Genomic DNA, 101,121 nt, shown 5'->3' with positions numbered 1-101,121 from the left:
GATAGATTGTAAAATAACTACGGTTAAAACCAAAACCATCGGCCGAGATAAAAAGACTAAACCAAGAAATTTTGAAAAATTTTGCGGAACTTTCGGAAATTGCTGAAATAATAAACGGTATGAGCTTAACTTTAGAAAGGTGAAATTATAGGTTGGGCAGGTTGGATGTTGGATGTTGGATGTTGAAAATTATAATACATATCAGATATCCTTGTCAATCTAATTTAATTATTTATTTAAAATTTCAAGCCTAATGGCATGAAATTTATCCATTTGTATAAATATGTTATAAAAGTATAGTGATTGCAAAAAACCATGCAACTTTTTTTGATGGTTTAATTGTTAACTTTTGTAAAGTTTAATGTAATATTACCTCTTCATTACTCGCTTAAAACCTATTTCGAAGAAACTTTAGGGGGATTTTTGGGCTTTAAAAACCCCTTTCCTCAACTTTTTTGGTTGTTTGAGTTTCGGACGTTTTGTTGTTTTGCGGTTATTTTTATACGGTGATTACGTCCGAGTTAAGAGGGTTGGCGCCAACCCTCTTTACCATCTCCCGCGGCGACCACGCAAGTGGTCACGATGTGACTGCCTTCCGCCTTTGTTCGCTCTTAACGCACTCTTCGTCAGCGCCATTGCCTTGGCAGGGCAATGATTCTTTAACGTTCTAACATGATTTTTCTTATATCTAGCTCTTTAGTTCAAGAACTAAGAAATAAGCACTAAGGATAAACGCAAACCCCATCAAGCCCGTCATCGGCGTTCGAACTGAGCATCTCAGAAGCGCGCATTATTTCACCATTCTCCCCTTTAACGGAGAACTGGCTATTACCAGTTGCATCACTCGTCCAAAAGTATATGGAGCGGAAAAAGGCATCACTGTAATGGTTTCTCATGCTCCCCCACTCCGTGAAAAACCCTGCTCCAATTTGACGCTGGTAACCATTACCTGATGACGATGGTGTAGCGCCAACGGCACCTCGACAATAATGAACTGCATCATTACAAGTCGCATTAGTTAAATCCTTAACCGCAGGCACCCGATAATCACCAATTTTTGTACACCATGATGATACACTTGAATATTTGTACTTACTCGTACCACGGCTAACGAACCACTGCTTTAACACAAAACCATACTTGACCACCGCATTACCACTGCTATCACGACCAACTAACTCAAATGTCTGCGGCAAAGTGGGTCTGTCGATTTCATCTGGATTATCTGAACTCTGTTGCTTAGAGTCTGTAACGGCAGGACCTGTTAAGGTGACTCGAACACGGGTCTTTGTTGGAGATGTCATCGTCGCCTTAATACCGCCATGCGAAACAGGCGCCCAAGATAAGTCCTGATTATTACCACCTATATCTAAATCAAAATATAAATTATGAGCACCAGTAGTTGGGAAGTTTAAACCATAAGACGATGGCGTAAATGACTGAGGAATAAAACCTTTATACTCCGTCCATATGTTAGCAGGACCGGCATAAAATCCATAACCCCAAAACAAGTTAGGTTTAACATAACAGATCACTGGCGCTGCTTTAGGATTAATATAATAAGTGGCAGTCCTTGGCTCAAAACGACTTTCATTAGGTATACCATAACGTGTTGTTAATGTACCTTCACTATTAGATAAGGTTAATTTATATGGTGCGTTACAAATATCCAGCTCTTCATTACGAGCAACAGAATCATAATTTTTATCAATAATGGATAACCTTAAACGACCGGTAGCGGTAATACCATTAACTCCTTCTCCATCACCATCATCATCCCCCCAATAATTATAAGGTGCGCTAATAAGTGAACTTAATGCAATAGAATCAGTGTCTGTTGGCATTAACATATCAATATCCGCAAAACTCTGACCAGCAACAGGTAAAATGATAGGATTGTCACTTGAATTAGTAGTTTTAGGAGTGAATGTTCTACCATCGGAAAGGGATATTCTAAGCAGAGCTTCGGTATTTGTCACCCGAGTAAGACCACCATCAAAGGTTAAATATGGGGCTGAGCCATGAATAATATTGGTCGTTTTAGTGGTTAATGCATAATTAGAAAAAGAGATAGACTGTAAAACAACCAAGGTTAATACAAAAACCATCGGCCGAAATAAAAAGGCTAAATTAAGAAATTTTGAAAAATTTTGCCGAATTTGTTGAAAAAATAAACTGCGATTAAATAATAAACGGTGTGAGCTTAACTTTAGAAAGGTTAAATTATGGGTTGGGCAGGTTTGGTGTTTGGTGTTTGGTGTTGTAAATTATAACACATATCCGACATTCCTGTCAATTAAATTAATGATTTATTTACAATTTTATACTAAAAAGTATAAAATCTATCCATTTGTATAAATATAGTTCAAAAATTATAGTGATTGAAAAAACTCGATGCAACTTATTTTAACTGTTTAATTGTTAACATTTGTAAAGAAGAACACTAATAGCTCGAAAAGAGCATCGATTATTTGCTGTTTATTAGAAATAATATACCCTTTATCCCCTCTTAAAAAATCACCATTTTTAACCTACTCAATAAGCAGTGTACTTCTTGATGTTACCCATGCCACCACTTATATATTTCTTACTACCTACACGGTAGTGAACAAAACAATTTACAAGATAATTTTTCGGGGGTATTTCTAAACTACCTACACGGCAGTGAACCAACCACATTTGTCTGTTGTAAAACAACATGATTTCTAAGCTACCTACACGGTAGTGAACGAGTCTGATCTCGAATTTTTAATCAAAATTGCTTTCTAAGCTACCTACACGGTAGTGAACTAGAATCCAATATACTATAAATGCAGTTGGCAAAAAGGCAAAGCGCAATTTTACTATTAAAAACCCTTTTTTTGAGCCATTTTTCAACATATTGATTTTTAATTATTTTATTTTAAGTTAAAAAAAAGGGTTAGCAATAAGTAGGAATTTAAGTTTCAAAAACCCCCTTTCCTCAAAATTTTTTAGTTCTTTATTTTTTAGTTGTTTGAGTTTCGGACGTTTGTTGTTTTGTGGTTGTTTCTATACGGCGGTTACGTCCGAGTTAAGAGGGTTGGCGCGAACCCTCTTTACAATCTCCCGCGGCGACCACGCAAGTGGTCACGATGTGACTGCCTTCCGCCTTCGTTCGGTCTTAACGCACCGGCTGTGATTTGCTCCTGACAAAACACAGCCTTGCCAAACATCCCTGTTTGCCATGCTAACCTCACTCAGTTGTAAGCACATTGCGAAAGTCGCTAAATTAAATACACCAAACTTATTTGCCAAAATAAACTCTTATGTTTATAGCGAGCTAATTTTAGTTTTAAAACCAATTTCGGGGAAACTTGGGCGGGATTTTTGGCTTTAAAAACCCCGTTCCTCAATTTTTTTGGTTGTTTTAGTTTCGGACGTTTTGTTGTTTTGTGGTTGTTTCTATACGGTGATTACGTCCGAGTTAAGAGGGTTGCCGCCAACCCTCTTTACAATCTCCCGCGGCGACCACGCAAGTGGTCTCGATGTGACTGCCTTCCGCCTGCGTTCGCTCTTAACGCTCCTTGCCAAACATCCCTGTTTGCCATGCTAACCTCCTCAGTTGTCAGCACATTGCCAATGTCGCGCTACAAAATCGCTTTTATCGCCCTAACGTTATTTTTCTTACCTCAGCTTCAATACCTAAGAAATAAGAAATAATAGTTAAGGATAGACACAGACTCCGCCATATGCTGAGTTGAAGCGAGGCCATTTATGTATTTGACCATAAAACCCTCGAGGAGTATAAATGGTAATCGAAAAAATCTTACCTTCCTCCGCCATATCTTGCGTACCATAAAAATACTCACTACCGAAGTTGGCAGAGTAACTGCATATATACCCCCATTCCGCGAAAAATCCACCACCAATGTGACGACGGGCAGTATTATCAGGTGACGAAGGCGTTGCACCAACTGCACCTCGACAGTCATAATGAACTGAGTTCATTCCCCGACAAGACGCATTAGTTAAATCCTTGACCTTTGGAAGACGGTATCCAATCTTATTACACCAAGATTCCATACTAGAATAGGTATAACTATCATAACCACGATTAACAAACCACTGCTTTAACACAAATCCATATTTGACCACCGCATTACCCCTACTATCACGACCGACTAACTCAAATACCTGCGGTAAAGATGGTTTGTCGATTCTACCTGGATTTTCTGAGGCCCATTGATTACGGTCTGTGACGGCAGGACCCGTTAGGGTGACTCGAACACTGGTACTTGTTGAATTGGTCATCGTCGCCTTAATACCACCATGAGAAACCGGCGCCCAAGATAAGGCCTGACTAACACCACCAATATCTAAATCAAAATACAAATTATGAGCACCAGTAGTCGGGAAGTTTAAACCATAAGACGATGGTGTAACTGACTGTGGTAGAAAACCCTTATCAGATTCCCAAACGGCAGCAGAAAGACCTTTCCATGTATAGTCAGAGAGTCTTCTGTCTCCTAGGTCAGGTCTTGCAAAACAAATCACTGGCGATGCCTTAGGATTAATATAATAAGTGGCATTACCTGCATTAAAACGACTTTCATTAGGTACCCCATAACGTGTTGTTAATCTACCGCTAGTATTAGATAAGGTTAATTTATATGGCGCTTTACCGTTACAAATAGTCGGCACTTCATTACGGGCAACAGCTTGATTATTTTTATCGACAATAGATAACCTTAAACTACCAGTAGCGGTGACACCATTAACTCCCTGACCATCGCCATCATCATCACCCCAATAATTATACGGTGTGCCAATAAGTGAACTTAATGCAATAGAATTAGTATTCCTTGGTACTAACATACCAATATCATTAAAACTCTGACCATCAACAGGTAACTCGATAGGATTTCTTTCTGAATTATTGGTTGTCGGAGTAAATGTTCTACCATCTGAAAGGGATATCCCGAGTAGCGCTTCGGTATTTGTTACCCGGGTTCGACCACCATCAAAGGTTAAATATGGGGCTGAGCCATAAATAATATTGGTCGTTTTAGTGGTTAATGCATAGTTAGAAAAAGAGATAGATTGTAAAATAACTACGGTTAATACCAAAACCATCGGCCGAGATAAAAAGACTAAACTAAGAAATTTTGAAAAATTTTGCTGAAATTTCGGGAATTGCTGAAATAATAAACTGTAGTGAAATAATAAACGGCGTGAGCTTAACTTTAGAAAGGTGAATTTATAGGTTGGGCAGGTTGTGTGTTGTGTGTTGTGTGTTGAAAATTATAATCCATATCAGATGTCCTTGTCAATCCAATTTTATGATTTATTTAAAATTTTAAGCCTAACGGCATAAAATTTATCCATTCGTATAAATATGTTATAAAAGTATAGTGATTGCAAAAAACCATGCAACTTTTTTTGATGGTTTAATTGTTAACTTTTGTAAAGGTGAATGTAATATTATGTCTTCATTACTCGCTTAAAACCTATTTCGAAGAAACTTTAGGGGGATTTTTAGGTTTCAAAAACCCCTTTCCTCAAAATTTTTTGGTTACTAGTTGATGTTATAACTAACGTTAGCGATTTATTGGCGGGATTTTGGCTTTAAAAACCCCGTTCCGCAAATTTTTTAGTTCTTTGAGTTTCGGACGTTTTGTTGTTTGGTGGCTAATTCTATACGGTGATTACGTCCGAGTTAAGAGGGTTGCCGCGAACCCTCTTTACAATCTCCCGCGGCGACCGCGCAAGTGGTCACGATGTGACTGCCTTCCGCCTTCGTTCGGTCTTAACGCACCGGCTGTGATTTGTTCCTGACAAAGCACCGCCTTGGCAAACATCCCTGTTTGCCATGCTAACCTCACTCAGTTGTCAGCACATTGCGAATGTCGCTAAATTAAATACGCCAAACTTATTTGCCAAAATAAACTTTTATGTTTATAGCAAGCTAATTTTAGTTTTAAAACCAATTTCAGTGAAATTATGGTTAGATTTAGGTTTTAAAAAACCCCGTTCCTCAAAATTTTTTAGTTCTTTATTTTTTAGTTCTTTGAGTTTCGGACGTTTTGTTGTTTTGTGGTTGTTTCTATACGGTGATTACGTCCGAGTTAAGAGGGTTGGCGCCAACCCTCTTTACAATCTCCCGCGGCGACCACGCAAGTGGTCACGATGTGACAGCCTTCCGCCTGCGTTCGCTGTTAACGCTCCTTGCCAAACATCCCTGTTTGCCATGCTAACCTCACTCTGTTATCAGCACGTTGCGAATGTCGCGCCCAAAATCGCTTTTTATCGCCCTAACACTATTTTTCTTATCCTTAGCTTCAATACCTAAGAACTAAGAAATAATAGCTAAGGATAGGTACAGACTCCGACGAGCATCGTCAAAATATCGTAATTCGCACTACCCATGTCCCAGCTAATCCCAAAAAAGGGATATTTACTATCATTCGTCTTATCACTCGTCAAATAGTAATTCATATAGTAATCAAAGTTGAAGTTGGAACCAGTGTAATCGTTCATATTCCCCCATTCCGAGAAAAATCCTGCACCAATGTGACGCATGTAACTATTAACAGGTGATGAAGGCTTTGCCCCTACTAATTCAGCTTTACCTTGACAACCCCATGCACCTGTTTCCCATGAACCTGTTCGACAAGTCGCATTAGTTAAATCCTTGACCTCTGGGAGACGATATCCAATATTATTACACCAAGATGATATACTAGAATAATCGTACCTACCTTTACCACGATTAACAAACCACTTCTGTAACTTAAATCCATATTTGACCACCGCATTACCATGACTATCACGACCGACTAACTCAAATACCTGCGGTAAAGATGGTTTGTCGATTCTACCTGGATTTTCTGATTGCCATTGCGATTTTGTAGCAACAGGACCTGTTAGGGTGACTCGAACGCGGGTACTTGTTGAATTGGTCATCGTCGCCGTAATACCACCATGAGAAACCGGAGCCCAAGATAAGGCCTGATTATTACCAACAATATCTAAATCAAAATACAAATTATTAGCACCAGTAGTCGGGAAGTTTGAACCATAAGACGATGGCGTAAATGATTTTGTTAGAAAACCCTTATCACGGTTCCATATGTTAGCAGGACCAGCAAAATTACGTTCATCTCTTACTTCGTCAATGCCCCTGTTACCGCCATATTTTAAATTAGGTCTTGCAAAACAAATCGCTGCCGTTCCCTTAGGTTTAATATAATAAGTGACATTACCTGCCGTAAAATAACTTTCATTAGGCACACCATAACGTGTTTTTAATCTACCGTTAGTATTAGATAAGGTTAGTTTATAAGGAGCTTTATCGGAACAAATAGTCAGTACTTCATTACGGGCAACAGGTTGATTAAATTTATCAACAATCGATAAATTTAAACGACCGGTAGCTGTAATACCATTAACGCCCTGACCATCGCCATCGCCATCATCATCACCCCAATAATTATACGGTGTGCCAATAAGTGAGCTTAATGCAATAGAATCAGTATCCGTTGGTACTAACATACCAATATCATTAAAACTCTGACCAACAACAGGTAACTCGATAGGATTTCTTTCTGAATTATTGGTTGTTGGAGTAAATGTTCTTCCATCAGAAAGGGATATCCCGAGTAGCGCTGCGGTATTTGTTACCCGGGTACGACCTCCATCAAAGGTTAAATAAGGTGCTGAGCCATAAATAATATTGGTCGTTGTAGTGGTTAATGCATAGTTAGAAAAAGAGATAGACTGTAAAACAACTACGGTTAATACCAAAACCATCGGCCGAAATAAAAAGGCTAAATTAAGAAATTTTGAAAAATTTTGCCGAATTTGTTGAAAAAATAAACTGCGATTAAATAATAAACGGTGTGAGCTTAACTTTAGAAAGGTTAAATTATGGGTTGGGCAGGTTGTGTGTTGTGTGTTGTGTGTTGAAAATTATAATCCATATCAGATGTCCTTGTCAATCCAATTTTATGATTTATTTAAAATTTTAAGCCTAATGGCATAAAATTTATCCATTCGTATAAATATGCTATAAAAGTATAGTGATTGCAAAAAACCATGCAACTTTTTTTGACGGTTTAATTGTTAACTTTTGTAAAGGTGAATGTAATATTATGTCTTAATTACGCCCTTAAAACCAATTTCGGAGAAAATTTAGGGGGATTTTAGGCTTTAAAAACCCCTTTCCTCAAATTTTTTTAGTTCTTTATTTTTTAGTTGTTTGAGTTTCGGACGTTTGTTGTTTTGTGGTTGTTTCTATACGGTGATTACGTCCGAGTTAAGAGGGTTGGCGCGAACCCTCTTTACAATCTCCCGCGGCGACCACGCAAGTGGTCACGATGTGACTGCCTTCCGTCTTCGTTCGGTCTTAACGCACCGGCTGTGATTTGTTCCTGACAAAGCACCGCCTTGGCAAACATCCCTGTTTGCCATGCTAACCTCTCTCAGTTGTCAGCACGTTGCGAATGTCGCTAAATAGGAAGCACTAAACTAATTTCTAAAAATAAACGTTTATTATTAGTAATAGCTGATGTTATAACTAACGTTAGCGATTTATTGGATGGATTTTTAGGCTTTAAAAACCCCGTTCCTCAATTTTTTTGGTTGTTTTTGAGTTTCGGACGTTTGTTGTTTTGTGGTTGTTTCTATACGGTGATTACGTCCGAGTTAAGAGGGTTGGCGCGAACCCTCTTTACAATCTCCCGCGGCGACCACGCAACTGGTCACTACGTGACTGCCTTCCGCCTTCGTTCGCTTTTAACGCACCGGCTGTGATTTGTTCCTGACAAAGCACCGCCTTGGCAAACATCCCTGTTTGCCATGCTAACCTCACTCAGTTGTCAGCACGTTGCGAATGTCGCTAAATTAAATACACCAAACTTATTTGCCAAAATAAACGTTTATGTTTATAGCAAGCTAATTTTAGTTTTAAAACCAATTTCGGATAAACTTGGACGGGATTTTTGGGTTTCAAAAAACCCGTTCCTCAATTTTTTGGGTTCGATAAGTTTCGGACGTTTGTTGTTTTGCGGTTATTTCTATACGGTGATTACGTCCGAGTTAAGAGGGTTGGCGCGAACCCTCTTTACCATCTCCCGCGGCGACCACGCAAGTGGTCACGATGTGACTGCCTTCCGCCTTCGTTCGCTGTTAACGCTCCTTGCCAAACATCCCTGTTTGCCATGCTAACCTCTCTCAGTTGTCAGCACATTGCGGATGTCGCACCACAAAATCGTTTTTTATCGCCCTAACATTATTTTTCTTATCCTCGGCTTCAATACCTAAGAACTAAGAAATAATAGTTAAGGATAGACACAGAGTCCGTAGGTTTTGCCGGTGGTATATACCATGTTATACACACTAGCGTCAAACCCACTAACCGCAAAGAATTGATTGTTAGAACTCGACTTATCACTCGTCAAATACTCCCTTCTGACGAAGTTGGTTCCAGTGTAATCGGGCATCCTCCCCCATTCCGTGAAAAATCCTGCACCAATATAACGCAAAAAAATATTAGCAAATGACGAAGGCGTTGCCGTTAATGCATTCATTTCATTTGCATAATTTTCACAAGCACCTGTATTCGATTGCCGACAAGACGCATTAGTTAAATCCTTGAGCTTTGGCAGACGGTATCCTCCAATCTTATTACACCAAGATTCCATACTAGAATAGTTAACCCAAGCATTACCACGATTAACAAACCACTGCTTTAACACAAATCCATATTTGACCACCGCATTACCTCTTCTATTACGACCAACTAACTCAAATGTCTGCGGTAAAGATGGTCTGTCGATTCCAACTGGATTTTCTGATTGCCATTGCGATGGTGTAGCAACAGGACCCGTTAGGGTGACTCGAACGCTGGAGTAGTTGTTGTATGAGGATGGTATATTGGTCATCGTCGCCGTAATACCACCATGAGAAACCGGCGCCCAAGATAAGGCCTGATTAGTACCAAAAATCTCTAAATAAAAAAACAAATTATTAGCACCCGTAGTCGGAAAGTTTAAACCATAAGACGATGGTGTAGCTGACTGGGTTAGAAAACCACGGCTATGGTCCCAAATGGCAGGATTATTATATATGTCCTGATGTAAGTCAGCTGGTCTTGCAAAACAAACCGCTGGCGTTTCCTTAGGTTTAATATAATAAGTGGCATTACCTGCACTAAAACGACTTTCATTAGGTACTCCATAACGTGTTTTTAATATACCTTCACTATTTGATAAGGTTAATTTATATGGAGAATAACAAATAGTCAGCACCTCATTACGGGCAACAGCTCGACCCCTTCTATCAGTAATAGATAAATTTAAACTACCGGTAGCGGTGATACCATCAATCCCCTGACCATCGCCATCATCATCTCCCCAATAATTATACGGTGTGCCAATAAGTGAGCTTAATGCAATAGAATTAGTATCCGTTGGTACTAACATACCAATATCAGCAAAACTCTGACCAGCAACAGGTAAAACGATAGGTGAACTCGAATTATTGGTTGTCGGAGTAAATGTTCTACCATCAGAAAGGGATATCCCGAGTAGCGCTTCAGTATTTGTTACCCGGGTACGACCACCATCAAAGGTTAAATAAGGTGCTGAGCCATAAATAATATTGGTCGTTGTAGTGGTTAATGCATAATTAGCAAAAGAGATAGACTGTAAAATAACCACGGTTAATACCAAAACCATCGGCCGAGATAAACAGGCTAAACCAAGAAATTTTGAAAAATTTTGCGGAAATTTCGGGAATTTTGGAAATTTTGGAAATTGCTGAAATAATAAACTGCGGTGAAATAATAAACGGTATGAGCTTAACTTTAGAGAGGTGAATTTATAGGTTGGGCAGGTTGTGTGTTGTGTGTTGTGTGTTGAAGATTATAATCCATATCAGATATCCTTGTCAATCCAATTTTATGATTTATTTAAAATTTTAAGCCTAACGGCATAAAATTTATCCATTCGTATAAATATGCTATAAAAGTATAGTGATTGCAAAAAACCATGCAACTTTTTTTGATGGTTTAATTGTTAACTTTTGTAAAGGTGAATGTAATATTATGTCTTAATTACGCGCTTAAAACCGATTTCGGAGAAACTTTTGGCGGATTTTTGGGCTTTAAAAACCCCTTTCCTCAAATTTTTTTTTGAAAATAATCGCAGTATTTATCCTGAATTTACTTTAAAAACTAGCTTTATCATATTTCGATAAACTAATTGGTTAAAGTCAATTTTTGACACTTGGGTCATCGACATGTAATTGGAATAGTTTTGAGATTAAAACCTGCTTCTTTATAAGCTTTATATCTTTCCCTTGCTAACGATTTTTGTTGGTCGTCGACAGGAACAAAATCGATAATATCACGATAAACACCGGCAAATTCGGGAAATTGTTGTTGTAGGTTTATTAATAAATGTCGTGCACCACTACTACGCTTTTGTGGCCAGCAGATTTCAACTGGCGATCCACCTTTTAACCCTTCACCAGCAAGGTTATGTGGAACAAAATCATCGGTATCAAGCTGCCATAAATATTCATCAATTCGCTCAGCTTGCGCTTGATCTTGGCAAGCAACCAGCACACGCTGTTTGCTGTGCCATGCTTCGACAATTTTTTCGCAAGCTAACTTTTCTTGAAATAATACCCCAGCATCATTAGCTGGGGCAGAGTTTTCTAGTAAATAGAAAATCACTTTTTTCATGATGTTTATCTACTTATTTTTGATCAAGTAAGTATTGAATTAACATGGCAACCGGTCGGCCTGTCGCACCTTTGTTGGCTCCTGATTTCCAAGCTGTACCGGCAATATCAAGATGGGCCCATTGATATTTTTCAGTAAAGCGTGATAAGAAACAAGCAGCAGTAATTGTACCGCCATCTCGACCACCAGCATTAACAATATCAGCGCAAGTCGATTTGATTTGTTCTTGGAAATCACTATCTATTGGTAAAGACCATGCTTTATCACCGGCTTTATTTGATGAGTTAACAAGTTGTTCCACCAATTGTGAATTGTTACCCATTACCCCTGTGTAATGATGGCCAAGAGCCACAATACAAGCGCCGGTTAATGTCGCAATATCAATGACAGTTTTTGGTTTAAAGCGTTCAACATAGGTTAAGGTATCACATAATACTAAACGGCCTTCAGCATCAGTGTTAATTACTTCAACAGTAATACCTGACATGGTCGTTAAAATATCACCTGGGCGATAAGCATTACCATCGGGCATATTTTCACAACCAGCCATTACACCGACGACATTGATTGGTAATTTGAGCTCGGCAACTGCTTGCATTACGCCAAATACGGTTGCTGCACCACACATATCATACTTCATTTCGTCCATACCAGCAGAAGGTTTAATAGATATACCGCCTGAATCGAAGGTTAATCCTTTACCAACTAAGACATAAGGCTGGGCTTTTTTGTCTTTAGCGCCATGGTATTCAATCACCGTCATAATTGATTCATTAGCAGATCCTCGCCCTACAGCTAAATAAGCATTCATGTTGAGTTTGGCTAATTCTTTTTCGCCAAAACAGGTAACTTTTAAGTTGATATATTGTTTGCCTAAGCTTTCACCCTCCTCCGCTAAATATTTGGCATTACAGACATTAGATGGCATGTTGGCAATGTTTTTAGTACTGGTAATAGCATCAGCAATAATTTGCCCTTGGAATAATTGACTTTCAACTTGGTTGATCGTCTGTTTATCGCTATAAAGTAAAGTTATTTTTTGTAAACTTGGTTGTTTTGATTTTGTTGATTTGAATTGGTCAAAACTGTAGGTTAATTCGCTGGTAATTTGTGGTAATTGCTTAGCGATTTCACCACTTATTGCTGGATTGAGAGTTAGAATATCCCAACAAATATTTTTAACTTTTTTGGTAGTTAGCTCTTTTATAGTAGCTTGAATCACTTTTTTAGCGGCATTTAAATCAAAACTTTTCGCTTCACCACATCCTACAACTAATATTTTTTGTTTGGTAGCATTGGCCGACGAATATAAAAATGTGGTTTTACCTAACTCACCACTAATATCACCTGATTTTATCAATTGGCTAATCAAACCATTATTTACGTTATCTATCTCTTTGATTAAGTTAGATTGTGTTTTGCCTGATTGGACAGTAATAACTAAACATTCTTCTTTTTGTTTAATGATAGATGTACTGTTTTTGATTGCGTATTGCATAGGGTTCTCTTGTAAGATATTGAATGTGAATAGTAACATTTTATCGGTTCATTAAACGATAGCAACAAAAAGATAACGAAATAGCGCAAATCGGATTATAATAGTGGGATTTGATAAGACGGATAGATAGGTAAAAACGTGATAATTCGCCGATATTTAATTAAAGAGACAATGAAAACTCAAGGAGCAATATTGTTTATATTATTGCTGATTTTCTTTTCTCAAAAATTAATAAAAATTTTATCCAGCGCAATCGATGGTAGCATTCCTCGAGATTTGATTATGCCATTATTAGTGTTAGGTGTATCAAATATGGCTGATCTTATCTTGCCATTAAGTCTTTTTTTAGGTGTGCTTGTTACCTTTGGCCGGCTTTATTCTGATAGTGAGATGGTCGCGATGCATGCTTGTGGTGTAAAAAAGAGACTTAACTATCAAGTCGTATTTTTACTTTGTGTAATGACATGTACGTTAACTGCACTTAATAGTCTTTGGTTTGGCCCTTGGTCAAGCGTAAAACAAGATCAATTAGTTGAGAATGCAAAAATTAATCCAAGTTTAGCCGGCCTACTTGCAGGACAATTTCAACAAACACCGGATGGCAATTCAGTCATTTATATTGGCAATGTCGATAACAACAAGTTAGACAATGTATTTATTGCCCAGATCAATCCTAGAAATAATCAGCGCCCTTCTATCATTATTGCCAATAAAGGAAAAACAGCCGAAGACGCCGATGGTAATCAAATTATTACCCTTGAAGATGCTAATCGTTATGAAGGTACTGCCCAGCTAAAAGATTTTCGTATATCAAATTTTCATAACTATTTGGGGATCATAAAACCTAAAGAGTTAGATACAAATGTTGATGATGATAAAGCTGATGTGCAACAATTAGGGTTATTTGAACTATTGCAGAATCCTAGTGCGAAAACCCGAGCAGAATTTTATTGGCGCTTGACGCTAATTATTTCGGTTCCTTTAATGGCTTTTTTAGTCATCCCATTAAGTGTTTCAAATCCTAGGCAAGGTAGACTGGCACAGATTTTACCAGCACTATTACTTTATCTAGTCTATTTTTTACTTTCTAGTTCGATTAGAGCTAATGCCGGCAAAGGCCGACTAGATCCTGCTTTGTGGTTTTATCTCATTAATATGGGTTATTTTATTCTAGCTTTAATCTTAAATTGTTGGGATAACTTATTTATGCGTAAACTTCGTTTAAAATATAGTGCATTATAAGGGGAAAACGATGTTTTCGATTTTAGACCGTTATATTGGTAAAACTATTTTAAATACTATTGGAATTTGCTTATTTTTGTTAATTAGTCTTTCCGGTATTATTCGTTTTATAGATCAGCTCAGAAAAATAAAAGAAGATTATGATGCATTTTCCGTTGGTTTCTATTCTCTACTTATGGTGCCAAAAGATTTAGAAGTATTTTTTCCTATGGCGGCTCTATTAGGAGGTTTAATCGGTTTAGGCATATTAGCCTCACGCAGTGAGCTAATTGTCATGGAGACATCGGGCTTTAGTCGCTTTAAAATTGCTTTAGCTGTCATGAAAACTGCCTTACCTTTAGTTATTTTAACTATGGCCATTGGCGAATGGGTTGCACCAATTAGTGAGCAAACGGCTCGCAATATGCGTTCAGAAAGACTTTATGGTAATTCATTATTAGCTCGGCAAGGTAGTTTATGGGCTAAAGATGGTAATGACTATGTCTATATTGGTCATGTTGATAATGACAGTTCAATATCTAATATTGATATTTATAGCGTGGATAAAAATAAACTGCTTTCGATCACCCATGCTAACAGAGGTGTCTTTGAAAATGATGTTTGGACTCTGTCAGAAATTGAAAAAAATGACTTAACCAATCCCGAACAAATAACGAGTATCAATTCGTTAACAATGCAATGGAAAACCAATATTACTCCCGATAAATTAAGTATTGTCGCCTTTGATCCAGACTCTTTATCTGCATCTGGTTTATACCAATATTCGCAGTATTTGAAAGATTCTGGGCAAGATACCAAATATTATGACCTATTATTTTGGAAAAAACTGATTAAACCTGTGTCAGTAGCGGTGATGTTACTTTTGGCTTTATCTTTCATTTTTGGCCCATTACGTAGTGTTTCAATGGGGGTTAGAGTGATTATTGGTATTAGTTTTGGATTTATTTTCTATATTGCCGATAATCTTTTTGCTCAAGTCAGTATTGTAATGGGGATCTATCCTATTGTAGGTTCAATGCTAACCAGCTTAGTATTTTTATTAATTAGCTATATTTTATTTAAGCGCAAAAATTAGCTTATTTATGAAAATTATCATTGCTTATTAAAAATGGTATTGGCATATACGATGATCTGAGATATGCCAATATTATCTTTCATATCAATCAAGTAAAACGTTCTCAACAAATATAGAAAAATCTACTCATATATTTGTTAATTTTAAGTAGCGATTCATTAAATTGATTTAGTTAAACAACCTTAAATATTCACCATAACCTTGCGTTTCAAGTTCTTCTTTTGGAATAAATTTCAACGCAGCAGAATTAATGCAATAACGTAATCCACCTAACGCTGCAGGGCCATCAGTGAATACATGACCAAGATGGGAGTCAGCCTCTGATGAACGCACTTCTATCCGGTTCATGCCGTGACTGTTATCTTCTTTTTCTATAATTTGTTGCTGATTAATCGGTTTAGAAAAACTGGGCCAACCACAGCCAGAATCAAACTTATCTAATGACGTGAATAGAGGTTCCCCTGAGACAATATCAACATAGATACCTTCCCGATGGTTGGCATTGTATTGGTTGTCAAATGGGGGCTCAGTGCCATTTTGTTGAGTAACATGATATTGCATAGGTGTTAATGCTGCTATAGCCTTATCTTTCATTGATTTATTCATGATTTATCTGCCTCACGTTACGTTATAGATGCTATTAATATTAGTAATTTTAAGTTGATATTAGTCGTTACGGCTCAACATCGATTGCAATACTTTATCTTTAAGCCAAAAATAATGATACAACGCACCTAATATATGAATAATAACCAATATTGCTAAAGCGTAAGCAGTGATTAGATGCATTGAATGAAACATTTGATGTAGGTTATTTGACATATCAATAGCAGGAATCGATATTAACCCAAAAACATTAAGATCTCTCCCACTCATTAAATACCCCGATAAAGGCACAATAAATAGTAACAGATAGATAAATCCTTGAGTAGATTTAGACAATATCCGTTGTAGTTTTTGTTCTTTAGGTAAAACATCAGGTACACCTTGGTCTCGAATTACTATTATTCGCCATACCGTTAATAGCCAAACAACAACGCCCAAAGATTTATGCAATAAATAAACAATTGGCATACCGCCTAAAATATTCGACATTGTCACTTTAGCTAAAAGCAGTAAAGTGACAATCACGATCAACAAAGCTGATGACCAATGGATCCATTTTTGTTTACTGCTATACTGCGGATAACTTTGCATTGCTTACTCACTTTTTGTTGCTGGCTTATCTTGCCAATTGTCAGCAATAAAATTGGCTCGTCCAGATAAGCGATAATAACGATTGTAATGTTCGGGTTGTTTTTTATAGTAATCTTGGTGGTAATCTTCAGCTGGATAAAACGTTGTTGCCGGCTCTATAGCAACATTAATTGGATGATTAAATCGTTTACTTTCTTCTAATGCTTGTTTAGATGCGATTGCTTGCTGCTGTTGAAATTTATTATGATAAAAAATTACAGGTCGATAAGAATCTCCCCGATCAGCAAACTGCCCTTGTGAATCAGTTGGATCTATTTGTTGCCAAAAAATGTCGAGTAATTTTTTATAGCTGATCATAGTTGGGTCAAAGGTTATCTGTACCGCTTCAGTATGGCCAGTATTGCCGTGGCAAACTTGTTGATAAGTGGGATTTACCGTGTGGCCTCCCGTATACCCAGAAATCACACTAATCACTCCTTCATATTTGTCGAAAGGTTTTACCATACACCAAAAACAACCACCGGCAAATGTTGCTTGTTCATATTGTTGCATAAAAACCTCCAATTAAATGATTTTAATAGAAATGATCTTTATTTTAAAACACAACACTTACTTTTGCTTGCTAGCTATGCGGTTATATTACTTGAAACTGGTCAAATAATCACCATATTATTAATCTAATGTAATTGTTTAGGAGGTGAAATAATGGCTAGTGGCTGGGCATCTGATGATGCTGTTAACCAACAAATCGAAAGCACAATTATTGATGCTATTGAACTTGCCAGACGCCAACTAAAACACGATAAACCAAGTGCTGATTTTTGTGTTGAATGTGGTGATGCAATTGCTAAAGCAAGACAACTTGCTTTGCCTGGCGTACAATACTGTGTTAATTGCCAACAAGAAATGGATAAGCAATTGGCTAAGTCGGCAATCTTATATAACCGTCGTGGCAGTAAAGATAGTCAACTTCGATAATCTATCTGTTGATGGGAGGGAGAGAATGGTCCCTCCCTTTATTATTGTTTACTGTTATTAATTATTTTTTATTATCATGTTCAGCTTTACGCACTTCATCATAGGGATAAACTAATAATTTATCGTCAAACCATTCAGCACAAAAAATATCTTTGATATCTTTATATCCTTGTTTTTTAATTTCATGCTTAAGCCAAGTTTCACTTTTATGTAATTGTTCAAGATTGTCTTGGCTAATAGCTCCATTTTCAATCACCAATACCGCGATATCTTTGTCACCTTTTTTGATAATGGTTAGTGATCCATTTAATTCGTACCAAACTTGTTTTAATTCACTAAATGCACAAATACCTTGAATATTAACCAATGTTTCGAAATCTCTAACCGGTAGATTCGCTTTAATAAAATTTTCAGAGAGTAGATGACCATTTTTAACCAGTTGTATCGGTTCTCCGTCGATAGCATCACGTAATTTTGAGTTTTTAGATTTGATGAATCGAACTAAAATAAGCAGTCCCGCCCAAATCGCTACGGCTCCAGCTGATTCCCACGCTGAAACATTAGCATTGAGTAACGTTCCCCCTACCAACGCACCAATAACCATGCTACCAACTTGATCTAATTGCGACATCGGCGCTATTTGGCTTTTACCTGATAATTTAACGTAAATCAGTAAAATAATAAGTGCAACTAAGAATTTTGGTGCCATTTCGAGTAAATACATTACTAACCTCCTAGTGTCGATCTAATTTAAACGACCAATGTTTTTGGCGTAATTGGATTAATAACAGTTAACAAGATGTATCAGGAACTAAATTTTTATTTATTTGAAACAAACGACAAATTGTTTTTTAATAGTGAGATATATATGAGAGCAGTGCTATTCTACTCTAAAAAGGAATTTAAAAAAATGATACTTGCAATAGATGTTTACTATTTTGATGATAAAGCGAAAACCGTCGGTATTTTGTTTGAGCAATTTACTGATAGTATTAAGGAGATAAAATCCGTTATCACTGATTACCAATCAAATGTTGCCCCATATCAATCAGGCCAATTTTATCAACGTGAATTACCTTGTATATTAGCGTTATTGTCTCAGGTCGATCTCAATACAATTGATGCGATTATTGTTGACGGTTATGTTCATTTAAATGACGGTAAGCTTGGTTTAGGTGGTCATCTATATCAAACTCTTGATAAAAAGATACCGATTATTGGTGTTGCTAAAAAGTCCTTTGCTGATAATAGTCAATATGTGATAGAAGTGACACGCGGCCAAAGTAATAAGCCGTTATATGTCACGTCATTAGGAACAGCATTAACCAAAGCAGCACAAGACATTAAATCGATGGCAGGCAAACATCGCATGCCAGATTTACTTACCTACTTAGATCAACAAACTAAGTTGTTTAAATTTGAGTAGCCTTCTGTTCACTAACAATAGATTAAGACTCTTTTTTACTACTGAACAATGCCAACCAATAAATTGGCCAATGAGTTTTATTGAAAAGATTATTAATTATATAAGCAATAGCAACTAATATTACTGCGCCAGACAACACCGGAAATAAAAGAAAAGTAAAATCATAATCTATTTTATCCGCTGTTAGTAAAATAACCAATGGATTAGCACCGGCTGGTGGATGCACCGCTCGAAAATATTGCATTGCAACAATTGCAACCCCCACGGCTGACGCAGCAACAATCATATCGTTACCGAATAGTTTGAGAAAAACTAGCCCAACAAAAGCCGATATCAAATGGCCAAAGATAACATTTCTTGGTTGCGCTAATGGCGACTGAGATACGGCAAACAATATCACACAACTAGCCCCAAATGGCGCCATGATATAAGTGTAACCAGTTAAATGGCTTAAGCCAATAAGACACAATATAGAAACAAAACCACCTATCAAGCTTTGCAATAATTCAATATTTTTAGGCTTTGTCGGTAACTTTTCCTTGCTGAAAAAAAATGATTTCATTATTCTTTTATCCTATTAAATGAGTAAAATATATGTACAACACCAAAAATGAACAACTCTGTACACATTCATGTTAGTACAGATCTGTTCATATATCAAACTCTTTGGATCAAAAATGAAAAAAACACCTAAATTAATAGCGTATACCGCCGAACAACTCTTTTATCAAAAAGGGTTTGCTAATGTCGGAGTTGATGAGATACGAGACCAATCAGGTTGCTCTAAAACAACGCTATATAAACATTTTGGTAATAAAGATAACTTAATTTTTGAGGTTTTGAAGATAAGGAATTTGCGCTTTCAACAAGATCTTAGCACGGCGATTAAAGATCTCGACCAAAATGATGCAATCATTCAGATATTCAAATGGCACCTAACTTGGTTTAAGCAAGATAATTTTAATGGCTGTTTATTTATAAGAGCAAACGAAGAGCTTCATCATGATCAGGCTATCAAGCAACTAGCAATTGAACATAAAGAATTTATTCGTCAACTCATTAGTCAACAACTCCCTCAAACACCACAACATATAACTTTAACGAACCAATTAATGGTAATATTAGAAGGATTACTTAATATTAGTGTTGTCTACAAAGATGATAAAACACTTTATGATGCGATGATTAATGATAGTTTTGCTTTAATTACCAGTCTTCTTTGTAACTAATAGGTAAACATACTCAATTTTATAGCTATTAAAGTAATTATGAATGTGAATAATAAATTAGAATTTACTGAAAATATTATCCAAATTAAGTTAAATAATATCGAATAATTATTGATTATAGAAAACGAACCTTATTCAAAGGATGCAAGCAGTTATTTTGCATATTTTTATTAGCCAACAAATATGCAAAATTTTATAATTTAATTTATATCTATTATTTTCAAAGCAGTATTGAGAGAATCCTAAAACATTTTATTCATTATAGAGTTTATAGCTTTTTATCCATTTATCGATCGCTTCTTGATAATTGCTAATATCATACTGTTTAGCATTAATAATCGATGAACATCTATTATGCGGAAATAATAGATAACTATAATCTAAACTTAAATCTTCTCTACCTTTTTTTTCATTATCTTTTATTTGAGCGTAAATATTATCCATTGCTTTTGGGGGATCTTCTTTATCATCAAGATAATCTCTAGACATACCCCAAAACGCTGATAAAGAATATGCTCTTGCTGGCATTTGCTCTAAAAAATCTCTATAACATTGTGCATAAATTTCACAATATGAATAATGATTAGCTTCACAATATCTGGCCGCCTCAATAGTTATAGAGTCTCGCTGTCTTTTATCTATATCCCCATAAATACAACCAGATAATAATATTACTGTTGCTAAAAGAGAAAAACTGTAACCTAATATTCTCATAAATAAATCCTAATTATCCAATATCATCTTGATATGGCCTTATTTAACTGCTTTTATAGCATACCCTAAATTAATCGTATAATTGCTAACAAATTTTTGATATTTTTGTGGAGTTTTTTTAAGATCTGTAATTATAATCAACACAATTATTAATCTAACGTCCAGCATTGGTTGCTTTAGATTGGTTAATGATTTCTAATTAAAGCGTTCAACTCAAATAATATTAATACTTTTTTATATTAAAATTCCTATTACCTATCTAAATTTTTCATTATTATTTTGCTTTTGTTTTCGTATAACATTTTATCAATATGATATTGATGACGAGTAATATCATATGATTTAGCATTAATTATTGAGGAGCATTGATTATGAGGATATAACATAACGCTATAATTGAAAATAGAATTTTTATCACTCTTTTCTTCACTATCTTTTAATTTAGAGTAGATGATATCCATTGGATTTTTCTGCATATTAAACGTATTTTGTTCCGATTCCGGCATGATATTAGATAGTAATTTGAGTGTATATTGCGCGCTTTCATTCAATTGATTGAAAATATTGATATAGCATTTGCCATAGATTTCACAGTAAGAATAATTGTTAGCCTGACAAGATTTAGTCAATTTATCCTTAATCTCAATTCCAGCTTTTTCCTCTAACTTTTCATAATTTGAACTACATGCACTAAGTAATAACAATGGTGCTAGAATAACAATTTTACACCTTAATATATTCATTTTAATCTCCGTTTAAATTTTCATTCTTTGCCCAAAGGATGAAAACAGTTATTTCCCTAATTTTTATTAGCCAACAAATATGTATAATTTTATAATTTAATTTATATCTATTACTTTCCGGGCTCTATTGAGAAAATCCTAAAACATTTTATTCATTATAGAGTTTATAGCTTTTTATCCCTTTATCGATCGCTTCTTGATAATTACTAATATCATACTGTTTAGCATTAATAATCGATGAACATCTATTATGCGGAAATAATAGATAACTATAATCTAAACTTAAATCTTCTCTACCTTTTTTTTCATTATCTTTTATTTGAGCGTAAATATTATCCATTTCTTTTGGGGCTTCTTTATCATCAAGATAATCTCTAGACATACCCCAAAACGCTGATAAAGAATCTGTCATTGCTGGCATTTGCTCTAAAAAATCTCTATAACATTGTGCATAAATTTCACAATATGAATAATGATTAGCTTCACAATATCTGGCCGCCTCAATAGTTATAAAGTCTCGCTGTCTTTTATCTATATCCCCATAAATACAACCAGTTAATAATATTACTGTTGCTAAAAGAGAAAAACTGTAACCTAATATTCTCATAAATAAATCCTAATTATCCAATATCATCTTGATATGTCCTTATTTAACTGTTTTTATAGCATATTCTAAATTAATTGTTAATCATGAATTTTTCATACTCTTCTTTAAAATCAATAAGATCAACAATTCGGTATTTTCTATTTTCATGATTATATAACAACGCCCACCAAAACGAATTCGAATTGTTATTTTGTATTTGTCGTAATTCACCATTTTTTTGTTTATAAAAAAAAGTTGTATCATCATGCTTAATTAAATAGGGTTGATGTATGTCTGATAAATAATCGTAAATTAACGATCTATAATAATTGACATCATCGACCATAACAGAAAAATCGTCTCCGTCTCCGATTTGAGTAACAAATGCTCGATTTTGGTTATATGTTTGTTGCTAATGATCCAGATAGTCATCGTTTAAGGGGTTGCGCCACTGATACGTCAAATTTTGCGTAATATAACAAAGGAAGTTTTAACTCAAAGTAGGACTTTTTGTACACCAATAATCGTGACTTACTAGAGTCCTTATAGAAAGTATGCTTATCATGCATACTTTTATTGAATTATTTAAGGAAATCGAGATTTTATAAATGTCAGGATCTCCTTTGCTTGTGTTGCAGTGTTTAATATTTCATAAAAATCAGGCATTTCAAGCAAAGCAACCAGCTCTGACATTGCGTTGATATGGCTGGTCTTATTAACTGCTGCTAAAGTAAAAATATATTGTGTAGGAATTTTATCATTCTTAAAAATAATTGGTTTTTTTAATACCGTTATACTTAACGACAAAGAGTTAACACCATCTTCTGGTTTAGCATGAGCAAGAGAGACATTTTTGGTTATCAAAAAACTGGTTCTATTTGAATTAACATTTTCAATAATTTTCTCTATGTAACTTCGGTTGATATAGTTCTTTTGTAATAATGGCAATGCAGCTGTAAATAAGGCACTTTGCCAATCATTAGCAGAGACATTTATTTGAATCAAATCTTCTTGGATCAAATGGCGAATGCCTAAACTTTGATTTTCTATGGTGGTATTTTTATCTGTTTTATAAAAATACTGATAAAGCTCTTTTTTAATACCATTTTCATTGGAAATTGTACCGTATTTTTTAAAAATATCGAGCAAGTCAGTTATTTTTGGATAGGTCAAATAAGAGTTAATTTGCGAATAAACGCGTTCCAGCAATAAATACTCTTCTTCATCGGACATGATTGGCGATACGATAAAAAACGGTTTATTTTGGTTATAAAAAACCAAATTATTTACAGTACTAAAGATTATATCGAAAAAATTGGTCAGCTCTAAGGCTTCGGCAGTTTCCATTGGCCCTAAAAATAGAAAATCAGGGAAAAGAAACTTTAATCTATTATAGACAATTGAAGAACTGCCAATACCATTTTGACAAATAATTACGGCAACGATTTGCTGATTAGTTGATATTTTATTTTCGTCGAGAATTGCCGCAAAATAGATGGTTAAAAAAGATATTTCATCATCTGGAATATCATTATTGATGATCGGATAGATAACTTTTAAGGTTTCTTTTACAATCAAAAATAGTTTATTAAACTCTTCTTTTACTTTATCTAAAATTGGATTAATGATTGGCAAACGAAAAAGTATTCGGTAATAAGCGGGTCTAAAATGGCTATAGAGTTTTTTCGAAATATCATCATTGTTATCAAATTTTATGCCTAAAAGCTGTTCAAATCTCGATAGAATAATTTGTACAATATTTAAAATCAGCTCCTGATCTACTGTCTTGATATCACGATTCCCTACCGAATTGCCCAGTAGTAGAGAAGTTAAGTATTGCACTTCATAACTGTTATCATCTATTTTATATAATTTCAGCAATTCTGATGATATATGATACTCTTTCAACTTTATTATGATTTTATTTGGCATTGAAATAACCGGAATATATTCCAGCTTTTTAGTCATTCTTGGCAATAGGAATATCACTGTATAGATAAATTCTTTTTTCCGCTTTTCACCTAATAAAATTTCATTTTTTAGCATAATTTCATTGATATCGTTTTTGATATCAAGGTAGTCAACCTTCTCTTGGTTTAAGAAAAGATCATATAAGAATGTATCATCTAAATTATTGGATAAATCTTTGAGTAAATTTCTGAGAAAAAAATTACGGATCGATAATTCATCTCCAACTAACGAATAACCTTTTTCTCTAGTATAAGTGATTAAAATGTCTTCGGAACTTAATAAAAGTTCTAGTTGTTTGATATCATTGTTTAAAGTTGTTTTACTAATATTTAATGCTGATAAAAAATGTAATGAAGAAAGATAAGTATTTACATGATAGAGCAACATTAAAAAAATATATTTTTGTCTTTCCTCTGTTGAAAAAATATAATTTTTGCCAATTTTTCCGTTAATTAAATTCTTTATTAGAAACGCTTTACTTTTATCAGGCAAAGAGTAATACAGAGCATTTTGAACAACCACACTTTGTTCATTTGAAGAGAGGTATGCATTAATTTTTAAAATTGAATAATGTAATTGTCGTTTAGTTATATTCAATAAATTCAATAAATACTCCTGATCACAAGATTTTTCAATCAAAGTGAGGATAATTTTCTTTGAATTTAAGTCAATCATACCTTCTTCCTTACTAAAAATATCAATGAATTACATAATTTATTAGTAATATCACGGATGTTTTTCCTTATATTTCTTTAATGCATTTGCAAGGCTAATTGCATTTTTACTTATTTCCTCAACCGGTCCTTTAGTTAATAAGGAGCCAATACCAATACACTCAATATCCGTATTGAGCCAATCATCAACATTTTCTAACGTAACGCCACCCGAAGACATAATAGGCACATAAGGCATCGGTGTTTTAATGATATTAACTAAAGATTTGCCATAATAATTTGAAATAGGAAAAGCTTTGATCATAGCCGCACCATTCTCTAAAGCCGTGACAATTTCCGTCATGGTGGTACAACCGGGCATATAGGGGATTTGATAACGATTGCATATTTTACATACTGCTTCACTATAATTAGGTGCTATGATAAATTTGGCGCCAGCAAGAATTGCTAATCGGGCGGTTTCACTATCCAGTACTGTCCCTGCACCAACTAGAATTTTGTCACCGTATTCTTGGTTAAGTTGCTGAATTATTTGCCCAGCATTATTGTTTGTGTAACTAATTTCTACACAATCAATACCACCGGCTAAAATACCCTCAATGATTTCTTGTGCTCTTTTGAATGTTTCAACTCTAGCTATCACTAAAAATTTACTTTGTTCTAACCGAGTAAGTATATTGGTTTTAAACATGATAATTCCCCCGCTCTATTTATAAGTGATAATAGTTCTTTATCGTATTGACTATGTCTTGGTTATCATTTGGATTCGTGACAGGTAAGACAGGTAATCGAGGTACGCCAACTTCAATACCAGATAAAGATAAACTTTGTTTAAGAACAGAAGGAATGGAAGCATATTTTAAAATCCGGCGAAATTCTTCAAGAGATTGTTGCCATTGTTCAGCTTTATCTAAATTACCGGCAATAAATTGCTTATATATTTCAACATTGTTGGTGGTTAGTAAATTAGATGTAGCTGAAATAGCACCAGTAGCACCTATTTTCAATGCTTTAAGAATAAGGGAGTCAGAACCAGAAAGAACCGAAAACTCATTTCGAGATGTATTATCTATATAGCCAGCAATATTATTAATATCGCCACTACTATCTTTTATACCAATGATATTACTGATTTTAGACAGTTTGGAAACTAGCTCAAAGGATAAATTAATTCCGGTATTTTTAGGTATATTATAAAGCACTATTGGAATAGCAAGGTTTTCGGCAATCATTTTATAATGATTATATAATTCATTTTCTTTTAATGAAACAAAGTACGGCGTAATTACCGATAACGCATCCACCCCGACAGCTATCATTTGTTTACCCAGTTTAATGACTTCGTCAGTAGAATTACCACCAGCGCCGGCATAAACCGGAACTCTTTTAGCCACTATTTCTACAACTTTTTTAGCAAATTTAATTTTCATATCATTTTCTATAACATGAAATTCGCCATTGGTTCCTAATACGAAAATACCTTGAACACCATTTGCAATTAATTTTTCAATTAAAATTTCTGTTGCTTTAATATCAATATTTCCAGAGGATTCGAATGGTGTAACCATTGCAGTTATAATTCCATTTAACATACTTTTCCTCCTCTTATAGAAGCACCTAAACTGCCACCTGGATGCCATTGATAATACATATTTTCGGTTAGACCTACGGATTCTTGAAGTTTTATTGATAAACACTGCAAAATAATGACTTCAGCAAGTATTGATATTCGTGGGGGTTTGTTTAAGTTGTCCCCTTCTTGTTTTACTCCAGCAAATAAAAATATGTCACAATGCTGCGCTAACCAAGAATTGTTATTCCCAGCAACCCCGATAATTTTTGTACCTAGTTTTTGCAAAGTACAAATTGCTTTTTTTAACTCTTCAGTTTCACCACTATTGGAAATCGCAATCACGATATCATCAGGTAAAACTTGTCCTGCCGAACCATGAATAGTTTCAGTTCCATCTAAAAAATAAGCAGGTATTCCTATTGATGAGAATAATGAAGCAATATAATGAGCAACATAAGAAGGTTTACCGATTCCTGTGACATGTACCCGACTGCCTTCATTTTTTTTGCTGATAATTAAATCCTTTGCTTTATTTAAATTTTCTTCACCAATATATTTAATATATTCTGACAATTCCGATTTGATACAATCAATATATTTTTCTAACATACAATTCCTCTACTTACGCAATGGTTTGAAAAAGATGATTATTTTTCAAATCATCTTTAATCAAACCCTCATACTTACATGGTGAAATGAAGTATTTTTTCCAATAAAATACCCACAACGTTGTAGTCAATATTTGGGAAGGTTGAGCCTTCTATTCCCATATTGCCAAATATCGGATATAAAACGGTAGGTAAAAAGGCTAACAAGAGTCCAACCACAAAAGAACCTAACATAGCGCCACGCCAGCCACCTGTTGAATTACCAAATACACCTGCGGTACCTCCAGAGAAGAAACAGATATGAGCAGCAGGAATAATGACAACTGGAAAATCTAATGCAACCATTATGGTTACACCAACTAAACCAGCCGCATAAGAACAAAGGAAACCGATAATTACAGCTGTTGGCGCAAAAGGAAATACAGTTGGGACATCCAACGCAGGACGTGAGTTTGGAATGAATTTTTCAGAAATAGAGACGAATGCAGAGGTGATTTCTGCTAAGAACATTCTTACACCAGTCATTAAAATTGACATTCCTGCAGTAAAAGTAAATGCTTGAATGAAAGGAAATACTAACCAATGTACTTTACCAGCTAATCCTTGAGTAAAGGTCTCACCTGCTTTAAATGCTGAAATATAGAACAAGACGAGCATAACAACTGCAACGCCCATTAAAAAATCGCGGAAGAAAGATAACCATTTAGGGAAATGAATATCTTCTGTTGTTTTGTCGCTATATTTGCTAAATACCTTACCTAATAAACCAGAAAGTGCATATCCAAACATATTAAAATGACCGATTGCTTGAACATCACTGCCAGTAATTCTTCGCATAAATGGTTGACATAATTGTGGCAATGCACTTGACGCGAAACCTAAAATCGTTCCACCGATTAAAATTGCTGCAGTATTAGATAAACCATAAGATTTTAGGATTAGTGATAATACACAAGCAAAGAATAGACTATGACCAGTGGTGAAGAAGATATTTTTAAATGGAGTGATTCTGGCAAAAACCAAATTCATTGCAAAACCCAATATTAGCGTAACAGAAGTCACTAAAGCATATTCTGTTTGCGCCATACCAGCAGCTGCTTCTGGTGATGCAACAATACCAACAATATGGAAACCTTCTTGAAATAATTTATTAAAATTTTGTAGAGCACCTGTCATAAGAGCCCCACCAGCACTAAAAATTAAAAAACCAATGGTTGTTTTAAATGTGCCAGTAAAAACTTCTACCAACTGTTTCTTTTGGGCTAATAAGCCAACAAACGCAACTACGCCGAGTAAAACAGCTGGAGTGCTAAGAAAACTAATTATAAAATCCATTTTAGACCTCTTCTCAATTAAATTAATCCATCTTCTTTAAGAGCAAGCTCTAATTTTTCTTTTATTTCATTTTTATCCATAATATTTTTGATTCCGATAATACGTTGTGGAAGATTCTTCTTTTCTAAATCTTCGGCAACGTCAGGTAACGTAATGATATATTTACCATTAAATCCAGGAACACCATCTAATGAAGAGTGTTCAAGGGCAATTGGAAAGGCATTTTCTTTGATGACTTCATTCAATTTAATTTTTAACATTAAACTTGACCCAACTCCTGCACGGCAGGCAACTAATGCTTTAATCATTTTCTATACTCCTTTCAAAGTTTTCTAAAAAATCTATAAAATCGTGCGGTTTTTTCACATCTTGTATAAAAGCCAAAAATTTCTCATCACTAAACAAAGATGCTAATTCTGATAATGCGGATAAATGATCATCTCCCGTGGGTGAACTTAAGCTGAACAAAAACTTGACTGGGTCATTGGCTGAATTTCCTGAAACGATAGCGTTCTTCAGTCTGGTAAATCCTATAGCAAGTTTTTTAGCGCCAGAATCTGATGGAGCATGAGGAATGGCAATATTTTTGGTAATGACGATATATGGACCAATTTCCCTTAATATAGCGATAACTTTATCGACGTAATCTGTCGTAACAGCTTCATCAATAACTAATGGTGACATCGCTAATTCTATTGCTTCCTCAAAGCTACTAGCTTCAATATCAAGTTGAATATAAGAAGCTTTGATAAGTTTAGTTAACAAAGGTTTTCTCCTTTTACAAAATCCATTTCAATTTGATTATACGAAGGCCTTGATATTAGACAATGATTATTGGGATTACTTTTTGTTGAGAAAAAACAAATAAAAAACAAAATGTGACTCGTAAAAATAAAAAATAGATAATCGGAGATGCTGACTAAGAATTTTATTGCTACAAACAAAAGGTCAAGTTAGTTAAATTTGTCTGGATTGAGCTTGATATTGATTGTTCATCTTGAACTTAGAGGAGATTAATTGCCGAATAATGACAGAATAACTAACGTTCATAGAGGATATTAAAATAATAGAATTGCCTTGTTAGAGAACTTTTTATGTTTAAATATAAGCAAAAATTGAGAATTACTAGTCCAATATGATTGTAGAATCGAAACTATTCACACCAATATTATAGAATTAACAATATGTTGATAATCTTTTAGAGGAAAATATTAGATAAAATAATCGGATTATTTCTTTATTATTGAATCTTTTGATATTTGAAATTGGAGCGGGAAACGAGGTTCGAACTCGCGACCTCAACCTTGGCAAGGTTGCGCTCTACCAACTGAGCTATTCCCGCATAAGAAGTGTTTTAAATGGTGCCCGGGGCGAGACTTGAACTCGCACGGCCAAAAAGGCCGAGGGATTTTAAATCCCTTGTGTCTACCGATTTCACCACCCGGGCTCAAAACTTAGTTCCGAAAGGTAACTGCGTTTTGGATGCTGTGCATTTTACCGATCTTAATTTTTACGTCAATAGAAAATTTAAAATAATTGTCTAATTGCTCAATGTTTGTCACATTTAAGGGAATTTTTAATCAATTCCCTTAAAATTCAGTTTTCTAAGATTAAAAATCAAAAATTTGATTAATAATCTAACTTAAATTAAACACTAAAAGAAGAACCACAACCACAAGTAGTAGTTGCATTCGGATTATCAACGACAAACCGTGAACCTTGTAAACCTTCAATATAATCTATGGTACCACCAACTAAATATTGCAGGCTCATTGGGTCAATAATCAAAGATACACCATTTTTTTCAATAGCGAGATCGTCCTCATTTACTTTTTCATCAAATGTGAAACCATACTGAAAGCCACTACAACCACCACCAGTTATATAGACTCTCAATTTTAGATTCGGATTTTCTTCTTCTGTTACTAGAGATTTAACTTTATTTGCTGCCGCATCAGTAAAGTTAATTGGTAACGCATCGCTCATTTTATTCTCCTACTTTTATTACTGTTATATTATATACCCTTGAAAAAAGAAAATACAAAGCGAAAACGTCGATTAGATAAATTTGCGTTAGCTAGCTTGAATTTAACTTAATTTTGTGAATAAATACCACTACCTTACCTATAGAGATAATCTCGATTATGCATACATTTAAATCTGAAAAACTTTACCGTGAAGCATTAGCTTTTATGCCTGGTGGCGTTAACTCACCAGTACGAGCCTTTAATGGCGTTGGTGGTACGCCATTATTTATCGAAAGGGCTGATGGTGCTTATATTTATGATGTTGATCAAAAAGCTTATGTTGATTATGTTTTATCGTGGGGGCCGATGATTTTAGGTCATAATGACCCTGATGTTGCCGATGCTGTTATTAATGCGGTACGTAATGGATTAAGTTATGGTGCACCAACTGAGATTGAAACTAAAATGGCTAATCTAGTGACTGAGCTGATGCCATCTATTGAGATGTTGCGTATGGTAAATTCAGGTACTGAAGCAACCATGAGTGCTATTCGTCTTGCTCGAGGTTATACCGGCCGTGACAAAATTATTAAATTTGAGGGCTGTTATCATGGTCATGCGGATTATTTATTAGTTAAGGCTGGTTCAGGAGCACTAACTTTTGGTCACCCTACTTCACCTGGTGTTCCTGAAGATTTTGTTAAAAACACTTTAGTTTGCGATTATAACGATTTAGAGTCCGTCAAAAAACAATTTGAGCTGTATCCCAACGAGATAGCGGCAATAATTATTGAACCAGTTGCTGGTAATATGAATTGTGTACCAGCTAAAAAAGCGTTTTTACAAGGATTAAGAAGCTTATGCGACAATTATGGTGCATTACTTATTATTGATGAAGTAATGACAGGTTTCAGAGTTGCTTTAGGTGGTGCTCAAGAATACTATGGCGTTGTTCCTGATTTAACTTGTTTAGGTAAAATCATTGGTGGCGGAATGCCGGTCGGTGCTTTTGGTGGACGTTCGGAAATAATGCAAAAATTAGCACCAACTGGCCCAATTTATCAAGCGGGAACGCTTTCCGGTAATCCAGTTGCAATGGCTGCCGGTTATACTACTTTGAAAAAATTGATGGATGTTGGTATTTATCAGGAATTAGAAGAGAAAACTTCTTACTTAGTTAATGGCCTGTTATCTGCTGCAAAACGTTTTAATGTTCCTTTTATTGTCAATCATGCCGGAGCTATGTTTGGTTTTTTCTTTACAAATGCTGTAGAAGTGAGCAGTTATAAAGATGTTATGAATTGTGATATTGAATTATTCAAAAAATTCTATCATCATATGCTCGCTGAAGGTGTTTATTTTGCACCATCCGCTTTCGAAGCAGGTTTCATGTCACTTAGGCACACAGATAAAGAAATCAATCATACGATTGATGTAGCTAGTCATTTTTTTAAAAATTTAAGTTAAGTTGATAAAATAAAGTAATTTATACCCATAGCGATTAAAATTTTAAACTAAAACATAGGTAATAAATTTATGGTTAATCCGATAAAAGAAGGTGAAGAAGCACCTCAATTTTCTCTACCTGACCAAGATGGTGAACTAGTAAGTTCCAATGATTTTGAAGGTCAGCGAATTTTGCTCTATTTTTACCCAAAAGCTATGACACCAGGTTGTACAGTACAAGCGTGTAATTTACGTGATAGTGCTGACGATTTTAAAAAATATAATGTAGTTGTTATTGGTATTAGTACAGATAAACCAGAAAAATTATCACGTTTTGTTGATAAAGAATTATTAAATTTTACCCTACTTTCCGATGAAGATCATAAAACTTGTGACGCTTTTGGCGTTTGGGGTGAAAAAGAATTTATGGGGAAAACTTATGACGGAATTCATCGCATAAGTTTCTTGATTGGTAAAGATGGCAAGATCGAAAAAGTTTTCGATGATTTCAAAACCGCCAATCATCATACCGTGGTTTTAGATTATCTTAAAAACCATTGTTAATTTTTAACTAAAGCCGATTATTTAATTAATCGGCTTTTTTTTCGCTTTTTATATTATTTATCTCTTCAAGATTTGGCCATGCATTAATAATGGCTTTAACTAATGTCGCAAGCGGTATGGCAAAAAATACCCCCCAAAATCCCCATAAACCTCCAAATATAATGACAGCAACAATAATCACCAATGGATGAAGATTGAGTTTTTCAGAAAATAGATATGGAACTAATAAATTACCATCAAGGGCTTGAATTAGAATATAGAAGAAAATTAAATAACCAAATTGTGCCGTGAAGCCCCATTGAAAGAGTGCGATTAACACCACCGGAATACTAGAGATAATAATACCAATATAAGGGATCAGTACGGAAAGTCCAACTAAAACAGCTAATAGTAAACCATAATCTAAACCAAAATACCAAAATGGGATATAAACACAGATACTTAATATAACAATATGTAAAACATTACCGACTATATAATTGGAAATTTGCATATCCATTTCAGAGGCGACTTTATTTAATATGGTACGATTCTTCGGTAATGCCTTAGAACAGTAACCCCATATTTTCGCTTTATCTTTCAATAAGAAGAACATAATAATTGGTACTAATACTGCATTAATGGCGACTGATACTAAACTAAATAAAGAACTAATTGAAAACTGTAATAGTGAATTGCCTGTTTGCACAACTCTACTGGTTATACTCTGAATTATTGAATCGAATAGACCAACATCAATTAATTCAGGATAGTGTTCTGGTAAAGATGTAATAAATTTGTTGGCAAAATTCAACATATTAGGAATATTAGTGATTAAGCTAACACTTTGTTGCCAAATTAAAGGTAATAAAATCATAATGGCGGTTAATCCGACAAACATAAATAGTAACAGTACAATCACGACGGCTAATGTATGAGGAACCTTTTTGCGTTGTAAATAATTAACCGGTCTATCAAGTAAATAAGATAGAACAATAGCAATTAAGATAGGCAGTAAAATTTTGTTGAAGAAATAGATGATAAAAAATAACACAATGATAACAAACAGTAACGATACCACATGAGGATCGCTAAAGCGTTTTTTGTACCATTCAATAAACAATTTTAACATCTATAACTCCTTATTGTTTTATTAGTTTATTTGTTGTTAATTAAGCTTACTTTTTAAAACCACCCAATATTCCTCGAGTAATTTGTCTGCCTATTTGATTAACCACTTGTCTAGTTGCACTTTTGGCAACGGATTGAACTATCCCGTCATGTTGTCCACCTTTTGATCCTGTCCTGCCAAAAAAAATTGAACTTAAAAAATCCATTACACCACCGTGCTCGTTTTGATTTGTAGAGCTTGGTGTTGAATTGCTTTCTGCTGGATTTTGGTCATTTACTGTATTGATAGTAAAACCTCGTTTAAGTTTTTCATAAGCTGATTCACGATCTATAGTGTTTGAATATTTAGAATAAAAGCGAGATTGATGAATTATTGCTAATTGATCTTCTAAAGCCATGGTTCCCATTTTTGATTCTGGGGCAATCACCATCCCTCTTTGTACTACATTAGGACGCCCTTTTTCATCTAAAAATGAAATTAATGCCTCACCAACTCCAAGCTCCATTATCGCTTTTTCTGTATCAAAGTTTGGATTGGCACGCATGGTTTGCGCTGCTACTTTAACCGCTTTTTGATCCTTAGGTGTAAAAGCTCGTAATGCGTGTTGAACGCGATTACCTAGTTGGCCGAGAATAGTTTCAGGAATATCGGTTGGACTTTGTGTAGCAAAATAGATACCAACACCTTTAGAGCGAATAAGACGAACAACTCGTTCGATTTTTTCTAATAAAGCTGGAGAAATATCATTAAATAATAAATGAGCTTCATCAAAAAAGAATACCAGTTTCGGTTTATCAAGATCGCCAACTTCTGGTAGATGCTCAAACAATTCAGATAACAACCATAATAAAAATACTGAATATAGTTTAGGCGAATTATAGAGTTTATCTGCTGATAAAATATTGATAATGCCACGACCTTGTTCATTAACTTGTAGTAAATCGTTAATATCTAACATAGGTTCGCCTAAGAAGAATTCGGCACCTTGCTGTTCAAGAGATAATAATCCTCGTTGTATTGCACCGATTGATGAGGCACTAATATTGCCATATTGCGTGGTAAATTTTTTAGCATTATCACCAATAAACTGTATTAAGGTGCGTAAATCTTTAAAATCAAGCAATAACAGACCGTTATCATCCGCTATTTTAAATACAAGTTGTAAAACGCCTGATTGAACATCATTCAAATTTAATAATCTAGCCAATAAAATAGGACCAATATCGGAAACCGTACTACGAACTGGGATCCCTTTTTCAGCAAAAACATCCCATAACGCTAAAGGTGATGAATCAGGGCGCCAATCAGTTACGCCTATATTTGCCAATCGTGATTGTAATTTGTCAGATAGTACCCCTTTTTCTCCTAAGCCAGTCAAGTCACCTTTAACATCAGCAAGAAAAACCGGTACACCAATTTGCGAAAAATTTTCTGCTATCTTTTGTAGGGTTACAGTTTTACCGGTACCTGTCGCACCAGTTATTAAACCATGGCGATTTGCCAACGATGCAAGGATGTATAAATCATTACCTTCACTTTTTGCAATAACGATCTTTTCACTCATAAACATCTCCCGTTCAAAAATTGCTATTAAAACAATCAAGAATATTGTAAGCTGAAATAGTAATAACTGCTATTGTTATTATTTTAACTCATCTTGTAAGGGGGCAGTATGTTTCCAGAATATCGTGATTTAATCTCTAAGTTAAAAAACACTGATTTACATTTTCAAAAACTATTTGAAGAACACAATCAACTTGACCAAAAAATTAAAAATATTGAAGCGGGTATTGCCGTTGATACATCTGAAACAATTGAAAGTTTGAAAAAGCAAAAATTAAAATTAAAAGACCAAATTTATGAAGTTTTGAAAAAAGCAACAGCCTGATATTTCAAAATAATAATCTTGATTAATTCTACTTTAAGCTATAAAAAAACCCCAAATTATGGGGTTTATCTCAATTTATCTTTTTCCACCAATCTACCGGTTATTGTTTATTTACTTGTTCTTGGGCTTTTTTCAATTTACGGTTTTTGATTAGTGTAATTAAATTTTTGTGTGGGGTTTTCATTTTTTACTCCTCTTGTTGTTATTGTTAAATGAATGCTCCTTAAAATATTTTAAAGATGCTGATTAAATGTATAAATATTAGTTTATTAATAATAATATTTAATCGCTTTTTCAATGATGTCATTACTATAACATAATAGTTCGATATTTATACATTTTTTAGTTAATGATGTAAGCATAACTTACATCAAGATTATTATTTTAGAACCATTGTCCAAAGCGTTTGATGTAAATCTTTTTCATTATTTGGGCAACAACACAGTAACTCAATAATGTTGCAACCAACCATGGGAAATAGGACCATGGTAATGGTTGTAGACCAATTAAGCTGCCAATTGGTGAGAATGGAATATAAATTCCTACCGCCATTATTAGCATTGTCATAACAATCACTGGGAATGCTGCTGTGCTTTGAATAAATGGAATTTTTTGTGTTCTTAGCATATGTACCACTAAGGTTTGGGATAACAATCCTTCGATAAACCAACCTGAATGGAACAGCGATTCAGCTGCTACACTATTAGCACCAAAGACAAACCACATTAATGCATAAGTTGTTATGTCAAAAATGGAAGAGGTTGGGCCGATCCAGATCATAAAGCGTCCAATATTTGGTGCATCCCATTTACGTGGTTTTTGTAAAAACTCTTCATCCATTTTATCCCAAGGTAATGATAGTTGTGAAATATCATATAATAAATTTTGGATAAGCAAATGAATCGCAAGCATTGGTAAAAACGGTAAAAACGCGCTTGCCACTAATACAGAGAAGATATTACCAAAATTAGAACTTGCCGTCATATTAAGGTATTTCATGATATTACCAAAGGTTTCACGACCACATATTACCCCCTCTTCTAATACCATTAAGCTTTTTTCCAGCAAAATAATATCGGCTGATTCTTTAGCAATATCTGTTGCGGTATCCACCGAAATACCAACATCGGCATCACGTAAAGCTGGTGCATCATTAATACCATCGCCTAAGAAACCAACTGTATGACCGTTATCTTGTAATAATCGAATTATGCGAGATTTTTGTAACGGAGTTAACTTAGCAAAAATAGTACGTTGTTCAATTTCTACTTTTAGCTCTGCATCATCCATTGTTTCAATTTCAGTACCTAATAAAGGAATACCAGGCTCTAAGCCAACTTCACGACACACTTTAATAGTGATAATTTCGTTGTCACCAGTTAAAACTTTAACCGCAACACCATGTTCACTTAATGCTGAAATAGCCTCATAAGCACTCTCTTTTGGTGGATCTAAGAAGGTTAAGAAACCACGAATAGCCAATGCTTTCTCATCTTGGACATTGTATTGCGTTTTAGTTTGTTCTGCTGAAATCTCTTTGACACCAACAGCTAATACTCTAAAACCGTCTTTATTATAATTATGAGCCAGTTCAATTAATGCTTGTTTGCGATTTTCATCCAACGGTAAATATTCACCATTTTCATAAACGAAATCCGAAATAGATAGCATTTCTTCAACTGCACCTTTACAGATCATTAAGTGATTATCATCATTGCCTTGCACAACTACAGATAAACGACGACGAACAAAATCAAACGGTAATTCATCTATCTTACGATAAAGACCAACGCCGACTTTTTTAACACTGGTTTTTTCTTCAGCAAAACGGATGATTGCTTTATCCATCAAGTTTTTCATTCCGCTTTGATAGTAACTATTGAGCCACGCTAGTTGTAACACAGCTGGATCAACTTGGCCGTTAATGTCTAAGTGATGTTCTAAGATAATTTTATCTTGGGTCAATGTACCGGTTTTATCAGTACATAAAATGTCCATTGCACCAAAATTTTGTATCGCATTTAACCGTTTAACCACTACTTTGCGTTTTGCCATTCCTACCGCACCTTTGGCAAGATTGGCACTAACAATCATCGGTAACATTTCTGGCGTTAAACCAACCGCTACAGCTAATGCAAATAAAACAGCTTCTCCCCAATCACCTTTAGTAAAACCATTTATTAGTAATACAATCGGAACCATTACTAACATGAAGCGAATCAATAACCAACTCACGCTATTTACGCCGCGATCAAAGGAAGTTTCGGCTCTGGAACCCACAATGGATTTTGCTAACGAACCAAAATGTGTATCTGCACCAGTTGCTACTACAATCGCTTTTGCAGTGCCACTAACTACATTGGTACCCATAAAACAGATATTATTGACATCAAGAACATTATCTTTATCAATATCGGCCGGATTGATCTCTTCAGTTGTTTTTTGCGATACCGCACCTAAAGTATCGTATTTCTCAACTGGAATTGATTCACCGGTTAATACTGCTTGGCTAACAAATAGATCTCTTGATTCGATTAAACGAATATCCGCTGGAATCATATCGCCGGCAGATAACAATACAATATCACCGGGGACAATATCACTTAGAGGCACTTCGATATGTTCAGCTGGCATATTTTTATTTGGCCGACGTAGAACTGTAGCTGTGGTTCGAATCATCGATTTGAGTGCCTCAGCAGCTCTATTTGAGCGAAACTCCTGCCAAAAACGGAGTAAGCCACTTAATGTTACCATGGTTAGAATGATAATAATGCCTGTTAGATCAGTCTCTTCACCACTTTGTAGTGGTAACCAATAGTCAGTCACAAAACTAACTATAGCTAATGTCAACAAGACAAAAATAAATGGATTTTTGAATGCTAGTAACAACTGAACAAAAGCCGAAGGAACTTTTTCCCGAGCTACTTCATTTTTACCATATTGTTCCAATCTTGATTTGGCATTTTCTTGGGTTAAACCAGAAAGGCTTGATTGAAATTTAGATAAAATGTTATCTAGACTGTTTTGAGCTTCCTCAAGTGCTTTTATAGTTAAAGTATTTTCTGTCTTTACTTTAAATTTGTTTTTAATCATAGTTGGTACCTATCTATATTTTTTAGACAAAAGAAACCTATTCCTTAGTTAAACATAACAAGGCATTAATAAGTTTTAATTGACCAAAATTTAAATGCAAAGCAATAACTAGCCAATAAAGCTAATGCTTGGCACGAAATAAAATTATTGAAAAATAAATTTAATTAAGAATTAGATACAACTAGGTGGCTCTAAATGTTTATCAGTAAGATACAATACTCGTAAAAGTACTTTATGAGCACAATGATGTTTTGAGTTTGTGTGATAGCGTGTAGAAAATTGCATATCGTTCACCGTTACCGTTTTTATCAATTTCGGCTCGTGAACTGAAAAAATAACTATTTAGACAGGTTCATTAACCGATAATGATGTGTTTTAATTTATCTCCCCACATTTTGGGGTGACCCGATTGAGTGTCCATATTTCTCCTGTAAATTGAACTCATCACTTTGTATTTCAACTTTTCTTAACCATCATTTTTAACCACCTTATAATTAAAAAAGTAAGAAAAGCTCAAAGGCGAGCACTTTATACGCTTTTAAATTTGAGAAGTCAACATAATATGTAAAATTAGACTTATAACTGCCTAAAAACAGCACTAATAATGCCGTTATTAGAAAATATTGTATAGAATTAATACCTGTTTTATATAATATCAGTTACAATTGCCCAATTGTCATCAACATTGGTTAATCTGAATGGATCTTACACAACTATTACAAGATAATTGGTTTAATTTATTTCTTATTTTTACACTCTCTTTTGTTGGCTTTATTTATAAAAAAAACACGCCAAAAAACTACTTTGACAATATTATTAAATATGCAGATATTTTAGAAAAAACACCACAACCAAATTATCAAAAAGATTATTTAAATAACATTAAGAAGAAATTAATTTGGGAAAAAGTCTGCTTCTATAAATCAGGTAATATTAACAAAGAGAGAATTGCTATCTCATTGGTTAATGCTGATAAACATAACATTATTGAACTATCACAATTAAATCAATTCACTCAATATTTTGCTATCGAACAAAATCGAATTACGCTACTAAAACCTTTTTTAATTAAAGAGGTAATTTTAAGTGCCGCTGTTTGTCTGTTTACATTTATTATGTTAATAACCAATTTGCATACTATCTTTAAATCAGCTTGGATTATTAATGTGATTATTTCTCTATTAACAATTTTCATTATGATTTTTATAGTTAGTCAATTTGCTAAAGGACCATTAAAAAGATTAAATACTTATCGATTAATTTTGAAGGATAGTGACTTTTTAAACAGAGCAAATCAAGAATTTACGAATATACTTGCTGAAAATCAGGAACTAAATGAGTCTATCGTTTCACAAGAAGTTGCAAATGAAGAATCAACAGACTAACTAAAATTGTTTAGATTTATCAACTAAAAGGATAATCAATAATTGCGATATTATCGATTATCCTTTTTTCATATTTGGGGATGCAGATTGAATTTTCAATCGTGAATGTTTTAGTTGTTCAACTAGACTCAGCAAAGATGAATTTAATTGATACATAAACTGCTGATAGCTAAACTCCTTTTTACTAATTTCTTCTAGTTGTAATTCCCAATGTGCAGTCATATCTGGCATTGAGACACTTTCGGGTAATGATAGAATTAAATTCTGACCAATTGGTGTTGAACGTATTGATTTACCTTGTCTGGTCAAAAATTGCCGTTTGAATAAAAGTTCAATTATTCCTGCTCGTGTCGCTTCAGTGCCCAACCCATCAGTTTCGCGTAAGATTTTTTTTATCTCAGGGTCTTTAACAAATCTCGCTATACCCGTCATTGCTGAAAGTAAAGTTGCATCGGTAAAAGGTCGTGGCGGTTGTGTTTCTTTACTGAGTAACTCTGTATCAATACATTGTACTAATTCGCCTTTTTTAACTAATTTGGTTAATAAACCATTGTTCTCATCACTATCTTTATCACTCTCGGCTTGATAATTTTTACTTCTAAATAGAACTTTCCAACCTTCATCTAACATTTGATTGGCTTTAGAAGTGAACTTACCACCACCAATATCAACATCTATTTGTAATTCGGCATATTTATAAACAGGATAAAATTGTGCCAAATATTGTGTTGCTATCACTTGATATACTGCTTGCTCGTTAGTCGATAAATTATCCATTTTGGTTTTACGTAAAGTTGGAATAATGGCATGGTGAGCTTCAACTTTTTTATCATTCCACGCTTTAGAACGTAAAGTGAAATCAGCATCATTAATTGCAGTTTGCAGTTCTGAACAATTGTTTTCGATGGCAGCTTTTACACCATTAATCTGTTTTAAATGCTCTTCTGGTAAAAAACGACAATCGGAACGAGGATAAGTAATTAATTTATGTTTTTCATATAAAGATTGGCAGATATCAAGCACTTCTTGCGCACTTAAACCATTCCTTTTTGCCATTTCAATTTGTAGAGCCGATAAATTAAACGGCATTGGTGGCGCTAATTCTTTCTTTTTGTTACTAACTTTATCAATAATGCCCGACTGATCTTTTATTCGTTGGCAAACATTTTCAGCCAACCGTTTAACCAAGACACGACCTTCTTCATCCTGATAAGGTGCACAAGCTTCACTTGGTTGCCATTTGGCTTTAAATATTTCGTTATGTTTGGTTTGTAATATAGCAAATACTTCATAGAATGGTTTAGGAACAAATTGCGTTATCTCTAAATCACGTCTAACGACTAAGCCTAAAATAGGAGTTTGAACTCGGCCAATAGATAAAACGCCTCGATAACCATTACGTTGACCAACCAGAGTACAGACTCGGCTCATATTCATGCCATACAGCCAATCAGCCCTCGCTCGAGCTAATGCCGAAGTGGACAAAGGAATAAAGTCTTGGTTACTACGTAACTGTTCAAGTGACTTTTCAACAGCACTGGCATTTAAATCACTAATCAAGCAACGCTGAATAGTTTTACGTTTTTCTGGTGTTAGCTGACAATAGTTTAGCACTTCGTCCACCAATAACTGCCCTTCGCGATCTGGGTCACCAGCATGAACAATCTGATCTGCAGATTTAATCAAATCCACTAAAATATTGAATTGCTTTTCAGTACTACTTTTAGGCATCAATATCCATTTATCAGGCACTATAGGCAAATCATCAATTGCCCATTTTTTATATCGTTCATCATATACTTCAGGCGTGGCTTGTTCTAATAAATGGCCAATACACCAACTAACAACATCACCATTACTGGCTTTTATAAACCCATTCCCTTTTTGATGAGGTTTTGGCAAAACATCAGCAATAGCCCTAGCTAAGCTGGGTTTTTCGGCAATAAATAAGCGAAAAGATTGATTAGACTGCATAATAATTATTATTAATCATAAATTTTAATTAGAACAATGTTAGTATCATCCTTAGAATATCTTTGTGAAATATAACTAATCTGTTCAGGTTTCGGTTTAACAACTAAAAAAAACAAGCAACCAATATTGATTGCTATCGAATTAGCTTGTAATGCGTTATCTGTGCCTATTGGCGATTAAAAGTGATTGTGGTACGCTTGCAAATAACGATTTGATATTCTGTTTACTCCTAATCTCATGAATATTTATCATATTTTATTTATATTTATTTTAAAAGTTAATTCTTTTACCACCATTTTTTTAGCTTAAGCCATAAAACAGATACTATGCTAATCACAATTAATAGTACGATTAAGCCAACAAAAGACCACTCTTTTTCATTAAAAGGAATACCGGCTAAATTAACCCCAAGTAAACTTGTTATAAATGTAATTGGCGTAAAAATAATGGTAAATAGTGACATTAAATAGATACGCTTATTGGTCGATTCAGCTAAAATACTATTTATTTGTTCCATAACTGAACCAATTCTTATTAGGCAACTATCAATTTCAGAAACATAATGATTTTGTTGATTAGAGATATCATGAAGCCGTTGACGATCGTTGTCATCAATCCAAGATATTCTTTCGGTCGAAATTTTTACAAAAATATCACGCTGTGGCGAAAGTAGACGACGCAGTATGAAAAGTTGTTTGCGCACTCTGCCGATCTCTTTATGGGAAAAAATCCGCTGATTTAGTAATAAATCTTCTAATTTTATTATCTTATTGTGAACACCATCAAAAGATAAATTCACTTGATCACAGATTAATTCTGAAAGCTGTATCAGCCAATCGGCAACATCAACAGGGCCAATACCTTTTTCTAAATTTTCTTTTAATTTAACGATTGCATCTATTTTTTGATGTCTGGTTGAAATGATCAAATTATCGGTAATATAAAAACGAAAAGTAACAATAGGATCAGGTAGTTCATTTGGAGTAAAGTTTACCCCTTTCAAGACCACTAAAATACCTGAATCACAACGGATCTCCTTTGGAAATTGATTAGCTTTAATCAACTCATTTTTAACAAGATCAGGTATTAAATTTGTTTGATTAATCCAATTAATAGTTTCACTTTTAGCAAAATCCAGATGTATCCAATATGGTTGCTTAATAGAAGCTTTAGATCCATCATTCAAAGGATTTGCTTTTCCTTTACCATCCAATTGGCAACTAAAAACAGGTTGTGCTGCAAGTAGATCTGAAACCAGAATAGAGTTATCGCTATTTTCGTTAGTCATCATCAGCCCCATTTATTAAGTTTGCTTAATTATATACTGATTTTGCGTTAAAATGCAGCGAATGATTAATAATTGATATTTTTTACTATTGATATTTTTTACTATTAAGGATTTAAATAAATTTGCGGTATTGATGATTCGCTAGGATGAGCAAAAATACCCAAATCAACCCCATACCAGCGTTGAATATTTTCTACCGTCAATACCTGTGAAGGGGTGCCTTGTTCAACAATTTTACCTTTATTAAGCAAAATTATTTTATCCGCATATAAGGCTGCTAGATTGAGATCATGTAAAACACAACAAACTGCCAATTTTTGTTTGACTGCTAATTGCTTTAATAATCGTAAGGTATGTTGTTGATGATAGAGATCGAGAGCTGATGTTGGCTCATCTAAAAATAATAATTTTTCACTAGGTTGCGGTTGCCATAATTGCGCTAAAACTCTTGCTAATTGTACCCTTTGTTGTTCTCCGCCAGATAATCCTCGATAATCACGTTCAGCAAATTGCAAACAATCTGTTTGTGACATAACTTCATCAATTGCTTCATTAAAATGGACTTTACCATAAGGTGCTCGCCCCATAGCAATAACTTCTTTTACCTTGAATGGAAAAGTAAGTTGGCTTTGTTGTAACATCACGGTTCTAGTTTTAGCCAATTGTTTTTGTGGCCATTGGGACAAAGGACGGTCGAGTAAATAACATTCTCCAGAAGATGGTTTTTGATAACCTGTTAATAGGCGTAACAAGGTTGATTTACCAGCACCATTAGGACCAATAATAATAACAATTTCACCAGATTTTATCGATAAAGAAACATCGTTAATTATCATTCGACTGCTATAAGCAAATGTCAGATTTTTAGCAATTAACACTATAAAGTTCCACCAATTATTTATGTCTTAAAATAAGCCAAAGAAAATATGGACCACCAATTAGGCTAGTTAAGAGACCAACAGGAATTTCTGTCGGGGCAACTAATGTTCTAGCTAAGGTATCTGCTAACAGAAGTAAACATGCACCTCCTAACGCAGAACCAGGAATTAACCATTTATGATTTGCTCCAATTTGCAAACGAATCATATGTGGAACAACTAGACCAACAAAAGCAATAATGCCACTCACTGCAACTGATGCACCAATTAACACAGCACAAAGCAATAACAGATAGCGTTTAGTGCGTTCAACATTAATGCCTAAATAATGAGCATCTTCATCACCTAATTGTAATATGTTAAGCTCATGAGCCAATTTGATTAAGCACAATAATGCTGGAAAAATTAACGATAGCGACACAATCACCAGATCCCATGAACCTTTACCCAAATGACCCATTGACCATAAAGAAATTTGTCTTAGTTGTGATTCATCACTGATATAACTCAAGCCGCCCATTACTGCGCCAATGATGGCATTAATAGCAACGCCAAGTAAAATCATTTTAGCTAGATTACATTGTTCATTAAGACTATAAAGGTAAATAAGTGCACAAATAAATAAGCTACCAGCAAATGCTGCAACCATTTTGCCGTAAAGCATCATAATTGGCGGGAAAACAGCAGGAAATAAAATTGTTATACCGACCATTAGACTCGCCCCACTACTAATACCTAGCAAGCCAGGATCAGCTAAAGGATTTCTGAATAATCCTTGCATCACAGCACCTGCACTTGCTAATGCCATACCAACAATTATCGCTAAAATAATTCTTGGTAAACGAATATTGCACCAGATATTCCATAAAGGATCATCAAATGACATATTCATTAGTTGTGTAAATGATAATTTTAATGCCCCTGAATTTGCAGAATAGATCATTAAAATTAATAGCAAAATAAATAATCCCAATAATAATATTGGTTGGCTAGATTTGCGCACCAATTAACCTCATATATTTAATACTAATAATTTACTGTTAGATTTGGGTCGACAACACTATATGCACGATTATCAAATTGTTGATTTGCTATTTTATCCATGATTATTTTGGCTAATTCTTTACGATATACGAAACCGTGAACTTCTTGAGCAAAATAGCATTGACCATTATTGGTTAGTTCACCATCGCGTAAACCGCCGGGTCTTAAGATCACATAATTCAAGGTACTCGTTTGTAACCAAACTTCAGCCAAGGATTTTTCGCGCACCGCATTACCAAATGCTTGTTTAGCTCGTAAGGATAAGGTTGGCCATGAATCACCACAACCAAGTGAAGTGACTAAAAGCATCTGTTTAACACCAGCTTGTTCAGCACAATCGATGATAATACGTTGAGCAATATAATTCCCCGTTTCACCACCTAGCGTTGAAATAATAATAGCTTCAGGCCCTGCTTGCAGACAGATCTTTTTAACTAGTTCTTTATCGGTTGCATCACCTACATAGGTTTCAATATTTTGTTGAGCTAATTGTTTTGCAAAGTCAGCATTGCGGACTAAAGCAATACAACGCCACTCTGGATGGCATTGTTTGATTAATTGCGATACTTGATAGCCAGTACCAAGATGTGCGCTTACACCAAAAATAATTACTGTTCTCATGTTATTATTTCTTTAAATTAATTAATTTTTTTTGCTAACGCTCTAAATTTTTCTAGCTGATCGGCTTTTAATTGATGCTTTTCATCACGGCCAACGAAAATTTTAAACATTGATTGGCCTAAATGATTAAGGAAAATTATCGATGCAGTCGACATTTTCATAAATTTTCGTTCGATAAATGCAATATGTAGACAATGTTCAGCTTTAATATGACCACTCAAACCTTTTTGATGACGTAAATTAAAGTATTTTTGACTATGCGTTCCTGAAGGCAGTTCTCCTGAAATCTCGGCAATAATATCCCCGGTATGAATTAAAAATAATACGTCACCCCAAGTTGTTACCTCCTCCCAAATCATATCAAAATTGCTACCATCAACAATTTTAACATCTGGTATTGCTTGGATTACTTGTGTTAGTGTCACTTTATAATCTTGCGCTATTTTTTCTAATAATTCTTCTGGGTTTGATTGCATATAAGTTGCAAGATTATTTAAAACAGTTGGTTTATCTACCATAGTAATTTTCCTTAATTATTTATTTTTTAAATGGATGTTTTGCATATGTGGATGAGCTTTAGGTATACCATTACCTTGTTGCATGGCTTGTCTGGCTTGAGCCATCTTTTGCTGTAATTCGATATGTTCTGGATTATTAAGTTGCAATAACAATTGCTGCAATGCTTGAACTATATTACTCGACCAAAAACGGCCTGATAAAGTTAATCGTAAACAACGATCTTCATTTTGCAGCAAACCGACTTCATGCCATTGTTTGATAAGTGGATCAAAGAGCTCAGCTTGATTGGTTAGTTGCGTTAAATCTATGCGCCCTTTTTCTATACCAGCTTGTAATTTGTGCAACCAGTCCCCAACTAAAGGTTTACCGGTTAACATCATCAACGGTTTTTTACCTTGGTCTAATAAAGCATAATATTGACTCAAATCTCGATGGATCATATAGGATTGACCATTTAATTTACCACCAGCACAAGAACCAAATCCAAAAAAATGCGAGCCTTGTTTTATCAGAAAATTATATAAATTTCGTTCGCGACTGGTTTTTGCCCAATGCGCATTAGTTAAATGAGTCCAACCTTGTTTAGCTAAATATTCAGCACCTTGATGGTAAAAACCACACTTATCAATAACCGATGGTAATTCAATTCTTTTATTTTCAACTCCTTTCGCTAAAGGAGTCGTTGGTAAAAGATTTAAAGAGTAAAGATCAACGCCATCAAGCGGAAGTTGATCAGCAATTGCTAAATCTCTTTGCCAAGTAGCGGTTGTTTGGTTAGGTAAGCCAAACATCAAATCACAAACGAGAGCAACACTATCTCGAGAAGCAATATTTTCGAAACGTTGAATAATCTCTTTTTCTGATGATTGGCGTCCTAATCGTTGTCTAATTGCGGTATTGAAGGTTTGAATACCTATTGAAAAACGATTTGCGCCAGCTTCAATATAACTATCAATTTTTTCATCATCAAAATCAGAAATTCGCCCTTCTATGGTAATCTCACAATCAGGCGCTAAAGGGGCATGTTGTTTAAAATAACTAATTACTCGTGCTAACTGTCCAGAGGCCAATGCAGAAGGTGTTCCACCACCAAAATAGATAGCATGAATTGGGGCCGACTGCATTGCTTTACTATTGATTTCTAAAGATATTTCTTGTAGCAAATAGTCTATATAAGTTTTGGTATCAAACTTACGTAATGGATTTTGATAAAAACCACAAAACTGACAATGAATGTCGCAAAAAGGAATATGTAAATAAATTAGCCTTTTTTTGCCAGCTAAATTTGAATTTTGTAGGTTATTCCATTGTTGCTCTAATTCTTGAGGCGGAACAGGTAAACTTGCTTGTAATGGCATCACAGCCCAACGATCTTTAAAAGGTAAAACCGAATTTAAAGCGTAATAGGTACTTACATCAAATGATTTCATAACATCCATTCATAAAAATAATCTTGCTGAATTAAATAATAATTATTCTCATTTATCAATGTTTTTTTCATTATTAATTATTAAGTAATAATAAATTATATAGTACATCAGATCATAAATATCCAGATATGTTTACTGCTCCTAGTTGGACTTTCCAACTAGGTTTAGATATTGATTTTTAATCTAAAAACAAATAATCATTCCACAAATAATTGCTGGAGTTGTTAAAAATAGTTTTTTTCAGAGAAAAAATAACAATTAAAATTCATTATAAATTATTATCAAATGGGTACTTAATCTGCTTTTATAGCAGTATATTGTTAGTTATTTAACTAATAATTAGAAATATTTGAAAAAAAATTTTCAATTTTATGTTTATAATTTATTGATTATAAATTTATTATTTATTTAAAAAAAAGTTTATTTTTATTCTTAAATTTGGCTTTTTTTTGCTCTTCTGCTGTAAATCCTTACAGATTTTATGTTGATAATGGTTCTCATTTTCACTATATTATCCAGTCTAATTTTTAAGCCATGGTAGGTAAATAAGTAATGAAAAAAAAGTTTACGGAAAAATTTGTGTTATTTTTGCTGATTTTCAGCATTAACAGCCTAATTAATTTCAGTTCAGCTAATCAAAGAATCGTTATTGCTGGCGGTGCTCTTACTGAAATTGTGTTTGCCCTTGGCGCTGGAGATCAAGTTATCGGTGTTGATAAAACGAGTAGTTTTCCTAAACAAGTTAAACAATTACCACAAATCGGTTATTGGAAATTATTAAATATTGAAGGAATTTTATCGTTAAAACCATCGCTGTTTATCACATTAAGTGATGTTGAACCTGAAAATATTATTGATCAAGTTAATCAATCAAAAGTAGACGTTTTAGCTTTGAAACGTGTACCAGGGACAATTGAATTACTTTACGAAAATATTAATAAAATTGCAGTTAAATTAGATAAACAAAAAGAAGGTCAAGCTCTCATCGAGAGAATTAAGACGAATATTGCTGACATTGAAGCGAAAGTTGCTACACATGCACAAAAAACTAAGGTTTTAGCTTTAATGAGCATGGGAGGAACTAACTCAGTAGCAGGGAAAAACACGACTATTGATGCATTAATTACCATTGCTGGTGGTGAAAATCTTGCAAATCATAATAGCTTTAAAAGTTATACTGCTGAATCATTAATTACCCTAAATCCAGAAGTTATCATATTGAATAAACATTCAATTGATCAACTAGGCGGCTTAGATAAAGTTAATACGATTCCGGGTATTACTGAAACGGCAGCGTTTAAAAATAATCGAATTACCATTATTGATGATAGCTACTTATTTGGCATTGGCCCACGAGTTGATGAAGCAGCCAAAATACTCTTCCAAAGTTTTTATCCGCAATAATTTATTTTAAAAAAATTTAATAAAATTTTTATTAATTGAAGCAATAGATGTGCACTTTATTATTTAGTATATCTGATTTGAAAGGACTAACATGTTGAAGTTTAAATATTTAAAAAATACCAGCTCATTAGCATTAGGTTTAACATTGGCGTTACCTGCTATTGCTGCTGATAAACATAATGATCAAAACGATATTGATACTATTACCGTTACCGCTCATGAAGCAACAAAAAAACCCGGAACAAATACCGAAATTTCGGAGCAAGATATTCGCCGTGATGGAGGGACTAACTTTGGTACCATTATGCGTTATCAACCGCTGATATCTGCTTCTGGTAGCATTTCTGGCTCAAGTAGTGGTAAAAGTAGTTGGGACCGTGGTGGATTTACCGGTTATAATATTCGTGGTTTAGATGCTAATCGTGTTTCAATCGATATTGATGGTATGCCATTACCAATTGCTCAAGGTCGAGTTAATTCAGTAGGTCGAGCTGGATTTGGATCTTATGGTATTGGCCGAGATTATATTGATACTTATATGTACAATAAAGTTGATATCCAATCTGGCGCAACTTCGGTTAGTAACGCTAACAATGCTTTAGGTGGTTCAGTATCATTTCAAACTAAAACCGCAAGTTATTACCTCTATCCTGGAAAAACCAGCTATTTCGGTTTCCAAAACAACTATGACAGTTCCGACCGAAGTTATCACCAAGGTTTAACCATGGCTGGTGGTGATGAGTATCTAAATGGTATTTTGGTATTAAGTCGACGCGATGGTCAACAAACTCGTAACTATGGTGATTCAATCAATAGTTATCCAGAAAATTGGCACTCTAATTCAATCTTAGCTGGTTTTGGTTGGCAAATGACGGATGAACATTTAATCAACACCACTATTGATTACAATAATAAAACCAAAAATTCTCATTATGATACTTGGGATAGATATGGTAAAAAGGTTGAATCATTTGATAAACAAAGAAGCAAAAATAATCGTTTCAATCTTGCAATTAAAGATCAATGGAAACCGACAAATATCAGTTGGATTGATAGTTTAACCACACAATTGAATTATCAACGTACTAATGTTTATGACAATACCGACATCCGTAATAAAACTAAAGGTAATTTTAATACCCAAACGAACTACAATACCAAAGCTTATAACTTTATTACAACTTTAATCAAAAGTTACGATAACCAACGCATTAGTGCTGGTTTAAATGGTAAATGGAGTGAAGATGAATCACCATTCTTCTCATCAGCTAAATCACCAAATACTAGAGTATTCCCTGATGGCGATTACAGTAAACCACAAGCCGATAGCCGTAGTTATCAACTTGGTGGCTTCTTCGAAGATCGGATAAGCTTTAATGTTAATGACAGTAATAATTTTTATTTAGTTCCTGGTGTCAGAGCTGTTTACCAAAATACTAAACCGCGTAACCTTGAAAATATGTCATTATCAAAAATAAGTAGTAGTCAATTAGGTAAACAATACAATGGTAATAGTGATTTTAAAGTATTACCTTCGATGGCATTTATGTATGACATTACCCCTGATTTCACTGCCTATTTGCAATATAAGCGTGCAGCACAAATGCCAAATCAGAACCAACTTTATGGCTCTTATTTAGCGCATAGCAACATGTATGTATTAGTAGGCGATTCAAATCTTAAAACTGAAACTAGTGACAACTTTGAATTAGGTTTAAAAGGACAACCTGTATCGGGTGTGACACTTTCATCATCAGCTTTTTATAATAAATATAAAAACTTTATAGCTTATACTCGCTATAAAAAAGACTTCGTTGGCATTGGTAACCGTATTGTTTATCAATCTGAAAACCGTGATAAGGCTTATATTTATGGTGCTGAACTAAGCAGTGAATTCAATATCGGAAAATGGATTGAACCGGTTAATGGTTTGAGCGCCAGATTCGCAATTGGTTATAACCAAGGCAAATCAAAATCGAGTTATTTAGGTGATAAATATATTGAGATGGATTCCATTGCACCAATGAAAAGCACTATCGGCTTAGCATGGGACGATCCAAACAAGTTTTACGGTGTAGCGATTACTGCAACCTTCCAAAAAGGCAAAAAGGCCGAAGCAACATCTCGTGAAACTTATGGTAATGATGGTAAACCAATTGATAAATCTAAAGATGATTACTTTAGAATCGCTGGTCATGGTATTGTTGATTTAACTGGTTATATCAATATCACCAAAAATGTGAAGCTAAATGGTGGCATCTACAATCTTACTGATCAAAAATATTGGGATTATCTAAGTAATAATAAATTATATAGTACATCAGATCATAAATATCTAGATATGTTTACTGCTCCAGGCCGTACTTTCCAACTAGGTTTAGATATTGATTTCTAAAATCAAATAATCACAGAATAAAAAATAACCCGCTTTTGCGGGTTATTTTATTAGAATAACTGATATGACTATTGATTAATTTTTTCAACAATAAACCAATTAATTATTATAATTTTGGTTATGTTACGCTCTTTTTAACCAACTGAAAACCTAGGTGCAAAAATAAGGAAGAGAAACATGAAGAGATAACAACATATAGGAACAATTATAAAAAATATCCCAGTAATTCTTAAAAATTTATGAGATGAGAATAAAAGAAATATACCAACAACTAAAACAGCGAAATAAACCCACCAATAAATAATCAAAGTAAGTAAAAACACTCCCCAGCCATTTAACGCCATATTTAATTCCTTTTTAAATTGTTTTATCTCTGTATGTCATAGATTCTATCATTGTTAGGAAAATTTAAAAGCATATTCAAAATGGATATTGCAAATAAATCACTATATAAAACAGATCGAAAATTATAATTGTCTTACTCTAAATTAATATCAAAATAGCTAATTCACCAAAAGAAATTAAATAATAATAAAGCATTAAAGATAATACAAAAAACCTTTATTAAAACCCTAAATAATTAAGTAAAATTTTAAAATGAGGTCACAGAATTAAAGCAAGGATAATCAGCAGTTAAGCTTAGCGACGGTAAACGATTAGTTATCATAGATTTTAATGGCGTCCCCTACAGGATTCGAACCTGTGACCTACGGCTTAGAAGGCCGTTGCTCTATCCAGCTGAGCTAAGGAGACATTGAGTAGCAGAATTGATATAACGCAGAGTATTATATAAAGCTATTTTGATCCGTCAATGCTTTTTAATGGATTATTAGATTATATAGTCAAAATATCATCAATTTAATGACATAATTGATATGTTCAAAATTTTTCTAATGAAAAATCGGGTATTTTGTTAAAAATAAATAAAATTTATTTATTATTAAGCCTAAAAAACCCCTTTCCTCAATTTTTTTATATTATTGCTGATTGGTCAGATTTAATAATAAACTATGATAGCAATTCAATGACAGTCTTATCTCAATTGAAATATTGGTCTTTTATTTAGCATTGGCTATTTGTGCTTTTAACATAGCTAAACGACTTTGCCCTTGTTGCATCTTTTTCTCAGGTGATAATTCATGGCGCTGATCTTGCCATGCTAAATCGTCTTGAGGAAGTTCAAGTAAAAAACGACTTGGTTCTACATAAACTGTTTCACCAAATTGTTTTCTCTGTCGACTAAATGAAAAAGTTAATTCCCGTTGTGCTCGAGTGATTCCTACATACGCAAGCCGTCGTTCTTCTTCAATATTGTCTTCATCTATACTGGTTTGATGTGGCAATACCCCTTCGGACATGCCGATTAAATATACATAAGGAAACTCAAGCCCCTTAGAGGCATGTAACGTCATTAATTGTACTTGATCCAGTTCTTCTTCTGTTTCATTACGCTCTAACATATCACGCAAGGTAAATCTAGCTACAGCCTGCTCTAAAGTTAATCCCTCATCGATATCATCACCCTGTAACATATCATTTAACCAGCTCACTAACTGTTCTACATTACGCATGCGCATTTGCCCAGCAGTTGGCGAAGATGAAGTTTCGTAAATCCAACTTTCATAATGAATACCATGTAAGAGTTCATGAATGGCAGCCATCGGCTCTAGATGTGATTTTTCAATCAATGAATCAAACCAGTGAATAAAGGAATGTAATGTTTCCATTCGTTTACCTGATAGTAATTCCGTTAATCCCATATCATGACTAGCTTGATATAAGCTAACTCCGCGATGATTTGCCCACTCTCCCAATTTTTGGATAGTTGCTGGCCCAATTTCACGTCTTGGGGTATTAATAATCCGGATAAATGCATTGTCATCGTCAGGATTAGTTAATAAACGGAGATAGGCCATTAGATCTTTAATTTCAATGCGGGCAAAGAAGGATGTTCCTCCGGAAATTCGATAAGGAATTCGATATTGCATTAGCATTTTTTCAATTAAACGAGATTGATGATTACCTCTATACAAAATGGCATATTGACCATATTGGCTATTATTAGCAAATCGATGTCCGATTAAGTCGTTAACCACTTTTTCCGCTTCATGTTCTTCATTATCGGCTGAAATAACTTTTAGATGTTCTCCATAACCGAGTTCGGAAAATAATTTCTTTTCAAAGATATGAGGATTATTTTCTATTAAAATATTAGCAACTTTTAATATTCTTCCTGATGATCGGTAATTTTGTTCTAATTTAATCACTTCTAGTTGAGGAAAGTCCTGTTTTAGTAAGATTAAATTTTTGGGACGCGCACCACGCCAGGAGTAAATTGATTGATCATCATCACCAACCACCGTAAATTTAGCTCGGCTACCTACCAATAATTTAATAAATTCATATTGACTGGTATTGGTATCTTGATATTCATCGATTAATAGATAACGAATACGGTTTTGCCATTTTTCTCTAACTTCATCATTAGTTTTTAATAGCAATGTCGGTAATAAAATAAGATCGTCAAAATCTAATATGCTACATGCTTTAAGCTGTTTTTCGTAAAGTTGATAACAGTGAGCAAATAGCTTTTCTTTATTCGTCTGCGCTCTCGCCATTGCAATGGTTGAATCAACAATATCATTCTTCCAATTCGAAATAGTTGAACGTAACTGATTAATAAGATCTTTATCACCATCTAACCATTGCTGGGTAAGCTCTTTGAGCAAAGCGAATTGATCATGATCATCAAATAGTGAAAAATTAGCTTTAATACCAAGATGTTTATATTCTCGGCGTACAATATCTAATCCTAAGGTATGGAAGGTTGAAATTTTTAGCCCTCTTGCCTCTGGTTTACTCAAGGATTGGGCTATGCGTTCTTTCATTTCCCTAGCAGCTTTATTAGTAAAAGTCACAGCAACAATATGTCGAGGCAAATATTCTTTTACCCGAATTAAATAAGCGATTTTATTAATAATTACTCGAGTTTTACCTGAACCTGCACCAGCTAGTACCAGACAAGGCCCTGAAACATATTCGACAGCTTGTTGTTGACTTGAATTTAAACGCACAAAAGAGAACCCTAAGTAAAATTGTTCGCTAGTATATACTGAACTATCAAGCATGCGCAATCCAGCCATGCTTCGAAACATTTCATAACATTTGTAGCTATTGAATAAAAGTTAATGCCTGTTCAACAACTTCTATTCCTACCCCTTTTTTATGGGCGTTTTCACTCAAATAGCGTCGCCACTGTTTAGCCCCTTTTCTACCGTTAAAGATACCTAAGGTATGACGCATAATATGATTGAGTTGAGCGCCTTGAGTTAACTGGGTTTCAATATAAGGATAAAGTGCTTGTATTGCCGCTATTGGATCAGGACTTGGAACATCAGAACCAAAGATTTGTTGATCAATTTGCGTCAGTAAAATAGGATTTTGATAAGCTTCACGACCAACCATAACACCATCGACAAAAGTTAAATTTTGTTTGATTTCATCAATGGTTTTAATTCCGCCATTTATGGCGATAGTTAGATGAGGATAATCACGTTTTAATTGATAAACTCGCTCATAATCAAGTGGTGGCACTTCGCGATTTTCTTTGGGACTGAGTCCGGAAAGCCAAGCTTTACGAGCATGTACAATAAATGTTTCCGTATGAGGCATGACTTTTTCAATAAATTCACATAAAAAGCCATAACTATCTTGATTATCAATACCAATACGTGTTTTTACCGTTACAGGAATACTGACAGCATTTTGCATGGCATCAATACAATTTGCGACTAAATCAGCTTTTGCCATTAAACAGGCACCAAACATGCCATTTTGTACACGATCAGAAGGACAACCGACATTAAGATTAATTTCATCATAGCCTCGTTGTTCGGCTAATTTTGCACATTCAGCCAATGCAATAGGATCACTTCCACCCAGTTGCAAGCTTAAAGGATGTTCTTGGCTATTAAAAGCTAAATAATCGCCTTTACCATACAAAATTGCGCCGGTAGTGACCATTTCGGTATAGAGTAAGGTTTTTTTGGTCAATATACGATGAAAATAACGACAATGTTTATCAGTCCAATCGAGCATGGGAGCTATAGAAAAACGATTTAATATAGATTTTTTTTGCAAATTAGCCTCGACATAAAAAAATAAAATGTTATTCTATCTGCCATTTTTTAATAGTACAACAATATATAATATAGGGAATAAATATGGATTTTAACCAACCGAAAAGTATTACCATTACTTCAACTGAATTATTAAAAAAACAGATGAGATTTATAGCAATAATGCAACAAATCTATGGAGTTATAATGATAATTATCGGCGCCTTATCTTGTTTAGGGATCATATCTGCTATCGTCGGTATTCCGGTAATTTTAGCTGGCGTAAAACTATTCAAATCAGGCAGCACATTTAGTATGGCTGCAAATTTTGATAATGAACGAAATCTTATTGAAGCTATTGAAAATTTACATGGCTATTGGAAGTTTTCTTTAATTGCTTTTATTTGTTCAATTGTATTTTTCATTATTTATATGATTCTTATAGTAGCTCTTATTTCTTCTATTGGTGGTCACTACTAATAGACCGATTTAATCGAATTGAACATAGATATAAAAACCTCGTTATTATAACGAGGTTTTTTTTTGAATTTTATTCTGATTCACCTTCTGATGAAACTTCAGACGATTGTTGAGTAGGTAAATGATCATTATCGTCTTCTGATTTTATTTCAATAGGATCTGAAATTTCTTGTTGGTTCATTTCTTCTAATGATAAAGAACCTTCTAATGTAGAGGTTTTAATATCTTTCACTATGCCCATCTCATCAAAATAAACGGCATAAGTAATCTGACTTACATTACCATGTTGTGGCTGTTGGCGGAAAACATAATACCAAACATTACCCCCAAAAGAAGAAGTTAACATTGGTGATCCCATAATAAACACCACCTGTTCTTTGCTTTGACCAACTTGTAATAATTCTATTGCATCTTTTGTTACATAATTACCTTGATTGATATCAGGTCGATAAACCCAACGATCAACAAGAGAACAACCAGTTAGTAACATACCGGCCACAATAGCAAGCGAAATAGATTTACGAAACGGCATTTAAAATCATCCATTCAAAAATACAATAGAATATATTATCGCTGATATTTTAACTAAGCGCTAGAAAAAATAATAAATTCTTCTATAAATTTATACTTAAAAGCATTGTTATCTTGATGATAATTAACAAGAGCTGATATTTTTCTTCTTATCTTTAATCGTAATGCACTATAATAAGCAACTTTATATAAACAAATGACGGGTAAAAAATGAAATTAGATACCATTGAGCAAAAAGCAAGTTACGCAATTGGATTACAAATTGGCCAACAACTAAAAGAGTCAGGATTAAGCAATTTAGAACTTAATGCATTAAAATTAGCTATGGAAGATGTATTAAGTGGTAACCAACCAGCTTTACCTTTACAAGAATTGCATGATGCTCTTCGCCACGTTCATGAACAAGCTTCTAAAGAAAAAGCAAAACAAGCAGAAAAAATTGCCCAAGCAGGAAAAGACTTTTTAACTGAAAATCTTAAAAAAGATAACATAAAATCAACTGAATCAGGTTTACAATACGAAGTACTTAAACAAGGTACTGGTGCATATCCAAAAGCAACTGACCGAGTGCAAGTTCATTATACTGGACAGCTAATTGATGGTACTGTATTTGATAGCTCTATTGAACGAGGTCAACCAGCTGAATTCCCTGTTAATGGTGTTATTCGAGGCTGGGTGGAAGCGTTACAATTAATGCCAGAAGGCTCAAAATGGCGATTATATATTCCTCAAGAATTAGCTTATGGATCTCAAGGTGCTGGCGCGTCGATCCCCCCATATAGTACTTTAATTTTCGATGTTGAATTATTAAAAGTTCTATAAAAAAATATGGACGCCCTTGCGTCCATTATTGTCAGAATTAACTATTGTAAATTTTAGGTAATAAGCAGGTACATAGTGCAGCTAACAACAATAGAGCGCTAGCTGTGCCAAAGGCAATAAAGTGGTTATGCCATGTGTCATATGCCCACCCTCCTAACCACGAACCAATCATCGCACCAATTTGGTGACCAAGGTAAGTTAAACCAGAAAGTAAACCAACAATTTTTACACCATAGATATCAGCAGAAATGGCACTTGATAAAGATAAAGCACCAGCCCAAACTAATCCACCTATTAAGGCTATGGTATAGAGTTGCCATTGAGATGCTGCAATAACTAATGCTATAAATCCTATTCCTCGAACAAAATAGATCATAGCTAAAACAAACTTTCGTGGCACAAGATCTGAAATATAGCCGAGTACTAATGTACTAAATATTGCCACCAAACCAATTAAGCCTAGTGCAGAAGAACTGGTTATTGAATCAAAACCATGATCCATTAACATAGGTACACCGTGAGTGCCAAGTAAATTCATGCTAAATCCACAAGTAAATAATCCAAAACTAAGCAACCAAAACGGTCGAGTTTTTAATACCTGAGTTAACGTCATTTCTGATCTTATATTTTGACTATTTTCAGTTGTATCTATATCACTTTGCTTATCTTTCATAATAAAAAGCGCTATCGGTAAAGCTAACAACATAAAAAATAGTGAAAATGCTATTAATGTAGTTTGCCATCCATAAAGCGGAATAAAATAAGCAAATACAGGTAGCATAACCGCAATGCCAGCCATACTACCACTTGATAAGATAAATAAAGCCAAGCCACGATGTTTGCTAAACCAACGAACAACAATCGGCGTAAAACTTACCGAACCAACAAACGAGGTACCAAAAGATAACGCTATACCAAAGGATAATAAAAAATTCCAATAATCATTTATATTAGCGGCCCAAACAGACGAAATAATAATAATTAGTGAACCTAATAATAATACAAAGCGTGTTCCATATTTGCTAACTAAATAACCGGCTATTGGCATCGCGATTCCAGAAAATAGCATACCAATAGCAATAATACTCGATAAAGTACTACGACTAAACTGTAGGTCGTTGGCGATAGGTAAAAAGAATACCCCCATACTCATCCGTAATCCGCTAGATAGCAGCGTTAACAACGCTGCTGCAATCACAATGTTCCATCCAAAATACCATTTACAACGCATAAGGTATCCTATATTTATTATAAAAATATCACTAGCAAAGTATAACATTTTGCTTTTTAGTCGGTATATAACTTAATAGTTTTCCGCTATAATATTTGTTTATGTGTATTAGGTAATAATGTAAGGAAAGTTATATGTCAACAAATATGATTCGCATCGCTATTGCTGGCGCTGGAGGTAAAATGGGTCGTCAACTCATTCAAGCGGTATCTCAAATTGAAGGAGTGACTTTAGGCGCTGCATTCGAAAGAGAAGGATCATCATTGATAGGTAGTGATGCTGGTGAGCTTGCTGGTATTGGACTGTGTGGTGTAAAAGTTACAGATAATTTAGCCAAAGCAAAAGATCAGTTTGATGTATTAATTGATTTTACTCGTCCAGAAGGAACCCTAGCACATTTAACTTTTTGTGTCGAAAATAAGAAAATGATGATAATCGGCACAACAGGCTTTGATGAAGCTGGTAAACAGGCAATTGCTAATGCCGCACAACAAATTGCAATTGTATTTGCCGCAAACTTTAGCGTTGGTGTTAACTTAGTACTTAAATTACTCGAAAAAGCCACCCAAATTATGGGTGATTATACTGATATCGAAATTATCGAAGCCCATCATCGTCATAAAGTCGATGCCCCATCAGGTACCGCTCTTGCGATGGGCGAAGCTATTGCTGATGCACTTGGTTGTGACTTAAACGAGCGTGCAGTTTATTGCCGAGAAGGCCATACCGGAGAAAGACCAAAAGGGGCAATTGGTTTTGCCACTATTCGAGCTGGTGATATTGTCGGTGAACATACCGCAATTTTTGCTGATGTTGGAGAACGAGTTGAAATTAGTCATAAAGCTTCAAGCCGAATGACATTTGCTAATGGAGCAGTACGTGCAGCATTATGGCTTGCTAAGCAACCAGTTGGACTTTATGATATGCGTGATGTACTTAATCTAAATAATTTATAATGTTAAAGCATGACAGATGAAATTTGGATGCGTCATGCATTAGAATTAGCTAAATGCGCTGAATCTATAGGAGAAATTCCAGTCGGCGCAGTAATTGTTGATGAAAACGGACAACTTATTGGTGAAGGTTTTAATCAATCAATTATTAAACATAACCCAACTGCTCATGCAGAAATCATGGCAATTGAACAAGCAGGTCAATTTTTACACAACTACCGTTTAGTCAATACAACATTGTATGTTACTCTTGAACCTTGTATTATGTGTGCTGGTGCTATTATACATAGTCGAATCAAGCGTGTAGTGTATGGTGCTAGTGATTATAAAACCGGTGCAGCTGGTTCTTATATCAATATTCTTTCCAGAACGGGCATTAATCATTTTGCCCAAATAACTAGTGGTGTTTTAGCTAGTGAATGTAGCTCAATGTTAAGCAACTTTTTCAAAAAACGGCGTTTAGAAATAAAACAAAATAAACACTCTTGTCATAGTACAGTTAACCATTGACTTAATATTTAAAAATGTATTCTATAAATCATTTTTTAATTTTTGATAAAAAATTTGCTTAGTTATTCTTTTTACCTGTGAAAATTGCTAAAATCTGTTCTGATTTTTTAAGATATATACTGAGCATTATTAATGAAAAAACATACATTAGAAACCATGATATCTGCCAAAGATATCCAAAAACGGGTAAATGAAATAGGTCAACAGATAAGTAAAGATTATGCAAGCAGTCAAAATGAGCTTATTTTAGTTGGTTTGTTAAGAGGTTCTTTTATCTTTATGGCTGATCTAAGCCGAGCAATTAGTGTTGGTCACGAAGTCGACTTTATGACGGCCTCAAGTTATGGCAATGCCGTGGTAAGTAATAGAGATGTCAAAATTTTAAAAGATTTAGACGAAGATATTCGTGACAAAGATGTGCTGATTGTTGAAGATATTATTGATACCGGTAATACTCTTAGCAAGGTAATGGCTATTTTAAAACTACGTCATCCTCGTAGTATCGAGATTTGTACATTATTAGATAAACCTTCACGCCGTGAAGTTGCCGTACCAGTAAAATATATCGGTTTTTCAATTCCTGACGAGTTTGTAGTGGGTTATGGTATAGATTATGCTCAGCATTATCGCCATTTACCATATATTGGACATGTAAAATTACTTGAATCCTAAACTTTATCGAGGTGTATGTGTCACGATTTTCTCGCTCATTATGCGTACTTTTAATGGTAACGACTGCATCAAGTTATGCTGATATGAAGTTATCAATTAAAGGATTATCGGGAGAACTTGCGGAAAATGTCGATGCACGCATTTCGTTAATCACATCAGATAAAATTAATAATTCGCCTAATTTTAAGCGATATTTTGAAAGTGAAGCACAAAAAGCACTTCGAGCATTAGGTTATTATTCTCCTAGTTTTAATTATGACGAAAGTGATCCTAAAGTCCTCGTTGTTAAAATATCGCCTGGTGAACCGGTTAGAATTAAACAATTAAATATCAATATCAATGGCGAAGGTAAACAAGATAAAGATTTTCAAGAGTTACTAGCTAAACAACTACCTAAAATTGGTGAAATTTTAAATCACGGCACTTATGAAGCATTTAAAAAAGGCTTAGAAAGCTTGTCATTAAAAAAAGGCTATTTTGATGCAGTAATGCCAACCCATCAATTAGCCGTATCTAAATACGACCATCAAGCATTTTGGAATATCGATTTTGATACTGGTAAACGCTATAAGTTTAGTATGGTTAAATTTCCTGAGGCTAAAATTCGTCAAGATTATCTTGCCAATATCGTACCTTTTAAAGAAGGTGATGAATATTCGGCTGAACAGTTGTCATTATTAAATCGACGACTAAGTTCGACAAACTGGTTTAATTCTGTAGTTGTTACACCAGATTTTCCACATCTAACTGCAGATAAAGCTCTACCAATTGATGTTGTTACCACTCCTCGTAAAAAAAATGCTATGGATCTGGGTTTAGGTTTTTCAACAGATAATGGCGTGCATGGCAAAATTGGCTGGAATAAACCTTGGATCAATAGTAAAGGACATAGTTTTCAAAGTAGTTTATCGCTCTCATCACCAGAGCAAATTATTACAATGAGCTACAAAATACCTTTAAAAAAATCGCCTATTGAACAGTATTATACCATTCAAGGTGGTTATAAAAAAATTGATAATAACGACACTTATTCACGTTCGTATACTTTAGGTGCTTTGCGTAATTGGGATAATTTTGACGGTTGGCAAACTGCTCTTGGTTTTAATATGTTGCGTGATGACTTTACTCAAGGGGATGCAAAGTTCAAGACCTTTTTATACTATCCATCACTAAGTATTTCACGTATTCGTAATGACGGTAAGCTATTATCGATGTGGGGTGATTCTCAACGTTATTCAGTTGAAGGGGCAGCGGAATCGTTAGGCTCTGATATTAATTTAGTCCGTTTTCAAGCTCAACAAACTTGGATTCGTTCAATAAAACAATCACATCGTTTTATAGCCAGAGGTAATTTTGGCATTATTCAAGCAAGTAACTTTGATCGAGTGCCGCCTTCTTTTAGATTTTTTGCTGGTGGCGATCGCAGTATTCGAGGATACAGTTATCAATCTATTTCACCTAAAGATAAAAAAGGTAAGCTTAAAGGTGCTTCAAAAATGATCACAGGCTCAGCCGAATATCAATATAACTTAACTGGCTCTTGGTGGGGTGCTGCTTTTGTTGATACTGGTGAAGCAATAGATAAAGTCGATACAGCTAAATTTTATACTGGTACCGGCTTGGGTATTCGATGGGCTTCACCTGTCGGTCCAATTAAATTTGATTTAGCAACACCACTAAATAGAAAAGATAAAGGCTCAATACATCTATATATTGGTTTAGGAAGCGAATTATAAAATGGCAAAAAATCCAATAAGAGCAAAAAAGGTTGAAAAAATAAAACGAATACGTAAATGGAAAAAACGCAGCATTGTAGTGCTTTCCATTTTTGTTTTCCTTATCACTTTTACAATCTTAATGATTTACACATCTTTAGGTGTAAAGCTAACTACCTATGTTCTTAATAAATTTTTACCTGAATTAAAAATAGCCCAAGTTGAAGGTACATTCCATGATTTACATATTAAAGGGTTGTCACTTGAACTACCTGGTGTCAATGTACAGGTAAAAGATGCAACATTCAAATTGTCTGGTTTATGTTTAATACAAACAAAAATTTGTGTTAAACAATTTGATGCTGATGGAGTTAATGTTGTAATCAATACTAATGAATTGCAACTTTCACCTGATGAACCAACATCAGAAAAACGACGAATAATTAAAACGCCATTACCTATTGAGTTAAAACAAACCCATATTTCTGATGTCACTGTGAAAGTTGATGATATGCAATTTGGTATGTCAGACTTCACTGGAAAAGCTAACTGGGTCAACGAAAAAATCTATGTACTCCCGGCTGTTGCTATGGATTTACAGGCAATATTTGCAGATCACCCTGCAAAAAACTCTAACAACAAATTTGAAGATGATTTAGCACTTGATCAAAAAATTAAGCAACTATTTAATCAACCTTTGATAAATTCACTACCACAGGTTAGTATTCCACTCGATATTAATGTCACAAGTTTAAGCGGAAATAATTGGTTATTACATATAGCTGGGCAAGATTATCATTTTAACCAAGTGAATATAAAAACCGAGATGATTAATAATCATATTATGGTCAAACATGTGGACACTAATGCAACAACGCCTTATGTCAATGGACATGCCTATTTATCTGGTGAAATTACACTTGGCGATAATTGGCCTATTTTAGCTTCAATTAAGGTCGATACAGAAAAAAATCATCTTAATGGGCAGTTTTCAGGAAACTTATTAGGTAAATTATTTACTTATACTAATATTGCTGGTCTGAATCAAATTACCATTGAGGGACAAATCAATTTTATTGAGAAATATTTGCCTTTAATAACAAAATTAGACGGTAAACATATTCAATGGCCAATTGAAGGAGATCCACAATATCAGTTAGATAATTTTGCTATAAGCTTAAATGGCAATGCACAAAAATATAATATGCTAGCTAAAGGTTTGATTAAGGGAGATGGCTTACCTGATACGTCTGTTGATATTGTTGGTGCTGGTACCAACCAATCTGCCTCTTTCGACCATGCCAATATTAAGTTTCCACAAGGCGATATTAATCTTACTGGCCAACTAGATTGGCAAACTGCACTTAAATGGGATGCGAGTATTAACCTTAATAATGTCGATATTATTAAAGAGTTACCAACCTTCCCTATTCGCTTAGCCGGCCAACTAAAAACTTCGGGTATGCTCGAAGGTGATTTATGGCAACTAAATATTCCTGAGATACAGTTGAAAGGTAACATTAAGCAAGCTAATTTTTCAGCTAATGGTGACCTATTTGTTGATTCTAATCGTACGCTATCAGCAAAAAATTTATCTCTACTTTGGGGTAAAAATCAATTAAATATTAATGGTTCAACGGATAAAGGAAATTTAAATAGCCAACTTAATTTAACGACTTTATCATTATTGGTTGATAATCTAAGTGGCACAATTATTGGTAATGTCAAGATGACAGGTAGTAAAACTTCACCAGTTATCGAAAGTAATATCAATATCGGCAACTTAACTTATGAAAATATTTCAATCGCGAAAGCCAATCTATCAGGCAAAATCCAATACACAGATCAACTTAGTGGACAATTGAAGCTAATTGGTCAAAATATCGATATCGCTAACCAAAGTATTAAAAAAGCTAATATTGAACTATCAGGCAATGAAGCTCGTCACTCTTTAAATATAAATTTTGAAGGTAATCCATTATCGATGGCAACAACATTAAATGGACAATTAGATAAACAACATAATAATTGGACCGCAAGTATACCGCATAGTTTACTTACATTAGCTAATAATAATCGTTGGCAATTAGCTAAACCTATTTCTCTATCATATGATTTAACTAGCCACGTTCCAACTATAGGGGCACATTGTTGGCGTAGCAATAATTCTAGTATCTGTTTAGATAAATCATTATCAATAGCTAACAATAACCAGACATCTATTACATTAAAAGATATTGATCTTGCCAAATTACCTATTCCCAATGATGGTGAAACTAAAATTGATGGTTTTATTAATGGCAAAGCAGATATTAAATTCGACGATGCTAGCAAAATTCCGAGTATTAAAGCCAATATAACTAGCAATAAAGTTTTTGTTAAACAGATGATCACCAATCAAGCTTTACCAATTCCATTTGACCTGTTTAATATCAATGCTGAATTTAATGAACAACAGGCTAAATTAAATTGGCGTTTTGGTTTAAATAAATTAGGCAAAATAAATGGCGATCTATCCATAAATGATCCAACTGGAAAAAAAGATTTAAGTGGTCAACTCAATATTGATAATTTAGCCCTAGCAATTATTAATCCGCTATTGAGTAAAGATGAATATGCTAATGGCGCCATCAATGGAATGGTTAAATTTTCTGGTTCATTAATGGATCCTAGCTTAACCGGCGGTATCAATTTAAAACATAGCGACATAAAATCTAACCAATTACCAATCGATATCAAATCGGCTATGGTTGATATTAAATTCAATGGTAAAACTTCGACAATGAAAGGAATTTTGGCCACTAAATCAGGAAACATTAATATTAATGGTCAAGCTAGCTGGAATAATTTTGAAAAATGGCAAGCAACATTAAATGTTAATGGTGCTGCCATGGATGTCTCTGTACCGCCAATGATTGTCATGTCAGTCATTCCAGATATTAAAATAGAAGCAACCCAAGATGAACTGACAATTCTTGGTAAAGTTTCAATTCCTAAAGGCAAAATCACCGTTGATTCACTTCCACCATCAAGTATTGACGTGTCACCTGATGAAGTCATGTTGGATCAAAACCACAAACAGATTCAAGCTCAAAAATTTGGCATGAAAATAAATAGTCATATTGAAATCAATATTGGTGATAAAGTAACGGTAGATGCCTTTGGTTTGCAAGCCTCATTAAAAGGTAAACTCATTGCGACACAGACAAATAAAGGACTAGATTTACATGGTGAAATATTAATTCCTAATGGACGATTTCATGCTTATGGGCAAGACCTAATCATTAACAAAGGGATTATCACTTTTTCTGGTCCAACAGATCAAGCTATGTTAGATATAGAAGCCATTCGTAATCCTGATTCCATGGATAACAGTAATATTACAGCAGGTATTCGAGTTAAGGGGTCATCAACAGATCCTAAAATTGAGATTTTCTCTGATCCAGCTATGTCACAACAAGAAGCGCTTTCTTACCTAATTCGAGGTCAAGGTCTTGATAGTTCTGATCAAAGCGATAATGATATGATGACAGCGTTTTTAGTTGGTGTTGGAACCGCCAAAACAGGACAATTCATCGGTGATATTGGTAATGCATTTGGCATCAAGAATCTTTCTTTAGACACTCAAGGGGCAGGTAATAATTCAAAAGTGGTTGTAAGTGGTTATATATTACCTCATTTACAATTAAAATATGGTGTAGGTATATTCGACTCACTAGCAACATTTACCTTGCGCTATCGTTTATTGCCAAATTTATATGTCGAAGCAGCCTCTGGTATTGCGCAAACATTAGATCTAATCTACCAATTCGAGTTTAATTAATATTAGTTAATTCTTATTAGTTCGCCAAAAGTTAAATTGGCGAACTAATTTAGATTTTTTGGCCGATTAACATTTCACGTTTTAGACCAAATCCTTTACGTTTTTCGACATTAAATCCAGCATTGATTAAATTACGTCGGACAAAACCTGCTGCAGTAAATGTTGCAAAGGTTCCTTTTTCTCTTGTTAATTGATAACAATGTTTAAATAGGGATTCATTCCACATATCTGGATTTTTGGCTGGCGAAAAACCATCAAAAAACCATGCATCAATAAAACTATTTTGTTGAACCAAGAAATCGGCAAAGCAACTTATATCGTCATAGCATATCAACAAATTCGCTTCTTCTAAGCTATCAACATCAGATCTTTTTAAAGAGTCTTGTAATTGCTTAGCTAGAGGCCATAATGCATCATTGTGATTAATGACTTTATTATGAATTTTTGACATTTCGCTGGCAGATAGAGGATATTTTTCAACACTAAAAAAATTTAATTTTTTCAAATTACTATTTGGATTTTTTTGTCTAAATTGCTTAAACGTTTGCCAAGTAATTAAAAAACTTAAACCTGAACCAAAACCAGTTTCACCAATAGTAAACGTCTCTTGCCGATGTTGTAAAAATCTGTCATATAAACAATTCCCTTCAATAAAAACATAACGAGTTTCATCTACTGCACCGTCCGTATTAAAATAAACATCATCAAAGTAACGGGAAATTGGAATTTGATTATCATTCCAAATGATAGTTGATTCGTGCATAAACATCCTTTAAAGCTATATTTAACAAACTGTATATTCATATAGATTACGTATATAATACGCTAAGTTAACTTGTGAGGTAAATTATGGTTTTTCTTTTTCGTTTAATCTTTGTGTTATTTATTGGCATTATAACTTGTGTACTAGGGGTTATATTTTGCTTATTCAATCCTCGCAATCCCAAAAATGTGGCTAGATTTGCTCATCTTTTTAGTTTTTTCTTTAAACCATTATTAGGGGTAAAAGTTGATACTCGTAAATATCCTGAAATTGAAAAGTTAGGTAGCTGTGTATTTATCGCCAATCACCAAAACAATTATGATATGGTGGTAGCTGCTGATATTGTACAACCGAAAACCGTCACTGTCGGCAAAAAAAGTCTGGCACTGATCCCTTTCTTTGGACAACTTTACTACCTTACCGGCAATATTTTGATTGATCGTAATAATAAATCAAAAGCTCGAGATACCATTAACCTAGTTGTTAACGAAATAAAAAAACGTGGGATATCAATATGGATGTTTCCCGAAGGTACCCGAAGTCGTGGGCGAGGATTATTACCATTTAAAACTGGTGCTTTTAAAGCTGCTATTGCCGCTGGCGTTCCTATTGTGCCGATTTGCGTATCAGATACCAATAATATAAAACTTAACCGCCTTAATAATGGCCATATGATCGTTGAAATGCTTCCGCCAATTGAAACTAAGAATCTACGTAAAGAAGATGCTAGAATATTAATGGAAGAGTGCTATCAACTGATGTCAGAAAAAATTGCCCAAATTAATTTAGAAGCGACTAAATTAAATAAAAAATTATTAAAATAATAATTATCTACTATGACTAAAATCGATCGTAATTTTGATGATATCAGCCATAAATTCGCTAAAAATATTTATGGCACAAACAAAGGCAAGATTCGCGAAGCCATCGTTTGGCAAGAGCTAGAAAATATATTAGCTAGCTATCCAACAAATAAACCATTAACTATTTTAGATGCAGGCGGTGGACAAGGTCAGATTGCTTGTCGATTAGCAAAATTAGGTCATAATATTACTGTTTGTGATATTTCCGAACAAATGCTCGAATTAGCAAAAAAGCAAGCTGAACAAGAAAATCTAAGTTTAAATTTTATTCATTGCCCTATTCAAGATCTGAATCAATTCATTGAAACACAATTTGATATTGTGATTTGTCATGCCGTTTTAGAATGGGTAGCCGATCCAATCCAAATAATACAGTCGCTCAAACAATACCTTAAACAAGATGGTTATTTGTCATTAATGTTTTATAACTATCACGGGCTATTATTTAAAACAGTGACTTTAGGTAATTTTGGATATACTCAAGCCGGTCTTAATAAACGTAAAAAGAAAACCTTATCACCTGATTATCCCCGCGATCCAAATCACGTGTATCAATGGTTAAACCAACAAAATTTTGAGATCATCAATAAAACTGGGATTCGGGTCTTTCACGACTATTTAACCAATAAGTCAAAAGCCGAAACACATTTCTCAGAGTTATTAGAAATTGAAAAACAGTTTTGCCAAACTGAACCCTATCTCAGTTTGGCAAGGTATATTTTAGTTACCGCAAAAATTAATAATAACTAATTTAGAGAAAAGATTAGGGGAAGCATATTCCTTTACACTACCCCTATTTTCTTAGAAGAAAATGGCATTAACAATTAATAATGTCACTGTTCCTGCGGCCCATAATACCGTTGAAGTAATACTCCAAACTTTAATTTGTTCTTTAACTTCTGTTACCCCTAATGAACGATTAACTACCCAAAAATAAGCATCATTGAAGTGAGAAAACATAAAAGAACCAATTGAGCACCCTAACCCGGCCATAATTGGATTTACACCTAAGGTGCCAATCATTGGTGCAGTAATACTCGCTGCGGTAATCATGGCAACTACTCCAGAACCTTGAATTAAGCGAATCAAAGTTGAAATCGTCAATGGTAACAAAATACCAGGCACACCAATTTTAACAATATATTCAGCAATAATTTGACCTGTTCCTGAGTCACGTAACACCATTCCTAATGCGCCACCACCGCCAATAACCAGCAGTATAATACCAGCAGAGCGAATTGAATTTTCCATTTGATGCACAACATCTTTTCGAGGAAATGAGTTAGTTAATGCCATGATAGCAATTAATAATCCAATGCCCACAGCTACAATTGGGTGTCCAATTGTTTTTAACATAATGGCAATCGAACTATCCCATTTCATTTCATTTACTAAAGTAGCGGTTAATATCAAAATAATCGGAGTTACAATTGGTGCAAAAGATGCTAATGCACTAGGTAATTGTTGATCATCTTCTAAATTTTGCGAAGTAACTGTTAGACGTTCACGGGTAAAATTCTCACCATCCTCAGTTGGAATTTGATAAATACTACGACCAACATGGCGAGTATAAATAAATCCAGCAATAGTAATAGGTATAGCAACAACCATTGCCCATAGCATATATTCACCAAGGCCAATACCAAATTGTGAAACTACACCAAATGGTCCTACCGCTGGTGGAATCATACTGTGGCTAATAACAAGCCCCATAGCCAATGTTGAACCAAGTCCGACGACAGATTTACCTGTACTACGTGAAATTGCTTTCACTAATGGTAATAGAACGATAAATGCTGAATCACAAAATACAGCTAAACTCACTAATAAACCGATAATGACTAATGCTAACTCTTCCCTGCCTTTTCCTAAAAGGTTAATAAAAACTTGAGCCATTTTTTGTGCTGCACCACTCATCTGCAAAACTGACCCCATCATAACGCCAAAACCAATAACGATCCCTATGTTACCGAGCGTATTACCAAAGCCTTTACTAATCGTTGCGATCATAAATTCACCAGGCATACCACCCAGTGAGCCAGTAATTAAAGCGGATATAATCAATGCAGGAAATGCTTGAATTCTTGTCTTTAAAATCATAAATAGTAACAAAGTAATTGCAACGAGTAAGCCGGCAACCATTCGCCAGCTGCTCTTCTCAATACTATGTAAACTTCCTAGATAAAAAACAATTAATCCGACAACCACTAAAATAATGCCATTTAATAAGACATAAGGATAAAGTGATTTATTATTATTTTCTTTTTTAGACATATGCAAACCCTCCTTCGATAATGACATAATCATTACCGAAAAATAAATTGTTATAAGTAATAATAGCTACTTATTAACGTTTGAAATTCGGTGCGTATAGCGCAGCTAAACGTATAGCCTCAATCAAACTCACTGGATTAGCGATTCCTTTTCCGGCAATATCATTTGCTGTCCCATGGTCAACAGATGTACGAAGAATCGGCATTCCATTAGTGATAGAAATGGTACGATGAAAATCCACCATTTTCGTTGCAATATGACCTTGGTCATGATACGGAGATAAAACAGCATCATAGCCGCCACCCATAGCAAAATGGAAAACACTATCAGCCGGTTTAGGACCATTAATATCAATCCCTTGTTTACGGGCCATTTCAATACCGGGTAATAGAACATCATCATCCTCATGACCAAAAAGGCCATGCTCTCCGCAATGTGGATTAATACCGGCAACCGTCATTCTAGGTTTATTGATCCCCAATTTAACCAATGCATCATTACAACGAATAGCATAATCACAGACTCTTTCTGGCGTTAATGATTCAATGGCTTTGACTAGTGCTAAATGACGAGTTAAGAAAAACACCCGCAAATCTCGAACTTGAAACATAGTAAGCGGGTCTTGACTACCGGTAAGATCTGCTAATATCTCGGTATGACCAATATAGTTAACATTACCAGCTTTAAGTGATTCTTTATTGATAGGCGTTGTTGCAATGGCATCAAGTTTTTTTTCCATAGCAAGCTCTGTGATAACTTTAATATAGTTGAATGCAGCTTGACCGCATTGCCCTTCAATTTGGCCAATTTTAAACGTATCATAATTTAATTCGCCACACTGAATAAGATTTAATACATTAGGTTTATCTTGTATTTGAGTTAGATCGGTAATTTCATTAATCTGTAAGTTTACTTTTGAAAACTTACACGCATCAGCTAACACCTTTTTATCGCCAGTTACCAGTACACATCCATATTCATAGGTTTCTGGTGCTGCAATACTTTTCACGACAATTTCAGGACCTATACCAGCAGGATCTCCCATAGGGACTCCGATTAAACAACGACGTTTCATTTATTACTCCTTTAAAATTACTCAAAATTTGCTCAACTTATGTTGTTTTATCTAAGTTGAACTAGTTATAAGGTATTAATGCTTCAAGCTTTCATGTGATGAAATCTTGGTACTCAAATAATCGATACAATGGACTAACGTATTATCGTTACCGACAAAGCCACCTTTCGTTACTATCGAATAACCATCACATTTCCCACCGACAAGGTGTCCATAAACCGTTAATGGTTCAACTTCATCTTTAAGTAAGAAACCACTACTTCCTAATCGATTTACAACATTTACCGTGACATCTCCACCACTGGTATAAATACCTCTAATAATAGATTCAGGGTGGAATAAGACTTGAGCAGTTATTTCGGCAATAGCTTGATTCAAGGTATTACTAATTTCACTCATACTCATATTATTGTTAGCAGCTAACTTAGCTAAATCACAAACATGCTCTGGCATTTCAACGGTATCAATGCCGATCACATCAAATTGATCAACCTTTTCCAGTAATTTATCTACAATTGGTTTAGCTTTCTTGATGTCTTTAGAAATTTCTATCAATTCATCAACCAATATCGTTTCTAACCAAACTTTTCGGTCATATTTCAATTTTCTTATTTGTCTTTGAGTAAGATCAGACACACTGCCTATTGCGACAAACACTTTGTTGGCCATCTTTCGTTCTGATGAATAACGTAGATCAGCAAACTGGGCAGTAAATGGCCCCGGATCAACACAAAAAACAGGCAAATTAACATTATTCGCTGCTTGCGCTATCACACTAATGTCAGTATCCGTAGTAGCATCAAATATGACAATACGACCACCTTGTTGATATATTTGTTTTAAACGCTGCTCAATTCTATCTTTACCTTCTAAAACATCCTTGAGAGTAATATGTGAGACAGGATATCGAGATTGGCAACGAAATAATTCTAAAATTGAAGACTCCGTCATCGGATTTTTAGGATCATTACGCATTGCTGTATTCTGTAATGGCACACCATTAACTAATAAAGATCCGCCAACACAAATTCGATCACTAGATGGATACACAGGTACAACCAAAGCCATTAGATTAGGATCATTGTCAATAACCGCATCAACTTCTGCTCCTAAATTACCTCGCAACGTTGAGTCTATACGTTTACTGATTAAAGGTTGATATTTGCTAAATTGACTTATGCAATCAACAACCCGTGAATACGCCTCTTTATAAGGTATTGAACGTGAATCAGTTGCAAACGAAATCACATCAAATTTAGAAAGATCTTCATTAAATTTTTCTAAACATGTAATTGCATTAAACCCTTTTTTGCTTAATAAAGCACAGGTAGCATTAGCACCTGTCAAATCATCAGCTACAACGGCAACTTTCATATTTTTGCTTCCTCTCAAAAATTAAGCTCACTAAATGAACTTTTTATACATCTACCAAAATTAACTAACTATTAGTTGCATCAGTTAATAAATATATTTAATGTCCTGTTTTATTAATTGTTTTTCAAAATTACTAGGAAATTGCTTTTCAGTTATAAGATAATTAAATCGATTTAAATCGCAGATTTTAAAACGACATCTAAGCCCCAATTTACTGCTATCAACCAAAAGAACCGATTGAATAGATCTGGATAATGCCAACCATTTACAGTCAGCTTTAATCTGTGTAGTGGTCAATGCTCCATCTTCTAGATTAAAACCATCCGCACCAATAAAGGCTAAATCAATAACCTGCTCTGATAGATACTTCATGGCTTGAGTGTTATAAGCTGACGCATTTGTGGTTTGTATTTCACCAGGACAAATAATCGTGTTCACTTCTGGCCGGGAAGATAATTCCAAAGCCACATGTAAATCTAAAGTAATCACTGTAATTGGAACATTGATATTCAAGGCAAATTCACGCATCGTTGTTCCTGCATCAATAAAAATTACCATCCCTGGTTGTAATAAACTTACCGCTATTTTCCCTACTCTTTTCTTCCCTTCAGAAAATCGATTTTGTTTGATGTCATAAAGGGGGGTACCATTTAAAAAACTTCTTTTTATTTCACCTCCATACGATACTTTTATTAATCCTTTTTCTTGTAAAAGTTTTAAGTCCCGTCTGATGCTCATATGAGAAACGGAAAATAAATTAGATAGTAAATTGATGTTGGCAACATCATATTCATCTAAGTACTCTAAAATTCTTTTATATCTTGGTAGTTCTTGTTTCATAGTGAGTTACCCAATTAAGTTGGCGTCATTGTAGTAATAAAATAATCAACAAAATGTTAATCTTTTAACACTTTCACAACCGGGTTTAACAAATGTGATCTGAATCAAACTTTCACTTTTTCTTAGTTAGTTTTTTGTGAATCAATAAAATTATCTTCAGTTTTATGCATACAATTTATGCTTCTATTTATTCAATCTTCACCAGAGTTAATTTAATTCATAAACAAGGATAATTTGGATATGACAATAACATCAGAAAGTTCTTTGGTAAGCAAAAATGAAACTTTGCAACTTGCCAAACAAGTTCTAAAACAAGAGGCTGCTGCAATAGAAGAAATTGTTAACTCAATTAATGAAACTTTTTTCCATGCAGTAGAGTTAATTTTGCATACCAAAGGAAGAGTTATCGTGACAGGAATGGGAAAACCTGGCTATATTGCTCGTAAACTTTCCGCTACATTTATGAGCACAGGTACTCCGTCTTTTTATTTTCATCCAGCAGAAGCTATGCATGGTGATTTAGGTTGCATTACTAAAGATGACACCATTATTGCCCTCTCAAACAGTGGAGAAACAGCCGAAATTGTGAATATTTTACCGACAATAAAACAAATTAATATTCCGTTAATCTCAATTTGTGGTAATCCATTATCAACCTTAGCTCGCTTTGCAACCTATAATTTAGATGCCCATGTAGCCCAAGAAGCATGCCCACTCAATTTGGCGCCGACAACAAGTACAACGGTAGAATTAGCCTTAAGTGATGCACTAGCAATATCAGTGATGTATGCAAAGAAATTTAGTTCACAAGATTTTGCTTTTTATCATCCAGGCGGAAATCTAGGCCAAATACGTTTAATGACAGTGCAACAGTTAGTTGAAAAACATAATAGAAAGGTTGCTATTACTGCAGAAAAATCTATTTCTGACGCTATTTTTGCTATGACAAATTCGGGGATAGGAGCTGTTGCGATAGTTGATAACAACAATGTATTACTTGGCATAATTACCGATGGCGATATTCGTAGACAATTACAATATCACTCTAATCTGTTAGATATTCAAGTTTCTGAGTTAATGATAACCACACCAATAACTATTGAACATAGCCAATATGTATCTGAGGCTTTACATAAAATGGAACAACATAAACCTAGACCAATAACCGTTTTACCTGTGATTGATAATAAAAAACAATTTATTGGCATGATACATATCACAGATATATATCGCTGAATCAAATCTTATGATCATCAAGTAACAACATACAAAATTAAGATAACTAAAAGAGCACTCGAAAATTTGCCAATAAATCGTTATTATAGTGTCATTAATTTCATTAGTTAAAGGTTGTAATTATGATAGTTGTTACTGGTGGTGCCGGTTTTATTGGAAGTAATATTGTTAAAGGTTTGAATGATTTAGGCCGAAAAGATATTTTAGTAGTAGACGATTTAACCGATGGTACTAAATTTGCCAACTTAGCAGATTTAGATATTGCTGATTATATGGATAAAGATGAGTTTATTTCAGCAATAGTCTCCGGTGAAAATCTGGATATTGAAGTTATTTTTCATCAAGGAGCATGTTCATCTACTACTGAATGGGATGGCAAATTTATGATGGAAAATAATTACAACTATTCAAAAGATTTGCTGCATTACTGTTTAGATTTTGATATTCCTTTTTTATACGCTTCTTCCGCCGCAACTTATGGAGGACGCAGTGACAATTTTATTGAAGATAGAGTTTATGAAAAACCTTTAAATGTATATGGTTATTCAAAGTTTTTATTCGACCAGTACGTACGAGAAATTTTACCTAATGCAAATTCGCCAATTTGTGGTTTTCGTTATTTCAATGTTTATGGACCTCGTGAAAATCATAAAGGTAGCATGGCTAGCGTTGCATATCACTTGAATGAACAAATAACCAAAGGCGAAAAGCCAAAATTATTTGCTGGTAGTGATAATTTTAGACGTGATTTTATTTACGTTGGCGATGTGGTTGAAGTTAACTTATGGTTCTGGAAAAATAAAGTTTCTGGCATTTTTAATTGTGGAACTGGTCGTGCTGAATCATTCCAATCGGTTGCTGATGCAGTATTAGATTATCATAAAAAAGGCGAAATCGACTATATTCCATTCCCTGAACACTTAAAAGGACGCTATCAAAGCTTTACTCAAGCTGATCTAACTAAATTCAGGAAAACAGGTTGTCCTATTGAGTTCAAAACAGTGTCTCAAGGAACAACTGAATATATGCAATGGTTAAACCGACAATAAAGGAACCGCAATGAAAACGTTGATTATTGGTCCTTCATGGGTTGGTGACATGATGATGTCACAAAGCTTATATCGCACATTAAAACAGTTAGATCCATCTATTGAAATTGATGTGATGGCACCAACTTGGTGCCGTGCTTTATTAGATAAAATGCCTGAAGTAAATCAATCAATTGCTATGCCTATTAGTCATGGTGAGTTTGCTTTAAGCAAACGTTATCAGTTAGGAAAGGAATTACGCAATAATCAATACGACCAAGCAATCATCTTACCTAATTCATTTAAATCGGCACTTATTCCTTTTTTTGCTAAAATTGCTAAACGTACAGGTTGGAAAGGTGAGATGCGTTATGGCTTATTAAATGATTTAAGAGTGCTGGATAAACAAGCCTTTCCATTAATGGTAGAACGCTATGTCGCTCTAGCCTACCCTAAACAAGATATTCATTCAGCTAAAGATCTGCCTCAACCAATTTTGTGGCCAAAGCTTAGTGTTGAAAAAGATGAAGTAGATCAAGCATTAGCAACGTTTAATATTCCTAGTGACGTGCCTTTAATCGGTTTCTGTCCTGGTGCTGAATTTGGTCCAGCCAAACGTTGGCCTGATTATCACTATGCCGCGTTAGCTGATTTAATCGTAAAACAGCATGCTAAAATTATTATCTTTGGTTCAGAAAAAGATAAGCCGGTTGGCGAACAAATTATTGCCAAAATGAATCTTGGAGAACAATGCATTAACCTTGCTGGACAAACTGAATTAGGACAAGCAATAAATCTGATTGCTGCGTGTAAAGCTGTCGTCACCAATGACTCAGGGCTTATGCATGTAGCTGCAGCTCTAGATAAACCTTTAGTGGCACTTTATGGGCCAAGTAGTCCTGATTTTACCCCGCCACTATCCGATAAAGCTGAAGTCATCCGTTTAATCACTGGCTATCATCGCGTTCGTAAAGGTGATGCAGAACAAGGATATCATCAAAGCCTTATTGATATAAAACCAGATTTAGTATTTGAAACATTAATGAAACTTATTGTTCGCTGCGAAAAGAGCCGTTAATTATGCGCGTGTTAATTGTTAAAACTTCATCTATGGGTGATGTATTGCATACTTTACCTGCTTTAACTGATGCAGCTAACTGCATACCTGATATAACATTTGATTGGGTTGTTGAAGAAAACTTTTGTCAAATTCCCAGTTGGCATTTTGCAGTAAATGACGTCATTCCGGTTGCAATTAGACGTTGGCGAAAAAACTGGTTCGCTAAGAATATTCGTCAAGAACGCCATCAATTTATAGAACACTTACAGCGTCAACAGTATGATTGCATTATTGATGCTCAAGGGCTAATTAAAAGTGCATTTTTAATCACTCGTAAAGCGAAAGGTATCAAACATGGTTTGGATCGCCAAAGCATAAAAGAACCAATTGCAAGTTGGTTTTATGACGTAAAACATCATGTTCCTAAACAGATGCATGCAATTGAACGTGTCCGTATGTTACTTGCTAAAAGTCTTAGCTACTCACAACCAGATTCGATTGGTGACTATGCTATTGCTGATCATTTTTTAACATCATTACCACCTGATAACCAAAAATATTTGATTTTCCTACATGCAACTACCCGTGATGAAAAACATTGGACTGAATCGGCATGGCGTAATTTGATTGAGCTAATTGAACCTACTGGTCTAAAAGTTAAACTTCCATGGGGAGCTCCACATGAACAAGAACGTGCATTACGTTTAGCTCAAGGGTTCAAACATGTTGAAGTATTACCTAAATTATCTCTTAATGAAATTGCAACAGTTATTGCCGGTGCCAAAGCTGTAGTATCCGTCGATACTGGATTAAGCCATTTAACAGCAGCATTAGATAGACCTAATATTACTTTATTTGGTAATACCGATCCGAAACTTATTGGCGGATATGGCAAAAACCAGCATAGCATCATTTCCACAGATAAAACGATGCAATCCATAACTGCTGACGAAGTTTATCAACAGTTAATAACATTTATTTAAATCATATTTAAATTTTTTGAATCGATAGGATATTAAAATGAACAAATATAGTGAGCTAATTCGGGAAAAATATGCACAAATTGGTAGTAATGATTTAGGTTATATTGATGATGCTTTAGGTGCGGTAATGACAGTTCTCAATGAGATAGTTGATAATCAACAAGTACCTGCTGAATTACGAGAAAAAGCTGCCTATGCGGCAGCTAATCTACTAATAAGTGATTTTGACGTTAAATAACGGTAGGAAGTTTGATAATAAATCGAGTTGATAAATCATCAGATTCGACATGTATATGACCTTTATGCGTGTCGATAATAGATTTAACGATTGCTAAACCAATCCCTGTTCCTGAGCTATCTTTACCATTACGATGCCTAGATTCATCGACTCGATAGAAACGCTCAAAAAGATGAGGTAAATGGCGACTTTCAATCTTTTTACCTGGGTTTGCAATAATAATTTGAATTCGTTTTTGGTTCACTTGACTCAAGCTAATTTTAATTGTCTTATTTGTAGGAGTATAACGAATAGCATTGGATAATATATTACTTATCGCTCGTCCTAACATCATTTTATCGCCTTCAATATGAGAACAACTACCTTCTATATCAAAAGTAATATTTTTTTCATCCGCTAGAGGTTCAAAATACTCACACATCAAACTGATCATCGAGTGCAAATCAATATCGATAAGGTTAGGAACCAATTGATGATTATCTGCTTGAGCCAAAAAAAGCATATCAGAAATCATCTGAGACATTTTTTCATACTCTTCTAAATTAGAATATAAAATTTCTCGGTATTCATCGGTTGATCGCGCATTATTTAATACTATTTGCGTTTGTGTGGTTAAATTAGTAATTGGCGTGCGCATTTCATGAGCGATATCAGCAGTAAAATTACGTTGCCGATCAAAAACATCTTCCATTCGATGAAGCATATTATTAAAAGCTTTAACCAAACTAACATATTTCACCGGTACTGATTTGGTTGAAATACGATAATTTAAACTTTTCATATTAATGCCTTCAATCTTTTTAATTAAACGATTGATCGGTTTTTGCGTAAAATATATTGAAATTAATGAACCTATTAAAGCCAAAACACAAGAAATAGCAATAAGTAAACCTAAACCATTTCTCAATCGCTTAATAAATTCAAGTTGTAAATCACGCGCTACTGCAACTATCGTCGTATATTGGCGACCTTCCTCCAATAGTACTCTAGAGGCTCCGACACGATAAGACGATTTATCAATATTCCAAATTGCAGTACTATTTTCAGTAATTAAACGATCAAAATCTTGTTGCGATAAAGCAATAGATAGATTTGGCCCTCGGGTACGATAGACAATTTTTCCTGAATCATCAATAATATAAACAAATAAGTGATGATGACCGGTTAAAATAAGTAAAAGATTTTGAAAAAATTCATCACGGTTTTCATCGGGCGAATAATAGGTAAGCTCACGCTCGATTGAGGTGATGACAGAATTCAGTTCTGTGACATTTTGTTGAATCGAAATTTTTTCAAAGGTATGTTCAATAAGATAGCTAAAACAATAAAGTAGCCCACATGTCAGTAGGCATACAATAAGTGGTATACGAAATGATATGATGTTAGTTTTCTTCATCCAATACATCTAATTTATATCCCATTCCTCGGACCGTATGAATCAATTTTGGTTCAAAATCAGCATCGATCTTGTTACGCAAACGCCTAATTGCTACATCAATAACATTGGTATCACTGTCAAAATTCATATCCCATACTTGGGAAGCGATGAGTGATCTAGGGAGCACTTCACCAGGATAACGTAAAAAATATTCCAGTAATAAAAACTCTTTATTGGTTAAATCAATTCTTTTATCACCTCTGGTTACGGTTCGTTTAGGTAAGTCCATAACAAGATCTGCGATACTTAATTGATAATTATTAACTTGTGGTACATTTCGTCTTAATAATGACTTAACTCTTGCTAATAGTTCGGCAAAAGAAAATGGTTTAACTAAATAATCATCAGCGCCTAAATTGAGCCCTTTAACTTTATCTTCAACACTTCCCATTGCAGTTAAAAGAATAATTTGCGTGTCTTTACCTGCTTCACGTAAAGACTGAACTATTTTCCAACCAACAATATCAGGGAGCATTACATCTAGAATAATTAAATCATAATCTTCAGTCATTGCGCGATGATAGCCATCTAAGCCATTATCTGTGAGATCAACAATAAATCCTGACTCAACTAATCCTTGGCGTAGATATTCACCTGTTTTTTGTTCATCTTCAACAACTAACAATTTCATATTGAATATTCCTTAATGTTCTATCAGGTTATCGAAATTGCATAATGCAGTAATAGGATATATGAAAAAGGGAAATGACATCATGACAATTTAATGACTATTTTGTAACCTAAACGTCATTAATCAGTCGGTTTTGATTTGTTATAGTATCGCCACAATGATTCATGAGGCTAGACAGTATTGTTTCATTGTTTTATTTCCTTTCATCCATTCCTTGCAATTTAATGCAGCCCTAGTTGATCTAGGGTTTTTTTTTGCCTTTAATACTTACTGACGTAAATTTATTTATGGATTACGGCTAATTCACTATAAAACTAATTTTATTTTAGCAAATTTAACCGTAATTGAATATGGTTGATATTAGTTTTTACGAAGAACAATACCCGTTTCAATATGATCGGTATAAGGAAATTGATCGAACATGGCAAAATGTTCAATATGATGCGTTTTGGTAAGTTGTTCCAAATTATTTTTTAACGTATTCGGATTACAAGAAATATAGATAATTCTTTGATAACTTTGGATAATCTCAAGCGTATTATCATCTAATCCTGCTCTTGGTGGATCGACTAATACGGTTTGACATTGATAATCATCTAAATTAATGCCCTGCAATCGATTAAATTGTCGTTCTTTTTTAATTGCACTGGTAAATTCTTCGGCCGATAATCTGGCAATAATTAAGTTATCAATATTATTGATTTTGATATTATGTTGCGCTGAATAGACCGAAGCTTTGGCAATCTCGGTCGCTAACACCTTACGAAAATTTTGTGCCAAGGCAATCGAAAAATTACCGTTACCACAATAAAATTCTAGAAGATCACCTTTAGAATCTTTAGTAACAGATATTGCCCACTCCAACATTTTAATGTTGATAGCAGCATTAGGTTGAGTAAAACTGTTTTCTACTTGTCGATAACTAAAGTTCTTATCAAATATGAGCAAAACCTCATCGACATAATCAACATTTACCGCAATTTTTTGATTACTAGCTCGACCTACCAAATTGGCAATAATACCCTGCTCAGCTAATTGTTGTTTTAAACGCTCAGCTTCTATTATCCATTGGTCATCTAATTTTTTATGATATAAGAGTGTTATTAATAACTGGCCGCTCAACGTGGAAAAATAATCAATCTGAAAAAGTTGATGGCGCAACTTATCATTATATTGAAGTAACGGTAAAATTGTTTGCATGGCACGATTAATTAATTGTGATGCAATTGGAAAACTATCAATTCTTACTCTTTTTTTAGTTTTTTTATCATACATAATATGATAAAGCTCCTCACCGTTGTGCCAAATTCTAAATTCAGCTCGCATACGATAGTGACTTATTGGTGAAGAGAAAACCTGTAAATCGGGTAATGAAAAATCAGATAATAATATTTTTAAATTGGTTATTTTATTTTGTAACTGCTGGTTATATTTGTCGTTAGAAAAAGATTCTGTCATATTTATAATTCGATCATCAATTTAGATAAAGTGTGAATAGTACTCGCTATCTTATAAAGTGTTTAATTCTATCATAATCCCTAACCTATGGTAAGGTTATAGGCGAGTAACGACTTTATTATCTACCGCATTTGTCGTCAAAACCAGTTTTATGCTTGTTTAAAGCTAAATCAGTTGCGTGTCGATAAAGATTGTAGTTATAGCGATTGCCGTTATAATGTGGGACAAAATGATAGATAAAAGAGCATTATGACTACACAAACTTTTTCCGATTTACAGTTAGACGATATCCTAATTGACAATCTACAAGCACAAAATATTAATACACCAACGGTAATCCAAGCACAAACTATACCAGTAGCATTAGATGGTAAGGATGTTTTAGGATCGGCGCCAACCGGAACTGGTAAAACCTTAGCTTTTTTGATTCCAGCGGTACAACATTTACTTGATTTTCCTCGTCGAAAACCAGGACCACCACGAGTTTTGATACTAACCCCTACTCGAGAACTCGCAATCCAAATAGCTGAGCAAGCAAAATTACTTACGCAGTCAACTCACCTAAGTATCGCTACGATTACTGGTGGAGTTGCTTATATGAACCATGCTGAAGTATTTAGTAAAAATCAAGATATTGTCATAGCCACTACTGGTCGATTATTACAGTATATTAAAGAAGAAAACTTCGATTGTCGTGCAGTTGAAATGTTAATATTGGACGAAGCAGACCGTATGTTAGATATGGGATTTGCTCAGGATGTAGAAACTATCTCTGCTGAAACCCGTTGGCGCAAACAGACGTTATTATTTTCAGCTACGCTTGAAGGTGACGGATTACATAGCTTTGCTAATCGTATTCTTAAAGAACCAGTCGAAATCAATGCCGACCCTTCGCGAAAAGAACGAAAAAAAATTCTGCAATTTTATTATCGCGCTGATGATTTTGCCCATAAAGTTGCATTATTAACGTATTTATTGAAACAAGATGAAGTGAAAAAAACGATTGTATTTGTTCGTAAACGGGAAAGAGTGCATGAATTAGTAACATTACTTCATCAAGCAGGTATTCAAAGTTGTTATCTAGAAGGCGAAATGGTTCAAGCCAAAAGAAATGAAGCAATCAAAAGAATTAGTAATGACATAGTTAAGGTGTTGGTTGCAACAGATGTTGCCGCTAGAGGAATAGATATTGACGATATAAGCCATGTCATCAATTTCGATGCACCTAAAACCGCCGATGTTTACTTACATCGCATTGGCCGTACAGCTCGTGCTGGAAAAAAAGGTACTGCAATAATGTTAGTTGAAGCTCACGATAATGAGTTATTACTAAAAATTGAACGTTATATACGTGAACCGATTAAATTAAGAACCATTGATGAATTACGACCAAAAACCAAAGCACCAAAACCAGTGACTAAAAAGAAACCATCACAGAAAGCTAAACAAAAAAGTGTAGCTAAAAAACAAGAAGATACGAAAAAGAAAAAAGTAAAACAGCGTCATCGAGATACTAAAAACAAGGGTAAACCAAAGAAAACGATAATTAAAACCGAATAATAATTTGTTTATCATAGTTTAAACTTATGAAATCAATCGTTGATAACAACTTGGCGTATTGATACATACTGCTATAATTCAACGCAAACAAATTACAAATTCAGTTACACAAGGAGATATCTTATGACATTAGTAACTCGTAAGGCACCAGACTTTACTTCATCTGCAGTGCTTGGTTCTGGTGAAATAGTAAATAATTTTAATTTAGCCGAACATATCAAAGGTAAATACGCAGTAGTATTCTTTTGGCCTATGGATTTTACTTTTGTATGTCCATCAGAAATCATTGCTTTTGATCACCGTCTTGAAGAATTCAAAAAACGTGGTGTAGAAGTTATTGGTGTTTCAATGGATTCCGAATATGTCCATAATGCATGGCGCAATACTCCACAAGATAAAGGTGGTATTGGCGAAGTAAAATTCCCGATCGTTGCTGATATCAAACATAGCATTATGCAAGCTTACGGTGTTGAACATCCTGAAGCAGGCGTTGCACTTCGTGCTTCATTCTTTATTGATAAATCAGGCGTTGTTCGTCATGAAACTATCAATGATCTTCCAATTGGACGTAACGTAGATGAAATGCTACGTATTGTTGATGCTTTCCAATTCCATGAAGAACATGGTGAAGTTTGTCCTGCTCAATGGACTAAAGGTAAGCAAGGTATGCAAGCAAATCCAAATGGTGTTGCTAGCTACTTAAAACAACACGCAAGTGAAATCTAATTTTATTCAAAGTTGATATTTTTACATACCTTTCTTCTAACTTTTACCGGAGTTTTACTCCGGTTTTTTTATTTTAATAAAAACTCCAAATTTTATAATAGATTTTATCATTAGACTTTAAATCAATCTCAATGCCCTGAAATATTTGAAAAAAGATTAATAATTACCACTCCAAAAATAATAAATCCCATACCAATCAACGCAGCAAGATCCAATGATTGTTTTAAAAAAATCCAAGCGATTAAACTAATAATGATAATCCCTATTCCCGACCAAATCGCATAAGCAATACCGACAGGTATCGTTTTTAAAGCTAAAGATAAAATATAGAAAGAAGCACTATAACCAACTATGGTAATTATTGAAAAAGTAAGATTAGTAAATCCATTAGATAATTTAAGTGAAGATGTTGCAATCACTTCACAGATAATTGCACCGAAAAGTAGCAGATATGCGTTCATAGTTTTACTCTCAAATTGGTTAAAATTTTTATAAATAGAATATAGACTTATAATGATATATTTTGTGAACAATTGAGATAATTAAGCGAGCTAAATCGTTAATAATTTATGAAATATTACATGCGTTAAACGGTGGCTTTACAATAACTATTAATAACTAATTAATATGAATAGCAATTTGCCACTATTTACAAAAATAAATACAAAAAGTCAGTTATTTCTATATGACTAAGTTATTATACCTAAAATTTAGTGGTTTAGCAGTGCCTTTTTAGTTTTTACAAGTCTAATGTTTCACTCATCCTAATAGTAATTTTAATAATACATTTTTCAATCTCAATTTTATTTGTTATAAATTTTCCTCTAGAACGGTAGTTTAGTATTTATTATTCTAACCTATTACTTTTTATGAAAATTATAAAGATTTCAACGATCAGTTATACAATTTTAATAGTTTTGAGCTATTATATCTTATTTTATTGATCTATATAACCGATCAATATATAATTTATTTATTTTTATTTAACTTAAATTTTTCAAATAGGAGGCGAAAATGCCTTATAGCTACAGTGGAATAGTAAAAGATATTATTAGAGAACATGAAAAAATGAAGGAACGGAATACATATGTAATTCCACCTAGTGATATCAGTGAAGAATATGAAAGAAAAATTAAAAAAATGGGAAATCAAATTGCAAGTTATGAACTTAATATACAAAATGACATAGAAGTTATTTATAACTTACTGTTTCAAAGAGATTTTTTACTAATAGCAATTAATCAATTTTTAACAAAAACTGATCATCAAACAAAGCAATTTTTTATTAATTTTTTGAATGAAGTTAAATCAGAAAAAGAAGCTGATGAACAATATAAACAAAAATTCAAAAACTGGGTTTATCAACAAAATTTCTCAGAAAAACTAATTTGGGAAGTTAAAAACCCTGACAAAATCAAACATAACCCAGTTCTAAATTTTCCTGATTTTCAATAATATAAGGATAAAAGGTAATGAGCTATAATGGAATTGATGATCTAATTATTAATTATGAAAAAACTCAACAAGAACAACAGAAACAACAGCTAGAGCAACAAAAAGCAAGTCGCAGAAAAAATTTAATATTTTGGCTATTAACTTTTGTTTTTGAGTATTTATTAACTACATTTATATTTAGTTCAATTTTTAATACAGCTAATCCAATCAAAATTATAAAAATTTTTGCAGGTTTAGGAACGGGTATGCAAATGTTTATTTGTGTTGGTTTTTACTTATTTGCCACAGGTATTATTTGTTGGGCGCTTAGCTATATAATTGTAAGACCAGATAAATAGCCAAATACATTCTAATAATAAATAAAGAGGGATCCCCACCCCTCTCTTTTAAGCATATCTTTTTTTAATTCAGATTTTTTTATATTATTTGAATTAAATCTTACTAATAAAACATCTACAAAATATGAAAGAATATATTTTATGTAAATTTAAAAATTTCCTGTTAATAAAACATATTTATAAATTGATTGTATGATGGAATTCATCTTTTCAATTATTTTCAATATTTGAGATAGTAGTAGAATTATATGTTTTCTTCTCATATTTATGCCCTCTAAAATATTGTCACCAAAGCTATTCTAAATTAATATCAAATTATTTTGCAGTTGTCGCTTAGTTAGATCTAAATTTGGTTTAAATGTGAAAATATATAAACGATTCTGTTTTTTAATTTTAAAATAATAAGGTTATTTACTAGGCAAGACTGTGGGTATATTTTGGGTTCTATTTCAGCACAAACTCTTTATGTTATTAATGCTCCCACACTAGAAAAATATAATTATTGAAATGTTTATAAATAATTATTCCACATATATAAAATCACTTTTTACACTTATTATTTATAAGTTGTTACTTTTTTATATTTTTTTGAAAGATTTGAACGATCGGTCATATAATTTGCGATAGTTTGTGTCTATTATATCATAATTTATTGATCTGCAAAATCGATTGTTATATACTAGACATAGTATCTCAGGAGGAAAAAATCTTAACAATAATAATAAAAAAAGAGAGTTTTAACTCTCTTTTTTATTTATAACATATTTTCAAATTTAGTTTTTTTAGATGAATTATCTTTTGTGAATGAAACTTTCTTTGCAATGATATATTTTTCTAAATTATTAGTACAAAACAACTTAATTTCTTCAATTTTAATATATGACATAACGCAACTTTTATTTGTCGTAAAATTATATTTATATTTTTGTAATTCTTTTAAAGCTATTTGTTTATTAATCAAACTATCTATATTAAATCCTTCTTTCAAATTTTGCGGGATCTACACCAACTAGCACTAATGTTTTAAATTCATCTATTTTTCTTTTGCAAAAGCTAGAAAAATGTAAGGATATTTCACCAAGCTTAGCTGATTAGTCTTTTTTTGTATCGTGTCTTAAATATCTAAACCGTCAAATTTTTGTGTCATTTTTTTAACTTATATAGATAAACTATTACCATCACTTGCTTCATATTTTTTATATCTGTCAATTTGTTAGTTGCCGTAAGTCTTCCCGCCGTATTTGTATACGTTTATATGAATATTGTTAGCGTATACAAAAACGTATACAAATGCATATGTAATTTAGTGCAATTTGGCGCAATAAAACGCAAGTAATGCTTATAGTATAAAGTCTTATTCTAAAAGGGATTTTTAACAATTGAATATGAGGTTAAAAAAAAGAATGGTGGGTTGTGAGGGGATCGAACCCGCGACCAATTGATTAAGAGTTCCCTGTACATACCTTTAAAATCAACAACTTACAAAATAATCAACGAGTTATAAAACCAATAAACACCAATAAACCGCTATATAAACTAACTCAACCGCCACTTTACCGCCATTTAAATATTATTGAAGGGGTTTAATTTTATAGCATCTTCAAAGTGTTCAGGGGCAAAATGTGCGTAGCGCATCGTCATCTTGATATCTGTGTGACCTAATATTTTTTGTAATACTAAAATATTACCGCCGTTCATCATAAAGTAACTGGCAAATATATGACGTAAAACGTGGGACAGTTGACGATCGGGTAATTCTATTTGTGCACGTTTAATTGCAGAACGGAAAGCTGAATAACACGGAGTAAATAACTGCCCTTTCTTTTTATCTATTTCGTCAAACAATGGTTTATCAATCGGTATTGTTCGTTTTTTCTTGCCTTTTGTTTTTAAATATGTAATTGACTGATTTCTTACTTGCTTGTCTTGCAACGATTCGGCTTCGCTCCACCTTGCTCCTGTTGCTAGGCAAATTTTAATAATCGTTAACAAATCCTTGGCTTTGCTTTCTTTTGCTGATGCTAACAGTTTTCTGATCTGTTCAGGCGTTAGATACGCCATTTCTTGCTCGTCAATTCTAAATTGTCGAATATGCTCGACCGGGTTTTTTAGCTTCCACTCTCCTAGTCTGATCAGCTCGTTAAACATTGCTTTAACATAAGTTAGCTCTAAGTTTAACGTTCTTTGTGAAACTGTCTTAACTCGTTCAGTTCGATAAATTTCGCCGCTTAGTCGTTTTGATCTGTATTCTGTAAAATCTTTGGCTGTAAAGTTTGCTGCAATTGGGTTATTTATACTATCTGCAATAAATAACAACGTAGTATAAACATTTTCGCCGTCACTCAGCGTTTTACCGTGCGCATTGTGCCACAGCTCGATCAGATCTGACAATCGCCGCCGATCCTGCTTTTCAGCAATCCACGATTTTGTAGCGGCTTGTTCTTCGATATAGCTTTCATAAGCAAGCGCTTCGCCTTTAGTTGCAAATGTTTTGCGAATGCGCCTGCTACCCTCTAAATATTTTTCAAACAGCCATTTGCCGTTAGATTGTTTGCGTACTGTCATTTATTTTTATTTTTTATCATTCAAATAATAAAAAAGCCCGTATAAAAATGAAGTGACCCCATAAAGTTGGACACTTTTATTAAGCGGCTTGTAAGGCCTGATTTCGATATTCAACCGGAGTCAGGCCTTTTAATTTGGCTTTAATCCGTTTGGTGTTGTAGTATTCTATATATTCTTCTATTTTTTCAATCAATTCATCTGCATCTTCAAAGCATTATCCATGATACATTTCTGATTTTAATAGACCAAAAAAGTTTTCAGCTACCGCATTATCTAAACAATTTCCTTTTCTGGACATACTTTGTTTGATGCCATTATTAGCTAGTAGCTTCTGATAATGGCAATTTCTATATTGCCAGCCTTGGTCACTATGTAGTAACGGTTTTTCATACTGTTTTAAGCGTGATATCCCTTTTTGAAGCATATCTGTCACCAAGGTCAAACGTGCATTTTTAGCTACTTTATAAGCTATTACTTCCTGATTATATAAATCGATAATGGGGGATAGGTAAATTTTCTGTTCATTTACCTTAAATTCTGTGACATCCGTTACCCATTTTTCATTTGGTCTCGATGATTCAAAATCTCTTTTAAGATAATTAGCGGCTGTTTTACCAGTCTCTCCACGATAAGAACGATATTTTTTAGGTCTTACTGTCGATTTGAGATTAAGCTGACCCATTAAGCGTTGTACCGTTTTATGATTGAGCTTAATGCCTTCATTTATCAACGCTAAATGAATTCGGCGATAACCATAACGCCCTTTATGTTCATGGTAAATCGATGCTATACGTTTTAACTCATTTTCATAAGCAGACGGCATTTTCAACCTATTAACATGATAATAAAAAACACTTTTTGCCAGTTTTGTTGCTGATAGCAAATGTTTTAAGGAATACTGATATTTAAGAGCTAAAACAACTAACGTTTTTTCTTTGTTTGTTGTCGTTTTGCTTGCTTTAGCTCTTCGAACTTTTTTAGAACAGCATTTTCTGCTCGTAGATAAGCAATTTCCTCTTTTAATTCTTCAATTGTTTTTTCATCATCACTGTGAGTGGGTTCAATACGGGTTCGCTTCATACATGGTCTTCCTCTGGAACGATATTCAAGCCCTCGGAAACCTTTTTTATGATATCTATCAAGCCAAACAAATAGAAGACCGGGGGAGCTTAAATTAAGCATAGCACTAGTGTGCCTGAGAGACCAATTATTTGTCCACATTAATTTTAGTGCTTGTAATCTTGCTTCGGCATGACGTAAATGTGGTGTTGGTTGAAAGGCGTTATCACCATGAATCGCAACCACTTGGGCCCAATACCGAATCTGACGAGAAGATATCGCATATTTTTTTGAAAGAATTTTCGATGATTCTCCTGATAAGAATTCATTAGCTATGATAATTTTTAATTCTCGACTATATTTTGACATAAAAAGACCCCCAGTAATTGGTTGTCCAACTATTGGGGGTCACTTCAAAAACGAGCTTTTTTATTTTAAATAACATTTACGCAGCTTTATTTTGCTCAGCTAAGCTAGTCTCTAATTTCTTTCTCGAATTAGTTATTTTATCTGCTATTTTTTCCGCTCTTTTCAATAAAAACAATACATAATTTTTATTCATAATATCTCTCCCTCGTTTTAATATACTTCTTTATCTAATAGCTTCTAAATTAAAGCCTTACATTACAATCTAATTTGGCAGTTGCCTCGCAAATTATATCGATATTTTCTTCATCTATCCCTTTGGCTAACTCGCTAAAATGAACCAATACCAAATTGAGGTCATCAATCACATGTTGTGGTGTTTTTATTATTGGTGCTAATAATTCAACTATTTCTAAATACTGTTTTAAAGATTCAACCACTTCGCTATAACTAGGATTTCTTGCTTTAAGGATATCATAAGCGTTTAACTTTGCGTATTTTAATAAAATACTAATTTCACCATAAATCCTGTTTTGTGTTGTTTCAAATGCTTTTTTTGCTTCAGCTAGTATGTCTTCATCTTTGCTATTGGCACTATTCATATTTGAATACTCTTTATACGAAAAGACCCAGGGCGTTCAACCAAGAGTCTATTATAAATATTGTTGTCGGCTATTACACCACACTTTATGGTTACACGCAATAGGCAATGACTATTTTATACATCAATAAACATCAATAAACATCAATATCAGTTTATATAAGTACAGATGAATTTTTTTCAAGATCTCAAAGTTCAATAAAAATTAATCTTTATTAAAAATACTCCCCTTCAATAACTGATACTCATCATCAGTAATAGCACCACTGCTTTTTAGTGCCGCAATTCGTTCTAGTTTTTCTAATGCTTCGCTTGATAGTTCAATTGATTTTTTTTCCGTTTTGATACCGTCGATATTGGGTTCACCCTCACCAGTGCAAAGCCATTTCAGATCTGCGCCAGTATCTAATATGCATTTAATTACAAAATCAGAGGGAAACGTATTTCTTTGAACTCTGCTACCTATAACGCTGGCCGTCATGTTCCATTTGTCAGCTAATGATTTAACTGTTTTTAATTTATAAGCTGAGAGGATTCTTTTTATTACGTTTTTACTATTATCAAACTCAATCATATGTTTCCCAAAAAAATAAAAACGCATTTCGTTGTTTTTTTATATTTACAACGCAATACGAATTAAACTATTATTAAAAAACGCAAAACGACATTAACAAGCATCAATAAACTCTAGTAAACACTAATTAAGGAATAATGCCTTATGACGATTCAAATTGCAATAGCTATACCTGCCCCATTTGTCACGGCTCAGCAATTCGCCGATTTGGCAAAAATGCCCGTGGCAACGGTTAAGAACAAAATCCAACGCGGTGAGCTTCCCATCCGTAAGAAGAAAAGCAACGCAGGAACGGCTAGCCGTGAACCCCCTTTAATTAACATGGTCGCATTAACTTTAGAGGGTGCCGCCAGTTACAAGGGAAATTTAACTATCAATATCGAGGGGGCAAAATTATGAGCATCGCTATTTATTTAAGTCCAAAGTCAGCCGAAGTGCCGACAACTATTTATATCAAGGTCAACAAACATAATTCAAACGGTTGGCTCGAAAAGCCAAACGGCAAAGTCACTAAATTAACTTGTAAGAAATAAAGGAATGAGCATGACAGTAGAAGTTATACCAGTCACTAGCTGGGAGATTAAAGCAATAAAAGAGGCAATATTAAAAAGTGCAGAAAATCTGCACTTCGATCCCGTTTCTCTTGCTGATGAGTTGATAACGGCTTTTGAAAAAGTGAATGAACATTAAAAGCCCAACTTTAAAAAAGTTGAATCAGTTGAAATCAACACTTGTCAGAACATTTAAATTGTTCGATTTCATCGGCTAACAAAATGCATTGTTGAATCTGCGTGTTTCTCAATTGACTGGCAAGATCTTCAACATCCTTTTTTGACAATAATTTATTAGCGAGCACAGACAAAGCCAATTTTAAGGCAATAACTTCATCTGAGCCGCTAAGAACAGCATTTTTAACTTCGTACGACATTTTATTTCCTCTTTTTTGTTGGGGGGAGTTGATTATAACAGGTTCTTTTTTTGTTGGGGAACAAAAAAGAAATGCGAGGCTAGGCGCACTAAATCCTAGCCATTGCAGGGGGGTTACATGAACACAATGCAAAATAATCAAACCATTGAGCCACGCAGTTTTTTACGTGAGTTTCATCAAATTTTGAGCGGCAAGCGAAGCCTTGCCCGCACTGCATTTAACAATCTAAAGCCGGGGCAAAAAAGATTGTTATTAGATGCTGCGGGCATCCGTCCGCGCACAACAACAATTTATAACAGCAATAGCTCGTTTTTACATACGTACAGTATGAGTTATGACGATTTGTCAGATCAGGAATTAGACAACCTAAAAAAAGGCCTAAGACGCCTACAGTCGATTATCGATGCTTTTGCACTTTGTGAAAATGAAGATTTCAAAAAGGAAATAAGGAGAGTGGCATGAATACTTTTACCGTCAGACAACTGGAAAATGCGCTAAACATAACAAGATTGGACACAAAAAAAGGCTTATGTGATGTTTTTACAACTAAGCTTGAAAGATTGGCGGCTCATATCAGAACCAATTACATGACGCCATTTGAAGCCGCCGACCTGCTCGATCAGGAAGTCGAAAAAATGCGTTCAGAAATGCGAGGAGATCATCATGGCTGATATAACAGATAAAGCGCAATCGCAGATTGATAATACATTAACGGCGGCATTAAGTAATGCAACTGTACATCGTGGTAAATCTGCTCTTTATTGTTGCCAATGCAGCGATCCAATCCCACAAGCTCGACGCGACGCAATACCCGGAGTTAGTTTATGTGTCGATTGTCAACAAGAGGAAGAACATAGGGCGCGCCATGGGCTATAAGCATTAGCTAATTAGTAATAACCAATCCATATAATTTAATAGTTAGGCTCAAAAATGTGTGTAGAAATCGATTCAAGATGTTACCAACCAAACACTATCAACGTTGTATTAATCAGTGGCGGGAAGGACAGCACAGCCGTTGGACTGCTAGCAAAAAACGCTAACGTTGAGCGTTTAAATGTGTTTGCAGATACTGGGCACGAGCATTCAATAACGTATGACTATGTAAAATATTTGTCTGAAATATTGGGTGAAATTCATCAAGTCAGAGCTGATTTATCAAAAGACATCGAACGTAAGCGACAGTACATTACTGAGCATTGGCAAGATAATTTAGTCAGTCGGTATGGATTTAGTAAAGAACGCGCTATCGCAGCAGTAAAACGGGCACTAGATATATTACATCCTACCGGCAACCCGTTTTTAGATTTATGCATGCTGAAAGGTAGATTCCCATCAACAAAAGCGCGGTTTTGCTCAACAATACTAAAACATGACGCAGTTAAACATCAAATTATTGATCGGTTATTAGATAAGTATGAGGAAGTTATTATTTGGCAAGGCGTGCGCGCACAAGAAAGTCCGGCGCGGGCAAATTTGCCAATTTGGGAAACCGATGCTGATAATACACCCGGTCTTAATGTTTATCGCCCGATTCTTAATTGGTCACACGATCAAGTCTTTTCATTTGCAAAACAAAACAACGTAAGACCAAACCCTCTTCATCTGCAAGGGTTTTCGAGAGTTGGTTGCATGCCGTGCATTCACGCCCGAAAATCGGAACTAAGAGAGATATTTTTACGTTACCCGTCTGAAGTTGCACGCGTTGAAGCGTGGGAGCGCTTAGTATCTCTATGTTCCCCTCGCGGGTGTTCCACTTTTTTTATTTCGACTATTGACCCCTGCAATTCTGAAAAAAACAATTCAAATGTCAGCACCAAATCACATGGTATCAGAACAGTTAAAGATTGGGCAATGACAACTCGTGGGGGTCGCCAATTCGATTTATTAGCTGGAATAAATGAAAGTGCAACGTGTAACAGTGTTTACGCGGGTGTATGTGAATAAGGAATGATAAAAATGTGTGTAGAAAAATCCTTTTTAAAATGGGTCGGCGGCAAGGGTCGGCTTATTCCTCAGTTATTACCTCATCTGCCAGCTAGGGAACTAATCGGCGTTTTGACACCAGAGATGATCTGGAGTAAATAGAATGGCCACAATCACGCAAACACTACCACCAATCACTGATAGCGCCCGTCATGCGCTAGGTTTTGTTATGCGTGATTTTTACGAAACAGTCGGCAAGTTTTTACCAAATAAAGAAGTTATCAGAACGCCAGTTAATCCACATGCATTATCACCTAAAATGCCACAAGGGCTTTCATATAGTGAAATAAAATTATGGCAAGTAGATACCGAAGATCATAATTTTAGGGCTAATTATTTTTCTGGTTTGCCAGACTTTTTAAGTAGCTATTTTGCAAATGAATACATCAAACTATTTCAAACAAAAAGCCGAAAATCCGCCAATACATTTTTGCGTAAAACACTTGGCGGTAATATTAAATCAAGGCTTGATTTGGTTAATAAACAATATGAATTTATTAAACCAAGCGCACTATCTATTAACTTTTCTGCTGAGTTTGAGAGCTTGCCTACATTTGGCAGAGAGCGAATTGCTGAGCTTAGTGTCCAAATAGCTCGTTATATAGATAAACTTATACAACACTTATTAGCAGATCATGAGTTTTGTTTATCTGCCAATGAGGTTAATCAGCTTGGGCTTGAGTATCAACTTTATAAATCTGTTTTAAATGAACTTGGCGGCATCAATATCGTACCTCCCTACTTTGCCGATTATAAAAATGGAAAGTTAACCAATGAAAATATTGTCAGAGCGTTGGCAAAATTAACCAATGAGGATTGGTGGTATAACAAGTTAAAAACCCGTCGAGATTTCCAACATGAACATTTGGCTATTGCCGTTGGGCAAGTACAAAAGAAAGCTACCCCATATGCAAGTCAATCTTGCCAATCAGAATGGAAAGAACAAAAGCGACGCAATAAAAAATATTTAGAACAAATGGCAATTGAAAATCAAGAAACTGGCGAACAAATAGCACTTGATTTGCAGGTACATAAATCGATTTCCAATCCAGCTATTCGTCGTGCTGAGCTAATGACTCGAATGCGGGGCTTTGAAGATTTGGCTGATGAAATGGGTTATACCGGTGCATTTATTACATTAACAGCTCCTTCAAAATATCATAGTGCCTACTCAAAAGGCGGATTTGTCGAAAATTGGCAAGGTAATAATCCACGTGAAACCCAAGCCTATTTGTGTAAAGTATGGTCAAGGATTCGAGCAAAGCTTAATCGTGAAGATATTAAGTTTTTTGGCTTCCGTGTTGCAGAACCTCATCACGACGGCACACCACATTGGCATATTTTAGTTTTTATGCGTCCAGAAGATTTACAAACAGCTTTTAAAGTAATGTGGATCTATGCCATGGATGAAGACGGACAAGAAAAAGGTGCCGCAAAAAACCGCTTTGAATTTACCATGATCGATAAAAAAAAAGGATCAGCAACTGGCTACATCGCTAAATATATTTCTAAAAATATTGACGGTTATGCGTTGGATAATGAAGTAGATGATGAAACTGGTGAAAACTTAAAAGAAACATCTAAAGCCGTTACTGCATGGGCAAGCCGTTGGAAAATACGCCAATTCCAACAATTAGGCGGCGCACCTGTCACCGTTTGGCGGGAACTACGAAGATTAAAAAGCCAAAAAGTGGAAGATAAAATTATCGATCCTGTTTTAGCGTCCGCTGATATTGGTGATTGGGCCGCATATACTAATCACCAAGGTGGTCCAATGGTTTTGCGCAAAGATTTAAAAGTTAGGCTATCTTACGAAGAAGAATTGAATCAATATGAGGAAGTAATTAAAAAAATAAAAGGCGTATTTTCACCATTATCGGGACTAACGTCCTTTATTTGCACAAGGCTTATTAAATGGAAAATAGTTAAGAAAGAAAAAAACAAGGACCTTGACCTTAAAAAACGTGCGGCACGCACGCCTTGATAATAAGTACTCGCCAATCATAGCAAAATAACATACCACGCCCTCACCTCGCCCGCTAATGCGGGCTTTTTTTATAGTGAGTTTTTATACATCAATATTGCATCCTCAATAACTTTATTTTGAGGCTTTCCAGTTTTAGAACTTAATTCAGTAATTAAATCGATAATATCAACTGGCAATTTATAACCTTTTGATTTTATGCCTCGTTTTTGGTCGCTTTTTTTCTGAATTTCAGTTCTTGATAATGCCATTTTTTGTCACCTTGATTTTTAATTAATCAATTGATATATTAAGGTCATTGGCGGGGTGGCACCCCCGCCTTTGATTGGAACTAGTGAACTGGTAATGATACCGTTAATAGAACCAAGAGAATTAAGATCTTAACCATCTTTTTTCTCCCTTAAGCCCCCATCGAAAGCTGGGGGTTTGCTTTATCCGCGCCCTGCCGATACTCACTATTATAGGTGCACCTATATAAAAGTCAACTACTTTCTATAATTATTCCAACAAAAAAATATATTCATTGACCGAATCGATCACCAGACCAAAACGGTGCTACACCGCACCCGCCTACAGGGTTTGAGCGTAAAATTTTTTTCAGTTTAATTTTATTACAAAACAAATCTTAAAAGCTGATTGTGAAAAGGATCGTAAAGGATCATAAAAAACTGAAATAAAAGAAAGATATTGCAATATTTTACAGTTTTTTTAATTAAAAAAGATCGCAAATATTATTTATCATCATGATAAACAAAAATATTTTTATTTTAGGTGAGGTTTTTAAATGATTTTTTTATAGAGAAAAATAAATATCCATTTAAAAATCAAACGGATATTTATTTTATAAACTGAAAATTATTTTATTCTACCTATCGAAAATAGTTGATAAGGAGCTCCATCAGACATTGCTCCAGAAGACACATTTAACATAATCCACGTACCCTCTTTTAAATATTTATTCATTAACGCCATCATCTCAATGCTATTGCTTGAAACCATTCTAACTTCTTTTACTTCAGAAAAATCAACACTCATATTGATCACCTATAAAATTCGTTTACTAGATCAGATTGACGAGTTTTCCATCTCAGCCACCCAATCAATTATTGTAACAGATAAATAATTTTCTATGAAATGATTGAAACACAATTTAGTGCGATCTTTGTCTCATTTCTATTTGAATTAGCATCAATATATAGGCGGGTAAAGAGTTCTACTTATTCTAATTGTTGAGGTGAACTGAACAAGGTTAGCATTATCGCTCCAAAGGTTATGCTCCTTTGGAATAGTTCAAGGCGAAGTATAAACCATATTAAAAATATGTTCACCGCCATTTTACCGCCACTTAATATTTTTTAAGATTTTATCGGAAGGATAAGGCAACAGGTAAATTATTGATTTTATAGGATTTTAATGGTGGGTTGTGAGGGGATCGAACCCGCGACCAATTGATTAAGAGTCAACTGCTCTACCGACTGAGCTAACAACCCACTAAAGAAGTGTTGGTTATTGTATAGAAGTTTAGATTTTAATGCAAATACTCTAAAATAAAAATGACATAACAACTTGATTTAAAAAAATAAATTAATTTTTATCACATCGTGAAATGCAAACCTATAATACCAATAACAATTACAGTAAGACCAAATATTCGAGTAAAATTTTTCGGTTCTTTGAAAATAAACATATTAGCTAATACAGCACCTGAAGTACCTAGTCCTACCCATACTGGATAAACTATACTTAAATCCAGATACTTTAATGAAAAATAAAATAATGAAAACGAAACAAAAAAACCGCCCCAATATAGTGTCAATCGGAATAAATTTTTTTGTTGTGAATAAAGCTTAAGGCCTATAGCACCAATAACTTCAAATATTGCAGCAGTTAAAATAAATAACCATCCCATATCATAATCCAAATTTCAGTTAATTAGCTATCTGCTCGTTTAAGTTGCACAACGCCAATAATAATTAATGCAACAAAAAATATTTCAATTGGTTTGATTTCTTTACCAAACAAGACCATATCTATAACTAGTGAACCAATCGCACCAACACCAGAAAATATTGCATATACGGTCCCCGTAGGAATAGTCTTACATGCACTTGTTAAAAAGGTAAAATCAACAATGATCACCAGAATGATAATAACCCAATGCCACCACTGACTTGCTGTAGTGAAACCAAATACCCAACACAATTCAAAAAAGCAGGTGAGAACAACAAATGCCCACTCTTTATTCCTGCTGTTCATAACGACCTCGTTAATTTATTATCTTCAATTTTCTATTGCTTAGTAATGTCTTTTCATTAATGTGCTTAATGAAAACAAATGATGGTTCGCAAACAGGAATGTTTGCCACCTAAAGATTATGATGCTTATGCAGAAAAACAATTCTACCTTATATAAATTATAGGATAACTATTGAAATAGTTTTTACAATATTTCGTTATCTTTTTTAGCCTATATTGATAATTTTATAACGATGGAAAAAAAATGGCAAGCCTATAATTATTGATAATTCAATGCTTTTAAATAACTTTCTTATTAATCATAAAGCATCTTGAAATCTTTATCTCACCGTTCTTGTTATTATTAATTAAAACCAAAAATAACAATAACTACATTTGCAAATCTTAATTTTGATAGTTTGTTACTAATTAAATTATCAATTCTCATTGGATATACTAATATAAATTAATTTATAAAATATTTTGAGGAAAGGGGTTTTTTTTCAATTAAATCAATATAGAATACTTCGCTTAGTGCTTTAATTCTTTTCGAAAGCAAAATAATTTAAGTACTTTAAATACAACTTATTTAATACTTTTATCAAAGAATAAGTCAGATAAATTAAAAGGAATAGACAATGTCAAAAAAATCGGACGATGAATTTAAAGTCGGCATAAAGGCTTATGTGTCACTTATTGTGGCCATACTGTTCTTTTCCGGACTATTTTATAATGTAGATGGAAAAGCTTGGTTGGGGGCATTTGATTTTACCAGTTTAAGTGGTAAGTTTGGCACAATGCTCCATCCAGAGAAAAATACCTTCGTTGGAGAGGGTGGAGTTAGCGCCAGAGCCGGCTTTATTTTCGCTCTGTCATTAATCCCAACCGTTATGCTTGCATTAGGCGTATTAGAAATCTTTACCCATTATGGTACCATCCGTGCTGCTCACAAATTATTAACACCATTACTTAAACCTATCTTAGGTGTCCCGGGTAAAACAGGTTTAGCATTAATTACTGACTTACAAAGTACTGATGCTGGCGCGGTATTAACCAAGGAATTATATGATGAGAAGCAGATCACTAAAAAAGATCTGATCATCATTAGCGCATGGCAATATTCTGGAGCCGGGTTAATAAATAACTATTTTTCGATTGGTTCAGCACTATTCGCTTCGATGTCTGTCGCAATATTTACGCCACTTGTCATTATGATTGTATTGAAATTTGTCGGTGCAATTTTAGTCCGCCTTGTGTTAAATTCATTTTATAAAAAGGATTTTATCAATGAGTAATTCAAGCAATCAAAAACAGACTAACAATCCATTAGACATTTTTGTCATTGGTGCTCGTAAGGGCTTTAATATTGCCATTAATAATTTAATGCCAAATATCATTATGGCATTTGTTATTACCGAAATCCTAAAAAGACTTGGCCTAATGCAATTAATTGGTGAAGCATTTGCCCCGGTTATGGGGCTATTTGGCTTACCAGGTGAAGCGATTACCGTTTTATTGACAGCTTGGTTATCAGCCTCGGCTGGAACGGGGGTTGCAGTAAATTTAATTAGTGGTGCTATTCTCACTGGTACTGATATCACTATATTAGCACCAGCTATTTTCTTAATGGGCTCACAATTACAATATATGGGCCGTCTACTTGGTGTTGCCGATGTGCCTAAAAAATATTGGCCACTATTAATGGTTAATAGTATTGTTAATGCGTTAATAGCTATGATCATTATGCGATTTATTGTGTGATAAAGGAGATATCTATGTCGAACGTACTCGAACACTACCACTATTTGCATCAAATTCCTGAGCTAGGATTTGAAGAAGTTAAAACATCAAACTATATAGCAAGTAAACTAGAAGAAGCTGGCTACAAAGTAACCCGTAATATAAATAATACTACGGGTATTGTTGCAGAATATGATAGTGGAAAATCAGGTCCTGTACTGGCATTACGTGCGGATATGGATGCCTTAGGACACATAATTGATGGCCAACATTGCGCCAGACACACTTGTGGTCACGATGGCCATTCATCGATGTTATTGACTGCAGCACAAGAGCTTATTAAAGAAGGAAATATCAAAAAAGGTAAACTAAAATTGATTTTTCAACCAGCTGAAGAGTTAGGTTCTGGTGCATTGGCTATGATTGAAGGCGGTGCAATTGATGATGTTGATATGATCATCGGTTTACATGTTCGCCCTAAAGAAGAATGCCCTAAAGGCTTTGCATCAGCCGCTATGTTCTATTCGGCTTCAACCACAGTTGAAGTCAATATTCATGGTATACCAGCTCATGGGGCAAGACCTCATTTAGGCGTTAACGCTTTAGATGCGGCAACTATGGCGATTCAAGCCGTGAATACCATTCATTTAGCTCCTAGTTTAACATATAGCGTCAAAGCAACACGTTGTATATGTGATGCCGGTGTAACAAATGCTATTCCTTCTGAGGCTTATGTTTGTTGGGATTTACGCGCACCAACCAACCCTGCTATGGATGAATTAAAAGCCAAAACGCTTAAAGCGATTGAATTAAGTGTGGCATCTATCGGTGCTAAAGCTGATATCAAAGTATCGAAAGAAATCCCTGCTGCGGAAATAGATGATGAAGTAACTAAAATCATCGCTGAATCTATTACCGATGTACTCGGAAAAGAGGGATTGAAAGATCCTATTTTCACACCTGGTGGCGAAGATTTCTTCAATTATCCACGCGAAAGAGATGTAAAATCTGGTTTTTGGGGCTTAGGTGTCGATTTAACACCAGGTTTACATCATCCTGATATGACTTTTGATACATCAGCATTAGAAAATGGTGTAAAAATTACTAAAACTTGTGCTTTGAAGGTTTTAGGTTAAACAAAAAAATCCGCCGATTACTTCGGCGGATTATTAAAAACATTATAATAATTTACGATAAGCCACTATATCTTCAATGGTGACTACCGGTAGCTGATGCTGTTTTGCAAACGCAACAACTTGTGGCGCTCTTGCCATTGATCCATCATCATTAGTTATTTCACAAATTACTGCTGCAGGTTTAAATCCAGCT

General features: G+C 34.3%; 94 protein-coding genes, 4 tRNA genes and 2 pseudogenes (1 of these 100 cut by a window edge). 40 read left to right on the top strand and 60 right to left on the bottom strand.

Features of this window, described 5'->3' with window-relative positions:
* Positions 1-722 precede the first annotated feature (722 nt).
* The 6 genes from H3U97_RS09880 to H3U97_RS09855 form a co-directional block, all read right to left on the bottom strand.
* Positions 723-2,108 (bottom strand): hypothetical protein, encoded by a 1,386-nt coding sequence (locus tag H3U97_RS09880; RefSeq protein WP_198198833.1) that lies wholly within the window; start codon positions 2,106-2,108, stop codon positions 723-725.
* A 1,576-nt stretch (positions 2,109-3,684) separates the two neighbouring features.
* On the bottom strand, positions 3,685-5,094 hold the full coding sequence (locus H3U97_RS09875; RefSeq protein ID WP_198198832.1) for a hypothetical protein: 1,410 nt from the start codon (positions 5,092-5,094) through the stop codon (positions 3,685-3,687).
* A 1,233-nt stretch (positions 5,095-6,327) separates the two neighbouring features.
* Positions 6,328-7,770 (bottom strand): hypothetical protein, encoded by a 1,443-nt coding sequence (locus H3U97_RS09870; RefSeq protein ID WP_198198831.1) that lies wholly within the window; start codon positions 7,768-7,770, stop codon positions 6,328-6,330.
* Between the two features lie 1,529 nt (positions 7,771-9,299).
* Complete coding sequence (locus tag H3U97_RS09865) at positions 9,300-10,697, bottom strand: hypothetical protein (RefSeq protein WP_198198830.1); 1,398 nt, start codon at positions 10,695-10,697, stop codon at positions 9,300-9,302.
* Between the two features lie 554 nt (positions 10,698-11,251).
* A complete protein-coding gene (locus H3U97_RS09860; RefSeq protein WP_198198829.1) occupies positions 11,252-11,707 on the bottom strand; it encodes a DNA polymerase III subunit chi in 456 nt (151 codons plus the stop codon).
* 13 nt (positions 11,708-11,720) lie between these two features.
* Positions 11,721-13,205, bottom strand: coding sequence for a leucyl aminopeptidase (locus H3U97_RS09855; RefSeq protein WP_198198828.1), 1,485 nt, complete (start codon positions 13,203-13,205; stop codon positions 11,721-11,723).
* A 138-nt stretch (positions 13,206-13,343) separates the two neighbouring features.
* Here H3U97_RS09855 and lptF point away from each other — a divergent pair, with 138 nt between their 5' ends.
* Together lptF and lptG are read left to right on the top strand one after the other, a co-directional pair.
* Positions 13,344-14,447 carry an LPS export ABC transporter permease LptF gene (lptF, locus tag H3U97_RS09850; RefSeq protein ID WP_034903211.1) on the top strand — a complete coding sequence of 368 codons (1,104 nt, stop codon included), beginning with the start codon at positions 13,344-13,346 and terminating at the stop codon, positions 14,445-14,447.
* A gap of 10 nt (positions 14,448-14,457) precedes the next feature.
* A complete protein-coding gene (gene lptG, locus H3U97_RS09845; RefSeq protein ID WP_065578073.1) occupies positions 14,458-15,522 on the top strand; it encodes an LPS export ABC transporter permease LptG in 1,065 nt (354 codons plus the stop codon).
* Between the two features lie 168 nt (positions 15,523-15,690).
* Here the strand turns inward: lptG and msrB are convergent, their stop codons facing one another.
* From msrB to msrA, 3 genes are all read right to left on the bottom strand, one after another.
* Complete coding sequence (msrB, locus tag H3U97_RS09840; protein ID WP_370545688.1) at positions 15,691-16,116, bottom strand: peptide-methionine (R)-S-oxide reductase MsrB; 426 nt, start codon at positions 16,114-16,116, stop codon at positions 15,691-15,693.
* 72 nt (positions 16,117-16,188) lie between these two features.
* A complete protein-coding gene (locus H3U97_RS09835; RefSeq protein WP_198198827.1) occupies positions 16,189-16,719 on the bottom strand; it encodes a cytochrome b in 531 nt (176 codons plus the stop codon).
* A 3-nt stretch (positions 16,720-16,722) separates the two neighbouring features.
* Positions 16,723-17,271: a peptide-methionine (S)-S-oxide reductase MsrA gene (msrA, locus tag H3U97_RS09830; RefSeq protein WP_198192744.1), complete on the bottom strand. Its 549-nt coding sequence runs from the start codon at positions 17,269-17,271 to the stop codon at positions 16,723-16,725.
* 153 nt (positions 17,272-17,424) lie between these two features.
* On the opposite strand from msrA, the gene H3U97_RS09825 reads away from it, so the two are divergent.
* Positions 17,425-17,697 carry a DksA/TraR family C4-type zinc finger protein gene (locus H3U97_RS09825; RefSeq protein WP_086319983.1) on the top strand — a complete coding sequence of 91 codons (273 nt, stop codon included), beginning with the start codon at positions 17,425-17,427 and terminating at the stop codon, positions 17,695-17,697.
* 61 nt (positions 17,698-17,758) lie between these two features.
* On the opposite strand, the gene H3U97_RS09820 is transcribed toward H3U97_RS09825, so the two are convergent.
* Positions 17,759-18,421: a DUF421 domain-containing protein gene (locus tag H3U97_RS09820; RefSeq protein ID WP_065613095.1), complete on the bottom strand. Its 663-nt coding sequence runs from the start codon at positions 18,419-18,421 to the stop codon at positions 17,759-17,761.
* Positions 18,422-18,565: 144 nt separating this feature from the next.
* Between H3U97_RS09820 and H3U97_RS09815 the strand changes: the two genes are divergently transcribed.
* Positions 18,566-19,123: an endonuclease V gene (locus H3U97_RS09815; RefSeq protein WP_370545686.1), complete on the top strand. Its 558-nt coding sequence runs from the start codon at positions 18,566-18,568 to the stop codon at positions 19,121-19,123.
* Between the two features lie 22 nt (positions 19,124-19,145).
* Here the strand turns inward: H3U97_RS09815 and H3U97_RS09810 are convergent, their stop codons facing one another.
* Entirely contained in the window at positions 19,146-19,685 is a 540-nt protein-coding gene (locus H3U97_RS09810) for an HPP family protein (protein WP_034903186.1), read from the bottom strand.
* Between the two features lie 115 nt (positions 19,686-19,800).
* Between H3U97_RS09810 and H3U97_RS09805 the strand changes: the two genes are divergently transcribed.
* Positions 19,801-20,352, top strand: a complete 552-nt coding sequence (locus H3U97_RS09805; RefSeq protein ID WP_198198825.1) for a TetR/AcrR family transcriptional regulator — start codon at positions 19,801-19,803, stop codon at positions 20,350-20,352.
* 252 nt (positions 20,353-20,604) lie between these two features.
* Here the strand turns inward: H3U97_RS09805 and H3U97_RS09800 are convergent, their stop codons facing one another.
* The 13 genes from H3U97_RS09800 to erpA all read right to left on the bottom strand — a co-directional run bounded on the left by H3U97_RS09800 (position 20,605) and on the right by erpA (position 30,542).
* Positions 20,605-21,066, bottom strand: coding sequence for a hypothetical protein (locus H3U97_RS09800; protein ID WP_065578065.1), 462 nt, complete (start codon positions 21,064-21,066; stop codon positions 20,605-20,607).
* Between the two features lie 251 nt (positions 21,067-21,317).
* Complete coding sequence (locus H3U97_RS09795; RefSeq protein WP_065578064.1) at positions 21,318-21,809, bottom strand: hypothetical protein; 492 nt, start codon at positions 21,807-21,809, stop codon at positions 21,318-21,320.
* Positions 21,810-21,957: 148 nt separating this feature from the next.
* Positions 21,958-22,416, bottom strand: a complete 459-nt coding sequence (locus tag H3U97_RS09790; protein WP_086319986.1) for a hypothetical protein — start codon at positions 22,414-22,416, stop codon at positions 21,958-21,960.
* A gap of 564 nt (positions 22,417-22,980) precedes the next feature.
* Positions 22,981-25,041 carry a BglG family transcription antiterminator gene (locus tag H3U97_RS09785; RefSeq protein WP_065578062.1) on the bottom strand — a complete coding sequence of 687 codons (2,061 nt, stop codon included), beginning with the start codon at positions 25,039-25,041 and terminating at the stop codon, positions 22,981-22,983.
* Positions 25,042-25,092: 51 nt separating this feature from the next.
* The gene (locus H3U97_RS09780; protein WP_198198824.1) at positions 25,093-25,731 is read right to left on the bottom strand and encodes a ketohydroxyglutarate aldolase; all 639 of its coding nucleotides are present in this window, start codon (positions 25,729-25,731) and stop codon (positions 25,093-25,095) included.
* 19 nt (positions 25,732-25,750) lie between these two features.
* Positions 25,751-26,632 (bottom strand): 4-hydroxy-tetrahydrodipicolinate synthase, encoded by an 882-nt coding sequence (gene dapA, locus H3U97_RS09775; protein WP_198198823.1) that lies wholly within the window; start codon positions 26,630-26,632, stop codon positions 25,751-25,753.
* Positions 26,626-27,222 (bottom strand): SIS domain-containing protein, encoded by a 597-nt coding sequence (locus H3U97_RS09770; protein WP_065578059.1) that lies wholly within the window; start codon positions 27,220-27,222, stop codon positions 26,626-26,628. The genes dapA and H3U97_RS09770 overlap by 7 nt, the downstream gene beginning before the upstream one ends.
* A gap of 74 nt (positions 27,223-27,296) precedes the next feature.
* Entirely contained in the window at positions 27,297-28,556 is a 1,260-nt protein-coding gene (locus H3U97_RS09765) for a PTS ascorbate transporter subunit IIC (RefSeq protein WP_065578058.1), read from the bottom strand.
* Positions 28,557-28,573: 17 nt separating this feature from the next.
* Complete coding sequence (locus H3U97_RS09760) at positions 28,574-28,864, bottom strand: PTS sugar transporter subunit IIB (protein WP_065578057.1); 291 nt, start codon at positions 28,862-28,864, stop codon at positions 28,574-28,576.
* Entirely contained in the window at positions 28,857-29,321 is a 465-nt protein-coding gene (locus H3U97_RS09755; RefSeq protein ID WP_086357335.1) for a PTS sugar transporter subunit IIA, read from the bottom strand. Before H3U97_RS09755 ends, H3U97_RS09760 begins: the two co-directional genes overlap by 8 nt.
* Positions 29,322-29,822: 501 nt before the next feature.
* A tRNA-Gly gene (locus tag H3U97_RS09750) sits at positions 29,823-29,898 on the bottom strand.
* Positions 29,899-29,915: 17 nt separating this feature from the next.
* Positions 29,916-30,003 (bottom strand) — tRNA-Leu (locus H3U97_RS09745).
* A 200-nt stretch (positions 30,004-30,203) separates the two neighbouring features.
* Positions 30,204-30,542: an iron-sulfur cluster insertion protein ErpA gene (erpA, locus tag H3U97_RS09740; protein WP_034903395.1), complete on the bottom strand. Its 339-nt coding sequence runs from the start codon at positions 30,540-30,542 to the stop codon at positions 30,204-30,206.
* A 158-nt stretch (positions 30,543-30,700) separates the two neighbouring features.
* Here erpA and hemL point away from each other — a divergent pair, with 158 nt between their 5' ends.
* Positions 30,701-31,990: a glutamate-1-semialdehyde 2,1-aminomutase gene (gene hemL, locus H3U97_RS09735; protein ID WP_065651931.1), complete on the top strand. Its 1,290-nt coding sequence runs from the start codon at positions 30,701-30,703 to the stop codon at positions 31,988-31,990.
* A gap of 69 nt (positions 31,991-32,059) precedes the next feature.
* Positions 32,060-32,533, top strand: coding sequence for a thioredoxin-dependent thiol peroxidase (gene bcp, locus H3U97_RS09730; protein ID WP_065578054.1), 474 nt, complete (start codon positions 32,060-32,062; stop codon positions 32,531-32,533).
* Positions 32,534-32,558: 25 nt separating this feature from the next.
* Here bcp and H3U97_RS09725 read toward each other — a convergent pair whose 3' ends face one another.
* Together H3U97_RS09725 and H3U97_RS09720 are read right to left on the bottom strand one after the other, a co-directional pair.
* Positions 32,559-33,644: an AI-2E family transporter gene (locus tag H3U97_RS09725; protein ID WP_034903404.1), complete on the bottom strand. Its 1,086-nt coding sequence runs from the start codon at positions 33,642-33,644 to the stop codon at positions 32,559-32,561.
* Between the two features lie 46 nt (positions 33,645-33,690).
* A complete protein-coding gene (locus H3U97_RS09720; protein WP_198198822.1) occupies positions 33,691-35,208 on the bottom strand; it encodes a helicase HerA-like C-terminal domain-containing protein in 1,518 nt (505 codons plus the stop codon).
* A 108-nt stretch (positions 35,209-35,316) separates the two neighbouring features.
* On the opposite strand from H3U97_RS09720, the gene H3U97_RS09715 reads away from it, so the two are divergent.
* Positions 35,317-35,532, top strand: coding sequence for a YdcH family protein (locus tag H3U97_RS09715; RefSeq protein WP_034903410.1), 216 nt, complete (start codon positions 35,317-35,319; stop codon positions 35,530-35,532).
* Positions 35,533-35,916: 384 nt separating this feature from the next.
* Here the strand turns inward: H3U97_RS09715 and mgtA are convergent, their stop codons facing one another.
* Positions 35,917-38,625 carry a magnesium-translocating P-type ATPase gene (gene mgtA / locus H3U97_RS09710; protein WP_086319956.1) on the bottom strand — a complete coding sequence of 903 codons (2,709 nt, stop codon included), beginning with the start codon at positions 38,623-38,625 and terminating at the stop codon, positions 35,917-35,919.
* A gap of 698 nt (positions 38,626-39,323) precedes the next feature.
* Here mgtA and H3U97_RS09705 point away from each other — a divergent pair.
* On the top strand, positions 39,324-40,010 hold the full coding sequence (locus H3U97_RS09705; protein WP_065613126.1) for a hypothetical protein: 687 nt from the start codon (positions 39,324-39,326) through the stop codon (positions 40,008-40,010).
* A gap of 57 nt (positions 40,011-40,067) precedes the next feature.
* Here H3U97_RS09705 and H3U97_RS09700 read toward each other — a convergent pair whose 3' ends face one another.
* The 7 genes and pseudogenes from H3U97_RS09700 to hutW all read right to left on the bottom strand — a co-directional run.
* Complete coding sequence (locus tag H3U97_RS09700) at positions 40,068-41,984, bottom strand: DNA topoisomerase III (protein WP_086357337.1); 1,917 nt, start codon at positions 41,982-41,984, stop codon at positions 40,068-40,070.
* A 286-nt stretch (positions 41,985-42,270) separates the two neighbouring features.
* Positions 42,271-43,272 carry a zinc transporter ZntB gene (zntB, locus tag H3U97_RS09695; protein ID WP_065613132.1) on the bottom strand — a complete coding sequence of 334 codons (1,002 nt, stop codon included), beginning with the start codon at positions 43,270-43,272 and terminating at the stop codon, positions 42,271-42,273.
* 104 nt (positions 43,273-43,376) lie between these two features.
* Entirely contained in the window at positions 43,377-44,153 is a 777-nt protein-coding gene (locus H3U97_RS09690) for a heme ABC transporter ATP-binding protein (protein WP_370545687.1), read from the bottom strand.
* A gap of 13 nt (positions 44,154-44,166) precedes the next feature.
* On the bottom strand, positions 44,167-45,153 hold the full coding sequence (locus H3U97_RS09685) for an iron ABC transporter permease (RefSeq protein WP_302475992.1): 987 nt from the start codon (positions 45,151-45,153) through the stop codon (positions 44,167-44,169).
* Positions 45,154-45,176: 23 nt separating this feature from the next.
* The gene (locus H3U97_RS09680; RefSeq protein WP_198198820.1) at positions 45,177-45,815 is read right to left on the bottom strand and encodes an NAD(P)H-binding protein; all 639 of its coding nucleotides are present in this window, start codon (positions 45,813-45,815) and stop codon (positions 45,177-45,179) included.
* Positions 45,816-45,832: 17 nt separating this feature from the next.
* Entirely contained in the window at positions 45,833-46,333 is a 501-nt protein-coding gene (gene hutX, locus H3U97_RS09675; RefSeq protein ID WP_086361161.1) for a heme utilization cystosolic carrier protein HutX, read from the bottom strand.
* 126 nt (positions 46,334-46,459) lie between these two features.
* A pseudogene (hutW, locus tag H3U97_RS09670) lies at positions 46,460-47,764 on the bottom strand (heme anaerobic degradation radical SAM methyltransferase ChuW/HutW); the annotation flags it as partial.
* A 552-nt stretch (positions 47,765-48,316) separates the two neighbouring features.
* Here hutW and H3U97_RS09665 point away from each other — a divergent pair.
* Together H3U97_RS09665 and H3U97_RS09660 are read left to right on the top strand one after the other, a co-directional pair.
* Positions 48,317-49,168, top strand: coding sequence for a hemin ABC transporter substrate-binding protein (locus H3U97_RS09665; protein WP_198198818.1), 852 nt, complete (start codon positions 48,317-48,319; stop codon positions 49,166-49,168).
* A 91-nt stretch (positions 49,169-49,259) separates the two neighbouring features.
* Entirely contained in the window at positions 49,260-51,563 is a 2,304-nt protein-coding gene (locus H3U97_RS09660) for a TonB-dependent receptor domain-containing protein (protein WP_198198817.1), read from the top strand.
* A 676-nt stretch (positions 51,564-52,239) separates the two neighbouring features.
* Here H3U97_RS09660 and H3U97_RS09655 read toward each other — a convergent pair.
* The 3 genes from H3U97_RS09655 to dusA form a co-directional block, all read right to left on the bottom strand.
* Positions 52,240-52,316 (bottom strand) — tRNA-Arg (locus tag H3U97_RS09655).
* 305 nt (positions 52,317-52,621) lie between these two features.
* Positions 52,622-54,637: a DNA helicase Rep gene (gene rep / locus H3U97_RS09650; RefSeq protein WP_198198836.1), complete on the bottom strand. Its 2,016-nt coding sequence runs from the start codon at positions 54,635-54,637 to the stop codon at positions 52,622-52,624.
* Positions 54,638-54,734: 97 nt separating this feature from the next.
* Positions 54,735-55,703, bottom strand: a complete 969-nt coding sequence (gene dusA / locus H3U97_RS09645; RefSeq protein ID WP_232343793.1) for a tRNA dihydrouridine(20/20a) synthase DusA — start codon at positions 55,701-55,703, stop codon at positions 54,735-54,737.
* Between the two features lie 83 nt (positions 55,704-55,786).
* Here dusA and H3U97_RS09640 point away from each other — a divergent pair, with 83 nt between their 5' ends.
* Positions 55,787-56,161 carry a DUF5362 family protein gene (locus tag H3U97_RS09640; RefSeq protein WP_065579148.1) on the top strand — a complete coding sequence of 125 codons (375 nt, stop codon included), beginning with the start codon at positions 55,787-55,789 and terminating at the stop codon, positions 56,159-56,161.
* A gap of 70 nt (positions 56,162-56,231) precedes the next feature.
* Here the strand turns inward: H3U97_RS09640 and bamE are convergent, their stop codons facing one another.
* Positions 56,232-56,693, bottom strand: a complete 462-nt coding sequence (gene bamE, locus H3U97_RS09635; protein ID WP_065579149.1) for an outer membrane protein assembly factor BamE — start codon at positions 56,691-56,693, stop codon at positions 56,232-56,234.
* Positions 56,694-56,902: 209 nt separating this feature from the next.
* Here bamE and H3U97_RS09630 point away from each other — a divergent pair, with 209 nt between their 5' ends.
* Positions 56,903-57,514 (top strand): FKBP-type peptidyl-prolyl cis-trans isomerase, encoded by a 612-nt coding sequence (locus H3U97_RS09630; protein WP_065579150.1) that lies wholly within the window; start codon positions 56,903-56,905, stop codon positions 57,512-57,514.
* 37 nt (positions 57,515-57,551) lie between these two features.
* On the opposite strand, the gene H3U97_RS09625 is transcribed toward H3U97_RS09630, so the two are convergent.
* The gene (locus H3U97_RS09625) at positions 57,552-58,745 is read right to left on the bottom strand and encodes an MFS transporter (RefSeq protein WP_198198816.1); all 1,194 of its coding nucleotides are present in this window, start codon (positions 58,743-58,745) and stop codon (positions 57,552-57,554) included.
* A gap of 134 nt (positions 58,746-58,879) precedes the next feature.
* Between H3U97_RS09625 and dapB the strand changes: the two genes are divergently transcribed.
* The 5 genes from dapB to H3U97_RS09600 all read left to right on the top strand — a co-directional run bounded on the left by dapB (position 58,880) and on the right by H3U97_RS09600 (position 66,418).
* The gene (dapB, locus tag H3U97_RS09620; RefSeq protein WP_065613155.1) at positions 58,880-59,701 is read left to right on the top strand and encodes a 4-hydroxy-tetrahydrodipicolinate reductase; all 822 of its coding nucleotides are present in this window, start codon (positions 58,880-58,882) and stop codon (positions 59,699-59,701) included.
* A gap of 9 nt (positions 59,702-59,710) precedes the next feature.
* Positions 59,711-60,208, top strand: a complete 498-nt coding sequence (gene tadA / locus H3U97_RS09615; protein WP_065579153.1) for a tRNA adenosine(34) deaminase TadA — start codon at positions 59,711-59,713, stop codon at positions 60,206-60,208.
* 132 nt (positions 60,209-60,340) lie between these two features.
* The gene (gene hpt, locus H3U97_RS09610; RefSeq protein WP_065579154.1) at positions 60,341-60,880 is read left to right on the top strand and encodes a hypoxanthine phosphoribosyltransferase; all 540 of its coding nucleotides are present in this window, start codon (positions 60,341-60,343) and stop codon (positions 60,878-60,880) included.
* Between the two features lie 53 nt (positions 60,881-60,933).
* Positions 60,934-62,616, top strand: coding sequence for an autotransporter assembly complex family protein (locus H3U97_RS09605; protein ID WP_174565005.1), 1,683 nt, complete (start codon positions 60,934-60,936; stop codon positions 62,614-62,616).
* 1 nt (position 62,617) lies between these two features.
* Positions 62,618-66,418, top strand: coding sequence for a translocation/assembly module TamB domain-containing protein (locus tag H3U97_RS09600; protein ID WP_198198815.1), 3,801 nt, complete (start codon positions 62,618-62,620; stop codon positions 66,416-66,418).
* A gap of 49 nt (positions 66,419-66,467) precedes the next feature.
* Here H3U97_RS09600 and mnmD read toward each other — a convergent pair whose 3' ends face one another.
* A complete protein-coding gene (gene mnmD / locus H3U97_RS09595) occupies positions 66,468-67,181 on the bottom strand; it encodes a tRNA (5-methylaminomethyl-2-thiouridine)(34)-methyltransferase MnmD (RefSeq protein ID WP_198198814.1) in 714 nt (237 codons plus the stop codon).
* 86 nt (positions 67,182-67,267) lie between these two features.
* Here mnmD and H3U97_RS09590 point away from each other — a divergent pair, with 86 nt between their 5' ends.
* The gene (locus tag H3U97_RS09590) at positions 67,268-68,005 is read left to right on the top strand and encodes a 1-acylglycerol-3-phosphate O-acyltransferase (protein ID WP_198198813.1); all 738 of its coding nucleotides are present in this window, start codon (positions 67,268-67,270) and stop codon (positions 68,003-68,005) included.
* A 12-nt stretch (positions 68,006-68,017) separates the two neighbouring features.
* Positions 68,018-68,794, top strand: coding sequence for a tRNA uridine 5-oxyacetic acid(34) methyltransferase CmoM (cmoM, locus tag H3U97_RS09585; RefSeq protein WP_198198812.1), 777 nt, complete (start codon positions 68,018-68,020; stop codon positions 68,792-68,794).
* Between the two features lie 51 nt (positions 68,795-68,845).
* Here cmoM and H3U97_RS09580 read toward each other — a convergent pair whose 3' ends face one another.
* The 4 genes from H3U97_RS09580 to H3U97_RS09565 all read right to left on the bottom strand — a co-directional run bounded on the left by H3U97_RS09580 (position 68,846) and on the right by H3U97_RS09565 (position 73,607).
* A complete protein-coding gene (locus tag H3U97_RS09580; RefSeq protein WP_065651964.1) occupies positions 68,846-70,186 on the bottom strand; it encodes a GntP family permease in 1,341 nt (446 codons plus the stop codon).
* Between the two features lie 205 nt (positions 70,187-70,391).
* On the bottom strand, positions 70,392-71,393 hold the full coding sequence (gene pdxA, locus H3U97_RS09575; protein ID WP_065579160.1) for a 4-hydroxythreonine-4-phosphate dehydrogenase PdxA: 1,002 nt from the start codon (positions 71,391-71,393) through the stop codon (positions 70,392-70,394).
* Between the two features lie 75 nt (positions 71,394-71,468).
* The gene (locus H3U97_RS09570) at positions 71,469-72,767 is read right to left on the bottom strand and encodes a four-carbon acid sugar kinase family protein (RefSeq protein WP_198198811.1); all 1,299 of its coding nucleotides are present in this window, start codon (positions 72,765-72,767) and stop codon (positions 71,469-71,471) included.
* Positions 72,768-72,851: 84 nt separating this feature from the next.
* Positions 72,852-73,607, bottom strand: coding sequence for a DeoR/GlpR family DNA-binding transcription regulator (locus H3U97_RS09565; RefSeq protein ID WP_198198810.1), 756 nt, complete (start codon positions 73,605-73,607; stop codon positions 72,852-72,854).
* 240 nt (positions 73,608-73,847) lie between these two features.
* Between H3U97_RS09565 and H3U97_RS09560 the strand changes: the two genes are divergently transcribed.
* The 5 genes from H3U97_RS09560 (at position 73,848) to H3U97_RS09540 (ending at position 78,152) form a co-directional block, all read left to right on the top strand.
* Positions 73,848-74,843 (top strand): SIS domain-containing protein, encoded by a 996-nt coding sequence (locus tag H3U97_RS09560; RefSeq protein ID WP_198198809.1) that lies wholly within the window; start codon positions 73,848-73,850, stop codon positions 74,841-74,843.
* Between the two features lie 122 nt (positions 74,844-74,965).
* On the top strand, positions 74,966-75,892 hold the full coding sequence (gene rfaD / locus H3U97_RS09555) for an ADP-glyceromanno-heptose 6-epimerase (protein ID WP_198198808.1): 927 nt from the start codon (positions 74,966-74,968) through the stop codon (positions 75,890-75,892).
* A 10-nt stretch (positions 75,893-75,902) separates the two neighbouring features.
* Entirely contained in the window at positions 75,903-76,949 is a 1,047-nt protein-coding gene (gene rfaF, locus H3U97_RS09550; RefSeq protein ID WP_198198807.1) for an ADP-heptose--LPS heptosyltransferase RfaF, read from the top strand.
* Positions 76,950-76,951: 2 nt separating this feature from the next.
* Positions 76,952-77,914, top strand: a complete 963-nt coding sequence (gene rfaC / locus H3U97_RS09545; RefSeq protein WP_198198806.1) for a lipopolysaccharide heptosyltransferase RfaC — start codon at positions 76,952-76,954, stop codon at positions 77,912-77,914.
* 37 nt (positions 77,915-77,951) lie between these two features.
* Positions 77,952-78,152 (top strand): YaeP family protein, encoded by a 201-nt coding sequence (locus tag H3U97_RS09540; RefSeq protein ID WP_065579167.1) that lies wholly within the window; start codon positions 77,952-77,954, stop codon positions 78,150-78,152.
* On the opposite strand, the gene H3U97_RS09535 is transcribed toward H3U97_RS09540, so the two are convergent.
* The 3 genes from H3U97_RS09535 to trmA all read right to left on the bottom strand — a co-directional run bounded on the left by H3U97_RS09535 (position 78,145) and on the right by trmA (position 81,679).
* Positions 78,145-79,548 carry a heavy metal sensor histidine kinase gene (locus H3U97_RS09535; RefSeq protein ID WP_198198805.1) on the bottom strand — a complete coding sequence of 468 codons (1,404 nt, stop codon included), beginning with the start codon at positions 79,546-79,548 and terminating at the stop codon, positions 78,145-78,147. The two genes, H3U97_RS09540 and H3U97_RS09535, sit on opposite strands and share 8 nt — an antisense overlap.
* A complete protein-coding gene (locus H3U97_RS09530) occupies positions 79,535-80,221 on the bottom strand; it encodes a heavy metal response regulator transcription factor (RefSeq protein ID WP_034902561.1) in 687 nt (228 codons plus the stop codon). Before H3U97_RS09530 ends, H3U97_RS09535 begins: the two co-directional genes overlap by 14 nt.
* 360 nt (positions 80,222-80,581) lie before the next feature.
* The gene (trmA, locus tag H3U97_RS09525) at positions 80,582-81,679 is read right to left on the bottom strand and encodes a tRNA (uridine(54)-C5)-methyltransferase TrmA (protein ID WP_198198804.1); all 1,098 of its coding nucleotides are present in this window, start codon (positions 81,677-81,679) and stop codon (positions 80,582-80,584) included.
* Between the two features lie 249 nt (positions 81,680-81,928).
* Between trmA and srmB the strand changes: the two genes are divergently transcribed.
* Both srmB and H3U97_RS09515 read left to right on the top strand, forming a co-directional pair.
* A complete protein-coding gene (gene srmB / locus H3U97_RS09520; protein ID WP_034902555.1) occupies positions 81,929-83,239 on the top strand; it encodes an ATP-dependent RNA helicase SrmB in 1,311 nt (436 codons plus the stop codon).
* Between the two features lie 123 nt (positions 83,240-83,362).
* Positions 83,363-83,965, top strand: a complete 603-nt coding sequence (locus H3U97_RS09515; protein WP_034902551.1) for a peroxiredoxin C — start codon at positions 83,363-83,365, stop codon at positions 83,963-83,965.
* A gap of 128 nt (positions 83,966-84,093) precedes the next feature.
* On the opposite strand, the gene H3U97_RS09510 is transcribed toward H3U97_RS09515, so the two are convergent.
* A complete protein-coding gene (locus H3U97_RS09510; RefSeq protein ID WP_034902548.1) occupies positions 84,094-84,426 on the bottom strand; it encodes a multidrug efflux SMR transporter in 333 nt (110 codons plus the stop codon).
* 553 nt (positions 84,427-84,979) lie between these two features.
* On the opposite strand from H3U97_RS09510, the gene H3U97_RS09505 reads away from it, so the two are divergent.
* Positions 84,980-85,420 carry a hypothetical protein gene (locus H3U97_RS09505; protein WP_198192571.1) on the top strand — a complete coding sequence of 147 codons (441 nt, stop codon included), beginning with the start codon at positions 84,980-84,982 and terminating at the stop codon, positions 85,418-85,420.
* A 17-nt stretch (positions 85,421-85,437) separates the two neighbouring features.
* A complete protein-coding gene (locus H3U97_RS09500; protein WP_198198803.1) occupies positions 85,438-85,758 on the top strand; it encodes a hypothetical protein in 321 nt (106 codons plus the stop codon).
* Between the two features lie 1,563 nt (positions 85,759-87,321).
* Here the strand turns inward: H3U97_RS09500 and H3U97_RS09495 are convergent.
* The 5 genes and pseudogenes from H3U97_RS09495 to H3U97_RS09470 all read right to left on the bottom strand — a co-directional run bounded on the left by H3U97_RS09495 (position 87,322) and on the right by H3U97_RS09470 (position 90,923).
* Positions 87,322-88,323 carry a tyrosine-type recombinase/integrase gene (locus H3U97_RS09495; RefSeq protein ID WP_198198802.1) on the bottom strand — a complete coding sequence of 334 codons (1,002 nt, stop codon included), beginning with the start codon at positions 88,321-88,323 and terminating at the stop codon, positions 87,322-87,324.
* A gap of 79 nt (positions 88,324-88,402) precedes the next feature.
* A pseudogene (locus tag H3U97_RS09485) lies at positions 88,403-89,347 on the bottom strand (IS3 family transposase).
* Positions 89,245-89,751, bottom strand: coding sequence for a helix-turn-helix domain-containing protein (locus tag H3U97_RS09480; RefSeq protein ID WP_198198800.1), 507 nt, complete (start codon positions 89,749-89,751; stop codon positions 89,245-89,247). Before H3U97_RS09480 ends, H3U97_RS09485 begins: the two are co-directional and overlap by 103 nt.
* Positions 89,752-89,993: 242 nt before the next feature.
* Positions 89,994-90,350: a hypothetical protein gene (locus H3U97_RS09475; protein WP_198198799.1), complete on the bottom strand. Its 357-nt coding sequence runs from the start codon at positions 90,348-90,350 to the stop codon at positions 89,994-89,996.
* A gap of 204 nt (positions 90,351-90,554) precedes the next feature.
* Entirely contained in the window at positions 90,555-90,923 is a 369-nt protein-coding gene (locus tag H3U97_RS09470) for a helix-turn-helix domain-containing protein (protein WP_198198798.1), read from the bottom strand.
* Positions 90,924-91,067: 144 nt separating this feature from the next.
* On the opposite strand from H3U97_RS09470, the gene H3U97_RS09465 reads away from it, so the two are divergent.
* The 3 genes from H3U97_RS09465 to H3U97_RS09455 are packed head-to-tail and all read left to right on the top strand — an operon-like array spanning position 91,068 to position 91,613.
* Entirely contained in the window at positions 91,068-91,322 is a 255-nt protein-coding gene (locus H3U97_RS09465; RefSeq protein ID WP_198198797.1) for a hypothetical protein, read from the top strand.
* Positions 91,319-91,456, top strand: coding sequence for a hypothetical protein (locus H3U97_RS09460; RefSeq protein ID WP_198198796.1), 138 nt, complete (start codon positions 91,319-91,321; stop codon positions 91,454-91,456). The genes H3U97_RS09465 and H3U97_RS09460 overlap by 4 nt, the downstream gene beginning before the upstream one ends.
* A gap of 10 nt (positions 91,457-91,466) precedes the next feature.
* Complete coding sequence (locus H3U97_RS09455; RefSeq protein WP_198198795.1) at positions 91,467-91,613, top strand: hypothetical protein; 147 nt, start codon at positions 91,467-91,469, stop codon at positions 91,611-91,613.
* Positions 91,614-91,647: 34 nt separating this feature from the next.
* On the opposite strand, the gene H3U97_RS09450 is transcribed toward H3U97_RS09455, so the two are convergent.
* The gene (locus H3U97_RS09450) at positions 91,648-91,851 is read right to left on the bottom strand and encodes a hypothetical protein (RefSeq protein WP_198198794.1); all 204 of its coding nucleotides are present in this window, start codon (positions 91,849-91,851) and stop codon (positions 91,648-91,650) included.
* A gap of 117 nt (positions 91,852-91,968) precedes the next feature.
* Between H3U97_RS09450 and H3U97_RS09445 the strand changes: the two genes are divergently transcribed.
* From H3U97_RS09445 to H3U97_RS09425, 5 genes are all read left to right on the top strand, one after another.
* Complete coding sequence (locus tag H3U97_RS09445; protein WP_198198793.1) at positions 91,969-92,313, top strand: hypothetical protein; 345 nt, start codon at positions 91,969-91,971, stop codon at positions 92,311-92,313.
* Positions 92,310-92,522 (top strand): DUF2732 family protein, encoded by a 213-nt coding sequence (locus H3U97_RS09440; RefSeq protein WP_198198792.1) that lies wholly within the window; start codon positions 92,310-92,312, stop codon positions 92,520-92,522. Before H3U97_RS09445 ends, H3U97_RS09440 begins: the two co-directional genes overlap by 4 nt.
* Positions 92,515-92,727, top strand: coding sequence for a TraR/DksA C4-type zinc finger protein (locus H3U97_RS09435; RefSeq protein ID WP_198198791.1), 213 nt, complete (start codon positions 92,515-92,517; stop codon positions 92,725-92,727). Before H3U97_RS09440 ends, H3U97_RS09435 begins: the two co-directional genes overlap by 8 nt.
* 54 nt (positions 92,728-92,781) lie before the next feature.
* On the top strand, positions 92,782-93,795 hold the full coding sequence (locus H3U97_RS09430) for a phosphoadenosine phosphosulfate reductase family protein (RefSeq protein WP_198198790.1): 1,014 nt from the start codon (positions 92,782-92,784) through the stop codon (positions 93,793-93,795).
* 142 nt (positions 93,796-93,937) lie between these two features.
* Entirely contained in the window at positions 93,938-95,818 is a 1,881-nt protein-coding gene (locus H3U97_RS09425; protein ID WP_198198789.1) for a replication endonuclease, read from the top strand.
* A 71-nt stretch (positions 95,819-95,889) separates the two neighbouring features.
* Here H3U97_RS09425 and H3U97_RS09420 read toward each other — a convergent pair whose 3' ends face one another.
* From H3U97_RS09420 to H3U97_RS09400, 5 genes are all read right to left on the bottom strand, one after another.
* Positions 95,890-96,069 carry a hypothetical protein gene (locus tag H3U97_RS09420; protein WP_198198788.1) on the bottom strand — a complete coding sequence of 60 codons (180 nt, stop codon included), beginning with the start codon at positions 96,067-96,069 and terminating at the stop codon, positions 95,890-95,892.
* Positions 96,070-96,673: 604 nt separating this feature from the next.
* The gene (locus H3U97_RS09415; RefSeq protein WP_198198787.1) at positions 96,674-96,853 is read right to left on the bottom strand and encodes a hypothetical protein; all 180 of its coding nucleotides are present in this window, start codon (positions 96,851-96,853) and stop codon (positions 96,674-96,676) included.
* Positions 96,854-97,232: 379 nt separating this feature from the next.
* Positions 97,233-97,308: transfer RNA gene (locus H3U97_RS09410), tRNA-Lys, on the bottom strand.
* Positions 97,309-97,412: 104 nt separating this feature from the next.
* On the bottom strand, positions 97,413-97,727 hold the full coding sequence (locus tag H3U97_RS09405) for a multidrug efflux SMR transporter (RefSeq protein ID WP_034902535.1): 315 nt from the start codon (positions 97,725-97,727) through the stop codon (positions 97,413-97,415).
* 23 nt (positions 97,728-97,750) lie between these two features.
* A complete protein-coding gene (locus tag H3U97_RS09400) occupies positions 97,751-98,074 on the bottom strand; it encodes a multidrug efflux SMR transporter (RefSeq protein WP_034902530.1) in 324 nt (107 codons plus the stop codon).
* 616 nt (positions 98,075-98,690) lie between these two features.
* Here H3U97_RS09400 and H3U97_RS09395 point away from each other — a divergent pair.
* Genes H3U97_RS09395 through H3U97_RS09385 form a run of 3 tightly spaced genes read left to right on the top strand, consistent with a single transcriptional unit; the run spans position 98,691 to position 100,928 of the window.
* Positions 98,691-99,347, top strand: coding sequence for a nucleoside recognition domain-containing protein (locus H3U97_RS09395; protein WP_198198786.1), 657 nt, complete (start codon positions 98,691-98,693; stop codon positions 99,345-99,347).
* Entirely contained in the window at positions 99,340-99,813 is a 474-nt protein-coding gene (locus H3U97_RS09390; RefSeq protein ID WP_034902524.1) for a YjiG family protein, read from the top strand. Before H3U97_RS09395 ends, H3U97_RS09390 begins: the two co-directional genes overlap by 8 nt.
* Before the next feature lie 14 nt (positions 99,814-99,827).
* Positions 99,828-100,928, top strand: coding sequence for a M20 peptidase aminoacylase family protein (locus H3U97_RS09385; protein ID WP_065579177.1), 1,101 nt, complete (start codon positions 99,828-99,830; stop codon positions 100,926-100,928).
* Between the two features lie 42 nt (positions 100,929-100,970).
* Here the strand turns inward: H3U97_RS09385 and ribB are convergent, their stop codons facing one another.
* Positions 100,971-101,121: the final stretch of a 3,4-dihydroxy-2-butanone-4-phosphate synthase gene (gene ribB / locus H3U97_RS09380; RefSeq protein ID WP_065613188.1), read on the bottom strand. The gene runs 488 nt beyond the window's last position; the window shows 151 of its 639 coding nt (coding positions 489-639); its start codon lies beyond the right edge, outside the window; the stop codon is at positions 100,971-100,973.

Source organism: Gilliamella sp. W8128 (assembly GCF_016100545.1).
Classification (GTDB): domain Bacteria; phylum Pseudomonadota; class Gammaproteobacteria; order Enterobacterales; family Orbaceae; genus Gilliamella; species Gilliamella apis.
This window is presented reverse-complemented; position numbering and strand designations above follow the sequence as displayed.

Excerpts from the sequence above, each read along its gene's own strand:
- H3U97_RS09460 (WP_198198796.1), top strand. The coding sequence starts at position 91,319 with ATGAGCATCGCTATTTATTTAAGTCCAAAGTCAGCCGAAGTGCCGACA.
- H3U97_RS09405 (WP_034902535.1), bottom strand. The coding sequence starts at position 97,727 with ATGGGATGGTTATTTATTTTAACTGCTGCAATATTTGAAGTTATTGGT.
- H3U97_RS09725 (WP_034903404.1), bottom strand. The coding sequence starts at position 33,644 with ATGTTAAAATTGTTTATTGAATGGTACAAAAAACGCTTTAGCGATCCT.
- H3U97_RS09820 (WP_065613095.1), bottom strand. The coding sequence starts at position 18,421 with ATGTATTTACTCGAAATGGCACCAAAATTCTTAGTTGCACTTATTATT.
- dapB (WP_065613155.1), top strand. The coding sequence starts at position 58,880 with ATGTCAACAAATATGATTCGCATCGCTATTGCTGGCGCTGGAGGTAAA.
- H3U97_RS09390 (WP_034902524.1), top strand. The coding sequence starts at position 99,340 with ATGAGTAATTCAAGCAATCAAAAACAGACTAACAATCCATTAGACATT.
- msrA (WP_198192744.1), bottom strand. The coding sequence starts at position 17,271 with ATGCAACAATATGAACAAGCAACATTTGCCGGTGGTTGTTTTTGGTGT.
- H3U97_RS09580 (WP_065651964.1), bottom strand. The coding sequence starts at position 70,186 with ATGGTTGCCGGCTTACTCGTTGCAATTACTTTGTTACTATTTATGATT.
- H3U97_RS09665 (WP_198198818.1), top strand. The coding sequence starts at position 48,317 with ATGAAAAAAAAGTTTACGGAAAAATTTGTGTTATTTTTGCTGATTTTC.
- hpt (WP_065579154.1), top strand. The coding sequence starts at position 60,341 with ATGAAAAAACATACATTAGAAACCATGATATCTGCCAAAGATATCCAA.
- H3U97_RS09785 (WP_065578062.1), bottom strand. The coding sequence starts at position 25,041 with ATGATTGACTTAAATTCAAAGAAAATTATCCTCACTTTGATTGAAAAA.
- H3U97_RS09855 (WP_198198828.1), bottom strand. The coding sequence starts at position 13,205 with ATGCAATACGCAATCAAAAACAGTACATCTATCATTAAACAAAAAGAA.
- zntB (WP_065613132.1), bottom strand. The coding sequence starts at position 43,272 with ATGACTAACGAAAATAGCGATAACTCTATTCTGGTTTCAGATCTACTT.
- H3U97_RS09875 (WP_198198832.1), bottom strand. The coding sequence starts at position 5,094 with ATGGTTTTGGTATTAACCGTAGTTATTTTACAATCTATCTCTTTTTCT.
- H3U97_RS09505 (WP_198192571.1), top strand. The coding sequence starts at position 84,980 with ATGCCTTATAGCTACAGTGGAATAGTAAAAGATATTATTAGAGAACAT.
- tadA (WP_065579153.1), top strand. The coding sequence starts at position 59,711 with ATGACAGATGAAATTTGGATGCGTCATGCATTAGAATTAGCTAAATGC.
- H3U97_RS09790 (WP_086319986.1), bottom strand. The coding sequence starts at position 22,416 with ATGAGAATATTAGGTTACAGTTTTTCTCTTTTAGCAACAGTAATATTA.
- H3U97_RS09640 (WP_065579148.1), top strand. The coding sequence starts at position 55,787 with ATGGATTTTAACCAACCGAAAAGTATTACCATTACTTCAACTGAATTA.
- H3U97_RS09430 (WP_198198790.1), top strand. The coding sequence starts at position 92,782 with ATGTGTGTAGAAATCGATTCAAGATGTTACCAACCAAACACTATCAAC.
- H3U97_RS09565 (WP_198198810.1), bottom strand. The coding sequence starts at position 73,607 with ATGAAACAAGAACTACCAAGATATAAAAGAATTTTAGAGTACTTAGAT.
- hemL (WP_065651931.1), top strand. The coding sequence starts at position 30,701 with ATGCATACATTTAAATCTGAAAAACTTTACCGTGAAGCATTAGCTTTT.
- H3U97_RS09450 (WP_198198794.1), bottom strand. The coding sequence starts at position 91,851 with ATGTCGTACGAAGTTAAAAATGCTGTTCTTAGCGGCTCAGATGAAGTT.
- trmA (WP_198198804.1), bottom strand. The coding sequence starts at position 81,679 with ATGACAGAATCTTTTTCTAACGACAAATATAACCAGCAGTTACAAAAT.
- dapA (WP_198198823.1), bottom strand. The coding sequence starts at position 26,632 with ATGTTAAATGGAATTATAACTGCAATGGTTACACCATTCGAATCCTCT.
- H3U97_RS09475 (WP_198198799.1), bottom strand. The coding sequence starts at position 90,350 with ATGAATAGTGCCAATAGCAAAGATGAAGACATACTAGCTGAAGCAAAA.
- H3U97_RS09705 (WP_065613126.1), top strand. The coding sequence starts at position 39,324 with ATGGATCTTACACAACTATTACAAGATAATTGGTTTAATTTATTTCTT.
- H3U97_RS09470 (WP_198198798.1), bottom strand. The coding sequence starts at position 90,923 with ATGATTGAGTTTGATAATAGTAAAAACGTAATAAAAAGAATCCTCTCA.
- H3U97_RS09455 (WP_198198795.1), top strand. The coding sequence starts at position 91,467 with ATGACAGTAGAAGTTATACCAGTCACTAGCTGGGAGATTAAAGCAATA.
- rfaF (WP_198198807.1), top strand. The coding sequence starts at position 75,903 with ATGAAAACGTTGATTATTGGTCCTTCATGGGTTGGTGACATGATGATG.
- H3U97_RS09815 (WP_370545686.1), top strand. The coding sequence starts at position 18,566 with ATGAGAGCAGTGCTATTCTACTCTAAAAAGGAATTTAAAAAAATGATA.
- H3U97_RS09480 (WP_198198800.1), bottom strand. The coding sequence starts at position 89,751 with ATGTCAAAATATAGTCGAGAATTAAAAATTATCATAGCTAATGAATTC.
- H3U97_RS09530 (WP_034902561.1), bottom strand. The coding sequence starts at position 80,221 with ATGAAATTGTTAGTTGTTGAAGATGAACAAAAAACAGGTGAATATCTA.
- H3U97_RS09420 (WP_198198788.1), bottom strand. The coding sequence starts at position 96,069 with ATGGCATTATCAAGAACTGAAATTCAGAAAAAAAGCGACCAAAAACGA.
- H3U97_RS09560 (WP_198198809.1), top strand. The coding sequence starts at position 73,848 with ATGACAATAACATCAGAAAGTTCTTTGGTAAGCAAAAATGAAACTTTG.
- H3U97_RS09715 (WP_034903410.1), top strand. The coding sequence starts at position 35,317 with ATGTTTCCAGAATATCGTGATTTAATCTCTAAGTTAAAAAACACTGAT.
- H3U97_RS09630 (WP_065579150.1), top strand. The coding sequence starts at position 56,903 with ATGAAATTAGATACCATTGAGCAAAAAGCAAGTTACGCAATTGGATTA.
- mgtA (WP_086319956.1), bottom strand. The coding sequence starts at position 38,625 with ATGATTAAAAACAAATTTAAAGTAAAGACAGAAAATACTTTAACTATA.
- H3U97_RS09880 (WP_198198833.1), bottom strand. The coding sequence starts at position 2,108 with ATGGTTTTTGTATTAACCTTGGTTGTTTTACAGTCTATCTCTTTTTCT.
- H3U97_RS09535 (WP_198198805.1), bottom strand. The coding sequence starts at position 79,548 with ATGAAGAAAACTAACATCATATCATTTCGTATACCACTTATTGTATGC.
- H3U97_RS09415 (WP_198198787.1), bottom strand. The coding sequence starts at position 96,853 with ATGAGTGTTGATTTTTCTGAAGTAAAAGAAGTTAGAATGGTTTCAAGC.
- H3U97_RS09660 (WP_198198817.1), top strand. The coding sequence starts at position 49,260 with ATGTTGAAGTTTAAATATTTAAAAAATACCAGCTCATTAGCATTAGGT.
- H3U97_RS09870 (WP_198198831.1), bottom strand. The coding sequence starts at position 7,770 with ATGGTTTTGGTATTAACCGTAGTTGTTTTACAGTCTATCTCTTTTTCT.
- H3U97_RS09540 (WP_065579167.1), top strand. The coding sequence starts at position 77,952 with ATGAACAAATATAGTGAGCTAATTCGGGAAAAATATGCACAAATTGGT.
- lptG (WP_065578073.1), top strand. The coding sequence starts at position 14,458 with ATGTTTTCGATTTTAGACCGTTATATTGGTAAAACTATTTTAAATACT.
- bamE (WP_065579149.1), bottom strand. The coding sequence starts at position 56,693 with ATGCCGTTTCGTAAATCTATTTCGCTTGCTATTGTGGCCGGTATGTTA.
- H3U97_RS09465 (WP_198198797.1), top strand. The coding sequence starts at position 91,068 with ATGACGATTCAAATTGCAATAGCTATACCTGCCCCATTTGTCACGGCT.
- H3U97_RS09400 (WP_034902530.1), bottom strand. The coding sequence starts at position 98,074 with ATGAACAGCAGGAATAAAGAGTGGGCATTTGTTGTTCTCACCTGCTTT.
- H3U97_RS09500 (WP_198198803.1), top strand. The coding sequence starts at position 85,438 with ATGAGCTATAATGGAATTGATGATCTAATTATTAATTATGAAAAAACT.
- hutX (WP_086361161.1), bottom strand. The coding sequence starts at position 46,333 with ATGGTAGATAAACCAACTGTTTTAAATAATCTTGCAACTTATATGCAA.
- H3U97_RS09795 (WP_065578064.1), bottom strand. The coding sequence starts at position 21,809 with ATGAATATATTAAGGTGTAAAATTGTTATTCTAGCACCATTGTTATTA.
- H3U97_RS09445 (WP_198198793.1), top strand. The coding sequence starts at position 91,969 with ATGAACACAATGCAAAATAATCAAACCATTGAGCCACGCAGTTTTTTA.
- H3U97_RS09385 (WP_065579177.1), top strand. The coding sequence starts at position 99,828 with ATGTCGAACGTACTCGAACACTACCACTATTTGCATCAAATTCCTGAG.
- H3U97_RS09720 (WP_198198822.1), bottom strand. The coding sequence starts at position 35,208 with ATGAGTGAAAAGATCGTTATTGCAAAAAGTGAAGGTAATGATTTATAC.
- H3U97_RS09600 (WP_198198815.1), top strand. The coding sequence starts at position 62,618 with ATGGCAAAAAATCCAATAAGAGCAAAAAAGGTTGAAAAAATAAAACGA.
- H3U97_RS09495 (WP_198198802.1), bottom strand. The coding sequence starts at position 88,323 with ATGACAGTACGCAAACAATCTAACGGCAAATGGCTGTTTGAAAAATAT.
- H3U97_RS09605 (WP_174565005.1), top strand. The coding sequence starts at position 60,934 with ATGGTAACGACTGCATCAAGTTATGCTGATATGAAGTTATCAATTAAA.
- H3U97_RS09570 (WP_198198811.1), bottom strand. The coding sequence starts at position 72,767 with ATGAAAGTTGCCGTTGTAGCTGATGATTTGACAGGTGCTAATGCTACC.
- H3U97_RS09435 (WP_198198791.1), top strand. The coding sequence starts at position 92,515 with ATGGCTGATATAACAGATAAAGCGCAATCGCAGATTGATAATACATTA.
- H3U97_RS09825 (WP_086319983.1), top strand. The coding sequence starts at position 17,425 with ATGGCTAGTGGCTGGGCATCTGATGATGCTGTTAACCAACAAATCGAA.
- H3U97_RS09425 (WP_198198789.1), top strand. The coding sequence starts at position 93,938 with ATGGCCACAATCACGCAAACACTACCACCAATCACTGATAGCGCCCGT.
- H3U97_RS09770 (WP_065578059.1), bottom strand. The coding sequence starts at position 27,222 with ATGTTAGAAAAATATATTGATTGTATCAAATCGGAATTGTCAGAATAT.
- cmoM (WP_198198812.1), top strand. The coding sequence starts at position 68,018 with ATGACTAAAATCGATCGTAATTTTGATGATATCAGCCATAAATTCGCT.
- bcp (WP_065578054.1), top strand. The coding sequence starts at position 32,060 with ATGGTTAATCCGATAAAAGAAGGTGAAGAAGCACCTCAATTTTCTCTA.
- H3U97_RS09760 (WP_065578057.1), bottom strand. The coding sequence starts at position 28,864 with ATGATTAAAGCATTAGTTGCCTGCCGTGCAGGAGTTGGGTCAAGTTTA.
- H3U97_RS09865 (WP_198198830.1), bottom strand. The coding sequence starts at position 10,697 with ATGGTTTTGGTATTAACCGTGGTTATTTTACAGTCTATCTCTTTTGCT.
- H3U97_RS09395 (WP_198198786.1), top strand. The coding sequence starts at position 98,691 with ATGTCAAAAAAATCGGACGATGAATTTAAAGTCGGCATAAAGGCTTAT.
- H3U97_RS09700 (WP_086357337.1), bottom strand. The coding sequence starts at position 41,984 with ATGCAGTCTAATCAATCTTTTCGCTTATTTATTGCCGAAAAACCCAGC.
- H3U97_RS09515 (WP_034902551.1), top strand. The coding sequence starts at position 83,363 with ATGACATTAGTAACTCGTAAGGCACCAGACTTTACTTCATCTGCAGTG.
- H3U97_RS09590 (WP_198198813.1), top strand. The coding sequence starts at position 67,268 with ATGGTTTTTCTTTTTCGTTTAATCTTTGTGTTATTTATTGGCATTATA.
- msrB (WP_370545688.1), bottom strand. The coding sequence starts at position 16,116 with ATGAAAGATAAGGCTATAGCAGCATTAACACCTATGCAATATCATGTT.
- H3U97_RS09800 (WP_065578065.1), bottom strand. The coding sequence starts at position 21,066 with ATGAGAATATTAGGTTACAGTTTTTCTCTTTTAGCAACAGTAATATTA.
- srmB (WP_034902555.1), top strand. The coding sequence starts at position 81,929 with ATGACTACACAAACTTTTTCCGATTTACAGTTAGACGATATCCTAATT.
- H3U97_RS09810 (WP_034903186.1), bottom strand. The coding sequence starts at position 19,685 with ATGAAATCATTTTTTTTCAGCAAGGAAAAGTTACCGACAAAGCCTAAA.
- pdxA (WP_065579160.1), bottom strand. The coding sequence starts at position 71,393 with ATGAAACGTCGTTGTTTAATCGGAGTCCCTATGGGAGATCCTGCTGGT.
- H3U97_RS09625 (WP_198198816.1), bottom strand. The coding sequence starts at position 58,745 with ATGCGTTGTAAATGGTATTTTGGATGGAACATTGTGATTGCAGCAGCG.
- H3U97_RS09440 (WP_198198792.1), top strand. The coding sequence starts at position 92,310 with ATGAATACTTTTACCGTCAGACAACTGGAAAATGCGCTAAACATAACA.
- mnmD (WP_198198814.1), bottom strand. The coding sequence starts at position 67,181 with ATGCACGAATCAACTATCATTTGGAATGATAATCAAATTCCAATTTCC.
- rfaC (WP_198198806.1), top strand. The coding sequence starts at position 76,952 with ATGCGCGTGTTAATTGTTAAAACTTCATCTATGGGTGATGTATTGCAT.
- H3U97_RS09780 (WP_198198824.1), bottom strand. The coding sequence starts at position 25,731 with ATGTTTAAAACCAATATACTTACTCGGTTAGAACAAAGTAAATTTTTA.
- H3U97_RS09835 (WP_198198827.1), bottom strand. The coding sequence starts at position 16,719 with ATGCAAAGTTATCCGCAGTATAGCAGTAAACAAAAATGGATCCATTGG.
- rfaD (WP_198198808.1), top strand. The coding sequence starts at position 74,966 with ATGATAGTTGTTACTGGTGGTGCCGGTTTTATTGGAAGTAATATTGTT.
- H3U97_RS09860 (WP_198198829.1), bottom strand. The coding sequence starts at position 11,707 with ATGAAAAAAGTGATTTTCTATTTACTAGAAAACTCTGCCCCAGCTAAT.
- H3U97_RS09510 (WP_034902548.1), bottom strand. The coding sequence starts at position 84,426 with ATGAACGCATATCTGCTACTTTTCGGTGCAATTATCTGTGAAGTGATT.
- H3U97_RS09765 (WP_065578058.1), bottom strand. The coding sequence starts at position 28,556 with ATGGATTTTATAATTAGTTTTCTTAGCACTCCAGCTGTTTTACTCGGC.
- H3U97_RS09680 (WP_198198820.1), bottom strand. The coding sequence starts at position 45,815 with ATGAGAACAGTAATTATTTTTGGTGTAAGCGCACATCTTGGTACTGGC.
- erpA (WP_034903395.1), bottom strand. The coding sequence starts at position 30,542 with ATGAGCGATGCGTTACCAATTAACTTTACTGATGCGGCAGCAAATAAA.
- H3U97_RS09805 (WP_198198825.1), top strand. The coding sequence starts at position 19,801 with ATGAAAAAAACACCTAAATTAATAGCGTATACCGCCGAACAACTCTTT.